Raw genomic sequence first — 112083 nt, forward strand, 5'->3', positions numbered from 1 at the left:
TTCAACCACCTCAAACACCACCGCGGCTTCGCCACCCGCTACGACAAGCTCGCCGTCCGCTACGCCGCCACCGTCCACGTCGCCAGCATCGACCACTGGCTGCGACGACTTTCGTAACAGGCCCTAGGTCCCGTCCTCGAACGCGGCGAGGTCGGCCATCGTGTCGACGTCGTGGGCGGCCGCTCCCGCCACGAGCACCTCGACGTGCGGCAGCTCGAGCAGCGCCCTCGCCGGGCCGCCTCCGGCCGGACGGGTGGCGAAGGTGGCCAGGGCTCTTGTGCGATACACCGCGAGCAGCGGGTTGGGCACGCGCTCGTCGTCGGTGCCGACGGCCGCCTCCACCTCGGGGCCGGCACCCGTGAGGACATCCACCAACATGGTCAGCGCCGGCGCTGCCCCGGGCATGTCCCCCGCGACGACGACGGCGAGGTCGGTGCGCACCTGGCGAGCCCCGGCCAGGACGGCCGCCAGGGGTCCGGCGCCCGGCGGGTCCTCCTGGACCCAGGTGACGCCCTGCTCGACGTCGCGCGGGGCGCCCACCCCCACAACCGGCCAGCCGGGTGGCAGGGAGCCGAGCAGGGTGCCGAGGACCGTCGTCCCCCGCAGCGGAGCCGCCAGCTTGTCCGACCCGAACCGTTCGGAGCGGCCCCCGGTCAGGACGAGGGCGGTGACGGACGGCGCAGCTGTCATCCTCGAAGGGTAGGGAAGTCCCACCGGCCCGAGGGACGGGGTTCCTCGTCGGACGCGGAGGCGGAGTCTCTTGTCTCTGAACTCCGCCTGAGAGCGGCCACGGCATGTTTACGTCCGGGAAACCTCTGGCAATGCGCAGGCCACGCCCTGGCTATAGCGTGACGACACGTAGGCAGCCGGCGTACAGGGAGTCGGCTGGCAGGGACTACGAGGAGCCGTGTTGGCGATCATCGACCGTACGTTGGTGCCCGAGCACCACGAGCCGAGACACCGCCGTCCGCGGCGGGCCACCCACACGAAGCGAGCCGTCGCGGTGCTCGCGATCTCGGACCAGGACGAGTACTTCCGGGTGCGGGACCTGCGGCTGCGAGCTGCCTTGACCGAGGCCGTGTTCGACCGGGTAGCTGCCTGGCTGCACCGCGACGAGTGGGCGATGTTGGACGACGACCTCGCCGTCCTCGTCCTCGACCTGCCCGCCGGCCGGGCTGCGCGGGTCCGGGCCAGGCTCAACGAGATCTCCGCGTGGGTGGCTCGTGAGCCGCTGGTGCTCGCCGACGGCTCCGTGCACAAGGTGGACGTCGGCGTCGGTTGGGACCTGCACGACCCCCGGGTGGGTACCGCTGCCGCGCTCGAGCCCGCACTCACCGCCGCGCAGGACGCGGTGCGCCAGCGCGACCTCGACGCCAAACAGTTCCGCGGCCCGCGCCGCTCGACCCCCTTCGGCTCGATCGGGGCCCAGGTGGCGCTCAGCTACGGGATGGCCCTGCTCGCCCCGTTCTTCCTGCTCGTCGGCCTCCACCAGAGCGGTCTCGAGCTGGGCTCGGTGGCCTACTGGGTGGCGGTGGCGGTCCTCGCCGTGACCTCGGCGACGCTGTGGTCGGAGACCTTCCACAGCCTCGACCCTCCGCAGCCTCCCGAGCTGCTGGACGGTCCCGCCCCGTCGGCGTCGGCCGTCATCGCGGCCTACCTCCCCAACGAGGCCGAGACCATCGTCGCGACCGTGCGGTCCTTCCTCGCCCAGGAGTACGCGGGCACCCTGCAGGTCGTCCTGGCCTACAACACGCCACGGCCGCTGCCCGTCGAGGCCGAGCTGGCCGAGATCGCCGCTGCCGACGACCGGCTGCTCCTCCTCCCCGTCCCGGACAGCACCTCGAAGGCGCAGAACGTCAACGCCGCGCTCTGGCACGTCACGGGTGAGTTCGTCGGCATCTTCGACGCCGACCACCACCCGATGGCGGGGGCCTTCGACCGTGCCCGCCGCTGGCTCGAGGGCGGCTACGACGTGGTCCAGGGGCACTGCGTCATCCGCAACGGTGCCGAGTCGGCCCTCACCCGGCTCGTGGCGGCCGAGTTCGAGCAGATCTACGCGGTGAGCCACCCGGGGCGCAGCGTGCAGCACGGGTTCGCGCTCTTCGGTGGCTCCAACGGCTACTGGCGCACCGCTGCGCTGCGCGAGCTGCGGATGCGGGGCTCGCGGCTCACCGAGGACATCGACGCCTCGATCCGGGCCGTGGGCGCCGGTCTGCGGATCGCGAGCGACCCAGGCCTGGTCAGCCACGAGCTGGCGCCCGTCACCGTCCGCTCGCTGTGGCACCAGCGCCTGCGGTGGGCACAAGGATGGTTCCAGGTGTCGGTGAGCTCGGTGCTCACCCAGGTGCGCAACCCCGTCCTCGACGCCAGGCAGCGGTTCGGCATGTTCGTCCTGCTCGGCTGGCGGGAGGCGATGCCGTGGTTCTCCACGCTGCCGCTGCCCGTGCTCGCCTACCTCTTCTGGCGGGACGGCTCGGTCGACCTCACCTCGCCGCTGTTCCTCCTGACGACGCTCTACACGCTGCTCGCCGGGCCCGTGCAGGCGCTCGCCGCGTGGCGGCTCGCCGTCCCGTCTCTGCGCGTGCACCCCGGCTGGTTCGTCTGGTACGCGCTGGTGACACTGCTCGTGTACTCGGAGGCCAAGAACGCGGCCTCCCGGGTCGCGCAGCTCAAGCACCTCCGGGGAGAGCGCCAGTGGGTCGTCACCCCCCGGCTGGCTCCCGCGCCGCGGTCCCAGGCTGCCGACCCCGCCCTGAGAGCCTGATGTCGGCCCGTCCCGCACACGCCGCGCCCGAGGCTGCCCCGGCGGGCGCGTCCGGGGCGCCCTCGTCGTCGACGCGCTACCCCTTGGACCCCCTGCGGGCCGTCGCCGCGCTCTCGGTCGTGATGTTCCACGTCTACCAGTACGAGTTCGTGGACATCCACCAGTCCGCCGCCCGGGTGGCTCCCCTGCGCCTGCTCACCGTCGTCAGCTCGGCGGCCGTCGACCTCTTCTTCGTCATCAGCGGGTTCCTGCTCTACCTCGGGGTCGCGCGCTCGGCGCTGAGCGGAGGCCCGGGGCGGTCGGCTCGGATGACACTGCTGCGCCGCGTCGTGCGTCTCTACCCCCTGTACGCCCTCATCATCCTGGCGGTGTGGGGTGTGACGAACACGCGGCTGCCGGGCGTCTGGCAGGACCTCGTCCTGCACCTGACGATGACCCAGATCTACAGCCAGGAGTACATCTTCTGGACCAACGGGCCCGCGTGGTCGCTCGCTGTGGAGTTCCACTTCTACGTGCTCGTCGCGCTCTCCATGCCGGTCGTCGCGGCCACGTGCCGTCGTCGGGACACCACCGGCGGGCGTACGTGGGTGCTCCTCGCCCTGCCGGCGGCCCTCCTCGTCGTGGGGCTGGCCTGGCTCACCTACGCGATCGTCGTCGCGCAGACCCCGGTGACGCACTGGCCCACGTGGTTCGGCTTCCTCGCCAAGGCCCCGATGTTCGGACTCGGCATGGGGCTGGCCGTCATCGTGGTCCGGGGCGCGCGGATCCACCGCCGGAGCGTGCGGGTCGGGTCGCTGGGGCTGGCCGCGGCCGGGTCCGTCGTCGCCCTCGCCTACGGCACCTCGGGCCCGGCCGACCAGCCGTCGCACGAGTGGTGGCACCTCGTGTACGCAGCGACGTCACTCTTCGTGCTCGCGCCGGTCGTCCTGTCGTCGGCCGGGCCGCCGCGGCTGCTGACCTGGCGTCCGATGGTCTTCCTGGGCACGATCAGCTACGGCATCTACCTGCTGCACGAGCCGGCGATGCGCCTCCTCGGCCACGTCGGGCTGCTGCCGACCTCGGGGGCGAACACCCTGACCGTCGTCGCCGGCTGGCTGCTCGTGTCGGCGGTGGCGGTCGCCGGTGCGTGGGCCAGCGCCGCGCTCGTCGAGCGCCCGGCCCTGAAGCTGCTCGCGCTCTTCGAGCCCGACGGGAGGCGCCGAGAGTACTACCCGCACCTCGTCGAGAGCCGTCGGCCTGAGGCTCGCCGGCACCCGGCAGAAGTGGGCGCCGGCTGAGCGGGTTGCCGCTCAGCCCACCCGCGTCGCCCGCACGACGACGTCGTCCACGTGATGTCCGCCGGCCCCGCCGGTGATGACGCGGTGACGCAGCTCCGGCCCGCTCACGGTCCATCCGTCGCCCAGGCCCGTCGCGACATCGGCCGGGAGGAGCAGCAGGTCAGGGTCGAAGCGCGGGCCCGGCTGCGCCTCCGTGCCGTGCCCGTGGCCGTGGTCCTGTCCGTACGCACTCGTGTCGTGGTGGACGACGAGCAGGGTGCCGCCCGGCGCGACGAGGGACGTCAGTCGCCCGAGGGGCTGCGTGTCCTTCTCGAGGACGGCGTAGAAGGCCGAGACGAGGTCGAACCCGCCGGCCGGGAGGTCGAGTCCGGCGAGCGTCCCGTGCCGCCACGTCACCCGGACGCCGGCGGACTCGGCGTGCAGCCGGGCGCGGCCCAGAGCCACGACGGACGGGTCGATGCCGGTGACCTCCCATCCCCGCCGCGTCAGCCACACGGCGTCGGCGCCCTCGCCGCAGCCGACGTCGAGCGCCCGTCCGGGCGCGAGGCCGGCCGCCTCGACCGTGAGGGCGTGGTTCGGCTCGCCGCTCCAGATGCCCTCCTGCTCGGAGTACCGCTCGTCCCACACGTGCTGGTCGCTCATGCTCGTCATGACGGCAGTGTGCGCCCGCCGGATGCCCGGGGCCGCCTCCTGTTGCCGTTGCGGCAACAGCGGGTCATCCTCCGGCCGGGTCCGTGACGTCGGCGACGTCGGCGTCGAGCGCGACCACGAGGTCGTCGGCGTCGACCGTGGCGGCGACGCCGTGGGCCCCCGCCCCGATCGAGACGGTGCGCCCGGTGAGCGTGGCATCCGCGACGACCGGCAGCGTCCGGGACGAGCCGAACGGGGTGATCGTGCCGCGCTCGTACCCGGTGACCTCGAGCGCGGTGGCGGCGTCCGGCATCGACATCCGGCTCACGCCGAGGTGCGCACGCAGCTTGGGCCAGGAGATCTCGCGGTCGCCGGGGACGAGGACGAAGAGGTGGTCGTCCTCGGCACGCCGGACCACGAGGGTCTTGACGACGGCCCCGGGCTCGACGCCCCGCAGCCGCGCGGCCTCCTCCAGCGAGGAGACCCGGCCGTGCTCGGTGACCTCGTGGGCCAGGCCCGAGGCGGCGAGGGCCACCCGGGCCCGTTCGGCTCCGTCCATCCGGCCAGCCTAGGGCCGCGGCCGTCCAGCTTCGACAACCGGACGCGGCGCACAATCGATCTGCCCAACAAGCCCCGCGGGAGCTGCGGACTTGGTGCAATGGAGGCATGTCCAGCAGGTCGGCATCGGGTGCGACGATGCGTGCCTTCCACCGCATGTGGGCAGACCTCGAGGAGGTCGGGCTCGACGGCTCGACGGGGGGCTACCGCCGCTTCGCCTGGACCCGGACCGACCACGACCTGCGCGAGTGGTTCGCGGGCGAGTGCGCCGCTCGCGGCCTCGACGTCACGACCGACCGCGTGGGCAACCAGTGGGCCTGGTGGGGCGACCCCGACGCCGCGGTGGCCGCAGGGGAGCCCGGTGTCGTCGTGGGCAGCCACCTGGACTCCGTCGTCGACGGCGGTGCGTTCGACGGCCCGCTCGGCGTCGTGTCCGGCCTCGCCGCGATCGACGCCCTCCGCGAGCGGGGCGTCGTGCCGCGCCGTCCCGTCGGTCTCGTGAGCTTCGTCGACGAGGAGGGCGCGCGCTTCGGCACCACCTGCGCCGGCTCGCGGGTCGTCACCGGCTCGCTCTCGGCCGACCGCGCCCGCGCGCTGCGCGACGCCACCGGGACGACGATGGCCGAGGCGATCAGCCGGTTCGGTGGCCGTCCCGACGATCTCGGCCGGGACGACGAGGCGCTGGCGCGGGTCGGCGCGTTCGTCGAGCTGCACGTCGAGCAGGGACGCGTGCTCGACGTCCTCGGCCGGCCGGTCGGGGTGGGCAGCGACATCTGGCCACACGGACGCTGGCGGATCGACGTCCCCGGGATGGCCAACCACGCCGGCACGACGGCGCTCGACGAGCGCGAGGACGCCATGCTCGGGCTGGCGGCCGCCGTCATCGCGGCGCGGCAGGCCGCCCAGGAGCGTGGCTGCCTCGCCACCGTGGGGAAGGTCGACGTCGCTCCGGGCGGGGTCAACGCGATCCCCAGCTCGGTCACCTGCTGGCTCGACGCCCGGGGCCCCGAGGCCTCGTCGGTGCGCGACGTCGTCGACGACGTGCGCGACGTCGTGGCCGAGTTCGACGCCCTCGTCACCGAGGAGTGGTGGGACGCCGCCACCAGCTTCGACGACGGCCTGACCCGGCGGATCGCCGACCTGCTCGACGACGCCCCGCTCATCGCCACGGGCGCGGGGCACGACGCCGGGGTCATGGCCGGGGCCGGGGTGCCGACCGCGATGGTGTTCGTGCGCAACCCCACGGGGGTCAGCCACTCGCCGGACGAGTGGGCGACGACGGACGACTGCCTGGCCGGGGTGGCCGCGCTCACCGCCGTGGTCGACGACCTCGTGGGCGACTGCGCGGCCTGAGCGGCGTCCTGGCGGTCAGACCGGCTCGCCGGCGATGTCCTTGGGCAGGTGCCCTGCGGAGCTGCGGTAGTACTGGGCGGCCTTGCGCTCGGTGAGCGTGCGGGCCGCGCCGACGGCGAGGCCGAGCAGCGCGGCGTAGGCGACCGCCTTGCCGATGGGGGCGTCGGGGCTCTTCGGGTTCACCGTGTCCTGGCCCGCCTTGGCCCAGGCGGCGTCGACGACCTTCTTGGCGACGATGCCGGCGAGGATGGCCCCACCGCTGCCGAGGATCTTCCAGCTGATGGTTCCCACGGTGCTCCTCCGCTCGATCGAAGCAGGTCAGGCAGGTGCCCGACGGCTCGTCGCCACTGTATCCCCGACCGCGTTATGCTCGGCACGTCCACCGACAGGGGAGCGCTCCGGCGCTGAGAGTGCGGTCCGCCGCAGACCCTCGAACCTGATCCGGTTAGCACCGGCGATAGGGAGTCGTGAATTCCACCATGTCCTCGTCCACGTCAACCGTCGAGGCGCCGGTCCGCCGGCGCTCGATCACCGCGACCCGCCCGCTCATGGGATGGCGCACCGTCGACCTCCTCACCGCGGCCCTCATCGGCGCGGCCCTCGGCCTCGTCTTCTGGGGATGGGGCGTCTTCTACACCGGCCCGCTCACCGCGCTGCAGATCGGGTACGCCCCGCTCATGGGCCTGTTCGTCGGCCCCTGGCTCATGGCGGGTGTGCTCGGCGGGCTCGTCGTCCGCAGGCCGGGCGCGGCGCTGTTCTGCGAGGTCGTCGCGGCGCTCGTCTCGATGATCCCCGGCACGACGTGGGGCGTCGGCGTCCTCTTCGCCGGGATCCTCCAGGGGCTCGGCGCCGAGCTCGCGTTCGCGCTCCTCGGCTACCGGTTCTTCGGGGTCGCCGCGGCCGCGTTCGCGGGTGCGCTCGCCGCTCCGCTCGAGTGGCTGTACGAGACCTTCAGCTTCCCCGAGTCCTGGGCCGACGTGCCCGTGCTGTCGGCGTTCGCGGGCAGCGGCGGCTACTACGGCGAGTGGGAATGGCCCGAGAAGCTCGCGTACCTCGGGACGATGACGGCCTCGGGTGTCGTCCTCGCCGGCGTCGTCGCCTGGCTGCTGACCCGGGCCCTGGCCCGCGCCGGTGCGCTGTCGGCGTTCCCGCCGGGGCAGGAGGTCCGCGAGTCACGCGCGGTCTGACACCGTGACCGTGACCCGGGCCACCCGGGGCCACGTCGAGGTCCGTGGCCTCACGTGGCGCCCCTACGGCCGCCGGGAGCCCGTCCTGCGGGAGCTCGACCTCACGCTGACCCCCGGTGAGCGGGTGCTGCTCGTCGGGCCCTCGGGCTCGGGCAAGTCCACCCTGCTGCGTGCGCTGGCCGGGCTGCTCGGCTCCGTGGAGGCGGGCGAGCTCTCCGGCACGGTGACGCTCGACGCCGACGCCCCCGGTGCACGTCCGGGGGCGGTGGGCCTCGTGCTCCAGGAGCCGGGGGCGGGGGTCGTCGCGGCGACCGTCGCGCGGGACGTCGCCTTCGGCCTCGAGAACGTCGGGACACCGCGCGAGGCGATGCCCGCGACCGTCCGGCGCTCGCTCGACGCCGTTGCGCTCGGCGACCTCGACCTCGACACGCCCACGTCGGCGCTCTCCGGCGGCCAGACCCAGCGGCTGGCGCTCGCCGGCACGCTCGCCCTCGACCCCTCGCTCGTCCTGCTCGACGAGCCGACGGCGATGCTCGACCCCACCTGCGCCGCCGAGGTGCGCCAGGCCGTCGCCCGCGTGGCCGAGCGGGGCGACCGCACGCTCGTCGTCGTCGAGCACGTCCTCGAGCCGTGGGTCGACCTCGTCGAGCGGCTCGTCGTGCTCTCGGCGGAGGGCGCGGTCGTCGCGGACGGGCCGGTCCGCGACGTCCTCGCCGAGCAGCGCGACCAGCTCCTCGCGATGGGCGTCTGGGTGCCCGGCGCCGACGTCCCGGACCCGGCCGCCGTCGACCCCGACCTCTTCGCGACCTCCGACGTGCACGGCAGCTCGTTGCGGGCGCAGCGGTTCTGCGTGGAGCGCACCACCCGGCTCCTCGACGGCACCGCCCGCCGTCGCTGGGCCGCCGTGCTCGACGAGCCGCTGGACGCCGTCCCGGGCACGCTGACGGCGCTCGTCGGGCGGAGCGGGTCGGGCAAGTCGACGCTCCTGCAGGCGCTCGCGGGCTTCCTCGGGAGCGTCCCGGCCGGAGCGGTGTACGTCCCCGGACCGGACGGCTCCGACGCCGAGCCGGGCGACCTCGACGCCCCGGCCCTCGCCCGCACCCTCGCGTGGGTGCCGCAGTGGGCGAGCTCGACGATCGTCGCGCCGACGGTCCTCGACGAGGTCCTCGCCACGTCCCGGGCCACCGGTGACGTCGACGACCGCACCCAGGAGCGCGCGCGAGGCGTCCTCGCCGCCCTCGGGCTGGCCCGTCTCGAGGGAGCCGACCCGCGGGAGCTGTCCGGCGGCGAGCAGCGCCGGCTCGCGGTGGCGTCCGCCGTCCTGCACGGTCCGCCGGTCCTTCTCGCCGACGAGCCGACGGTGGGCCAGGACCGGCACACGTGGGCGGCCGTCGTCGGGCTCGTCGCGGCCTACCGCGCCGCAGGGGGAGCGGTCGTGGCGGCCACGCACGACGCCGCGGTCGTCGCCCGGGCCGACACCGTGCACCAGGTGCGGCCACCAGAGCGTCCGCCCGCGCCGCCACCGTCCCGTCCACCTCTCGTCGCCCGGTGCGGGCCGCTGGCGCTGCTCGCCGGCGCGTTCCTCGGCATCCCCGCCGGGGTGGTCTCGCCCCACTGGACGACGAGTCTCGCGGTCCTCGCGGTGCAGGTCGTCCTCGCCGCCGTGGGCCTGGCGGCGCCGGGGGAGGGGCCGGCGCCGGGGGAGGGGCCGGCGCCGCCACGACGGCTCCGGACCGTCGCACTCCGGATGGCCCCGGGGCTGCTCGCCGCGCTCTCCGTGGGCTGGTCCACCTGGTGGCTCGCCGGGCACGACGTCGACGCCGCGCTGACGGTCGCGCTCCGGGTGCTCGTCATCGTCCTGCCGTCCGCGGTGCTCGTCCCCTGGATCGACCCGGACCGGCTCGGCGACCATCTCGCGCAGCGGCTGGGGCTGCCCGACCGTCCGGTCGTCGCCACCGCGTCGGCCCTCCAGCGGGTGCACACCTTCGGGGCGGTGCTCTCCGAGATCGAGCGGGCCAGACGGGTGCGGGGCATCGGGGTGTCCACCCGCCGTCCGGCGACGGTCGTCGCGCACCTCTCGGCCCTGACGATGGGGCTGCTCGTGCGCACCCTGCGCGCGGCCGCCGAGCTCGCGGTCGCGATGGACGCCCGGGGCTTCGCCACCGCCCAGCGGCGCACCTGGTGGGCCGCGGCGCCGTGGCGCCGGCGGGACACGGCGCTGCTCGTCCTCGCCACCCTGCCGCTCGTCGTCGCGCTCACGTGGGGCTGACACCGGGGTCCGGCGCTGTCGGAGGTGCCGGGCATACTGGTGGATCGTGTCCGCCGACCCCGTGACCACCCCCGACGCACGGGTCCGCATCCCCCGTGAGATCTGGGTCCTCATCGCCTCGGCGTTCGTCATCGCCCTCGGCTTCGGGCTCATCACGCCAGTCCTGCCGCAGTTCGCGCAGAGCTTCGGCGTGGGCGCCACCGCGAGCAGCGTCGTCGTCAGCGCCTTCGCGTTCTTCCGGCTGCTCTTCGCCCCCGCGGGCGGCCGGCTCATCGCCCGGCTGGGGGAGCGGCCCGTCTACCTCGCGGGCCTGGTCATCGTCGCGGTCTCCACCGGTGCCACCGCCTTCGCGCAGACGTACTGGCAGCTGCTCGTCTTCCGCGGCCTCGGCGGCATCGGGTCGGTGATGTTCACCGTCTCGGCCGTCGCGCTCATCGTCCGGCTCGCGCCGCCGTCCATCCGGGCCCGGGTGTCGTCGGTCTACGCCTCGGCATTCCTCATCGGAGGCGTCGGCGGTCCGGTCGTCGGCGGGCTGCTCGGCGGGCTGGGCCTGCGGGTGCCGTTCCTCGTGTACGCCGTGGCGCTGCTCGCCGCCGCCACCATCGTCTTCGTCTTCCTCAAGGACACCTCGCTGCGCCCGAAGGAGGGTGCGCCGGTGCTGCCGGTCATGACCGTCCGGGACGGCTGGCGGGACAGTGCCTACCGCGCCGCCGTGGGCTCGGCCTTCGCCAACGGCTGGGGAAACTTCGGTGTGCGCAACGCCATCCTCCCGCTCTTCGCGGCGGCCGTCATCGTCGACCGGAGCCTCGACCAGGCCACCCGCGAGACGCACCAGTCGCTCGTCGCCGGGGCCGCACTCGCGGCCTTCGCCGCAGGCAACGCCATCGGGCTCACCGTCGCCGGCCGCACCTCGGACGCGGTGGGACGCAAGCCCTACATCGTCGGTGGCCTGCTCGTCTCGGGTGTCTTCACCGCGGCCACCGGGCTGGCGACGAGCCTGCCGATGCTCATCGCGTTCTCGGTCGCCGCGGGGCTCGGCTCGGGGGCGCTGAACCCGGCTCAGCAGGCCTCGCTCGCCGACGTCGTCGGTCGCGAGCGCAACGGCGGGCCGGCGCTCGCCGCCTTCCAGATGGCCCAGGACACCGGCGCCATCATCGGGCCGGTCATCGCCGGCACGCTCGTCGACCACGGCAGCTTCGGTCTCGCGTTCGTCGTCACCGGTGTCATCACCCTGGCCGCCGCGCTGCCGTGGCTGCGTGCCCGAGAGACCCATCCGGTCCGCCGGGTGACCGTGGCCTGACCGCCCGGGCCCGGGCCGCCGACGTGGCGGCCTACCAGCTCGTCTCGACGCACGCCCGGGTGCCGCGGGGCTCCACCTGCAGCGTCGCGTGGTCGATGCCGAACCGTTCGCGCAGCCGCTCCCCGGCCGCCTCGAGGACGACCGCGGTGTCGGTCCCGTCGGCGCACACGAGGTGGGCGGTCGCGACGTGCATCCCCGAGGTGAGCGTCCACAGGTGCAGGTCGTGCACGTCGACGACGCCCGGCACCGAGCGCAGGGCGGTCTCCGTCTCGTCCGGGTGGATGCCGGCCGGGGCGTGCTGGCCGAGGACCGCGACGACCTCCCGCCCGAGCAGCAGCGCCCGGACCGCGACGAAGACGGCGATGGCCAGCGCGACGACCGTGTCCCAGACCGTGCTGCCGGTGGACGCGACGAGCGCGCCGGCCACGATCACGCCGACCGAGCCGAGCGTGTCGGCGACGACCTCGAGGTAGGCGCCCTTGACGGTGAGGCTCTCCCCGGCGCCTCCGCGGAGCAGGAGCAGGGCGACGACGTTGACGAGCAGGCCGAGGGCGCCGACGACGAGCATCGCCCCGGTGGCGACCTCGGGGGACCCGCCCATCCGCCCGAGCGCCTCGGCCACGATGTAGCCGGACACCCCGAGCATGAGCAGCACCGCGATACCGGACGCGAACACCTCGGCGCGGTACGACCCGAAGGTGCGCCGACCCGTCGTGTCGGGACGGGTGGCGATCCGGGTCGCGACGAGGGCGGCACCGAGCGCGACGACGTCCGCGGCCATGTGCCCGGCGTCGCTGAGGAGGGCGAGCGAGCCGGAGACCCAGCCGGCGACGAGCTCGACGACGAAGAACGCGGCGACGAGACCGAACGCGACCCGCAACCGCCAGCGGTGCGCCGCGCCCGCGTGGGCGGCGGGGACGTTCGCGTGGCCGTGGCCCGTGCCCATCGCCTCGCCTCCATCCGCTCGGGGACGTCTCCCCGACGACGCTACCCGGCGCGCTAGCGTGCGGCGATGACCCACCCGCTGACCCCGGCCGAACGGCGGGCGCTCGACGCGGTCGACGACGACGCCACGGTGGCCGCGCTCACCGCGCTCGTCCGGGTGCCCAGCGTGACGGGCACGGCAGCCGAGGGCGAGGCGCAGCACCTCGTCGCCGGGTGGATGGCGGAGGCGGGTCTCGAGGTCGACCTCTGGCGCGAGGACCTCGACGCGCTGCGGTCCGCGCCGGCCTTCCCCGGCTCCGAGGCGCCCCGGGACGAGGCGTGGGGCCTGGTCGGGACGGGCCCCGGTGGCGGCGTGCCGGGGCTCGTGCTGGCCGGGCACGTCGACGTCGTCCCGGTCGGTGACCCGGGCGCGTGGTCGGCCGACCCGTTCGCGGCGGTCGTCGCGGACGGCCGGGTGCACGGGCGCGGGGCCTGCGACATGAAGGCCGGAGTGGCCGCGAACCTCGCCGTGGCGCGCGCCCTGCACCGCTCGGGGGTGCGCCTGCAGCGGCCGCTCGCCGTGCACTCGGTCGTCGGCGAGGAGGACGGCGGGCTCGGCGCGTTCGCCACGCTGCGGCGCGGGCACACGGGGGAGGCGGCGGTCATCACCGAGCCCACCGCCGGCCGGGTCGTCACGGCCAACGCCGGCGCCCTGACCTTCCGGCTCGAGGTCGCCGGGCGCGCCGCGCACGGCAGCACCCGGCTCTCCGGGGTGTCGGCCCTCGACGCCTTCGCCGTCGTCCACGCCGCGCTGCGCGAGCTGGAGGCGGACCGGCACGAGCGCCGCGAGCCGCTCTTCGCCGACGAGCCGCTGCCCTACGGCATCAGCGTCGGCACGGTCCTCGCCGGGGACTGGGCGAGCACCGTCCCCGACCTGCTCGTCGCGGAGGGGCGGATGGGCGTCCGGCTCGGCGAGGACCCCGCGGCGGCCCGGTCCGCGTTCGAGCGGGCCGTGGCGCAGGCGGCCGCCGCCGACCCGTGGCTCCGCGACCATCCTCCGGTCGTGACCTGGCCCGGCGGGCAGTTCGCGTCCGGGCGGCTGCCGGCGGGCCATCCGCTCGCGGCCGAGGTCGCCGACGCCGTCGAGGCCCTCGGCGGCCCGCGGCCGGCCGTCGGCGCCGCACCGTACGGATCCGACCTGCGCCTCTACACGGAGGCCGGCGTCCCGACGCTGCAGTACGGCCCCGGCGACATCGCCCTGGCCCACGCGGCGGACGAGTCGGTCGCGGTCGAGGAGCTGCTCGCCGTGACCCGGGCCCTCACGGTCCTCGCGTGCCGCCGTCTCGGCGCGCACTGAGACCCGGCGTCGCCCCGCCCGTCCCGGACGCCTCGGGGCGGCCGCCGCCGGGATGGAAGAGTGGGGACCATGAGCGCTGCCGACGTGACGATCGACGGACTCTCCGACCGCTGGAGCACCCGGCGTCCCACCGCCGACGACGCACCCGCGGTCACCGAGCTCGTGGCGGCCCACCAGCAGGCGGCCAAGGGCTCGTCCGGCGTCGACCCCGAGGCGATCCTCGGCACCCTCGCGGGCTACGGCTCGTGGACCCGGCGGCAGGTGCTCGTCCACGACGGCGACCGCCTCGTCGCCTGGCTGTCCGTGCACGACCGCGCGGCCGGCCGCACGCTCGTGGAGGTGACCGTCGACCCGGCCCTGGCGGACGCGGACTCCGCCGAGGTGGCCGGCACGCTGTTCGCCGCGGGCGAGCGGCACGCACGGGACATCGGCCGGATGCGCGGGCTGCGGACGACGCTGCTCGACTCGGGGGCCTACGCCGACGACCTACGCCAGCAGGGGTGGCTCGGTGCCGCCGGCTACACCCACACCCGGACCTGGCTGCAGATGAGCCGGCCCGTCGACCCGGGAGAGGCCGAGTCCCTGCCCGCGCCGCGTGCGGGGGTCGCCGTCCGGCAGGTCCGGCGTCACGAGGACGGTCTGCCCGTCGCCCAGGACCTGCAGACGGTGCACCGCGTGCTCGAGGAGTCCTTCCAGGACCACTTCAGCTCCTACCGCGAGAGCTTCCCCGAGTTCGTCATGCGGCTGCGCGAGGACCCCGGGCACCGGTGGGACCACTGGTGGCTCGCGACGGTCGAGACCGACGAGGGCCCGCGTCCGGCCGGGGCCGTCGTCTCCTCCGTCCTCCGGCCGGACGCCGCGGGCGTCGAGGGCAGCTACGTCGACTACATCGGGGTGCACCGGAGGGCGCGGGGGCGGGGTGTCGCGAAGGCGCTGCTCGGCACCGTCATCGGCGACGCCGCGCAGCGGGGACGCAACCGGGTCGGGCTCGAGGTCGACGCCGACTCCCCGACCGGGGCGGACGGGCTGTACACCTCGATGGGCTGGGTCACGGACCACCGCACCCAGTCCTGGCACCGCGACCTGGACCTCTGAGCCGGCGCGGCTACCGGGCGATGTCGACGACGAGCCGGGTGGGTTCGGTGAGGACGCTCACCCGGAACGGCCGCTGCTGGCCGCGCACGCCGATGACGGTCTCGCCGTAGCCCTCGAAGCCGCCGAAGATCGGGGGAGCGGCCATGACGGTGGTGCCCTCGAGGGATGCGGTGCCGGGCTCCAGAGGTGCCTCCGCCGACTCCTCGGGGATCTCGACGGTCGAGCTGCTCACCATGAGGAAGGCGTCCCCGGCGACGTCGATCGGCTCGCCGCTGCCCTGGGAGACCGGTTCGTCGACGTAGCGCACCTGGAAGGTCGGCTCGCCCGACCCGGTGAACTCGTAGACGACGCGGTCGTAGCCCTCGTGGCGGCCGACCCGCACGGCGGTGCCGGTGCCGACCCGCGGGCCGAGCCGCGGCCACGACGGCGAGCGCTGCTCGTCGAGCGAGAAGCCGTCCTGCGGCGAACCGGTGCCGCTCTCCTCCGGGGTCGCGGTCGGCCGGGACGTGCCGGTCGTGGACGAGCCGGTGGCCGACGCGGGCGTGCTCGACGCCCCCGGGTCGGCCGGGGTGTCGGTGCCGCAGCCCGCGGCGGCGACGACGGCGGCGAGGGCGAGACCCGCCAGCCCGGCGGAGCGGGTGGGGCGCGAGGGAGTCAGGACTGCAGGCATCACGCGGTCATCCTCCCAAGAGCGGATGCCGTCCGGGCGCAGGACATCCCGATGCTCACCGAAACCGTGACCCGGCGCGCGGGAGCATACTGTCGGAGGTGGACCTCAGCCTGCGCCGGCTCGTGCTCCCGGCGAGCCAGAGACGCAGCATCGAGGAGCTCAGGGACGCCGTCGACCTGCGTCACGGGGACCGGCGGGCCAAGCTCACCGCCTTCTGGTCGATGCTCACGCTCTCGGCGGTCATCGCGACGGCTGGGGTCCTCTCGGACTCGACGGCAACGGTCATCGGCGCCATGATCATCGCCCCGCTCTCGACGCCGATCATGGGTCTGGCGCTCGGGATCGTGACACGGGAGCGGATGGGGGCGACGCCCCTGGTCCTCCTCGGGGCGCTGCTCGTCGTCCTCGTCGGGTGGGGGGCGACCGCGCTCTCGCCGGGGTCGGTTGACCTCGCGAGCAACAGCCAGGTCCTCGGTCGCACCTCGCCGGGGCTCCTCGACCTCGCCGCCGCGGTGGCGACGGGACTCGCCGGAGCGCTCGCGCTGTCCCGCCGCGACGTCGCCGCGGTGCTACCCGGCGTGGCCATCGCCATCTCGCTCGTCCCTCCGCTCGCGGTCGTCGGGGTCTGCCTCGGCGAGGGCGACCACCTGGCGGCGGCAGGGGCGATGCTGCTCTTCACGAGCAACGTCGTCGCGCTCGTCATCGCCGGCACCGTGCTCTTCGCGGCACTCGGGTACGCGGACCTCGGCGAGCACGGCCGGGCCGTGGGGGCCCGGGCACGTTCGCGGGTCGTGCTCACCGGCGTCTTCCTGCTCGTCCTGACGCCGCTGTTCGTCAACACCGTGCTCGTCGTCGCGCTCCACTCGATGGCCGACGAGGTGGAGACCGAGACGCGGCGGTGGCTCGTCGTGGTCCCCGGTGCCGAGGTGACGAAGGTCGAGCCCAGCCTCGCGGGCTTCGTCGTCTCGGTGACGAGCCCGCAGGAGCCGCCGTCCCTCATCGAGCTGGAGGACGCGCTCGCCGACATCGTCCCGCCGTACACCCGCGTCACGGTCGAGCTGACGACGGGCCGACGCTACGAGCTGGGGGTCGTCAACCCGGGCTCGGGGTGACCCCTCCCGGCCCGCCCGGCGCCGGGCGGGCGGGACGTAGTCTGGCGGCATGGGTGGACGGGTGGCGGTGGCTCTCGGCGCCGGTGGCGCGCGGGGCTACGCCCACATCGGCGTGCTCCAGGTCCTCGAGGAGCGCGGGTACGAGGTCGTGGCCGTCGCCGGGACGTCGATGGGGGCGCTGGTCGGTGGGCTGGCGGCGGCGGGGCGGCTCGACGCCTACACCGAGTGGGTCACCGGTCTCACCCAGTACGACGTGTGGCGGCTCCTCGACATCAACCCCCTGGGTGGTGGCGGGGCCATCCGTGCCGAGCGGATCTTCACGCGGGTCGGGGAGATCCTCGACGGCGCGCTCATCGAGGACTGTGCCGTCCCCTTCACGGCGGTCGCCACCGACCTCAACCACCGGCGTGAGGTGTGGTTCCAGCGCGGCCCGATGGCGACGGCCATCCGCGCGTCGGTCGCGATCCCGAGCCTCGTGACGCCGATCGTCGTCGACGGGCGGCTGCTCGTCGACGGCGGGCTGATGAACCCGGTCCCCATCGAGCCCACGGCCGCGGTGATGTCCGACCTGACGATCGCGGTGAGCCTGCAGGCGGGGCACAGCACCGGGATGCCGGTCGCGCCGGTGCGGACCCCGGGGGCGCTCGTGGGGTCGGTGCGCTCGCTGACCGAGCGGGTCGGTGCGCTCATCGGGGGCTCGCACGACCACGCCCGGGCTCCCGAGCAGCTCGTCGGCGGGGGTGTCGACGACGGCGTCGCCCGGGACGTCGAGCCCGTGACCGAGGGCGGTGGCTCTCCCGCGGTGCCGTCCGCGCCCGGCTACACGGCCGCTCCCAAGGAGCTCGCCTCGGCCGAGATCTTCAACCGCTCCTTCGACACGATGGCCGCGCTCATCACCCGCTACCGGATGGCGAGCAACCCGCCGGACGTCCTCGTGTCGGTGCCGTCCGACGCCTGCCGGACCATGGACTTCCACCGGGCCGGGGACATGATCACGCTCGGGCGCGAGCTCACCGTGCGGGCGCTCGACGAGGCCGGGTACTGAGCCTGCGCCACGCCGCCACCGGGTATCGGGCGGCCGGACGAGCCGATGCTCGAGGCCTACACGCTGCTCGGGGCGCTCGCGGCGGCCACCGACGACATCCAGCTGTCGACGCTCGTGACGGGAAACACCTACCGGAACCCTGCGCTCCTCGCCAAGCAGGTGACCACCCTCGACGTCGTCAGCGGCGGTCGTGCCGTGCTGGGCATCGGTGCCGGATGGTTCGAGCTCGAGCACCAGCAGCTGGGGTTCGAGTTCGGCACCTTCACCGACCGCTTCAACCGGCTCGGGGAGGCCCTCTCCATCATCGAGCCGATGCTCCGCGGCGAGCGTCCGACCGTGCACGGCGACTGGTACCGCACGGAGTCCGCGACGAACGAGCCGCGGCTGCGCGACGACCTGCCCATCCTCGTCGGGGGCGGTGGGGAGAAGAAGACGTTCAAGTACGCGGCGCGGCACGCTGCCCACCTCAACCTCATCTGCAACGCCTCGGAGATCCCGCGCAAGCTCGACGCCCTCGCGCAGCGGTGCGAGGAGGAACGGCGGGACCGGTCCACCCTGGAGACGAGCTTCCTCGCCTTCCTCGTCGTCGACGAGGACGGTGACGCCGCCCGCCGGATGCTCCGGGACAGCCTCGCGGCGCGGGGGGTCGACGGGCTGGTCTTCAACATGATCCAGAACGGGCACGTGCCCGGCGCGGTGCACGCGGCGGCGGCGCTCGGCCCGCTGGTCGGCTGAGACCCCGGAGGATGGGGTCGTCCCGGTGTCGGCCGTGAGGGCAGGGGCGTGCACCGAGGCCCTGTCGGTGGGTCCCCGTAGAGTCTGGGGCACAGGGGAAAGGGTGGGGCGCGATGGGTGAGGTCGTCGGCGACACGGCTGTGACGCAGCCGGGTTCGGTCGACCCTGTCGCCGAGTCCCAGCGTTTCGTCGACCGGCTGGCCGAGGTCGACGTCGACGCCCTGAGCGACCACGACCGTGCCCACTTCATCCGGACGCTCGAGCGCGTCAAGGGTGGCGCGAGCGCTGCCCAGGCGCGGGCCACGGACGCGCTGCGGCGCTCCCGGGAGGCGGCCGCACCACGGGACGCCGCGCGTTCCGTGGGGTCCGAGGTCGCGCTCGCGCGGCGCGAGTCACCGTCGGCAGGGGACCGGCTCGTCGGGCTCGCCCGCGCGCTCGTCCACGAGATGCCGCACACGATGACCGCACTCACCCGGGGCGACATCGTCGAGCGGCACGCCACCGAGTGCGTCCGCGAGACGGCGGTGCTGTCGGCGGAGGACCGGCGCGAGGTCGACCGCCGCCTGGCCGGGCTGCTGTCGCGGTTGTCCGCGCCGGCCCTCGGGCGTGCCGCGCGCCGGGTGGCCGCCGAGCTCGACGCCGCGTCCGTCGTCCGGCGGATGGACGCCGCGGTGGCGTCCCGGCGGGTCTCGGTGCGGCCGGCCCCGGACGGCATGGCCTACCTGACCGTGCTCGGCCCGATGCGCGACGTCGTGGGTGCCCACGCCGCGCTGCTCGCCCGCTCCCGGTCGGTCGTCGGCGGGCAGTGCCCCGAGGAGGGCCCTGACGGTCGCGGTGTCGGGGCGGTGGCCGCCGACGCCGCGCTGCGGCTGCTCTCCGGCCGCGAGGTCGGCCAGGTGCAGCCGCTCGAGGTCCACCTCGTGATGACCGACCGGTCCCTCCTCGGCACGGGCGACCCCGGGTCCTCCGTCATGGAGCCCGCGCGGGTCCCCGGCCACGGCCCCGTCCCGGCTCCCGTGGCGCGTGCGTGGGTGCGCGACGCGGGCCCGGCGTCGGTCTGGCTCCGTCGGCTCCACACCTCTCCCGAGGGCCGCGACCTCGTCGCGATGGACTCGCGCCGCCGGGTGTTCGGCGGCCTGCTGCGGCGGATGCTCGTCCTGCGCGACGACGTGTGCTCCACCCCGTGGTGCGACGCCCCGATCGTCCACGCCGACCACGCGCGGCCCGTTCGCGAGGGCGGCGCCACCGTGTTCGAGAACGGCTCCGGCACCTGCGCCCGGTGCAACCAGGTCAAGGAAGCACCGGGGTGGCAGGTGGAGGTCATCGGGAATGCGCCGCGCGAGCTCGTCGTGACCACCCCTGCCGGCCACCGACATCGCAGCACGTCACCACCGCTGCTCGGCTGGGGCAGCGACCCGCCACTCGTCCACCCGCCGCCCGCGCCACCGACCTCACCGAGATCACTGAGCGCACCGACCCCGTCGGCTCTCGAAGCCCGCCTCGCCGCACTCCTCGACGCCTCCTGAGCGCTGCCTATGCGCTCGGGCCGCTCAGGAAGACCTGCAGCGTGCCACCTATGACGAGGTCGACCTCCGTGCACCCCAGCGACTCGTCCGTCGCGGCTGCGGTCGGGGAGTGATCGACCTCGGCGAGGAGGTCCGCCACGACGTCCTCCGCCTCCGGAAGGGGGATGCACGTCTGGGCGACCCGCGTGCGCAGCTCGTCGCGGAGCCGGTGCAGCGGCCTGTGCGGTCCGCCCAGGGTGCTCGGGTCCATGCCGCGGCGGGTCGAGACCAGCAGCTCGCGGTCGCCGATGACGAAGGACGCACACGGCCCCGGGCGTGGGGTGTCCTCGCCCAGCTCCTGCTCCACGACGGGCAGGTCGCGCAGGCCGACCCGTTCGGTCTCCCTACGGGCCCAGGCGAACGCGGACTCGGTGTCGAAGCATCGCGACCTGCCTCCGTCGACGTAGTCCTGGAGCGAGTGGTCGAGCCGGGTCAGCGCCTGGGCGTCCACCGTGTCCGGGACGGCGCGAGGAGCGTCGTCGGGCACCTGGTCGGCGGGGGCCACGACCACGACACCGCCGCCGTAGTCGAGGGCCACGGGGTCGACGATGGGCGTGAGTCCGGCCAGTGCTTGGTACTCCTGACAGTCCGCGACCGGGTCTTCGGTGATCGGAGGGCCCCCGGTGGAGTGGCGGGGCGAGGACGACGCAGGGTCGGTCCAGGTGCTCATGCAGGTGAGGTCGACCGTCGAGACCCACCGGTCGTGGGCTGCGTAAGCACCGGCTCCGCCGCCCACGAGGGCGAGCGCGAGACCGCCGGCGACCACGCCACGGCGGTGTCCGCGTCGACGCGGTGCGACAGGCCGGAGCGCCGCGCGACCGGTGCGGACCACGGCGTCGCGGAGGTCGGTGAGTGCCGCGTGGTCGACCCGGGACAGATCGACGTGCGCGACGGGGTCGGCGTCCTGCAGGGCCTGCAGGGGATCGGGACGGGTCATCGGGACTCCTCCATGGGCGCGGTCGACGCGGTGCGTCCGGCTCTCCTCCGCCGCGAGGTGGTCTGCGGGATCTCGTGCGAGGCGTCCATCGCCTCTGTCAGGCGCCGCCGCGCCCGGTGCAACCGGAGTCGCACGGTGGCCCGGCTCAGGCCCATCGCCACCGCGATCTCGTCGCGGGCCAGCTGCTCCCAGGCGACGAGCCGGAGGATCTCACGGTCGTTCTCGGACAGCCGTTCCATGGCGTCCCGGACCCGTTCGGCCCGGTGCGAGCCTCGACCGGCGACCGCCTCGGGGCCGGGAACGGCGTCGGACGTCAGCGAGTCCCGCAGGCGGTCCGCCAGGGCCAGGCGCCGCTGCTCGCCGCGATGGTGGTTGGCCAGGACGCGACGCGCCACGCCGAACAGCCAGGGCCGGGCCTCGTCGCCGCCGGGAACCTCGTCGAGACGGCGCCAGGCCACGAGGTAGGTCTCGGCGACCACGTCCGCGGCGTCGGACGGGTCGCCGACCCGCCGCACGGCATACGCCAGCAGCGGCAGACGGGTCGCATCGAACAACCTCGTGAACCGTTCCTCGGCGGATGCCATCTCGCCCCCTTCTCTCGACCGGTGACACCCGGGACATGTCCGGCTCCCGGAGAAGCGTTTCACCCGTCTCTGCACCGGCTGGGAATGACTGCGCAGATCCCAGAGTTGAGTCCGGTGAACGCAAGTTTGACGACGCGGATTTGCGCAACACCACCCGCCCGGCCTAACTTGAGCCAGAACCACTCAACTCCGCATCACCAGCACAGCAAGGAGCAACCCCATGGCCCGTGCAGTCGGTATCGACCTCGGTACGACCAACAGCGCCGTCGCCGTCCTCGAGGGTGGCGAGCCCACGATCATCGCGAACGCCGAGGGCGGTCGCACCACCCCGTCGGTCGTCGCGTTCTCCAAGGGCGGTGAGGTGCTCACCGGCGAGATCGCCAAGCGCCAGGCCGTCACCAACGCCGACCGCACCATCCGGTCCGTCAAGCGCCACATGGGCACGGACTGGAAGACCGACGACATCGACGGCAAGACCTACACCGCGCAGGAGATCAGCGCGCGCATCCTCCAGAAGCTCAAGCGCGACGCCGAGTCCTACCTCGGCGAGGACATCACCGACGCCGTCATCACCGTCCCCGCCTACTTCGACGACCACGAGCGCCAGGCCACCAAGGAGGCCGGTGAGATCGCGGGCCTCAACGTGCTGCGGATCGTCAACGAGCCCACCGCAGCGGCCCTGGCCTACGGGCTCGACAAGGGCAAGGAGGACGAGCTCATCCTCGTCTTCGACCTCGGTGGCGGCACCTTCGACGTCTCGCTCCTCGAGGTCGGCAAGGACCCCGAGGACGGCTTCTCGACCATCCAGGTCCGAGCCACGTCCGGCGACAACCAGCTCGGTGGCGACGACTGGGACGACCGCGTCGTCCAGCACCTGCTGACGACCGTGAAGAACACCAGCGGCGTCGACCTGTCCAAGGACAAGATCGCGATGCAGCGCCTCAAGGACGCCGCCGAGCAGGCGAAGAAGGAGCTCTCGTCCGCGAGCAGCACCAACATCAGCCTGCAGTACCTCTCGATGTCCGAGAACGGCCCGATCCACCTCGACGAGAACCTGACCCGCGCGCAGTTCGAGCAGATGACCAAGGACCTGCTCGACCGCACCAAGCAGCCGTTCGAGAACGTCATCAAGGACGCCGGCATCTCCGTCTCCGACATCGACCACGTGGTCCTCGTCGGCGGCTCCACCCGCATGCCGGCCGTGAGCAACCTCGTCAAGGAGATGACCGGCGGCAAGGAGCCCAACAAGGGCGTCAACCCCGACGAGGTCGTCGCGCTCGGCGCCTCCCTCCAGGCCGGTGTCCTCAAGGGCGAGCGCAAGGACGTCCTCCTCATCGACGTCACGCCGCTGTCCCTCGGCATCGAGACCAAGGGCGGGCTCTTCACCAAGCTCATCGAGCGCAACACCGCCATCCCGACCAAGCGCAGCGAGGTCTTCTCGACGGCCGAGGACAACCAGCCGTCGGTCCTCATCCAGGTCTTCCAGGGCGAGCGCGAGATCGCGCAGCAGAACAAGCCGCTCGGCACCTTCGAGCTGTCCGGCATCGCCCCGGCGCCGCGCGGGGTCCCGCAGGTCGAGGTGACGTTCGACATCGACGCCAACGGCATCGTCAACGTCTCCGCGAAGGACCGCGGCACCGGCAAGGAGCAGAAGATCACCATCTCCGGCGGGTCCGCCCTGTCGAAGGAGGAGATCGAGCGGATGGTGAAGGACGCCGAGGCCCACGCCGAGGAGGACAAGAAGCGCCGCGAGGAGACCGAGGCCCGCAACACCGGCGAGACCCTCGTGTTCTCCACCGAGAAGTTCCTGTCCGAGTCCGGCGACAAGGTGTCCGACGAGCACCGGAAGCCGGTCGACGAAGCCCTGGCCGCGCTCAAGGAGGCCATCAAGCCGGACTCCGAGGCTTCCGCCGAGGACATCCAGGCCAAGATCGACACGCTGAACACCACCTCGCAGGAGATGGGTGCCGCGGTCTACGCGGCGGCCGCCGAGCAGGGCGAGTCCCCCGACGTCCCGGGTGACGAGCCGGCGCCCGAGCAGGCCACCGACGAGTCCGACGACGACGTCGTCGACGCCGAGGTCGTCGAGGACGACGAGGACGCCAGGGAGAAGCAGTGACCGACCAGTCGATGGACGACTCGGTGAACACCGAGGCGGTGGGCGGCGGGCCGGTGCCCGGCGAGGAGGTGGCCCCGGAGGAGTCCGGGGCCACCGCCCCGGCGGAGGAGGACCCGGCGAGTGTCGAGGGCGACGTCGTCGACGCCGAGGTCCAGGACGACGTCGAGGCAGCGGTGACCGCCGAGGTCCCCGACGCCGCGGACGCCCACCCGGACACCGTCCTCGCGGCGGAGCGGCTCGCCGACCTCCAGCGGCTCCAGGCCGAGTACGTGAACTACAAACGGCGCGTCGACCGCGACCGCGCCGTCGTCCAGGAGCGCGCGGTGCGCGACGTCCTCGAGTCGATGCTCGGGGTGCTCGACGACATCCACGCAGCCCGGGAGCATGGGGACCTCGACGGTGGCCCGTTCGAGAAGATCGCCGACAAGCTCGAGTCCACGCTCGGGCGCTACGGGCTCGCCCGATTCGGCGCCAAGGGCGAGGCGTTCGACCCGCAGGAGCACGAGGCGCTCATGCACGCCCCGTGGCCCGCGGACGACGCCGACCTCCCGGCCGGCGCGGCGGGTACCACCGTCGTGACCGTCCTCCAGCCCGGCTACCGTGCGGGTGAGCAGGTCCTGCGGCCCGCTCGCGTCGCGGTCGCCGACCCCGACTGACCCACCCCCGAGTCGCCGGAAGGAGGCGCCGACATGGCCAGCCAGGACTGGTTCGAGAAGGACTTCTACGCCATCCTCGGCGTCCCCCGGGACGCCGACGCGGCCGCGGTCAAGAAGGCGTACCGCAAGCTCGCCAAGCAGTACCACCCCGACCGCAACGAGGGTGACGCCGCGGCCGAACAGCGCTTCAAGGACGTCGGGGAGGCGCACGCCGTCCTCTCCGACCCCAAGCAGCGCCAGGAGTACGACGCGGTCCGCTCGATGGCCGGGGGCGGCGCCCGCTTCCGGGCCGGAGCCGGCGGTCCCGGTGGGGCCGGCGGGTTCGAGGACGTCTTCAGCGCCTTCGGCGGTGGCGGTGGGGGCGGCGCGCGGGTCCGTTTCCAGCAGCCGGGCGGCGGTGGCTACGCGGGCGGCGACCAGGACATCAACGACCTGCTCGCCCAGATGTTCGGCGGCGCGTCCGCCGGTGGCGGCCGCGGCGCCGACCCGTTCGGTCCCGGCTTCGGCGCGCCCCGCGGACCGCGGCCGGGCGTCGACGTCCAGGCTCGCACCTCGCTCGCCTTCCGCGACGCGGTCGAGGGGTCGACCGTCACCCTCAGCACCGCCGAGGGTGGCCGGATCACGACGCGGATCCCGGCGGGTGTCCGGGACGGTCAGAAGATCCGACTGCGCGGCAAGGGCGCGGCGGGCGACCCCGGGGCGCCCAAGGGCGACCTCATCCTCACGGTCACCGTCGAGAAGCACCCCGTGTTCGGGCGGTCCGGGAACGACCTCACGGTCGACCTGCCGGTGACCTTCGCCGAGGCCGCCCTCGGCGCGACGGTGCGGGTGCCGACCCTCGACGGCGCGAGCGTCAAGGTCAAGGTCGCACCGGGTACCCCGAGCGGACGGGTGCTGCGGGTCAAGGGCCGGGGGGTCCCCGGCAAGGCCGGTACCGGTGACCTCCTCGCCAAGGTGAGCGTCGTCGTGCCGCAGCGACTCACCGACGAGGCCCGACACGCGGTCGAGACCCTGCGCGACGCCGACGGCGACGCCGACCCGCGTGCCACCCTGTTCCAGCAGGCCGCCACCTGACGGGAGGTCACGCCATGGCCCGGCTCGACATCTCCGCCTTCGCCCCCGACGACGACACCCCCGTCTTCGTCATCTCGGTCGCGGCCGAGCTCGCCGGGATGCATGCGCAGACCCTCCGGCAGTACGACCGGCTCGGGCTCGTGACCCCGTCACGCACCAAGGGCGGCGGGCGCCGCTACTCCGCCCGGGACGTCGCGCTGCTCCGCGAGGTCCAGAGGCTCTCCCAGGAGGAGGGCGTGTCGTTGTCCGGCATCGCCCGGATCCTCGAGCTCGAGCACCAGGTCGACGCCCTGCGCGCCCGCCTCGGCGAGCTCACCGCCGAGGTCGAGGCGCTGCGCTCGGCCTCGGGCCACGCGACCCGGGTGTTCTCGGTGAGCCCGGGCGGCGACGTCTACGCCGCCCGGCTCGGCGAGCGCCCGCGCACCTCCCGCAGCCAGGCGCTCGTCGTGTGGAGCCCCGCCCGCCGCTGACCGCCGGCCTCCTCGTCGGCCCGGTCGTGTCGCCGGTCGCCCCGACCGCGGTGTCGAGCCCGTCAGTGCTCGCCCGGCGGGGTGCGATAGACAAGAGCCATGCCTCCCGCCAAGCGAAGTACCTCGACGACCAAGAAGTCCTCCGCCGAGAAGTCGACCGCCCGGAAGACGTCGGCGAGCTCGTCGAGTGCGACGACGAAGAGTGGCGCGAGTGCCGGCTCGCGGGACACCGCGCTCGGCCCGGGGGACAGCGCGTCCCGGTTCGAGGCGTTCACGGCGCTCGCCGAGGCGCGGGCGAAGGGCGAGATGGTCCCCCTGCCCCGGGTGCTCACCGGCCACGACCGGCGCGTCCACGTCCGCCAGACCCTCCGGGAGGACCACCGCTCCCGCATCTCCGACCGCTCCGAGGACGCGAGGGCCAAGTTCGACAAGCTCGCCGGCTCGCTCTACTCGTTCTTCCGCGGCACCGGCCTTCTCTTCTACCGCGACATGGCCGGCGAGGACGCCTGGATGCCGACGGTGCTCTGCCTCGGAGACGTCCACCCGGAGAACTTCGGGGTGATGCCGAGCGCCGACAACGTGCCGTTCTTCGGCGTCAACGACTTCGACGAGGCGTACTACGCGCCGTTCACGTGGGACGTCAAACGTGGCGCCGTCGGGTTCCTCGTCGCTGCCGAGGTCGAGGGCGGGCTGTCGCCGAAGCGTCGCCGCAAGGCCGCTCGGTCGTTCGTCGAGGGCTACGTGGACGGGATGACCCGGTTCGCGAAGGACGGGGACGAGACCCGCCACCAGGTGCGGCTCGACAACGCACCCCCGCTCGTCAAGGCCCTCCTCGAGGACTCGCTCAACCAGCGCAGCACCTGGCTCGCGAAGAAGTACCACGACGAGTACGGGCGCGGCTTCAAGGCGAGCAGGAAGCTCGTCCCACAGTCCCGCCGCATCCCCGAGTTCCAGGAGGTCGTCGACCGCGTGGTCCGGGAGAACGACATGGAGGTCCCCGACCGCGCCGGCGCGATGAAGGTCAAGGACGTCGCGGCGCGAGTCGCCCAGGGCACCGCCTCCCTGGGCCTCACCCGGTACTACGTCATGCTCGAGGGGCCCACCGGAGACGGCAGCGACGACGTCATCCTCGAGCTCAAGCAGGCCCGCCGGTCGGCCCTGGCCGGGCTCGCCCCGCCCACCGAGTTCGGGGTCGACGGCACGGGGGAGCGGATCACCGAGGCCGCGCGGGTCCAGCTCGTCAACGGCGACTGCTTCTTCGGACACGTCGAGTTCGAGGACCTCAGCTTCATGACCCGCGAGCGCTCGCCGTACAAGAACGAGATCGACCTGGACGAGCTGTCGAAGAAGGAGTGGGCCGACTACGCCAGGCTGTGCGGGCAGACCCTGGCGCACGCGCACGCGCTGTCCGACGACGCCGGGGAGCGGGACGTCGACATCGAGCCACTGATCCTCGACGCCATCGGGTCGCCGGAGCTGTTCGTCGCGGACATCCTCGGCTTCGCCGGGGAGGCAGCCGACCGGGTCCGGGCCGACCACGAGCACTTCCGGGCCGACCACGCCCTCGGCGCGTTCACCTCGGTGGACCGCGTCTTCCGCTGACAGGCGTCAGCGTGCGGGCAGACGGGTCACCCAGTAGGAGGCGGTGTCCGGTGACTCGACCCCGAAGCGCGCGTTGACCGCCCACAGCCAGCCACCTGCGAGGGTCGCGGTCGACGGGACGTCGAGGGTCTCGTCGGTCAGCCGACCGCGCCAGCGCGCCGTCCAGCCGTCCTTCGTGGCACACAGGCGCAGCACCGAGACCTCCTGCTGGCCGCTGCCGCGGACGACGTAGACGGTGCGCCGACCGATCTCGATGCCGTCGCCGGCGGTGATGCCGGGGCCGCCCTGCACGGGCACCTCGGTCGTCACCCCGGTCTCCGGGTCCACGGCCCACAGGCCACCGGCGCTGCTGTGATCGAGGAGGAGCGTGCCGTCGCGCAGCTCGCGGATGCCGTTCGCGGCGAGGTTCGTGCCGTCGTAGCCGGGCCACTCGCCGCTGAGCGGCACGAAGGCAGGGGCGGCGCCGGTCGGGTCTCCGTCGTCGTCCACGGCGATCGTGGTGAGCCGGTCGACGCGGGAGTCGGTGACCCACACGGTGTCGTCGGTGACGACGAGGTCGTTGAGGAAGACACCACCGGGGACGACGACGTCGAGCTCCACGTCGCCGGTCTCGCCGTCGACGGCCCACACGTGGGCCTCGCTGCCGACGTTGCCCGCCGCCCAGACGAGGCCGGAGCGCTCGTCCCGGAAGAGGCCGCGCAGCTGGCGGCCCTCGGCGCCGGGCAGGAGGACGCCGACGGTGCCGGCGAGGAGGTCCCCGGTGACGATCCGGCCGTCGGCGAGCGAGCCGACGTAGTACGTCGTGCCGGGGCCGGAGGTGATGCCCTCGGGCCGGATGCCGTCCGGGAGGTCGACGGTCTCCGGGGCCTTGCGGGTTCGTGGCCGGCGGCGGGCGTCCGCGCGGTCGGGGAGGGCCAGGGCCCCCGCGGCGGCGAGGGCGGTGGCTCCGAGTGCGGTGCGACGGGTGGGCAGGGAGGGCAGCGGATGCGACGTGTCCATACTCCACCGTGCACCCGCGACCCCTGGTCGCGGGGGGATCGGCCCGGAGACGGCGACGTCCGTCGAAGGCTCAGCGGGGTGTGGCGACATGGCCCCGGGTGCGGGCGAGGCGCTTCATCCCGTCGGCGGGCCGGATCGGCTCGGGCCACTTGGGCTCGGCGGTGTCGGCGCTGCTACGGCCGGTGACCCGCCGGTGGACCAGGGGCAGCACCTCGGTCCGGACGAACCGGGCCTCCTCGACGGCGGCCACGCGCCACGGGGTGCGCGGCGCCGCCTCGGCGAGGGAACGTAGCCGGAGGCTGTGGTCGAGCCCCAGCTCGCGCAGCACGGCGGCGGCCATCCGCTTGTGGCCCCACCGGCTCATGTGCAGCTTATCGGGGGCCCAGAGCCGGCGGTCGTCGTAGATCCTGAGCCGCGCGTGGTCGACGACGACCGCGTCGTGGTCGTCGGCGATCTCGCGGATGCCGGCGTTGAAGGCCCGGGCGCGGCGGTTCAGCGGCTCCAGCACGCTGCTCAGCCGAGGGTCGAAGACCGTCATGACGACGACCGTCGCGCCGCCGCCGGCGAGGGCGCCGACCGCCTCCTCGAACCGGGTGAGCACGGCGTCGACGTCGGAGCGCAGGGCCAGCAGGTCGTTGCCGCCCGCGAAGAACGACGCGAGCGTGGGCCGCAACGCGAGGGCGGGCCCGAGCTGCTCGTCGAGGACCTGGTCGATCCGCTTGCTGCGCAACGCGAGGTTGGCGTACTCCCACGCGGGATCAGTGCGGCCCAGCTGTCGCGCCATCCGGTCGGCCCAGCCGCGGTAGCCGTTGGGGTAGTGCAGGTGCGGGTCGCCCACGCCCTCGGTGAAGGAGTCGCCGATCGCGACGAAGCGTCCTGCGTCCACGGGCACATCGCACCACAGCGGTCGTGGCCGGCCGTGCGCTCGTCGAGTCCCGGACCGAGCCGTCGCGCAGTGTTCACCGCGGCGACGCCGACACGACGGGTGGCCGTCGCCGGTCCCGGGTGCCGTCATCCCTACCCTCCCTGCCGTGACCAGGTTCGTGGCCCTCGGGGACTCCCTGACCGAAGGGGTCGGTGACCCGCATCCGGCCTACCCCAACGGCTGGCGCGGTTGGGCCGAGCACGTCGCCGACGCACTGGGCCGACACGACCCGGAGGCCGAGTACGCCAACCTCGCCCTGCACGGACGGCGTGCCCGGCAGGTGCTCGACGAGCAGGTGCCGGCGGCGGTGGCGCTGCGCCCGACGCACGTGACCCTCTGGGCCGGCGGCAACGACCTGCTCGCGCCGCGGATGTGCGTCGACTCCGTGGCACAGACCCTGGCGGAGGCCCTCGACCGGCTCGCTCCGACCGGCGCGCGGGTGCTCCTGCTCACGGGGTTCGAGCACGCCCCGTCCCGCGTGCTGCGCCGGGCCCGGGGCCGGGCCGGTGCGCTCAACGACCGCATCCGCGGGCTCGCCGAGGAGCGGGGTGTCACCCTCGTCGACGTCTCCGACCTCGGCCGGTGGGGCCCGGACGCCTTCGCCGTCGACCGGGTCCACCTCAACCCGTGGGGGCACCGGCTCGTGGCCCAGCGGGTCGCCGGTGCGCTGGGGCTCGGCCACCTCGGTGGCACCTGGCGCGACGCGGCGCCGGCCGCCCGGACCGGCTCGTTCGTCCGGGGGTCGGAGACGGTGTGGTGGGCCGGCAGCGTCGCGCCGCACCTGTGGCGCTGGGCGACGGCCGCCGGCAGCCGGGAGCGGGCGGAGCCGAAGTGGCCGGTGCCGGTGCGGCCGGCGCACCGGATGGTCCCGTCAGGCGCGGCGCCGCGGGGTCAGGTCGACAGCCGTGCGTGCGCTCGGGCGGTCGCGCCGAGGACGACGGCCGCCGCGGCCACGGCACCGAGCGCCACGACCACGGAGGCCGGCTCGTCGGCGAGCCGGCCCCACGCGAGCCAGGCCAGTCCCCAGGAGGCGGCGAGGGCCACGGACCAGCGGCCGCGCATCCGGCGGGCGAGGAGGACGCCCACCGCGGCGACGGCGGCGAGCACGACGAGCGCGGCCAGCCGGTTGCCGGCGGAGCCGAGGTCCGCCCCCGACGCGACGAGGACGGCGGTGACGTTCGCCGCCACCGCGACGCAGACCCAGCCGAGGTAGAGGCCGAACGTACCGTCGACGAGGACCGACTCGGCGTTGCCGTACGAGGGGCGGTCGGTGAGCCGGGCGACGAGCACGCCGAGCACCGCGACGAGGGCCCCGATGACGACGACGCTGGCCCACAGCCATCCCTGCTGGGTCACGAGCAGCCAGAGGGCGTTGAGGACCATCGAGGCGGCGGCGAGCCACCCGGTGCGACGGTGCCTGGTGTCGGTGGCCTGCTCGGGCAGCCACTGCCAGACGGTGTAGCCGAGCAGGCCGAGGTAGATCGGCGTCCAGATCGAGAACGCCGGACCGGCCGGCGCGAGGAGGGTGGCGTCGGCGGAGAGCGCACCCCCGGACGACTCCTCGACCCGGGTCCCGAGGACGCCCAGCCCGACGAGCGTGCCGAGGACGCAGAACACCTCGGCGGCCGTGACCGCGACCTGGCGGCGCCGATCGTCCGCCGTCGGGGTGGGCGGGGCGGTCGTCGACGTCATGGACCGACGCTAGTCCGGCCGTGGACCGGTGCGGCGCCCGAGGGACACCCGCGCCGGCCGGGCGTCCATACTTCGGGGGTGACCGAACACCTCCTCGTCTTCCCCGACCGTGACGTGGCCGAGCAGGTCGCCGACGAGCTCACCGAGGAGGGGTTCACCGAGGTCCGGGTCGTCCGCGAGGCGCTCTCTGGAGAAGAGGACGACGAGGACCACGAGTGGGGCGTGTACGTGCGCGAGAAGAACGTCGCCGACGAGACCGGGCCGGTGGAGCACGGTCTCGAGGACAGGTTCTCGGCCCTGGTCGCGGAGCACGGCGGCTGGTACGACCCGCACCCCGCCGGCTGACCCGCTGCCCTCGACCGCTGACCGGCCAGGGTGCCGGTCAGCCGTGGACGGGGGACGTCGTGTCCTGCCCGTGCCACCGGGGTGAGCGCGGTCCGGTCGCCGCAGTTGAGTGGAATACACTCAACTTTGATGAGTGTTTAACGACGTGAGACGACATACCCCTCGCACGACCAGGAGAACCACGGATGGAGCTGAAGCCGACGACCAAGGTGGCCGAGGCGCTCGCGCTGGCCCAGCGCGCCGCGCAGACCGCGGGCCACGCCGAGATCACCCCCGACCACCTGACGAGCGCCGCCGTCCGGCTGGACACCCCGCTGGCCGACGCCCTGCTCGCGGCCGCCGGAACCGGCGCCGGGCACGTCCTGGCCCAGGCCGACGCCCGGCTCCGTACGCTGCCCACCACGAGCGGCGCTGCCGCCGCGCCCACCTTCGGACGCGAGGCCGTCGCCCTCCTCCAGCAGGCCGACACGCTCATGCGCGCCACGGGCGACACCTTCCTCGCGCTCGACCTCCTCCTGCTCGCGCTCGCCGAGACCGGCCACCTCGCCGCCGTCGAGAAGCGCGGCGCGGCCGACATGGAGGCGAAGATCACCGAGCTGCGCGCCGGCCGCACCGTCACCTCCGAGACGCCGACGGAGGCCGGGGAGGCGCTCGCCCAGTACGGCACCGACCTCACCCAGTCCGCCCGGGACGGCCGCCTCGACCCTGTCATCGGGCGGGACGACGAGATCCGCCGCGTCGTCCAGGTCCTCTCCCGCCGGACGAAGAACAACCCCGTCCTCATCGGCGAGCCCGGCGTCGGCAAGACCGCCGTGGTCGAGGGCCTCGCCCAGCGGATCGTCGACGGCGACGTCCCGGAGAGCCTGCGCGACAAGCGCCTGGTCAGCCTCGACCTCGGCGCCATGGTCGCCGGCGCGAAGTACCGCGGCGAGTTCGAGGAGCGGCTCAAGGCCGTCCTCGGGGAGATCGCCGGCAGCGACGGCCAGGTCATCACCTTCATCGACGAGCTGCACACCGTCGTCGGCGCCGGTGCCGCCGGCGACTCCGCGATGGACGCCGGGAACATGCTCAAGCCGATGCTCGCCCGCGGCGAGCTGCGGCTCGTCGGCGCGACGACCCTCGACGAGTACCGCGAGCACGTCGAGAAGGACCCCGCGCTCGAGCGGCGCTTCCAGCAGGTCCTCGTCGGCGAGCCGTCCGTCGAGGACACCATCGCGATCCTCCGCGGCCTCAAGGAGCGGTACGAGGCGCACCACAAGGTCGAGATCGAGGACTCGGCCCTCGTCGCCGCCGCGTCGCTGTCCGACCGGTACATCACCGGCCGGCAGCTGCCGGACAAGGCGATCGACCTCGTCGACGAGGCCGCGTCGCGGCTGCGGATGGAGATCGACTCCAGCCCGGTCGAGATCGACGTCCTGCGCCGCCAGGTCGACCGGCTCACGATGGAGGAGCTGCACCTCGCGAACGAGACCGACGACGCGTCCGTCGAGCGGCTCGAGCGGCTGCGCGCCGACCTCGCCGACAAGACCGAGGAGCTCGACGCCCTGAACGCGCGCTGGGCCTCCGAGAAGGAGGGCCTGAACAAGGTCGGTGACCTCAAGGCCCGGCTCGACGACCTGCGCACCCAGGCCGACCGCCTGCAGCGCGAGGGCGACTACGAGGCCGCCTCCCGACTGCTCTACGGCGAGATCCCGGCCCTGCAGACCGATCTCGACGCCGCCCAGGCGGCCGAGTCCGCGCTGGACGACGCCGACCTCATGGTCAAGGAGCGGGTCGGCGCCGACGACATCGCGGAGGTCATCTCGGCCTGGACCGGCATCCCCGCCGGGCGGCTGCTCCAGGGCGAGACCGAGAAGCTGCTCTCGATGGAGTCGATCGTCGGTGCGCGGCTCATCGGTCAGACCGACGCCGTCAAGGCCGTCTCGGACGCGGTGCGCCGCAGCCGCGCCGGTATCGCGGACCCCGACCGCCCGACCGGCTCGTTCCTGTTCCTCGGCCCCACCGGCGTCGGCAAGACCGAGCTCGCGAAGTCGCTCGCGGACTTCCTCTTCGACGACGAGCGGGCCATGGTCCGCATCGACATGTCGGAGTACGCCGAGCGGCACGCGGTCGCGCGTCTCATCGGCGCCCCGCCCGGCTACGTCGGGTACGAGGAGGGGGGACAGCTGACCGAGGCGGTGCGGCGCCGTCCGTACTCCGTCGTCCTGCTCGACGAGGTCGAGAAGGCGCACCCGGAGACCTTCGACGTCCTGCTCCAGGTGCTCGACGACGGTCGCCTCACCGACGGCCAGGGCCGCACGGTCGACTTCCGCAACGTCATCCTCGTCATGACCTCCAACCTCGGCTCGCAGTTCCTCGTCGACCCCTCGATGGGGCCGGACGCGCAGCGCGAGGCCGTGCTGGCCACGGTTCGCCAGGCGTTCAAGCCGGAGTTCCTCAACCGGCTCGACGAGGTCGTCGTCTTCGACGCCCTCTCCACCGACGAGCTCGCCCGGATCGTCGACCTCCAGGTGCACGAGCTCGGGGCGCGGCTGCGCGACCGCCGGGTCACCCTCGAGGTCGCCGACGACGCCAAGGCCTGGCTGGCCCGGCGCGGCCACGACCCGGCGTACGGCGCGCGTCCGCTGCGCCGGCTCGTCCAGCGCGAGATCGGCGACCGGCTCGCGACCGCGCTGCTCGCCGGCGAGGTCCGCGACGGCGACACGGTGACGGTCGGGCTCGACGCGGACGCCGACTCACTCGCCCTCTCGTGACCTCGCCACCTCAACATTTCGGGGTCACCCCGAAATGTCCGCGAGACCCCGGTTCGGAACCGGGGTCTCGCGGACGAACCGGGGTGTCGGCGCCGCCGCGCCCGGACGCACCCGGCCATCGGCCGGACCGACGACGAGGGTGGCGGCTACCCTGACCGCCATGCGCCGTCCCGTCCTCGCCGCGGCCCTGACGGCCCTCACCCTGTTCGCCGGATGCTCGGGGGGTGGTACCGAGGACGCTCCGCCCGAGCGCACCCCGGCGGAGCGTCTCGACGCCGCCCGGGTGGCCCTCGAGGGCGCCGGCTCCGTCGCCCTCGACCTCACGAGCGAGGACGTCCCGCCGCAGGAGAACGGCGTCACCGCGGCCCGTGGCTCCGGGGTCGTCGACGCCACCGAGCCGAGGTTTCAGGGCACGATCACCGGCACCGTCCGGGGCGTCGCCGCGACCGTCGACGTCATCGCCGTGGGCGACGACGCCTACCTCAAGCTCTTCACGCCCGACTACGAGCCCTTCGACCTGTCGACCCTGAACGCCCCCAACCCCGCGGACTTCTTCGACCCCGCCGACGGCATCGCCTCCCTCCTCCCGCAGACCGCCGACCCCACCGTCGACGGCCGGGTGCGGGCGGGCAAGGAGGTGCTCCTCCAGGTGTCCGGCACCATCCCCGCGGAGCCCGTCGACACCCTCTTCCACATCGGCGAGGGGGAGGGCACCTACCGCGTCTCGTACGGGCTGACCGACGACGACCAGCTGCGGACGGCCACCCTCGTCGGCCCCTTCTTCGGCACCGAGGACTCCACCTACCGGCTGACGCTCACCGACTACGGCGCCCCCGTTGAGATCTCCCGCCCCTAGGGCGCTGCTCGCCGCGGCGTCCGTGGCGGTGGCGGTGGCGGCCGCGGACACCTACGTCGTCGTCCTCGCCCTCACCGACATGATGCGTGGCGTCGGTGTCGGCATCGACGCCCTCCAGCGGGGGACGCCCATCGTCTCCGGCTTCCTCCTGGGGTACGTCGCCGTCCTCCCGCTCGTCGGCCGGGTCGCCGACGTCGTCGACCGCCGGCGGGTCCTCCTCGCCTGCCTGGCCGTGTTCGTCGTCGGGTCGGTCGTCACCGCCCTGGCCGTCGAGCTCCCGGTGCTCGTCGGTGGCCGGGTGGTGCAGGGCGCGGGCGGCGGCGGGCTGGTCCCGGCCACCCTCGCGCTCGTCGCGGACCACTGGCCCGCGGGACGCCGAGGCGTGCCCCTGGGCGTCGTCGGTGCCGTCCAGGAGGTGGGCTCGGTGCTCGGCCCCGTGCTCGGAGCCGCGGTCCTCGTCGTCGCCGACTGGCGGGCCATCTTCTGGCTCACCGCGGTCGCCGGCGTCCTCCTCGCGGTCGCCGTCGTCGCGGCCGGGGGAGGAGGGGCGCCGCGGCCCCGCCCGCTGCCCGCGGTCCTCGGGCTGCTGGCCCTGGGCACCGGATGGCTCGCCCTCGCCGCGCCGGACGCGCTCGCGACGAGCGTCACGCTCGGTGTGCCGTTCGTCCCGTTCGGGGGCGCCACGTCCCGGGTGGCCACGCCCGTCGGGGTGGTCGCCGTCGTCCTCGGGCTGGCCGCGACCGGGGCCGGCCTGCGCGGTCGCCTGACCGCGCTGCGCCGGGTCGACCTCCTCGGCGCGGTGCTCGTCGGCGGGGCGCTCGGCTGCGTCGTGCTCACCTTCGCCGCGGCCGACCCCGAGCGTGAGGTCGTCGGGCCGCTCGGCTACGCCCTTCTGCCGGTCGCGGTCCTGCTCGTCGTGGCCTACCTGGCCCACCACCGCCACGCCGTCGTCCCCCTCGTGCCGCGCGGCCTCGTCCGGGGCCGGCTCGTCCGCGCGCTCGCCGTGTCGCTGCTCTCCGGCGTCGCGCTCGTCGCGGTCGTCGTGGACGTCCCGCTGCTCGCCCGCCTGGTCCTCACCGAGGACCAGGCGGAGGCCGCGCTCGTCCTCGTCCGTTTCCTCGTGGCCGTCCCCGTGGGGGCCCTCCTCGGAGGATGGTTGCTGCACCGGCTCGCCGCGGGCGGGGTGGCCGCTGCGGGGCTGGCACTGGCTGCTGGAGGGCTCGCGGCGATGTCCACCTGGGGGGAGGGCTCGCTGCAGCAGGCGTCGTCGACGGTCGTCCTGCTCGCCACCGGGCTCGGGGTCGGCCTGGCCGTCGCACCCGTCAACGACGCCGCCCTCGAGGAGTCGGACGAGGACACCCACGGCACCGCCTCGGCCCTCGTCGTCGTCGCCCGGATGGTCGGGATGGTCGTCGGCCTCGCGCTGCTGACCGCCGTGGGGCTGCACCGGTACTACGGCGCCGTCGCCGCGCTGCCCGACCCCACGGACACCGACGCGCTCCGCGCCGCGGCCGTCGTCCAGGTGTCGTCGGTGTTCCGCGGGGCGTCCGTGGCCGCGGCCGTGGGAGCGGTCGTGGCCCTGACGCTCGGGCGCGGTGTCCGGACGGCGGACGGCGACCACCGCGCAGGGGCGGCCGTCGGCGCCCGCGGGTAGCGTCCCGACCATGGCCTCCGTGAACGACATCCTCCTCGACGCCCTCGACCGGGTCCGCGAGACCGTGCACGGCCTCCTCGACGACACCCCCGAGGACCGGCTCGCCCAGCCGCCCGCCGAGGGCGCCAACACCGTCGCCTGGCTCCTCTGGCACCTCACCCGGGTCCTCGACGAGCACGTGGCGGAGGCCTTCGACCGCGACGTCGTGTGGACCGGCGACGGCTGGTACGAGCGCTTCGGGCTGCCCTTCCCGGCGAGCGCGCACGGGTACGGCATGTCCTACGACGACGTCCTCGCCGTGCGGTCCTCGGCCGAGGACCTCGGTGGCTACTTCGACGCCACGTACGCGCTCGTCACCGACGCCCTGCGCGGCCTCGACCCGGCCGACCTCGAACGGGTCGTCGACGAGGACTGGGACCCTCCGGTCACCCTCGCGGTGCGTCTGGTCAGCGCGCTCAACGACGCCACGCAGCACGTGGGCCAGGCGTCCTACGCGGCGGGCATCCTGACCCGTCAGTAGCGCACCTCGAAGGTCGCGGCCGCGGTCGGCTCGTCCGGCGCGACGTCGACCTCCTCCACCTGGGCCTCCGGTGCGCCCTCGAGACACCACGCCACCATCTCGTCGACCTCGCCCTCGGGTCCCTCGACGTGCAGCAGCACGTCGCCACCGTCCGTGTTGCGCACCCAGCCGCGCAGCTCGAGCCGGACGGCCTCGCGCGCCGCATGGCCGCGGAAGCCGACACCCTGGACTTCGCCGGAGACCCGGACCCGCACTGCCTTCGTCATCGCACCAGCATGCCCCGGCAGCGGGTCAGGACGCGCGGCCACGGTCGGCGGCGACGTCCGCACCCCGCGGCAGCGGCAGCCGGGGGACCCCGCTCAGCCACTTGCGGTAGCGGCAGCACTCGCCGAAGGCGGCCAGTGCGTCCCAGAGGGCGGCGTGCGCGGACCACGGGAGGGGCTCGTCGCCGTCCCGCCAGGTCTCGCCGAACGAGACCCACGCGGGGACCCAGTCCGCGGCGTCGTCCCACGCGCCGCGCTTGGCCGTCAGCGTGCGGCGGCGGTACTGCTCCGCACGGCGGGGGCCGTCGGCGCAGATGGGTGCGGTCGCCATGGGCCAGACCCACAGGTCGCGCGTCATGAGCGCCACCTCGAGCTCGGGCAGGACGCGTGGCGCGACGAGCACCGTCGCGACGAGCTCCCGGGATGGCGTGGGCACCTCGGCACCGTAACCCGGCGCGCGGACGCGCGTCAGCCCCCGATCCGGAACGCGGTCGTGCCCGCGCGCCCGACCACTCCGTCTCCTACACTCGAGGCTGCAGGGAGTCCGCGGTGCCCTTCGTCCGAAGGGGGAGTCGGTGTACGCCCGAGCCCACGAAGACCGCTACCAGCACGCGCCCTCCGACGACGACACCGTGGCCGGGAGGCTGGGCGAGGCACTCGTCGCCGACGGCCGGCTCACGCAGGGACAGCTCGCCGAGGCGCTACAGGCCAGGACCCGCACCGGCTCGACACTCGCGTCGGTGCTCATCGCCACCGGTGCGGTCCGGCGACGGGACGTCTACGAGGTGCTGGCGCGGGTCTGGGGAAGGCCGTTCATCGACCTGACGACCACCGAGCTCGACCGCGACCTCCTCCGCTCGGTCGCCTTCGAGGAGCTCGTCGCGCGGCACTGGCTCCCGGTCCGTCGGCTGCCCGGCGGGGACGTGCTCGTCGCGACCTCGGTGGAACCGAGCCGGGAGCTGCTCGACGACGTCGAGAGCACCCTCGGGGGGCCGGCCGAGCTGCACGTCACGACCGAGTGGGACCTCTCCCGCACGGTCATCCGGGCACACCACGACGTCGTCGCCGACCGCGCGACGATGGCCCTCTGGGAGCGCGACACCGACCAGTCGGCACGTCAGGTCGCCAACCGCACGCAGAAGGTCGTCGGAGGGGTCTCGCTCGCCGTGCTCGTCGTCCTCCTCGTCCTCGCGCCGCGCGCCACGCTCATCGCCCTCTCGGCAGTCGGCGGGTTCGGCTTCCTCGTCAGCGTGGCGTTCAAGTTCGTCGTCTGTCTCGCGGGGGCGCGGCTCGACTGGTTCGAGTCCATCACCGAGGAGGACCTCGCCGGGATGAGCGACGAGGACCTACCCTCGTACACCGTGCTCGTGCCGGTGTTCCGCGAGGCCAACGTCGTCGCGCACCTCATCGAGAACCTCGGGGCCCTCGACTACCCGCCGGAGAAGCTGCAGATCCTCCTGCTCCTCGAGCAGGACGACGACGAGACCCGCGAGGCTGCCCTCGCCTCGCGGCCCCCCGAGACGATCACCCTGCTCACCGTCCCGCGCGGGGCGCCGCAGACCAAGCCGCGGGCGTGCAACGTGGGGTTGTTCTTCGCGACGGGGGACTGCCTGGTCATCTACGACGCCGAGGACAAGCCCGACCCGGACCAGCTGCGCAAGGCCGCCGTCGCCTTCGACCGGGGCGAGGAGTCGCTCGTCTGCGTCCAGGCCGCCCTCAACTACTGGAACGCCGAGGAGAACGCCCTGACCCGGATGTTCACCCTCGAGTACTCGTTCTGGTTCGACTACATGCTCCCCGGGCTGGACCTGCGCCGGATGCCCATCCCGCTCGGCGGCACCTCCAACCACTTCCGGACCGCGGCGCTGCGCTCGCTCGGCGGCTGGGACCCGTTCAACGTCACCGAGGACGCAGACCTGGGCATCCGGGCCGCCGCGCTCGGCACGACGGTCGGCGTCATCAACTCGACGACGTTCGAGGAGGCCAACCGCGCGTACGGCAACTTCGTCCGGCAGCGCTCGCGGTGGATCAAGGGGTACATGCAGACGACGCTCGTCCACCTGCGCCACCCGGTCCGGCTCGTGCGCACGGTCGGGTGGCGGGCCACCATCGGCTTCGCGCTGCTCGTCGGCGGCACGCCGCTGTCCTTCCTCCTCGTGCCGCCGCTCTACCTGGCGTTCGTCCTCTCGCTGCTCGTGCCTCCGGACGCCCTGAGCCCCTACTTCCCGGGGTGGGTGCTCTGGGTCGCCCTGCTCAACCTGCTCGTCGGGAACGTCCTGATGATCTACGTGTCGATGATGGGCGCCTTCAAGCGCCGCCGGTACCGGCTCGTGCCCTGGGCCCTGCTCAACCCGCTCTACTGGCTGCTGCACTCGGTGGCCTCGTACAAGGCCCTGTGGCAGCTCGTCACACGGCCGCACTACTGGGAGAAGACCGACCATGGCCTCAGTGCTCTCGGCGGCGGAGACGCCGGACCTGCCGACCGAGCAGGAGATGCCGTGGGTCCCGCCGCGCCGGCGTGACCGCTGGCCCCGGGACCCCATCGCCCGATGGGCGGTTCGGACCGGCCTGTCGCTGCCCTACCTCGCGCTCGCCTGGCTCGTCGTCGAGCGCGGCGTCTCCTCGCGCCTCAACGCCGCGACCGACGAGGCCGGGGCGGCCGTCGAGTGGGGGGCGAGCACCTTCGGATGGGTCAGCGAGGCCTACCCGCCGATCCCCGTGGGGATCGCCGGCGTGCTGCCCTGGGGGACCGCTGCGCTCAGCGTGGTCGGGGCGCTGGCGGCGGGCCCTCTGCTCCACTCGCTCGTCGAACGCCTCGTGCGGCGCGACGTCCCCGTCCCGCTCGTCGTGCTCCTCATCGCGTCGGTCGCCCTCACCCCGCTGTTCGGGTACCTCGCCACGGAGGACCTGAGCGGTTTCCTCGCGCTCGCCCTGCTCGTCGTCGCCCTCGAGGGCTTCCTCCGGTTCGTCACCGAGGCCGACACCGAGGGAGGCTTCCAGGCGGGCCTGCTCCTCGGGGTCGCGGCGGCCTGCGACGTCTCGAGCGTCGTCTTCGCGCTCCTGCTCGGCGCGTCCGCGCCCTTCGTGGCGCGGGCGAGGTACCGCGGAGTCCCCGCCGCGGGCCGCGCCACCGCGGCGGTGCTCGCCTTCCCGGCCGTCGCGGCACTCCTGGGCTGGGCGTTCCTCGAGTGGCGGTTCAGCGGCACCGTGCTGGACTCCGTGCTCGAGGCCGCGACGGTCGAGCACTCCGGTGACAACCTCGGTGAGGCGGCCGTCCACGTGGCACGGACGACGCTCCACCTGCCGCTCTTCTACGTGTGCGGGGCGCTCCTGACGGTGCGCCGGCCGGCCGCGCTCATCGCGTACCTCATGCCGCTGCCGGGCCTCGTGGTGGCGGCCTGGCTCGGGCTGCACACCGGTGCCGGGGCGACCGTGGTCATCCTGTCCGGACTGGCGCTGCTCGCGGTGCCGGCCCGCCCGTCCCGAGGAGTCGCACTGCTGCTCGGCGTCGCTGCGGTGGCCCAGGTCGTGGTCGTCTGGCTGGTCGTCACGCCGAACCGGCTCGCCGGACCCTGGATCGCCCTGCTCTTCTGACGGCCCGGCTCATCCCTCGAGCTCGACGACGACCGGCGCGTGGTCGCTGGCGCCGGTGCCCTTGCGCTCCTCGCGGTCGATGGCGGCACCCGCCACGCGGTCGGCGAAGGTCCGCGAGCCGAGGACGAAGTCGATGCGCATGCCGCGCTTCTTGGGGAACGCGAGCCGCTGGTAGTCCCAGTAGGTGTAGACCCCCGGACCGGGGGCGTGCGGCCGGACGACGTCGACGTACCCGGCCTCGAGAAAGGCGCTGAAGGCGGCACGCTCCGGCGGGCTGACGTGCGACTTGTCCTCGTAGTACTCCATCGACCAGACGTCGTCGTCCTGGGGTGCGATGTTCCAGTCGCCGCAGAGGGCGACGGGTGTGCCGGCGCCGGACCACTCGACCGCGCGGTCGCGCAGCTGCCCGAGCCAGGCGAGCTTGTACGCCATGTGCGGGTCGTCGAGCGCGCGACCGTTGGGCACGTAGAGCGACCACACCCGCACGCCGCCGCAGGTGGCGCCGATGGAGCGCGCCTCGGCGGCGAGCGGCTCGCCCCAGCCGGGGTCGCCGTCGAACCCGACCTGGACGTCGTCGAGCCCGACCCGGCTGAGGACGGCGACCCCGTTCCATTGGTTGAGCCCGTGGTGCGCCACCTCGTAGCCGAGGTCGTGCAGCCGGTCGTAGGGGAACTGCTCGTCCTTGGCCTTGGTCTCCTGCATGGCGAGGACGTCGACGTCGGCCCGGTGGAGCCAGGCCTCGACGCGGTCGATGCGGGAGCGGATGGAGTTGACGTTCCAGGTGGCGATGCGCACCGGGTCACCCTAGCGACGGCCGCCGACGACTGCGTCCGGCGGCTACCGTGCGGGGATGAGCACCGCCCTCGTCACCGGCGCCTCCGCTGGGATCGGCCGCGCCCTGGCCACCCGCCTCGCCCACGACGGGCGCGACCTCGTCCTCGTGGCGCGCGACCGCGCCCGGCTCGAACGGCTGGCCGACGGGCTGCGCAGGGAACGCGGCGTCGAGGTCGAGGTCCTCGTCGCCGACCTCGCCGACCGTGCGCAGACCGAGGAGGTGTGCCGGCGCCTCGCCGACCCCGACCGGCCGGTCGACCTCCTCGTCAACAACGCGGGGTTCGGTCTGCGACGGCCGTTCCTCGAGAACGACGTGCGCGAGGAGGAGGCGGCCCTCGACGTCATGGTCCGGGCCGTGCTGCTCACCTCGCACGCCGCCGGCCGGGCGATGCGGGCGCGCGGCCGGGGCGCCATCCTCAACGTCAGCTCGGTCGCCGGGTTCATGGCGAGCGGCACGTACTCGGCCGAGAAGTCGTTCGTCACCGTGTTCTCGGAGTCCCTCGCCGGCCAGCTGCGCGGCACCGGCGTGACGGTCACCGCGGTCTGCCCCGGGTTCACCCGGACCGAGTTCCACGAGCGGGCCCGGATGCGCCGGCCGGGGGTCCCGGACTGGGTGTGGTCGGACGCCGACGAGCTCGCCCGCCAGGCGCTCGCCGACGTCGCCGCCGGCAAGGTCGTCTCGGTCCCCGGGCCGCACTGGAAGGCGGCGGCGTTCGGTCTGCGCGCCCTGCCCCGTCCCCTGGTGCGGGGGCAGGTGGCGCAGGCGGCCCGGTGGTTCCGCCGCCGCGGCTGAGCGTCGGGCGCGCCGGGCGGCCCGGCCCGGCGGCGCGCCCGGGCGAGGTGCGGCACCTCCTCGGCACGGCACTACGGTGGGTGCCGTGACCGACATCGCCGCCGACCGTGCCCGGCTCCTCGACATCGTCCGCGACAAGGCCGTGGTCCACGGCCGCGTCACCCTCTCCTCGGGCACGGAGGCCGACTACTACGTCGACCTCCGGCGGATCACCCTCGACGGGGAGGCGAGCCCGCTCGTCGGGCGGGTCATGCTCGACCTCGTCGAGGACCTCGAGTTCGACGCCGTCGGTGGCCTGACCCTCGGCGCCGACCCCGTCGCCACCTCGATGCTGCACGCACGCGCCGCCGCGGGAGGCCGGCTCGACGCCTTCGTCGTCCGCAAGGCCGGCAAGGCGCACGGTCTGCAGCAGCGCATCGAGGGCCCGAGCATCGAGGGGCGTCGCGTCCTCGTCGTCGAGGACACCTCGACCACCGGGGCTTCTCCGCTCGAGGCCGCGACGGCGGCCCAGGAGGCGGGTGCCACGGTCGTCGCCGTCGCCACCATCGCCGACCGCGCCACCGGCGCGGCCCAGGTCTTCGCCGACCACGGCCTCGAGTACCGGCACGTCTACTCGCTCGAGGACCTGGGCCTGGGCTGAGGAGCCCCGTCCGGACAACACACGCCGCGTGACCCGAGGGCCACGCGGCGTGTGCTGTTCTGCGGGTGCGGTCAGCGGTGCGCGTGCTCCACCTGCTTGACCTCGCCACTCTTGACGCGGTCGAAGTACCCCTGGATCTCCCGGCGGATCACCGGGGCCAGGATGTACAGCCCGACGACGTTCGGGATCGACATGAGGAAGATCATCGAGTCCGAGAGCGCGATGACCGGGTCGAGCGCGACGACCGACCCGAGGATCGTCGCGAGCAGGAAGACCACCTTGAAGCCCTGCTCGGCGGCGAGGTTGTCACCGAAGAGGTACCCCGTGGCCTTCATCCCGTAGTACGCCCAGCTGATCATCGTCGAGAACGCGAAGAGCACGACGGCGATCGCGAGGACGTTCGGGAACCAGGGGATCACCGTCTCGAAGGAGTCGGAGGTCAGGGCGACACCGCCCAGCTCGGACGCGTCCGGGTTCGTGTACGTCCCGGTGATGATGATCGTCAGCGCGGTCATGGTGCAGATGACGACGGTGTCGATGAACGGCTCGAGCATGGCGACGAAGCCCTCGGTGGCGGGCTCCTTGGTCTTGACCGCCGAGTGGGCCACCGACGCGGAGCCCAGCCCGGCCTCGTTGGAGAACGCGGCGCGCTGGAAGCCGACGATGAGCGCGCCGATCGCGCCACCGGCGACGCCCTCGGGTGTGAAGGCTCCCGAGAAGATCTGGCCGATGGCCGTGCCCAGCGACGAGACGTTCCACAGGATGACGACCAGCGCCGAGACGAGGTAGAAGACCGCCATGAAGGGCACGATCTTCTCGGTCACCCGGGCGATGCTCTTGACGCCGCCGATGATGACGAGCCCCGCGAAGACCGCGAAGCCGACGCCGATGATCCACGGGTTGCTGCCGAAGAAGCCGTCGTCACCGCCGGTGACCTCGACGATCTGCGCCGTCGCCTGGTTCGACTGGAACATGTTCCCGCCACCGAGCGCGCCGCCGATCATGAAGATCGCGAAGAACACGGCGAGGACGCTGCCCAGGCCGCCGAGACCGCGCTCGGCCAGACCCTTGCGCAGGTAGTACATCGGCCCGCCCGAGACCGAGCCGTCGGCGTGCTCGTTGCGGTACTTCACGCCGAGCATGCACTCCGCCATCTTCGTGGCCATGCCGAGCAGGCCGGCGAGGATCATCCAGAAGGTGGCGCCGGGGCCACCCAGGGAGATCGCGATGGCGACGCCGGCGATGTTGCCCAGCCCGACGGTGCCGGAGACGGCGGTGGCGAGGGCCTGGAAGTGCGAGACCTCACCGGCGTCCTCGGGGTTGGAGTACTTGCCGCGGACGAGGTCGACGGCGAGCTTCGGCCCTCGGACCTGCATGAAGCCAAGCCAGATCGTGAAGAAGGTACCGGCGATGACGAGCCACACGACGATGAGCGGCAGGCTCGCGCCCGCGATGTCGACGGAGAAGAAGACGGTGTCGGCGACCGCCGTCGCGAACTGCTCGAAGGTCTCTGCGATGTTCATCAGGGCACCACCGTCACGGGGATCTTGGCTTGCTGGACGAGTCGGCTCGCGACCGAGCCGAAGACGGCCTCACGGAGGCCGCCGTCGCCGGTGCGGCCGACGATGAGGTGGACGGCGCCGACCTCGTCGGCGATGTCGGACATGGTGTCGGAGGGCTTGCCGTGTTTCACGAGCGCCTCGTGCGAGACACCGGCCTCCTCGGCGATGGCCGCCATCGGGACGAGGATCTGCTCCTGGGCGGCCGAGATCTCGCTCTCGCGCTCACGGTGGCGGTGTTCGTTCTCCGAGGGGGTGGTGAAGGAGTACGGGGACCACGGGACGACGTGGACCAGCACCACCTTCCAGTCATTCTTCTGCGCGCGTTCGACGGCGAACTCCACTGCACGAGTGGAGACATCGCTGTTGTCGACGCCGACGACAACTGTGTCCATCAGGGCCTCCCGGTCCTGCGATCGGTGCGGTCCCGCGCCACCCTAGACCCGAGGATGTGACCGGCGCCATATCCCCGAGGTCGTAGGATTCGACGGAGCCCGACGCCCTCAGGAGGCCTTGTGATCATCACGATCGTCGTCATCGTCGTCCTCGTGGCGCTCCTCGCGTGGGCGGTGGGGGTCTACAACGGCCTCGTGAAGCTGCGCAACCTGGCGCAGGAGGCGTGGCGTCAGATCGACGTCGAGCTCACCCGCCGGCACGACCTCATCGGCAACCTCGTCGAGACCGTCAAGGGCTACGCGGCGCACGAGCGGGGCACGCTCGAGGACGTCGTGTCGGCACGGGCCAAGGCCATGGCTCCGGGGCAGTCGCCGGCGGAGCAGGCCGACAGCGAGAACCTCCTGAGCCAGGCGCTGGGTCGCCTCATCGCCCTCTCCGAGGCGTACCCGGACCTCAAGGCCAACGAGAACTTCATGGCGCTCCAGGCCGAGCTCACCTCCACCGAGGACCGCATCGCGTCGGCCCGCCGCTACTACAACGCGACGGTCCGCGACCTCAACACCAAGGTCGAGACCGTCCCGTCGAACATCGTCGCCGGGCTGTTCCACATCACCCGCGAGGAGTACTTCGAGGCGGTGGGCGACGAGCGCGAGGCGCCGCGCGTCGACTTCGGCCAGCCGGACCCGACCTGACCCTCCCGGGCTTTCTCGCCTGCCCGAACTTTCTCGCCTGATGCCGGAACCTCCGATCGGGCACCCCGAACTTCTGGGCGTCCGACCGGAGGTTCCGGTGCGTAACCGGGCGCACCGCTGCGGCGGAACCGACGCCGTCCACCGGTCGATGGACGACGGATCCACCGGGCGGGCCTCGCGGCGCCCGCCACCCTCCGCGACGCTGGAGGCATGACAGCAGCGATCCGGGTGCGCGGCCTGACGAAGACCTACGGCGACCACCGCGCCGTCGACGGTCTCGACCTCGACGTCCACCACGGCGAGGTGTTCGCCCTGCTCGGCCCGAACGGTGCCGGCAAGACGACGACCGTCGAGATCCTCGAGGGCTTCCGGGGCCGTGACGGCGGCGAGGTCGCCGTCCTCGGCACGGACCCCCAGGGCGCTCCGCGCGGCTGGCGGGACCGGATCGGCATCGTCCTGCAGACCACCGGCGGCCTGGACCTCCTGACGCCGCGCGAGGCGCTCCGCAGCACCGCCCGCTGCTACTCGCACCCCCGCGACGTCGACGAGGTCGTCGAGGCGACCGGCCTCACCGAGAAGGTGGACGCCCGCATCGCCGGCCTCTCCGGTGGCCAGAAACGGCGCCTCGACGTCGCGCTCGGCATCGTCGGCGGTCCCGAGCTGCTGTTCCTCGACGAGCCGACGACCGGGTTCGACCCGCAGGCCCGGCGCGACTTCTGGGCGCTCATCCGCGGTCTCGCCGAGGACGGGACGACGATCCTCCTCACGACGCACTACCTCGACGAGGCCGAGCACCTGGCCGACCGCGTGGGCGTCATCGCGGCCGGCGCGCTGCTCGCGCTCGACACCCCGGCCGCGCTCGGCGGGCGGAGGACCGGCGAGGCGACCGTCTCGTGGGAGGACGAGGGTGTGCCGCGCAGCCTCGTCACGGCTGAGCCGACCGCCGAGGTCGCCCGGCTCGCTGCCCGGTTCGGGGGAGAGGTGCCCGAGCTCACCGTGACCAGGCCCTCGCTCGAGGACACCTACCTCGGGCTCATCGCCCCGCACGTCACCACGGCGACCGAGGAGGTCCCGGCATGAACACCCTCGCCCTCGGGTTCGACCGCACCGCGCTCGAGCTGCGGATGTACTCGCGCGAGAAGGAAGCGGTCTTCTTCTCCTTCCTCTTCCCGATCCTGCTGCTCTCGCTCTTCTCGGTCATCTTCTCCAGCCAGTTCGACGACCCCGGCGGGATGACGGCCGGCCAGTACTTCCTCCCCGGGATGGTCGCCGCCGGCGTCGTCCTCACGAGCTTCCAGACGATGGCGCTCTCGGTCGCGACCGAGCGGGACGACGGCACCCTGAAGCGGCTGCGGTCGACGCCGATGCCCCCCGTGGCCTACTTCCTCGGGAAGGTCGGGCTCGTCGCGGTCAGCTCGGTGACCCAGATGGTGCTCCTCCTCGTCGTCGCACGCCTGGCCTTCGGGGTGGAGCTCCCGACGTCCCCGGACCGCTGGGCGGTCTTCGCCGCCGTCTTCCTCCTCGGGCTGGTCGGGGGCACCGTGCTGGGGGTGGCGTACTCGTCACTGTCGACGGCGCGTTCCATCGGCGCGGTCGTCATCGGGCCGATGCTCGTGCTCCAGTTCATCTCCGGCGTCTACATCGGCTGGGACAGCGTGCCCGGGTGGCTGCAGCAGGTCGCCGCGGTCTTCCCCCTCAAGTGGATCGCCCAGGGCATGCGCTCGGTCTTCTTCCCGGACGGGATGGCGTCGACGGAGATGGCGGGGTCGTGGGAGACCGGGCGCACCCTGCTCGTCCTCGCCGCGTGGGCCGTCGGCGGCCTGGTCCTGTGCACGCGCACCTTCCGCTGGTCCAAGCGCGGGACCGTGTGAGGGCCACGGGGGAGGATGGCCCCATGAGCGCGCAGGAGTGCCCACCCCGGGAGGGTGACTCCAGCGCCGCGCTGGACGCGATGTGGCGACGTCAGGAGCCCTACTGGCACGCGGTCTTCGCGGTGGTCTGGGTGGCGGCCGTCGTCGTCGCCTGGCTCGACGAGCCCGGGCGGTACGGACGCCTCCCGTCGGTCGTCCTCTTCGCCGTCATCGCCGTCGCGTACGCGCTCGCCGGGGTGCGAGGGCTTCGGCAGGACGCCCGGGCCGGGCTGGTCTACCACCTCGTCGCGTGGTCGGCGCTGCTCGGCATCCAGTGGGTCGACCCCGGCACCGAGTCGTGGATGCTCTTCTTCGTCCTCTACCCCCAGCTGTGGGCGATGCTCCGGGTCAGGGACGCCGGGGTGGGCACCGTCCTGACCCTGACGGCCTTCGGCACGCTCCGGTTCGTCCAGAGCGGCTTCGACCGCGAGACCGTCGGGCCGATCCTCGTGACCTCGCTGATCTCGCTCGCCGTGTCGCTGTCCCTCGGCCTGTTCATCAACAGGATCGTGTCCGAGGCCGACTCGCGCGCCCGCACGATCGACGAGCTCCACGCCACCCAGGCGCGGCTGGCCGTCGTGGAGCGCGACCGCGGCGTGCAGGACGAGCGCGAGCGCATCTCCCGGGAGATCCACGACACCCTCGCGCAGGGCTTCACCTCGGTCGTGACCCTGGCCCGTGCCGCGGACGCCGCCCTCGCCCGGGGTGACGTCGCGACGGCCCGGGAACGGATCGGGATCGTCGAGCGCACCGCCGTCGACAACCTCGCCGAGGCCCGGCTCATCGTCGCAGAGCTGACACCCGGTCATCTCCAGTCGCGCACCCTCGCGGAGGCGCTGCAGCGCCTCGGGACGGCGGTGAGCCGCGAGGACGGGCTGCGCGCGTCCGTCACGGTGGACGGCGAGCCGGTGCCGCTCGGGGGCGTCACCGAGGTCGTGCTGCTCCGGACGGCGCAGGAGGCGCTGTCCAACGTGCGACGCCACGCGGGCGCCGGCCGGGTCGACGTCACCCTCGCCTACGAGCCCGAACGCGTCGTGCTGACCGTCGCCGACGACGGCCGTGGCTTCGACACGACGGCCGACCGCGACGGGTTCGGGCTCGACGGCGTCCGAGCCCGGGCGGCCGAGGTCGGCGGCTCGGTGGACCTCGACACAGCCCCGGGCCGGGGGACCTCCGTGCGCGTGGCGGTGCCGCGGTGATCCGGCTGCTCGTCGTCGACGACCACCCCGTCGTGCGAGCCGGGATGGTCGCCGTGCTCGGGGAGGAGACCGACCTCGAGGTGGTGGGGGAGGCGGGCAACGGCGCGGAGGCGCTCGCGGTGGCCCCGCGCGTCGAGGCCGACGTCGTGCTCATGGACCTGCGGATGCCGGTCATGGACGGTGCGGAGGCGACGTCTCGGCTGCGCGGGCTGCCGCAGCCGCCCGAGGTGCTCGTGCTCACGACCTACGACACCGACGCCGACATCGTGCGAGCCGTCGAGGCCGGCGCCCGGGGCTACCTGCTCAAGGACGCGCCGACGAGCGTGCTCACCGACGCCATCCGGCGTGCCGCGCGCGGGGAGACCGTGCTCGCCCCACCGGTCGCGGCCCGGCTCGCCGAGCGGCTCCGAGGCCCGAGCGGTCCGGAGCTCACGGGTCGGGAGACCGAGGTGATCGCCCTCGTGGCCCGCGGACTGTCGAACGCGGACATCGGGCGCGAGCTGTTCATCGGCGAGGCCACGGTCAAGACCCACCTCGTGCGGGCCTTCGCCAAGCTCGCGGTGACCGACCGGACCGCGGCGGTGGCCGAGGCACACCGCCGCGGTCTGATCGACCTCGGCTGAGACCCCAGGGCTGCGACCGAGGCGTCGACGCTCAGCCGTGGTGCTCGACGTCGTCGACGACCTCGGCCGACTCCCGGACCACCTCGGCGGGAGCCATCTTCGCGTCGCGGCGGTGCCGGACGTACTCGATGACCATCGGCACCACCGAGAGGACCACGATGAGGAGGATGGCGGCCTCGAGGTTGTCCCGGACGAGCGGGACGTTGCCGAGGAAGTAGCCCGCGAGCGTGACGACGCCCACCCAGAACAGCGCGCCCACGCCGGACCAGACGTAGAAGTGCCGGCGGTCCATCCGGCCGATGCCGGCGACGATCGTGATGTACGTGCGGACGATGGGGACGAAGCGGCCGAGGACGAGCGCACGGGCGCCGTACTTCTCGAAGAACGCCTCGGTCTTGTCGAAGTACTCGCGCTTGATGATCCGCCCGTCGCGGTGGCGCAGCGGCGCACCGACCGCCCGTCCGATCTCGTAGCCGACGACGTTGCCCGCGAAGGCGGCGACGAAGAGCGCCGCCATCGCGACGAAGACGTTGACCTGCAGCTGGCCGCTGGCGATGAAGATGCCGATGGCGAACAGCAGCGAGTCGCCGGGGAGGATCGGGAAGAACAGCCCGCACTCGACGAAGACGATGGCGAGCGACACCCAGAAGAAGGCCGTGCCGTAGGTGTCGAAGAGGTACTGGGGGTCCATCCAGTCCGGACCGAGTGCAGGCATCACCTCTCCAGGGTAGGTGCTCTCCCGCAGGAGCCCCGCCTCGAGCGGCTCCGCCCGGACCGTCCGCCTAGGGTGGGAGAGGTGGACGAGGAGCGAGAGGTCGGGGTCGGGCCGTGGGAGGGGCCGTGGCCGGAGGGCGACCACTGGGACATCGAGCTGCTCCGTCTGGGTGACCGGCGCAACGTCGTCGACCGGTACCGCTACTGGCGGATGGACGCCGTCGTCGCCGACCTCGACACCCGGCGGCACGCGTTCCACGTGGCCGTCGAGAACTGGTGGCACGACCTCAACATCGGCTCGGTGGTGCGCACCGCGAACGCGATGAACGCTGCCGCCTTCCACGTCGTCGGGCGCCGGCGCTGGAACCGGCGGGGCGCGATGGTCACGGACCGCTACCAGCACGAGCACCACCACCCCGAGGTCGCGGACCTCGTGGCGTGGGCCGCGACGGCCGGCCCGGACGGCGGTGCGCTGCCGCTGGTCGGCATCGACAACGTGCCCGGGTCGGTCGCGATCGAGACGCACGACCTGCCCGAGGCGTGTGTCCTGGTCTTCGGGCAGGAGGGGCCGGGGCTGACCCCCGCGATGCAGGAGGCGTGCGACGTCGTCCTCCACATCGGCCAGTTCGGCTCGACCCGTTCGATCAACGCCGGCGCCGCCGCGGCCGTGGCGATGCACTCCTGGGTGCGCCGGCACGTGTACGGCCAGGTGCCGGGCAGCGCCTAGCCGGTCCGGGCGGGCTCGTCGGCCCGGCCGGAGACGTCGAGCCGGAGCGACCGCACCGCGGAGGTCATCATGGGCAGTGCCGATACCACGATCCCGAGGCCCCCGAGGACGACGCCGCTGCGCGTTCCCAGCGTCTCGCCGACGATGCCGGCGAGCGCCGCGCCGATCGGGATGGACCCGTACATCACCTGCGTGTAGGCGCCGGCGGACCGGGAGAGCTGGGTCTCCGGGATCAGGGTCTGTCGCATCGTCACGGAGTACACGTTGGCGTTGCCGAGCCCCACCCCGGAGACGAGCATGACGGCCCCGATGACGACGGCCAGGGCGATGCCGTCCGTGGGCCAGAGGGCCATGAGCACCGGTGTGCCGCAGCTGAGGACGAGGGATGCGGCGAAGGCTCGGCCGAACCCGAGCCCCGCGGCGAGCCGGAGTGCGGTGAGGGTCCCGAGGAGCCCGCCGACACCGGCCATCGACAGGGCGAGGCCGTACGCCCCCGCGGAGACGCCCTGCTCCTGCACCGCCCAGAGGATGAGGTTGATGACGAGGACCTCCTCGGCGAGGTTGAACAACGCCGCGTGCACGGTGAGCGCTCGCAGGTACCGGTTCCCCCAGAGGATCCGCAGGCCGGTCAGCACCGGCACCCGGGGGGCGTCGCCGTCCGGCGCGGGCCGCTCGCGGGCGACCGGCCGCCGGGGCCGGCCGAGAGCGACGCAGACGGCCGAGACGAGGTAGCTGGCTGCGTCGACCGCCATGGCCGCTGCCGGGCCGACCGCGGCGACGAGCAGGCCGGCGAGGCCGGGGCCGGCGACCTCGGTGACCGTCCGAGACCCCTGGACCGCCCGGTTCGCCGCGGCGAGGTCGGGCCGTTCGACGAGCGAGGGCACATGGGCGAAAGCGCTGATCCCGAACACGAGCGCGGCAGTCCCGGACAGGAAGGCGATGACGGCCAGCACCGGGACCGAGAGCCACCCCGTCAGCGCGGCCACCGGCACGAGCCCGACGAGCGCGGCCTGGGCGAGGTCGGCAGGGACCATCGTCCGACGGCCCTGGCGGCCCTCGAGCAGGTGGCCTGCGACGAGGGAGAACAGGAGGTACGGGAGCATCGCCGCGGTCGCGACGGCCCCGACCTCCCCCGGCGAGCCGTCGAGGACGAGGGCCGTGACCAGCGGGAGCGCGATCGTCGTCACCTGGCTCCCGGCGCTCGAGACGCTCTGTCCGAGCCAGTACCAGCGGAAGCTCCGGTCGGTGCGCACCAGCGCCACGCTCGCATCCATGGAAACCCCTCTACTCTCATGGGTGAACCGATATATGCCCATGACGTTGGCATGAACTATCCTCATGGTCAAGAGACCGGTCACCCATGAGGAGCGAGCGGATGGCGACAGTGCGGTTCGTCCAGGTCGCGGGTGACCCGGCCCTCGAGCTGCTCAACACCGTCGACTGGCGGCTCAGCGAGGAGCGCCGGGGCGAGCTACTCGGCGACGCACCTCGTGTCCTGGACTGGGCGGCCCAGACGGGATTCCTCGACAGCGCGGAGCGAGTACGGCTCGGTGAGGTGGTCGACCGCGACACCGACGCCGCCTTGGCGCTCGTCAACGATGCCCAGCGGCTGCGCGAGAACGCCTACGCGATGCTCGTCGGCCACGACGACGCGGCCGCGGAGCGGGTGGTGGAGCGGTACCGGCAGTCGCTCGTGGACGCCCGGCTCGCGGCTGCGACCGACGGGGAGGCCCTCCGGTGGCTCGAGGCGAGCACGACCCCGAGGACCCCGGTCGACCGTGCCGTTCGGGGGGTCGTCGACCTCGCCCGCAGCGACCGGGTGCGCCTGCTCCAGCAGTGCGCGGACGACGTGTGCGGGTGGGTGTACCTCGACACGAGCCCACGCCACAACCGGCGCTGGTGCTCGGCGTCGGACTGCGGGGACCGCAACCGCGCGCGCGCGTACTACCGGCGTCGGCGCGCGGCGGAGTAGCGGAATAGGGCGGACGCCGCGGCTGCTGCTCCTGCGGTGAGCACCGCTTCCTCCCCCGCCCTGTCCGCCCTCGACCTCGTGCCGGTCCGCTCGGACCAGACGACGGGGGACGCCCTGGCCGCGACCCGGTCGCTCGCGCAGGTGGCGGACGCCCACGGCTACCGCCGCTACTGGCTGGCCGAGCACCACAACATGCCGGCCGTCGCGGCGACGAACCCGCCGGTGCTCATCTCGATGGTCGCGTCGGCGACCGAGCGGATCCGGGTGGGGTCGGGCGGCGTCATGCTCCCGAACCACGCGCCGCTCGTCGTCGCCGAGCAGTTCGCGCTGCTGGAGGCCGCGTTCCCGGACCGGGTCGACCTCGGGCTGGGCCGGGCGCCGGGCGCCGACCCGGTGACGTCCTGGGCGCTGCGCAGCGGCGGTGGGGGCGTCGAGGCCGATGCCGTGGACCGGTTCGCCGACCACGTCGACACCGTGCTCGCGATGATGTCGCCGGACGGTGTGGGCCTGCGGCTGGCCACCGGTGAGCACGTCCTGCGCGCCACGCCGCGAGCGAGGTCCGTGCCGGCCGTGTGGCTGCTCGGGTCCTCCGACTACTCGGCCCGGCTCGCGGCGTCCCGAGGGCTGCCGTACGTCTTCGCGCACCACTTCTCCGGGCGCGGCACCGCCGAGGCCCTGGCCCTCTACCGCGAGGGCTACGAGCCGTCGGAGGCCCACCCCGAGCCGCGTACCTTCCTCACCGTCAACGCGGTCGTCGCCGGCAGCGCCGAGGAGGCCCGGCGGCTGGCCGAACCCAACCTGCACCAGATGGTGGCGCTGCGCACCGGGCAGCCGCTGCGCGCCCAGCAGCTCGTCGAGGAGGCGGAGGGGCACGACCTTCCGGACGCGCACCGCGACCTCGCGGACGAGATGCTCCGGCGCTGGGTGGTCGGCACCCCGGAGGACGCGGCCGCGCAGGTGGCCCGGCTGGCCCGGACCTTCGACGTCGACGAGGTCATGGTGCACCCGGTCGCCGGCGCCGTCGACGGGACACCGGCCGGCCGCGCTCCGGCCCGCGAGGAGACCCTCCGCCTCCTCGCCGACGCCTTCTCGTGACCATCCGCGACCGGCTTCCTCCCCGGCGGGGAGAAAGTTTCGGTAGACCTGTCGAGAGCGGCATCGCTCGTCCGTCATAGGGGTGAGGTCGCGACCGGCGCGGCCCGCACCCGGAGGAGAACGCCATGACCGAGTACGTCGTCCTCATCGTCGGTGACGCCGACCGCTGGTGGACCACGATGGACGTCGACCAGCGCACGGCCGGCTACGCCGAGTACGCGCGCTTCGGCGAGGAGCTGACCAGGCGCGGCCACACGATCACCGGTGGTGCCGAGCTGCACGCGACGAGCGAGGCCAAGCGCATCCCGCCCGGCGGCGGTCCGGTCACCGACGGCCCGTTCACCGAGACCGCCGAGCAGGTCGGCGGGTTCTACCTCGTGCAGTCCGAGGACCTCGACGACCTGCTCGACTGCTGCTCGATCATCGCGGCCCTCGGCGACGGCATCGAGGTCCGCCGCACCGTGCAGCCGGAGGACCGGCCGTCGTGAGGCGGTACACCATCCTCATCGTGTTCGAGCCCTGGGACTGGGAGAACGCCACACCCGAGGTCCGGCAGGAGTACTTCGACGCGCACCACGCGTTCGAGACGTACGTCGCCGAGCACGGGAAGCGCCTCGCCGGCAGCGCGCTGTGCGACGCCGACACGGCGACGACGGTGGGGCGGGGGGTCGGCGAGGAGAGGGTGGTGACGGACGGGCCGTTCGTCGAGCTCTCGGAGCAGGTCGGCGGCTACTACGACGTCGAGCTGCCCGACCTCGACACCGCCATCGCGGCCGCCCGGCTGCTCCCGGAGGCGTACACCCTCGAGATCCGCCCGGTCATGACGATCGACGGGTACGGGTCGGTGTGACGGCGGACGAGGTCCTGGCGGGGGTCGTCCGCGAGGAGTGGGGGCGTCTCGTCGCCCTCCTCGTCGGACGCTTCCGCCGGCTCGACCTCGTGGAGGACGCGCTCGGGGACGCCGTCGAGTCCGCCACCCGGCGGTGGGCGGCCGACGGCGTCCCGGACAACCCCTCGGCCTGGCTGCACACCGCGGCCCGACGGCGGGTGCTCGACCGGCTGCGCGCGGAGTCGACGGCGGCCCGCAAGGAGCCGCTCGTCGTCGTCGCGGCCACCCGCTCTCCAGGAGGTGCAGTGATGGCCGACCCCGGTGGCCTCGTCGAGGACGACGTGCTGCGGCTCGTCCTCATGTGCTGCCACCCCGCCCTGTCCCCGGAGGTCGCGAGCGCCCTGGCGCTGCGGCTCGTCGTCGGGGTCTCCACGGCGGACATCGCCCGGCTCTTCCTCGTGCCCGAACCGACGATGGCCGCGCGGATCACCCGGGGGAAGAAGAAGATCGTCGCCGCCGGCATCCCGTACGGCGTGCCCGGCGCCGAGGAGCTGCCCGGGCGGCTGCGGACCGTTGCGCAGACGGCCTACCTCGCCTTCACGGCGGGGTACGCGCCCGGGTCCGGGCCGGATCTGCTGCGGGCCGACCTCGCGGGAGAGGCGGTGCGGCTCGTCCGGGTGACGCTCGCGCTGCGGCCGGACGAGCGGGTCCTCCGGGCGCTGCTGGCCCTCATGCTCCTCCAGCACTCGAGGCGGGACGCCCGGGTGGGGCCGGACGGAGCGCTCGTCCTCCTGCCCGACCAGGACCGGTCTCGCTGGCACCACGACGAGGTCTCGGAGGCGCTGGCCCTGCTCGACCGGGTACCGCCGGACGTCGACCCGGTCACCGAGTCCTACCGGCTGCAGGCGGTCATCGGCGCCGCCCACGCCACGGCGCCGACGGCGGACGACACCCGGTGGGACCTCGTGTGTGAGGCGTACGACGCCCTGGCCGTCGTCAACCCCTCGCCTGCGGTGCGGCTCGCGTCGGCCGTGGCGCTCGCCGAGCGGGACGGCCCGGCCGCGGGACTCGCGGCCCTCGAAGGGCTCGACGGGGAGCTACCGGCGAGCCACCGCCTGCCGGCCGTCCGGGGCGAGCTGCTGGCCCGGCTCGGTGACGACACCGCGGCCGTCGCGTCGCTCACGACCGCGATACGCCTCTGCGGCAACGACGTCGAACGGGCCCACCTCGAGGCCCGCCGCGCCGCCGTCACCGTGGGGCCGGCCACCGGCTGACGAGGGCGACCCCGAGCACCGGGAGCACCGCCCACCACACGAGAGGCCCTCCGGTCCGACGAGCCCACGGGCGGCCATGACGTCGAGGCCGTCGCAGCCGCCGACGAGGAAGAACACCGGCATGACCCGGAACACCCAGGTGAGCGGATACGTGCACGCCGCGCGGTCGAGCACGGCGCCGGCGTCGATCCGGCCGTCGCGTACGACGACGGCCGCGAGGAGCCAGTGGCCGAGGACGACGACGGTGAGGGCCGCGACCCGGAGGAGGTCGACGACCCGCGCTCCGGTCGGCGCTCTGACTCTTCGTGCTAGATTTTGGCCGTGCAGTCAGATAACAGGCCAGATGGACAGAAACGGCTGTCCTTCATCGAGGAGGCCCGCCGCGCCCAGATCGTGGTCAGCGCCCAGGAGGTCCTCGCGCAGCTCGGCTACGCCAACACCTCGCTGGCGCGCATCGCCGAAAGCGCCGGCATCAGCAAGGGCGTGATCTCCTACCACTTCGCGGGCAAGAACGAGCTGATGGAACAGGTCGTCGAGAAGATCTACCGCGAGATCACCACGTTCGTGCTGGCGAGGACCGAGCAGGAGGCCACCGCTGCCGGTGCGCTGCGGACGACGATCCTCTCGGTCGCCGAGTTCATGCAGGATCACCGCGCCCAGCTGCTCGCGCTCGGAGAGGTCCAGAGCAACCTCCGCACGCCCGACGGCGCCCGGCGCTACGGCATGGCCTTCAACGAGCCGATCTACCACGGCCGGGAGGAGCTGTTGCGCCGCGGCCAGGCCGACGGTGAGTTCCGCCCCTTCGACACCCGCGTGATGGCCGTCACCGTGCAGGCCGGCCTCGACGCGATGTTCGCCTACTGGGTGAGCTACCCGGACCACGACCTGCACGCGCACGCCGTCGAGCTCGCGGACATGTTCGACCTCGCCACCCGACGTGAACGTCCCGGAGAGGCGTAGACCGATGACCGTGGCCACCGACTCGACGACTGCGACGCGCACCGGTCCGCGGCTGCTGTACGTCGACAACCTGCGGACCGCACTGACGGTGCTCGTCGTCGTCCACCACGCCGCCGTCACGTACAGCACCATCCCGCGCTGGTTCTACCGGGAGGCCCCCACCGACGCCTCGGCCGCGGTCCTGGACTGCCTGCTCGTGCTCGACCAGGCGTTCTTCATGGGCGCCTTCTTCCTCGTCTCCGGCCTGTTCGTGCCCGGCTCGTACGACCGGAAGGGCGGCGGCCGCTTCCTCCGCGACCGGCTGCTCCGGCTGGGCGTGCCCCTGCTGGTCTGGCTGCTGGTCCTGCGGGCCGTGGTGACCGTCGGGCAGTACACGACCGCCCGGGACGACGCCGCCCAGCAGGGTGTCGACATGCCCTACTGGCAGTACTACCTCGGCGACTGGAACCTGGGGCCGATGTGGTTCGTCTGGGTGCTGTTCGCGTTCAGCGCGCTGTACGCACTCTGGCGGCAGATGTTCGCCGGCGGGGAGGGCCGGACCCCGGCGACCGGACGGGCCCTGGGTGCCGCCCCGGTCATCGGGTTCGTCCTCGGGCTGTCCCTGCTGACCTACCTGTGGCGGATCGCGGTGCCGATGGGCCTCGGCATCACCGTCATGCCCACCCCCGGTTACCTGCCCCAGTACGCGGCGCTCTTCGTCGTCGGGGTGCTGGCCCCCCGGCGGGGCTGGCTGGAAGGGCTCCCCAGGACGGCTGCCCGGACCGGGCTCGCGGTCGCCGTCGTCGCGGCGGTCGCGCTGATCCTGGTCATCGCCGCCTCCGGGGACGCCTACGGCGGTGACGGCACCTGGCAGTCCTTGGCCACGGCCACCTGTGAGTCGGCGCTGGCGGTGGGGGCCGTCATCGGCCTGCTGGTGCTCTTCCGCAGCCACCTCGGCGAGCAGGGGCGCTTGCGCAGGTTCCTCTCCGGCCACGCCTACACCGTCTACCTGATCCACCCGGTCGTGCTGGTCACCCTGGGCCTCGCCCTCGCCGGCGTGCAGGCGCCCGCCGTGGTCAAGTTCGTGCTCCTTGCCGTTCTCGGGCTGCCGCTCTGCTGGGCGCTGGCGTTGCCGGTCCGAGCGCTGCCGGGCGCCCGTCGGGTGCTCTGACCCGGGTGACTCACCTGGCAGTGAGGATGCCGGCCGCCGGTCTCGCGACGCGCTGAGCCTGCCGCTCGGGTCGCCCCCCGGACAGCCGCCGGGCCGCGCGGCAGGACGTGGAAAGATCAGTGACGTACAGCACAGTCACGTCACGAGGAGAGCATCGTGCCCATCGCAACGCCCGAGGTCTACGCCGACATGCTCGACCGGGCCAAGAACGGCTCGTTCGCCTACCCGGCCATCAACATCACGTCGAGCCAGACCGTCACGGCCGCGATCCGCGGCTTCGCGGAGGCCGGCTCCGACGGCATCATCCAGGTCTCCACCGGCGGTGGCGAGTACGCCTCCGGCTCGACGATCAAGGACATGGTCACCGGCGCGAAGGCGCTCGCCGCGTACGCCGAGGAGGTCGCCAAGAACTACCCGGTGAACATCGCGCTGCACACCGACCACTGCCCGAAGGACAAGCTCGACGCGTTCGTCCGTCCGCTGCTCGCCGCGTCGGCCGAGCGGGTCGAGGCCGGCGGCCTGCCCATCTTCCAGTCGCACATGTGGGACGGCTCGGCCGTACCGCTCGACGAGAACCTCCAGATCGCCGAGGAGCTCCTCGCGCAGTGTGCCGCGGCGAAGGTGATCCTCGAGATCGAGGTCGGCGTCGTCGGCGGCGAGGAGGACGGCGTCGAGAACGAGATCAACGAGAAGCTCTACTCCACGCCTGAGGACGCCATCGCCACGGTCAAGGCGCTCGGTGGCGGCGAGAAGGGCTACTACATGACCGCTCTCACCTTCGGGAACGTCCACGGCGTCTACAAGCCGGGCAACGTCAAGCTGCGCCCCGAGGTCCTCAAGGCCGCCCAGGAGGCCGCCGCGAAGGAGCTCGGCCTCGGTGCCGACGCCAAGCCGTTCCACCTGGTCTTCCACGGCGGCTCCGGCTCGCTGGCCGAGGAGATCTCGGCCGCGGTCGACTACGGCGTCGTCAAGATGAACGTCGACACCGACACCCAGTACGCCTTCACCCGGCCGGTCGCCGGCTACATGATGGAGAACTACGCGGGCGTCCTGAAGGTCGACGGCGAGGTCGGCAACAAGAAGCAGTACGACCCGCGCGCGTGGGGCAAGGTGGCCGAGGCCGCGATGGCCCAGCGCGTCGTCGAGGCCTGCGAGAACCTCCGCTCGGCGGGTACGCACCCCGCCTGACGCCCACCGGCCCGCCCGGACGTACGAGACCCCGGGGTGGTCATCGGATGACTCCGATGCCGCCCCGGGGTCTCGCCGTGCCGGGCTGACGACCGGCGCCGTGAGCCGGTCGTCGGCTGGCCGGTCAGTGGCCCGCGGTGTGCTCGTTGACGGCTCGACGCAGCAACGCGAGGTTGGTGTTGGCGCGGTTCGCGGCGACGTAGATGAACGTCGAGCGGTTGTCCATCACCTTGATGAGGTGGAGCTGGTCGCTGAGCGTGAGGAGCATGTCCTCGAGCTCGGAGTTCAGGTGGAGGGCCTCCATCGTCTTGAACTTGCCCTTGACCATCTCGCTGTTGTAAGCGCTCGCGACGTCGAGGTCGAAGTCGGGGACGCTGGTCCGGGACGCCAGCGACATGCCGGAGTCCAGGTCGACGATCGACGCGCCGACGAAGCCGGTGACGTCGTTCTGGATGCCTTCGAGGATCTTGCTGTAGTCGGCCATTTCTCTCCTTGGTGGTCGAGCGTCTGCTCGAGGTGGGTGTTCCTGAGGGTGGTGCTGGTCGTGCTCTTCGGTTTTTCCCTGCGAGTCTGTGACGGGTTCCGCCGGGTCAGGGTGCTCCGGCGGTCGGGCGGGTGTGTCCTCGGTGACGTCCTCCGATGGGTCGGTGGGTGTCTCCTCGGTGGCGGGGCCGGGTCGGAGTGGGACGAGAGCGGGCAGGTCGCTGGGCGTCACCCCGGCGTCGGCCGTGGTGACGGTCCACCCCAGCGCCCGCAGCCACTTGCTCATCGCCGGTCGGCACTCAGGCGCTCGTGGATACGGGTAGCGGTCTGACGGAGCTGGACGAGCAGCAGGCCGAGCTGGATGCCCTCGGCGTACGCGCCGAGGACGAAGTTGCCGAGCCCGGGCAGCCGGACGGCCACGAGGACGGTGTGGTCGTCGCCGGACGAGATCTGGACGGTGGCGTTGTCCATGCCCCGGTCGTCCATGACCTTGCGGTGGGCCGCCGCGACGCTGAACACCGAGCTCGTCAGCGCGGACAGGCGACCCACGTCGTTGTCTCGGACCCCGAGGGTGCACACGTTGAGGCCGTCCGAGGTGCAGAAGAGCAGCGCCTTGATGTGCGAGGAGTGCTCGGCGAACTCGGTGAGCACCGGCTGGACGAACAGACCGAGGCTGCGGGACAGGATGTCCCAGTCCTGGGCGATGTGCTCCTCGATGCCGTTGATCGCGTCGTCCGACCCCGAGTGCGACCCGAGGGAGGTCCCCGGGTGCTGCTGGGTCATCAGGAGCTCACTTCGGCACCGACTCGCGGGCCGACCGCGGCGTCGATGGCGCGCTGGACGCTCTCGCGGTCGCGGGGGTCCGCGGCCACGAGGGGGATGCCCGGCGCGTACCGGTCGAGCAGCTCCCGGTAGTCCTCGAGCGCGGGGTGGTCCCCCGGCTCGTCGAGTCGCGTCACCGCGACGGTGATCCGGTCGTAGACGCCCTTGTCCTTGGCGCCGAGGTAACGAAGCCACTCGTCGGCCTCGTCGATGGCGTAGTCGTTCTGGCCGAAGAGCCACAGCACGAGACGCAGCTTCTGGGAGACGGCGGTCGACCGGACCATCTCGAAACGGACCTGTCCCGGTGTGCCATAGACGGCGACCTTCGCGCCACCGTCGTCCCGGTGCCACTCGCCGTAGTCGATACCGACCGTCGTCGTGCGCTTGCGGTCGACGCTCCCGTCCTTGTTCTTGCTGCGGCGCGGTGGCGCCCGCCGGACGTCGGTGTCGGCGACCTCGACGTCCGAGACGGCCCGTACGGCGGTCGTCTTGCCGACCCCGAGGGGTCCGCAGAAGACCACACGTTCCTGTTGACCGGTACCGACTACCGGCTTGAGTCGGCCCACGGCGACCGCCCCTTTCCCGACATGATGAAATTGCGCTTCTCAAAAAGTAAAGGATGAGTAAAGATCATGAAAGGCCTCGACGCGAGTTCGTCCAAACAGACGAGGGTCCTCACCTCGACGGCCCAGGTGGCATACCCGGACGATCATGCCCCATCTGCTCGTCTACCGTGACGGAATGAGTTCCGCCGACCTTCTCGGGATCCCGCCCACCCATCTCCCCGACGACCCGGCCGCGAGCCTGCTGGATGCCGGCGTGGCCCCGGACGAGGTCGCCGCGGCCCATCCGGCGTCCTCGCTCGCCTGGGCCGTGCTCGCCGAGGACGCCTTGGCCGACGACCGGGTCGTGGAGGCCTATGCGTACGCCCGGACCGGGTACCACCGGGGTCTGGACGCCCTCCGCCGCAGCGGGTGGCGGGGGCAGGGGCCGGTGCCGTGGGAGCACGTCCCGAACCAGGGCTTCCTCCGCGCGCTGGCCGCGCTCTCCCGCGCGGCGGGGCTCGTCGGGGAGGAGGACGAGCGCCACCGGTGCGCGGAGTTCCTCCGGGCGTCGAGTGCGACGGGGGCGCGCGAGCTGGGTCTGTGAGCCGCAGGAGGGTGCTCGCGGCGGCTCTCCGACGACGGCGCGGTCGCACGGGCATGGCGAGGGGCCCGGGCGGTGAGCCCGGGCCCCTCTGCAGCCGAGGCAGACCACCAGCTGTGTGGCGCGCTTCCCTCTCGCCAAGAAACGCGCGTCCGATGGTCCCCTGCGACCTCGACCGCAGGGCCCATCGTGCAATGCCGGATGAGGACCGTGCGACACTTGGATGCCAATGGCAGTAAATGGCCAGAGCGACGACCAGGCATGACGGGAGATTGTCCGGTGGATCAACGGTCACCCGATGACGACGGCGCCCTCCTCGTCCTCGAGGAGCACCTGCGCCGCGAGCACGCGCGCCTCGAGGACCGGCGCCGCGAGCTCGAGGCGGCACGGGCGCTCATCGCCCGGGTCACGAGCCGTTCGCTCGGCGCCCGGGACTCGACGAGCGAGCAGATCCCCGAGACCATCGCCCCGTCGGTGGTCAACCAGCTCCTCACCGAGAGCTCGGGGATGGTGCGCAACTTCGTGCTCACCGTCGACGAGGGCCCGGCGCTCGACGAGTCGACGATGCGGGCGAACCGGGCACGCATCGAACGCGGGGACGCCCAGCGTGCGGTGTACCCCGCCGACGTCCTCACGACCTCGCGCGGGCAGCGATGGCTCGCCATCTGGGCCGAGGCCGGCGAGGACCAGCGCATCGTGCCGGCGACGAGCACGGAGTTCGCGGTCTTCGGCGACAGCGCCGTCATCGCCCTTGCCGGGTGGGACGACCTCGGGTCCGGCTACGTGGTCCTGCGCGACCCGCTCGTCGTGCGGCTGTACACCTCGTACTTCGACCTCGCCTGGAAGAGCGGAGTGCCCGCTCCCACGGTCGAGAACGAGGGCAGCAACGACCCGCGTCTCGTCGAGCTGCTCGAGCTCGGCCTCAAGGACGAGTCGATCGCCCGCCACCTCGGGGTGAGCCTGCGCACGGTGCGCCGCCGGGTGGCGCGGCTCATGGCGGTCAACGGCGTCGACACCCGCTTCCAGCTCGGCTGGGTGCTCGCGAGCCGACGGCAGTGACCACCCCCTGCCCGGCCAGGGAGGACGCCCCGACGGCGCGGTACGGTTGACCCCGACGAGGCCCTGGCGCGTCCCGCGGCAGGGCCTCCGCCACGCCGTTCGGAAGGAGCCCGGGGATGCCGGCGATCGTGCTGGTCGGAGCCCAGTGGGGCGACGAGGGCAAGGGCAAGGCCACCGACCTCATGGGCGAGGACGTCGACTACGTCGTCAAGTTCAACGGAGGCAACAACGCGGGCCACACCGTCGTCGTCCAGGGCGAGGACGGCAGCCTCCAGAAGTACGCGCTGCACCTGCTGCCCTCCGGGATCCTCACCCCGTCGGTCACGCCCGTCATCGGCAACGGCGTCGTCGTCGACCTCGCCGTGCTCTTCGAGGAGCTCGACGGCCTCGAGGCCCGCGGCGTCGACACCTCCAAGCTCGTCGTGTCGGCGAACGCGCACGTCATCGCGCCGTACAACCGCACCCTCGACAAGGTCACCGAGCGGTTCCTCGGCAAGCGGAAGATCGGGACGACGGGGCGCGGCATCGGGCCCACGTACGCGGACAAGATGAACCGGGTGGGGGTGCGCGTCCAGGACCTCTTCGACGAGGGGATCCTGCGCCAGAAGGTGGAGGCCGCGCTCGGCCTCAAGAACCAGGTGCTCGTGAAGATCTACAACACCCGTGCGGTCGACGTCGACCTCGTCGTCGAGGAGCTGCTCGGGTACGCCGAGCGGCTGCGCCCGACGGTCGCGGACACCTCGCTCCTGCTCGAGAAGGCGCTCGACGACGGCGCCAACGTCCTCCTCGAGGCCGGGCAGGCGACGCTGCTCGACGTCGACCACGGCACCTACCCGTTCGTCACGTCGTCCTCGGCGACGGCCGGTGGCGCGTGCACCGGGTCGGGCATCCCGCCGACGCGGGTGTCGCGGGTCATCGCCGTTCTCAAGGCGTACACGACGCGCGTCGGCGAGGGGCCGTTCCCCACCGAGCTGCACGACGACGACGGCGAGACGCTGCGCAAGACCGGCGCCGAGTACGGGACCACCACCGGCCGGCCGCGTCGCTGCGGATGGATGGACACCGTCATCGGGCGGTACGCCACGCGGGTCAACGGCGTCACCGACTTCGTCGTCACCAAGCTCGACGTCCTCACCGGGTTCGAGAAGGTGCCCGTGTGCGTCGCCTACGAGGTCGACGGCGTGCGGCACGACGAGATGCCGGTCGGCCAGAGCGACTTCCACCACGCCGTGCCGGTGTACGAGATGCTCGACGGCTGGTGGGAGGACATCTCCGGGTGCCGCGAGTTCGACGAGCTCCCGGAGGCCGCGCGGCGGTACGTGCTGCGCGTCGAGGAGCTCGTCGGGGCGCGCGTCTCGGCCATCGGCGTCGGCCCCGGCCGGCACGAGATCGTCCAGCGCCACCCCCTCCTGGACTGAACCTCTTTCTCGCCTGGTGCCACAACCTCCGGTCGGGCACCGGAAGCTTCGGGGTGCGTGAACGAACCTTCCGGCATCAGGCGAGAAAGCGGCGACGAAGGCCGGGGGTCAGGCGGGGCGGAGGACGTGCATCCGGTGCGCCGCCCGGGTGAGGACGACGTAGAGCACGCGCACCCCGCCCGGTGACTCCTCGGTGATGGCGTCCGGGTCGACGACCACCGTCGCGTCCCATTCCAGCCCCTTGGTCGACAACGGGTCGACCACCTGCACCCGGCCGTCCCCGAGGCCGTCGAGGTCGGCGAGCCGGTCGGCCCAGCGCCGTGGCGTGACCACCGCGACCGAGCCGTCGACCTCGTGCAGCACCGTGTCGAGGGCTTCGCGCACCCCGGCGGTCAGCGACCCCTCGACGACGCGGTCGACCGGACGGACACCGGTCTCGCGCACGGCCTCCGGGATGTCGGCGTCCGGCACGAGAGGCAGGACGACGTCACGGGCGTGGTCGAAGATCTCCCGGGCGTTGCGGTAGTTGGTGTCCATGTGGAACGCCCTGCGCTCGAGCCCGGCGAACGCCTCCTCCCGAGCGCGGGAGGCCTCGACGAGGTCGGGCCAGGATGCCTGCGCGGCGTCGCCGACGACGGTCCACGAGGCCGAGCGGCCGCGCCGGGCCACCATCCGCCACTGCATGGGGGAGAGGTCCTGGGCCTCGTCGACGAGGACGTGGGCGTAGCCGGACGCGCGCTCGACGCGCCCCGCGAGGAGCCGCTCGCGGGCGTCCGCCGGCGTGACGACCGCCCGCGTCTCGGTGCGCGCCACCCGGCCCAGCCCGGCGCGCACGTCCTGGACGCCGTAGGCCGCGAGGTCGTCGAGCTCCTCGATGTCGTAGAACCCCGCGTCCTCGCGCTCGGGCTCCTGGACCGGGCCGAGCCGGGCCAGGAGGTCGTCGACGAGCGGCACGTCGGCGACCGACCACTCACCGCACCCGAGCGCGTCGCGCACCGACCCGGCGAGCGCCGCGGCCTCCTCGTGCCCGAGCACGCCGCGGGACACCGCGTAGGCGTGCTCGGTGTCGGCGAGCCCGAGCAACAGCTCGCGCGGGTCGAGCTGGCGCCACCACGACGCCATGAACTCGTCGACGTCCCGCGAGGAGTCGAAGGCGTCGAGGAAGTCGTCGCGCTCGCCCTGGCGGACCGCGCGCCACGCGGCCTCGGCCAGCCCGGCGCGGGCGGCGTCGACCGCGAGGTTGTGCTGGTGCCCGCGCAGGACCTCGGCGCGGACCCGCCGCAGGACCTCCTGGTCGAGCCGGACGGCGTGCCCGGAGACGAAGGCGCGGAAGGCCGTCGGAGCCCCGGCCGGCGGGCGCGCCACGAGCCGGGACAGCAGCCGCCGGATGCGCAGCGACCCCTTGACGGCGGCGACCTCCGGGCTGTCGAGGCGCACCGCGGTGAAGCCGTCGACGACGTCGCCGAGCGCGCGCAGCGCGACCGACTCCTCGCCGAGGCTCGGCAGCACCCGCTCGATGTACGCCGTGTAGGCGGCCGAGGGGCCGATGACGAGGATGCCGCCGTGCTCGAAGCGCCGCCGCTCGGCGTACAGGAGGTACGCGGCCCGGTGCAGCGCGACGACGGTCTTGCCGGTGCCCGGCCCGCCGGTGATCTCGGTGACGCCGCGCGAGGGCGCCCTGATGGCCTCGTCCTGGTGGGCCTGGATGGTCGCGACGATGTCGCGCATCCGCCGCCCGCGGGTGCGGGTCAGCGCCGCCATGAGCGCGCCGTCCCCGACGACGACGATGTCGTCCGGCGCCTGCGGCACCATGAGGTCGTCCTCGACGCCCACGACCTGCGACCCCCGACAGCGCAGCACCCGGCGCCGCACCACGCCCATCGGGTCCACCGGGGTGGCCCGGTAGAAGGCGGCGGCCGCAGGCGCCCGCCAGTCGACGACGAGCGGCTCGTAGTCGTCGTCGCGCACGCCCAGGCGGCCGATGTGCCGCACCTCGCGCTCGGCGGCCGTCGAGTCCTCCGTGCCGAGGTCCAGGCGGCCGAACACGAGCCCCTCGTACTGGGTGTCGATCATCGCCCGGCGCCGGGCGGCGGCGTAGACCAGGGCATCGCGCTCGAACAGGCCGGTGAGCTCCTCGTCGCGGACGTCGCCCGTCCGGTCGGTCCGGCCACGCGCGAGGCCGTCGGCCTCGACCGCGCCGGCACGCGCGGACGCCTTCTCGAGCTCGGTGTACACCCGGTCGACGTGCGCCTGCTCCGCGGCGACCTCGCGGTCGACGTCCGCCGACGCGTCGGGCGGACCCGGGGGTGGGGTGGTCACGGGGTGCGTTCTCCTCGGCGCGGGGCGCAGGTCACGAACGAACGAGTCTAGCCACCCCGGACGCCGCGTCACGGCGGGGTCGGACGGGCCGCTCGGCAGGTCACAGCACGGACACGACCTTTCCCGTGGCTCCTGACGTCGGGGCGCCGCGTCTGATAGACAGGAAAGCCCGACCGCGCTCTCGAGCACGGTGTGGTCGGTCCCCTCTGCATCAGGGAAGGCCACGTGGACGGCATCATCAGCTGGATCGACTACATCTCCGGACGCCCGGACGAGATCCTCGAGACGACGTGGGACCACGCGAAGATCACCCTGATCGTCGTCGTGTCCGCGACGGTCTTCTCGGTCCTCCTCGGCCTCTTCGTCCAGAGCCGGCCCACGCTGCGTGCGCTGTCGCTCAGCCTCGCGGGGATCTTCCTCACGATCCCGTCGCTCGCGCTCTTCGCGATCTTCATCCCCATCGTCGGCATCGGTAACGAGCCCGCCATCTACGCGCTGTTCCTCTACGCGATCCTCCCGATCCTGCGGAACACCGTGACCGGGCTGGACTCCGTGCCTTCGGCCGTCGTCGAGTCCGCCAAGGGCATGGGGATGAACACCACGCGCCAGCTGCTGCAGATCCGGATCCCGCTCGCCTGGCCGGTCATCATGGCCGGCGTGCGCATCTCGAGCCTGATCACCGTCGGCATCGCCGCCATCGCGGTCCTCGTCGGTGGCGACGGCCTGGGCACCTACATCCAGGGCGGTCTGACGCGTCTCGGCCTGCCGAACAGCCTCGAGTCGGTCTGGACGGGAACGGTCTTCACCGTCCTGCTGGGCCTCGTCCTCGACCTCGTGCTCGCCACGTTCCAACGCTTCACGACGACCAAGGGGCAGCGCCTGTGACGCCGGGACGGCCATGGCCCGCCCACCGGACCGCTCCGCCCGCACGGCCCTCCCGACCCGGGACCGAACGAGAGACAGACGTATGAGCGAGAACGCCGACACGACCCTCGAGCAGAACGAGTCCACGACCGGTGGCGCACCCTCCCCCGGGGACCGGCTGCGCAAGATCCGGCTCGAGGAGGTCGAGAAGCGCTACCCAGGGACCAAGCAGCCTGCTGTCGCCAGCCTGACCCTCGACGTCCACGAGGGCGAGATCCTGGTCCTCGTCGGCCCGTCCGGGTGCGGCAAGAGCACGACGCTGCGCCTCATCAACCGGATGATCGAGCCCACCGGGGGCAGGATCTTCCTCGACGACGAGGACGTCACGAAGGCCAACCCGGACAAGCTGCGGCGCCGCATCGGCTACGTCATCCAGCAGATCGGGCTGTTCCCGCACCAGACGATCGCGCAGAACATCGCGACGGTCCCGAAGATGCTCGGCTGGGACAAGAACAGGATCACCGGGCGCATCGACGAGCTGCTCTCCGTGGTCGGCCTCGACCCGGACACCTACCGCGGCCGCTACCCGAAGGAGCTCTCGGGCGGCCAGGCGCAGCGCGTCGGCGTCGCCCGCGCGCTCGGGGCCGACCCGGAGATCATGCTCATGGACGAGCCGTTCGGCGCGATCGACCCGATCACCCGCGACCGGCTGCAGAACGAGTTCCTGCGGGTGCAGGAGGACCTGCGCAAGACGATCGTCTTCGTCACCCACGACATCGACGAGGCGATCAAGATGGGGGACCGGATCGCGATCCTCGGCGAGCAGAGCGTCATCCGCCAGGTCGACACCCCGGAGCGGATCCTCGCCTTCCCGGTCGACGACTTCGTGCGGGACTTCATCGGCGAGGGCTCGACCCTCAAGGGCCTGCACTTCGAGACCGTCGACGAGCACGTGAAGCTCGAGCCCTACCCGACGATGCACGTCGGCGACACGCCCACCGACGCCGCGGCGCGGGCGAGCGAGGCCAACACGGACTGGATCCTGCTCCTCGACGAGCAGGACCACCCGATCCGGTGGGTGGCCGTCGGTGACCTCGAGCGCGGCGAGGCGGTGACCGCGGAGTCGGGCTCGGAGGTGGCGGCCAAGGTCTCGCTCGGCGCGACCCTCTTCGAGGCGCTGGAGCAGATGCTCATCAGCGAGGCCGCCGTCTCGCCCGTGGTGCGCGACGACGGCTCCTTCTACGGCGTCGTCCGGCTCACCCACCTCAACCGGGCCATCCGCCGCGCCCGGCTCGAGGCCCGGGAGCACTACGAGAGCCTGGAGGCCACCTCATGAGTGTCGCGACCACCGGCGCCCAGGGGCGCATCGGGTACGAGGGCCAGGACGCCGACAACCCCGACCTCCAGCCGGACAAGCGGCCGAGCGGCGACAACCCGCAGGAGGCCTCGTGGCTGCGTCGCGCGCGGGCCAACCACCTGGGACTCAAGACGGCGCCGCTCGGCATCGGCCTGCTCGCGCTCGTCGTCTTCCTCTACTACCGCAGCCTCGGGCTCGGCGACTCCGTCATCCAGCTCTCGTCTCCCCTGCAGTGGGACACCAAGCTGTGGCCGCAGACCGTGCAGCACCTGACGATCGCGTTCTGGTCCACGGTGCTCGTCGTGCTCGTCGCCATCCCGCTCGGCATCGCGCTCACGCGCCCACCGCTGCGCCGCTTCGGCCCGGCGATCGTCGCGGTCGCGAACTCCGGTCAGGCGCTGCCAGCGTACGGTCTGCTCATCATCTTCCTGTCGATCATGGGTCAGGGGCTCAACACCGTCGTCGTGGCGCTCGTGGTGTACGCGATCCTGCCCGTCCTGCGGAACACGATGGTCGGGCTCGACGGTGTCGACCGCAGCGTCATCGAGGCCGGCCGGGGCATGGGGATGACGCGCCGCCAGGTGCTCACCCGCATCGAGCTGCCGCTCGCCGTCCCGGTCATCCTCGCCGGTGTGCGGGTCGCGATGATCCTCAACATCGGCATGGCCACCCTGGCCTTCCTCATCGGCGGTGGCGGCCTCGGCGTGACCATCTCGACCGGCCTGAAGCTCCAGCAGGACCCCGTCCTCATCATCGGTGCCTCGATCGTCGCGATCGTCGCCCTCACCTTCGACTGGATCGGTGCGCTCGCCGAGACCTACCTGCGCCCCAAGGGCGTCTGAGCACCCGGCGCGCACCCGCGCACCCCGGCACGAGAACGGCGGCGGACCCCCGAGGGGATCCGCCGCCGTCGTCGTGCGTGGTGGGGAGGGGCGTCAGTCCAGCCCGATCTCCTCGAGGTAGTCCTCGGCCACCATGTCCGCCGAGTCGCCCTCGACGTCGACCCGCGCGTTGAGCTCGGCCATCTTGTCGTTGTCGAGCGGCTTCAGGATCTGCGCGGCCAGGTCTTCGTACACCTCGCCGTTGGGCTCGTACACCGAGTTCTGGAAGACGAACGAGACGTTGTAGAGGATGAACACGCCCGGGTCCTCGACGAGCTCGAGGTTCAGGGCCGTGATGCGGCCGTCGGTGGTGAACACCTCACCGAACTGGCAGGCGCCCTTGTCGGTCTCGGTGTAGATGAGGCCGGTGTCGAGGATCTTCTGCTGGCTCTGCGGCACCTCGTAGCCCGTGGCCTCCTCGAACAGCACGAGGCCGTCGGGGCGGTCCGGGAACTCGGTCTCCATGCAGACGGTGGCGTCCGGGTTGGCCTCGAGGTAGTCGGCCATCTTCTGGAGGTCGAAGCCGCCCTCCTGCTGGGCGAGGTCACCGTTGGCGGCGAAGCCGTAGGTGTCGTTGAACGGGGACGTGCCGACCCACTTGAGGTCGTTCTTCTCGAGGTCCTCCGACGCGGTCTTCTCGTACAGCGCCTGCGGGTCGTTGCCCGGGTCGTCGTGGCCGAGGTACACCGTCCAGCCGGTGCCGTTGTACTCCGGGGAGACGTTGACCTCGCCGGCCAGGAGCGCCTCCCGGTTGACGGCGGAGCCGCCGAGGTTGGTCTGGTCGGTGACGCTGGCACCCTCGGCCTCGAGGGCCTTGACGAGGATCTTGCCGAGCAGGATGTTCTCGGTGAAGTCCTTGCTGCCGACGGTGATGCTCACGCCGTCGAGGCGGGCGTCGTCGCCGCCGTCGCCACCCGAGCCGCCGTCGTCGCTGCCACAGGCAGTGAGGGCCAGGCTCGCGGAGAGGCCCAGTGCGAGGGCCAGTGAGGTCTTGCGCAGTCGCATGTGTGTCACCTTCGGTGTCGTCGGGAGTCGTGCGTATCGAGAGTTCGCGATGCGTACGCGGCACCCGGGTCACCGTGGCGGGTCGGCCAGCCGAGTCACGATCCACGACGGCGCGGCCGGTCGCCCACGGCGGCCGGGTTGCCACCCCCACCTTGACCGTTGGGCAGGTGTATGGCCAATTCCGGCCCCAGGTCGTGACGCATTTGTGACTCCTCACGCCCTTCGTCCCATCAGGTGGACGTCACTCCGGACTCTGAGACGGTTACGCTCCGGCCCTAGGCTGGGCTCGTGAAGGTCCTCGTCATCGGCTCCGGTGCCCGTGAGCACGCCCTCGTCCGCGCCCTGGCGCTCGACCCCGTCGTCGACGCCGTCATCGCCGCTCCCGGCAACCCGGGCATCGCCGAGGTGGCCCTCGTCGAGCCCGTCGCCGCCGGCGGGTCCGACCCCGACGACGTCGTGCGGCTCGCCACCCGGCTCGCGGCCGACCTCGTCGTCGTGGGCCCGGAGGCCCCGCTCGTCGCCGGCGTCGCGGACGTCGTGCGCGCGGCCGGCATCCCGTGCTTCGGCCCCTCGGCGGCGGCGGCCCGGCTCGAGGGCAGCAAGGCCTTCGCCAAGGAGGTCATGTCGGCCGCCGACGTGCCGACCGGGATGGCGCACGTCTGTTCCCGGACCGAGGAGGTCGAGGAGGCGCTCGACGCCCTCGGCGCACCGCACGTCGTCAAGGAGGACGGGCTCGCGGCCGGCAAGGGCGTCGTCGTCACCGACGACCGGGACACCGCGCTCGAGCACGCCCGGGCCTGCCTCGACAAGCCGAACGGCCGGGTCGTCGTCGAGGAGTACCTCGACGGCCCCGAGGCCTCGCTGTTCTGCGTGTGCGACGGCGAGACCGTCGTGCCGCTCAGCCTCGCCCAGGACTTCAAGCGCGTGGGGGACGGCGACACCGGGCCGAACACCGGGGGGATGGGCGCCTACTGCCCGCTCGACTGGGCACCGGAGGGCCTCGTCGACGACGTCGTCGCCCGGATCGCCCAGCCCGTCGTCGACGAGATGGCCCGGCGCGGCACCCCCTTCGCCGGCGTCCTCTACGTCGGCCTCGCCCTCACCGCCCGCGGGCCGCGGGTCATCGAGTTCAACGTCCGCTTCGGCGACCCCGAGACCCAGGTCGTCCTGGCTCGCCTACGCACCCCGCTCGCCCAGCTGCTCCTCGCCGCCGCCGAGGGCCGGCTCGCCGAGGCCGAGCCGCTGCGGTGGAGCGAGGAGCACGCCGTGACGGTCGTCGTCGCGTCCGAGGGCTACCCCGGGACGCCGCGCACCGGCGACGCGGTGGGCGGGCTCGACGCCCTGCCCGGCGCGCCGGAGGTCTACGCCCTCCACGCGGGGACGGGCACCGACGACGACGGGCTCCTCGTCTCGTCCGGGGGTCGGGTGCTGTCCGTCGTCGCCACCGGCACCTCCCTGGCCGAGGCCCGCGACCGCGTCTACGCGGCCGTCGGCACCGTGGAGCTCGCCGGCTCGCACCACCGCCGGGACATCGCCGCGGCGGCCGAGCGCGGCGAGGTGACCGTCCCGGTCTGAGCCGCGCTCAGGCCAGGGCCTCCCGGACGTCGGCCAGATGGTCGAGGTCGTGCAGGTCGAGCACCTGGAGGTACAGCCGGGCCACCCCGGCCTCGGCGAGCCGCCCGACCCGTTCGCGGACCTCCTCCGGGGTGCCGGCGACGCCGTTCGCCCGGAGCTCGTCGGCGTCGCGCCCGATGGCCGCCGCGCGCCGCCGGACCGCCGCGTCGTCCGGGCCGACGCACACGACCTGCCCGGCGCTGTGGACGAGCGACAGCGGGTCGCGGCCGTGCTCGTCGCACACCTCGTCGACCCGCGCGAAGAGGCGTGCGGTGTCCTCCGGAGAGGCGAAGGGGGCGTTGAACTCGGCCGCGTAGCGGGCGGCGAGCGACGGCGTCCGCCGCTTCCCCGAGCCGCCGACGATGATCGGGACGCCGCCGTCCTGGACCGGCTTGGCGAGCGCCGGGGAGTCGCTCACCGGGTAGTGCGAGCCGTCGTGCTCGTACGTCGTGCCCGCCGGCGCCGACCACAGCCCCGTGACGACGGCCAGCTGCTCCTCGAGGCGGTCGAACCGCTCGCCCAGCGGCGGGAGCGGGATGCCGTACGCCGCGTGCTCGGCGGCGAACCATCCGGCGCCGAGGCCGAGCTCGACCCGTCCGCCGCTCATCGCGTCGACGTTCGCCACCGTGACCGCGAGCGGGCCGGGGAGCCGGAAGGTGGCCGAGGACACGAGCGTGCCGAGGCGGATCCGGCTCGTCTCGCGGGCCAGGCCGGCGAGCGTCGTCCAGGCGTCGGTGGGACCGGGGTGCCCGTCGCCGGACATGTGGAGGTAGTGGTCGGAGCGGAAGAAGGCGTCGTAGCCGAGGTCCTCCGCGGCCCGCGCGACGGCGAGCAGGTCCTCGTAGGTGGCCCCCTGCTGGGGTTCGGTGAAGATCCGCAGGTCCATGCCCCCACGCTACGGGCGGAGCACGTCCGCCGTCGTCCCACGGATACGTCCCGCGCCGAGGGAGACCATCCCGGCGAGCGTGGCGCCGCCGAGCATGAGTGCGGCGAAGGGCCGGCCGCCGATGCCGGCACCGGACCAGGCGACGAGGGTCCCGACCGCCCCGGTCTGCAGTGCGACGCCGGTGCTCACGGCCAGCCCCTGGGCGGCGCTCGCGCGACCCTGCTCGGCTCGCGGGGCGAGTGCGAGGAGCTCGGTCGAGAGCGTGGGGGAGAGCACGCCCATCCCCGTCGCGGCGAGGGCCCAGCCGAGCATCCCCGGGACGAGACCGACGACGTCGAGGGCGAGCAGGGCCGGGCCGAGGGCGCCGACCGCGATGAGCACGCCCCCGGCCCGGGTCCTGGTGGTGGGGCCGAGGCGGGACTGGACGGGCCCGGTGCTGTTCACCCAGGACCCGACGGCCCACATGACCCCCGTCACGGACAGCGAGACGCCGGCGAGCACGGCGGACGCGTCGTGGACCGTGACGAGCATCAGGGGGATCGCGGCGCCGACCCCGGAGAACGACGCCGCCACGAGGAGCCGGAGCCCGACGACCGCGGGGACGCCCGGTGCGAGGCGCGCCGTCCCTCGCGGGAGTGCCCTGGCGGCTGCGGCCACGGCCACGACGAGACCCGTGAGGACGAGCCCGACCCCCGCCGTCCGGGTCCGGGTGTCCTCCAGGAGCGGCGCCGAGAACGTGGCGAGGTCCAGGGCCGCGGCGAGGACGAGCGCGGCGGTCGTCCGACCCCGGGCGCCGTCGTCTCCCGGGGCCGAGCCGGGCCGGGGGCCGGTACCGCGGAGCGCCGGGTGCAGGAGCACCAGGGCGGGGAGAGCGACCGCGAGCGGGGCGGCGAAGACGGGGCGCCATCCGGCCACGGCCTCGATGCCGCCCGCGAGGCCGGGGCCGAGCAGCGAGGGCAGCACCCACGCCGCCGCGAAGCCCGCGAACACCTTGGCGCGCAGCGCCTCCGGCAGCGCCTGGGCGACGACGACCATGAGGGCGGTGTCGACGAGTGCCTCGGCTGCGCCGGAGAGCGCGCGCCCCGCGACGAACACGGCCATCGTCGGGGCCAGGGCGGCGACGACCTGGGCGCCGGCGAACGTGCCGAGGCCGGCGAGGAGCACCGGCCGGGGGCCGAGCCGGTCGGTCCACGCGCCGGCGAAGGCCAGGGCGACCGTGAACGCGACGAGGGACGCGCCGGTCGAGGCGCCGAACAGGCCCCATCCGTCGAGGTCGGCGACGACGACCGGGAGGACCGTCTGCACGGCACGGTTCTCGAAGGCCGCGAGGGTCACGAGGGCGAGCGCTCCGGTCACCGTCGGGAGGTGGTGGCGGTCGAGCAGCCGTGGCTCGCGGGCCCGGCGGGACGTGTCGGTGGTCGTCATCCGGACAGGCTCGTACCTCAAGTCCACATGAGGTCAACCGGGCTATGCTGCAGGCGTGGACCGACACGACCTGCTGGCCGTCGGCGAGGTGGCCGAGCGTTCGGGCGTCAGCGTCCCCACCGTGCGCTTCTACGAGGAGAAGGGTCTCGTCACGTCGGTGCGCACGGCGGGCAACCAGCGCCGGTTCGAGCGGCACGTGCTCCGGCGGATCGCCGTCGTCCGCGCGGGGCAGCGGTTCGGTCTCACCCTCGCCGAGATCGCCGAGGCGCTCGCGGCGCTGCCGGAGGACCGCCCGCCGACCAAGCGTGACTGGGCCCGGATGTCGCGGCGCTGGCACGACGCCCTGAGCGCGCGGATCGAGGCGATGACGCGCGTCCGGGACGGCCTCAGCTCGTGCATCGGCTGCGGGTGCCTGTCGCTGCGGACCTGCCCGGTCTACAACGAGGACGACGAGCTCTCGGCGGAGGGTCCCGGTCCGCGCCGATGGCCCCCTGCGACCCGGGGCGACTGAGGTGCGGGGCAGCGCCCGGGGGGCTGGAAGGATGGCGGCATGGCCGACACGCCCGTCATCCCGCCCCACGCCGCGCCCGAGCTGCCCGGCTACGCGCACGTCTACTCCGGCAAGGTCCGTGACCTCTACGCTCCGCGGGGCGACACCGGGGCCCCGCGGGACGACCAGCTCCTCCTCGTCGCCTCCGACCGCATCTCGGCGTTCGACTTCGTCCTCGAGACCCCGGTGCCGGACAAGGGCGAGGTGCTCACCCGGATGTCGCTGTGGTGGTTCGAGCAGCTCGCCGACCTCGTGCCGAACCACGTCGTCTCCACCGACGTGCCGGACGCCGTGCGGGGCCGGGCCGTGCTCGTCCGGCGGCTGGACATGCTGCCCGTCGAGTGCGTCGCCCGGGCCTACCTCACCGGCGGTGGGCTGCGGGAGTACCGGGCCGACGGGCAGGTCAGCGGCATCGCGCTCCCGGACGGGCTGGTCGACGGCTCGCGCTTCCCGGAGCCGATCTTCACGCCGTCGACGAAGGCGCCGGACGGGGAGCACGACGAGCCGATGTCCTACGCCGAGGTCGAGGCGGCCGTGGGGTCCGACCTCGCCGCCCGGGCCCGTGACCTCACCGTGCGCATCCTCACCCGCGGCGGCGAGATCGCGGCCGAGCGCGGCATCATCGTCGCCGACACGAAGGTCGAGTTCGGGGTCGAGGACGGAGTGCTCGTCCTCGCCGACGAGGTGCTGACGCCGGACTCCTCGCGGTTCTGGCCGGCCGACCGGTGGGAGCCCGGTCACCCGCAGCCGAGCTTCGACAAGGAGTTCGTCCGGGAGTGGCTGCTCTCCCCGGCGAGCGGCTGGGACAAGGGCTCGGGGACGCCTCCGCCACCGTTGCCGGACGAGGTCCTCGAGCGCACCCGCGCCAAGTACGTCGAGGCCTACGAGCGCCTCACCGGCGGCACCTTCACGCCCGGCCGCTGAGCTCGCCCCGGACACGGTGACGGGGGCAGGCCCGAGCGCGGGCCCACCGGCCGGTGGTTCGCGACCCCACGACCGTGTCCCCGGTGGCACCCGGCCGATGTCGGGCGAGCGGACCGAATCTTTCTGTCGGACGGTTGACGGAAAAATTCACGTTCCGCACGGTATGTCCCATGGTGCCCGACGGAGTGCACGCCATCGTGCGACAGACCCACGAGGACCGCGTGCTGCGCGCCCTCCGCAGCGGAGGGGTGATGAGCCGCGGCCAGATCGCCCGGGCGGTCGGGCTCTCGCGGACCACCCTGTCCGAGATCACCGGCGACCTGCTGAGGCGCGGCGCCATCGTCGTCGTCGACACGGACGCGGACCGGCGCACCGGCAGCGGTCGGCCCGCCGAGCGTCTGGCCCTGGACCCGCGCTCGGGCCAGTTCCTCGGCGTCGACTTCGGCCACCGCCGTGTCCAGGTCGCCGTCGCCGACGCGGCCCACGAGATCGTCGCGGTCGGCGCCCGCACCTACCCCGAGGCCTGCCCGTGGACCGACCGGGTCGAGCGCGCGTTCGCCCTCGCCGACGATCTCGCGGCGGAGCACGACCTGCACTTCGGGGCGCTCCAAGGGGTGGGCATCGGGGTCACCGGCCCCCTCTCGGCCGAGGCGCCGCACGCGACGGCGGCGGCCTCCTTCCGCGATGCCGCCGTCGACCTGGCCTTCGAACGGCGGTTCGGCACTCGGGTCGTCGTCGACAACAACAGCCGGCTCGCGGGTCTGGCCGAGGCGCTCCTCGCGCGTCCGACGCGCGAGCATGTCGCGGACCTCGTCTTCGTGCGCCTCTCCGACGGCGTCGGGGGCGCTCTCGTCGTCTCCGGCCGTCTCGTCCCGGGGCGCCACGGTCTCGCCGGAGAGATGGGCCACGTCACCGTCGACCCCGACGGCGCTCCGTGCCGATGCGGCAAGACGGGCTGTCTGGAGACGGTCGCCTCCGCCCGTGCGGTGCTGGACGCCTGCCGCTCCCGCGGGCTCGACCTCGCCGACCTGCCCGGGCTCGGCGCGGCCCTGTCCCGTGGCGAGCCCGTCGCGGTCGACGTCGTCCGCGCGGTCGGTGCGGCCGTCGGTCGCGTCCTCGGTGCCGTCGCGATGGCCGCCGACCCGGCCGAGATCGTCATCGGCGGGTCCGTGGCCCGGGTCGCTCCGGCGCTCGTCGACGAGGCAGCCCGCGTCGTCGCCGGCGAGGTGTTCCCCGGCAGCGAGCCCCCTCGGGTCCGCACGGCCACCCTGAGCGACGACGACGGCGCGATGGGCGCCCTCGCCGCCCTGTTCCACAGCTCTCCCCTCCTCACCGACTACCCCCAGGTGCCTCGGATGCCGACCGGCCCCGGCGCCGGCCCCCGACCCCCGGTCACGTCTGGAGCCATGCATGTCCGTGTCCACTGAACCGTCCACGTCCGAGCCCGAGCGGACGACGCGGGCCACGGACGACGACAAGGCCGACGACACAGGCCGGTCCAGGGCCGTCGCCGGTCCCGGGCGCGGCCGGGCACTGCTCCTCAACCTGCTGTCCGTCCTCCTCGGCATCGCCGCGTGGTGGGGTCTGGCCGCCGCCGGCTTCCAGCTGCCCACGCCGCCGGAGGTCGCCGAGCAGGCCTGGACGCTGGCCCGCGACGGCACCCTCGCGGACGCCACGCTCGCGAGCCTCCTGCGGGTCCTCGCCGGGTTCGCCCTCGGGACCGCCGTCGCCATCCCGGTCGGCTTCCTCATGGGGTGGTACACCGTGGCGCGCAACCTGGTCGAACCGTGGATCCAGTTCTTCCGGACCATCCCGCCGCTCGCGATCCTGCCGCTCGCGATCGTCCTCCTCGGGATCGACGAGACACCGAAGATCTTCGTCATCTTCCTCGCGGCCTTCCTCACCTGCGTCATCTCGACGTTCCAGGGGGTCGTGAGCGTGGACCGGACCCTCATCAACGCCGCCCGCGTGCTCGGCGCGGGCGACGCCGAGATCTTCGCGCGCGTCGTCGTCCCCGCCTCGACCCCCTTCATCCTCGTCGGCATGCGGGTCGGCCTCGGCTCGTCCTGGGCCACCCTCGTCGCCGCCGAGCTCATCGCCGCCCAGAAGGGGCTGGGCAAGCTCATGCAGGACGCGCAGCTGTACTACGACCTGCCGACGATCTTCGTCGGTCTGATCGCCATCGGCGTCCTCGGGCTCCTCATGGACCGGCTGCTCCTGCTCGCCGAAGCACGACTCACCGGATGGCAGGAGCGCCGCTGATGACCACCACCACGTCGACGAGGCCGCAGACGGGGACGGCCAAGATCTCCGTCCGTGAGGTGACCAAGGAGTTCGACCTCGGGAAGGAGACGTTCACGGCGCTCGACCGGGTCAGCCTCGACGTCGCCGACAACGAGTTCGTCACCGTCGTCGGACCCTCCGGCTGCGGGAAGTCGACCCTGATGAACATCCTCGCGGGTCTGGAGGAGCCGACCTCGGGTGAGGCCCTGGTGGACGGCGCGACCGTCACCGGCCCCGGTCCCGAGCGCGGCGTGATCTTCCAGCAGTACGCGCTCTTCCCGTGGCTCACGGTGCGCAAGAACGTCGAGTTCGGACTGCGGACGGCCAAGATGTCGAAGGGCGAGCGTCGCGAGAAGGCGGACCACTTCATCGAGATGGTCGGCCTCACCCAGTTCGCCGACGCGCTGCCCAAGATGCTCTCCGGCGGCATGCGCCAGCGCTGCGCCATCGCCCGGGCCTACGCGGTCGACCCCTCGATCCTCCTCATGGACGAGCCGTTCGGTGCCCTCGACGCCCTGACCCGGGTCAACCTCCAGGATCAGCTCCTCGAGACGTGGAGCCGCGAGAAGCGCACCGTCGTGTTCATCACCCACGACGTCGACGAGGCGGTCTACCTCGCGAACCGCGTCGTCGTCATGGCCGCCCGTCCCGGCCGCATCTACGACGTCGTCGACGTCGACCTACCCTACCCCCGGACGGAGGAGTTCCGTCTCTCGCACGAGTTCGCCGAGCTGCGTAACCGCGTGTGGAACTCCGTCTACCACCAGACCGGACCCGACGCCGAGCGGACCGGTGACTGAGCAGCACCCAGCACGACCCGGCACCACGACGCCGTCACCGTCGACGGCCCGACCGAAGGACACCAGCCACCATGCGCACGACCCGACGCACTCTCCTCGCGACCGCCCTGACCGCCTCGCTCGGCCTCGGCCTGGCCGCCTGCGGATCCGACGAGTCCGGATCCGGCGGTGACGCCGTCGAGACCGTGAAGTTCGGCTACATCGCCGACTACAACGGCACGAGCCTGCTGGCCATCGCCAACGACCAGGGGCTGTGGGAGAAGCACGGCCTCGAGGCCGAGACCCCCGTCTTCACGAACGGTCCGCTCCAGATCCAGGCCCTCGGGGCCGGCGACCTCGACTTCGGCTACATCGGCCCCGGTGCCATGTGGCTGCCGGCCAGCGGCCAGGCCAAGGTCATCGCCATCAACACCCTCGGGAACTCCGACCGCGTCATCGCCCAGCAGGGCATTACCTCCCTCGAGCAGCTCGAGGGCAAGAAGGTCGGCGTCCCCGAGGGCACCTCCGGGGACATGATCCTCAGCCTGGCCCTCGAGAAGGCCGGGCTGACCAAGGACGACGTCGAGCTCACCCCGATGGACCCGTCGACGATCGTCTCGGCGTTCTCCAGCGGGCAGATCGACGCGGCCGGCTTCTGGTACCCGGCGATCGCGACCATCAAGGAGCAGGACCCCGACCTCGTCGAGCTCGCGAAGAACTCCGACTTCACCGACGTGCAGTTCCCGACGGCGTTCGTCGCCGGCAACGACGTGGTCGACCAGGAGAAGACGACGAAGACCATCGCGGTGCTGCGTGAGGCGATGGCCTTCCGCGCCGAGAACCCCGAGGAGGCCGTCGAGGTCACCGCGAAGATGCTGGGCAGGCCGGTCGAGGACGTCCAGGCCGATGCCGACAACAACACGGTCCTCACCGTCGAGGAGCTCGACCAGGACACGCAGGACGGCACGGTCGACTCCTGGCTCGACGGGATGCAGACGTTCTTCGTCGACAACGGCAAGCTCGACGCCCCCGCCGACCCGAAGACCTGGTACACCGGCGACCTCTTCACCGGGGCCGCCCAGTGAGCCGGAGCAACATCCTCTTCCTCATGACCGACCAGCACCGGGTCGACACCCTCGGTGCGTACGGGAACGGGGCGGACACGACCCCGGTCCTCGACGAGCTGGCCCGCACGGGGACGCGGTTCGACCGCTGGTACACCCCGACGGCGATCTGCACGCCGGCTCGGGCCAGCCTCCTCACCGGCCAGGCGCCGTTCCGGCACAAGGTGCTCGCCAACCACGAGCGCAACGTCGGGTACCGGGAGGACCTGCCGACCGACGCCTTCACGTTCTCGGAGGCGCTCAAGGAGGACGGGTACAACTGCGGGCTCGTCGGGAAGTGGCACGTCGGGACCGAGCGGACCGCTCCGGACTTCGGCTTCGACGGCCCGGACCTGCCGGGCTGGCACAACCCGGTCGAGCACCCGGACTACCTCGCCTACCTCGACGAGCACGGGCTGCCGCCCTACGAGATCTCCGACCACGTGCGCGGGACGCTGCCGAACGGGGGGCCGGGCAACCTGCTCGCCGCCCGGTTGCACCAGCCGGTGGAGGCCACCTTCGAGCACTACCTCGCGACCCGCACGATCGAGATGCTCGAGCGGTACGCGGCCGACGCACGCGAGGGGACGCCGTTCTTCCTCCAGCTCAACTTCTTCGGTCCGCACCTGCCGTACATCCTCCCGGACGAGTACTTCGACCTCGTGGACCCGGAGACGGTCGAGCTGCCGAGGTCGGTGGCCGAGACCTTCCAGGGCAAGCCGCCGGTCCAGCGGAACTACAGCGCGCACTGGACCTTCGACACGATGCCGATCGAGGTGACCCGCAAGCTCATCGCGGTCTACCGGGGCTACGTCGCGCTCATCGACACGGAGATCGGCCGGGTCATGGACGCCCTCGCCCGGCTCGGTCTCGTCGACGACACGGCGGTCTTCTTCACCTGCGACCACGGGGAGTTCACCGGCGCCCACCGGCTCCACGACAAGGGCCCGGCCATGTACGAGGACATCTACCGGACGCCGGGCCTCCTGCGGCTGCCCGGCCAGCAGCCCGGGGTGGAGCGTGGCGAGTTCGTCAGCCTCCTGGACTGCACGGCGACGATCCTCGACATCGCCGGCCTGGACCCCAAGCTGGCCGTCGACTCCCGCAGCCTGCTGCCGCTCACGAGGACCGGCGAGGTCGAGTGGGAGGACGACATCGTCTGCGAGTTCCACGGGCACCACTTCCCGTACCCGCAGCGGATGCTCCGCGAGGACCGCTACAAGCTGGTCGTCAACCCCGACTCGGTCAACGAGCTCTACGACCTGCACGTCGACCCCGACGAGCTGCTCAACGTCCACGACCACCCCGAGATGCGGGAGGTGCGCGACCGGATGATGCGGCGGCTCTACGAGGTCCTGCGTGAGCGCGGCGACAACTTCTACCACTGGATGACGTCGATGTACGACGTCGGTGAGGTGGCCTACGACCCGACCCTGAGCGGGCTCGACGAGTCGACCTACCGGCGGGCGAGGGGCTGAGCCCGCTCGCCCGCCGGTAGGTGGGCGAGCGGGCTCAGGAGCGTCGACGCCGGGGGCGGGCGACGTACAGGCGGTCGCTGCGCGGGCCGGTCCACTCCATCCGGACGACTCCGGGGACCGCGGCGTCGTCGATCCGGGAGGGGTCCGACCAGTAGCCCGCGTTCGGGTTCCGGAAGAAGGTGGCCCAGACCGTCCCCCTGCGGTCCTCGAAGAGGTTGTTGTGCCCGGCCCCGACGCCTGCCGTCCAGCGCGGCGAGTACGGGCCCTCGAAGCGGTCCGCGACGGCGAGGACCATGTCGTACTGGTACTGCGTGCGGCCGGGCCCGGGGTTGTCGTACCGGTACACCTGCTCGCCGTCCACGGTCCACGTGCGGTCCCACACGGCCCCGACGAGGTAGTACGCGCCGGCCTTCTCGAACACGTACGCGCCCTCGATGTACGGCTCCGGGTCGTACGGGACCTCGTCGAAGGTCGGCAGGTCGGTCTGCGGGACGATGTCCTCCATGTCGTCGCGGAAGCGCGCGTACAGGTGGTTGTGGAGGACGAGCCACGCGCTGCCGCGCTCGCTGAACATGCTGCCGTCGATGTGGTGGTACGCGCCCGGCTCGACGAACGCGGGGCCGCCGACGAACGGCTCGCCGAAGGGCTTGTCGTGGTTGCCCTCGGCGAGCCGGTACGGGCCCTCGATACCGCCCTCGCTGCGCAGCAGGAACGACCCGACCTTCTGTGCGTGGTCCCCCATGCACGCGACGATGAACCAGGTGTCCTGGAACCGGTGGATCTCCGGTGCCCACACCTGGCCGCGCTTCCCGAACCGCTCGTCCTCCCAGTACTCCTGCCACGGGGCGACGACGACCCGGTCGGCGGTGTTCTCGTCGACGAACTCCGGGGACCAGACCTTGCCCCGCTCGGCGCCGGGGCGGATACCCGTGGTGTCGGCCAGCGACCACGGCCCGCGCAGCGACGGGGCGGTCCACACGAAGATCCCGTCGTTCCAGGGGGCGGCCCTGTCCAGTCCGGGCACGCGGCTGGTCCCGGTGCACACGTACACCGAGCGGCCGCGAACGACGACGTGGTTGACGTAGGTGTCCCGCATCCAGACCCGGCCCAGCTCCTCGTCACGAGGGCGGAGCTCGAGCGGGAGGACGAAGGAGTTGTCGTCCCGCGGCCACAGCTCGGGGCGGGTGTCGGCGGTGCCGTACGGCTCCAGGGTGGGCCAGGGCCCGGGGTAGCGGCCGAGGCGTCCGTGAGGCGCCGTGGGGGCGACGGCCCGTGCGGACCCTCCGGACGCGAGGGCCAGGGCGCCGGCTCCGGACCCGGCCAGCAGGGTCCGGCGGCCAAGCATCTCGGGACGGGGATCTGTCGTCATGGGGCGTCGCTCCTCGCATGCTCGAGGGGCCTCGTCGCCCCTTCGACCAGCACGCTAGCCAGGGGAATTCTGACGCTGAACAGGCGGCGGAAAACATTCTGGGCCCGCCCCGTGCCCCTCCCGGCACCCGGTCACGGCCTCGTCACGTCCGTGCAGTAGACCTCGCCGTGCGCCAGCCGGCCGGCTGTCAGGAAGTTCACGGTGGCGTCGTCCGCGCAGGCCGACCCCTGGCCGTAGACGTAGTGACCCCCGTTGTCGACGCCGACGAGCGCCGAGCGGTCACCGAGTGCCCGGTGCAGCCCGAGCGCTCCCTCCCAGGGGGTGGCGTTGTCGCGGCGGTTCTGGAGGATCAGGACGTTGCGCGCCCCCTCGGCCCCGACGGCGACCGGCGGCTCGGTCGGTGCACTCCAGAAGGCGCAGGCCCAGATGCTCGCCGGCATGCCGGCGCTGAGCGGCCACGCCCGGCGGTCCGCGGCGCTGCGCTCCGCGTATCCGGCGACGTCGCGCGGCCACGCGGCGTCACCGCACATGAGCGCCAGGAACATGGTGGTCTGGTTGTCCGCCGGGATGCCCGGCGGCAAGGGTGCCTCGGTGAGGAGCTGGTCGAGAACCTCCGCGTCGGCCTCCGTGGCCGTGCCGTCGGCGAGTGCCGAAGCGGCCGCCCAGAACTGCGTGAGCGGAGCGAGTGTGTCGTCGTGCAGCAGCAGGGCGTACGTGACGTTGCGCAGCAGCGCTCCGTCCAGGCGTTCGCCGGTCCCTGGAAGAGCGGCGGGTTCGCGGTCGAGCCGGTCGGCAAGGGACAGGTAGCTCCGGGTGACCTCGGCGGCGCTCTCGCCGAGACCGAGCTCCTCGGACCGGGCGGCCGCAACGACCGCGGCGTCTGGGAACCGGTCGGCCAGGCCCTGACCCCACGTGGCGGCCATGCCGTCGTACCAGACCGTCGTGGGGTCGACGTTGCCTTCGAGGACCATCCGGTCGGTGCGCTCCTGGAACATCGCGCGGTAGACCGCGCCGAGATAGGTGCCGTAGGACTGCCCCCAGTACGAGACCCGCTCCTCCCCGAGAGCCTGCCGGATGCGGTCCATGTCCCGCGCCGTGTTGGCGGTGGTGAAGTGCCGCAGGTCCGCGCCGACGGCCTCGGCACAGGTCTGCGCGTCGGCACGGGCGAGGTCGACGGCGTCGTCGATCGACCCGTCCGCAGCGGGGTAGGGAAAGCGGTCGGCCAGCCCGGGGTTCTCGAAGCCACAGCTCTGCGGCGTGCTGTGCTCGACACCGCGGGGGTCGAAACCGACGAGGTCGTAGCGCTCCAGCACGGACGTCGGCAGCGTGGTTGCCATCGTCGAGGGCATGTCCAGGCCCCCGAGGCCGGGTCCTCCCGGGTTGAGCAGCAGGACGCCCCGCCTGGTACCCGGGGCGGCAGTGGCCAGCCGGGACACTGCCAGCTCCAGTGTCGGGCCGTGCGGGTCCCGGTAGCTCAGGGGTACGCGCAGCGTTCCGCAGGTCTGCCGTGGGTCGCGGGTGACGCCCTCAGCGGGCTCGGGGCAGACGCCCCAGGTGACCTCTCCGGAGCCACCGCCTCTCGAGGCCGCCTCGGCCCGGCGGGTCTCCGTGTGGACCGCGCCGGATCCGGTGCTCGCGCCGCAGGCTGCCAACCCCAGGAGAGGCGCGGTCGCCGCCGCGACCGACGCCACCAGGCGACGCGTCCTCGGCGGCTGGGGTGCTCTCGAGGTGTGCTGTGTCCTCATGTCGGGTGCTCCTCGACTCGGGTGGCCGGCCTCGGCCGGACCGTCGGTGTCTCGTCCCGACGAGTCAACCGGTGAGAACGGGTCGGGCGCGTCACCCCGGCGTGGACAGTCGGGGTACCCCGCTCGGGGGACACCGAGGTGTGGCCGGGGCTGTGCTGCGTCGACGTGCCGTGCCTGCGGCGCTCACTCGGTGCGGCGGTCGCCGGGCCCGTCCAGCACACCGGTCCGGTAGCCGAGGATCACCGCCTGCACACGGTCGCGGAGGTCGAGCTTGGTGAGCATCCGCGAGACATACGTCTTGACGGTCTCCGGGCTGACCACGAGCCGCGCGGCGATCTCCGCGTTGGAGAGGCCCTGGCCCACCAGCAGGAAGACCTCGTACTCGCGGGTGGTCAGGGCCCCGAGCCGCTCGCGCTCGGGGGAGCGGGCCCCCGGGTCAGGGCGCACGCGCTCGGCGAACCGGCCGACGAGGGAGCGGGTGACCGATGGAGCCAGCAGCGCCTCCCCTCGCGCCACGTGGCGTACCGCGTCGGCCAGCTCGGACGGCCGGGCGTCCTTGAGCAGGAACCCGCTGGCCCCGGCGCGCAGCGCCTCGTACACGTACTCGTCGACGTTGAAGGTCGTGACCACGAGCACTGTGAGCGGTGCGCGCGCGCCGGGCCCCGCGAGCCGCCGGGTGGCCTCGATCCCGTCCAGCAGAGGCATGCGGACGTCCATGACGACGACGTCGGGTTCCAGCCGTTGCGCGACGGCGACCGCCGACCTGCCGTCGGCGGCCTCGCCGACGACGTCGATGTCCGCCTGGGCCGACAGGATCGTCACGAACCCGGCGCGTACCACGGCCTGGTCCTCGCAGACGACCACCCTGATGGCAGGCGTGTCGTTCACGTGTCACCGCGCGCGGGAATGCGGGCGTGGACCCGAAAGCCGCCATCCCCGTGAGGCCCCGCCGTGAAGTCGCCCCCCACCGTCTCCACTCGCTCGCGCATACCGGCCAGGCCCCGACCACGGGGGGCGGAGACGCCGTCCGCCACGGCGCCGGACGTGCTCGGACCGGTGATGACGTGCACGTCGGCCCAGCAGGGTGAGTACGTGAGGTGCACGGTCGTCGGCCGTCCCGGTGAATGCTTGACGACGTTCGTCAAGGACTCCTGCACTGTTCGGTACAGCGTGAGGAGGGACGCCGCGCCCATCTCCGGCTCCTCTCCCCGTCGGACCAGCTCCACCGGCTGGCCCCCGGCCCGCACTCGCTCCACCAGCTCGGTGACGTCTCCCGGCGCCGAGATGCCGGCCGGGGCCGTTCCCGGTGTCGCGTCCTCGCCGGTCGCCTCCAGCACTCCCAGCAGAGAGCGGAGCTCGGTGAGCGCGCGGCGGCCGCTGTCGTCGATGGTCGCGAGGGCGTCGTCGACGCGGGTCGACATCTCCGGCAGGTGCCGCGCGGCTCCGGCCTGGACGACCATCGCGGTCACGTGGTGGGTCACGACGTCGTGCAGCTCGGCGGCCAGGCGGTGCCGCTCCTCGGCAGCAGCCGCCCGCTCCGCGGACCGACGTCGCTCGGCATCGTGCGCCCGGCGCTCGCGGACGAGCACGCCGAGGGCGTACACCGCCGTCAGCGCGAGATAGAAGACGAGGATGTCTGGCGCCCCGTTGGGAGACCCCAGCCGGGACAGGACGACGCCGAGGACCGCGTAGGCGGCGGTAGCCGCCCCGAGGACCACCCGCCGCAGGTACACGGGGTGGGCGCCCACCGAGTACAGCGCGGCGTAGAGACCGATGCTGCCCAGGGTCGGGGGGTATCCGAGCGTCTGGTGGAAGGCGAACGCGGCTCCGATGACGCCGAGAGCGAGCGCGGGGCATCGGGTGCGGACGGCGAGCGGCAGCGTCTGGCCCAGGACGAGCAGCACGCCGACGACGGGCGGGCCGCCCGTGTCGAGGCCTCCGAGCCGCGCCCCGATCTCGGACAGTGGGGGGACGAACGAGGACGCCGCGAGGACGAGTGCCACGGCGAGGTCCCGCAGGCCTGCGGGCAGCCGCCCCCACCGCGTCATGCCGTGTGGCACCGTGAGGACGCGGTCCGCTGCCATCCCGCGCACGCGGTCTCCTCTGCTCGGACGGACGGCTGCTGAATCTACCGTCCCCGGTAGCGTGGCTCCTGGTCGGCCGACCGCCCGCCCCGCCGGGGCGCGCGTCCGGGGTGTCCGGTCCCGCCGGTAGCCTGAGCGCGGCAGTCCGCCACCGCGCCGCACCCGTCCGGGAGACCCGCACATGGCCTCGTCGCACGACACCGTGCTGACCACCTTCCCCGGGGGCAACGCCCTCTCCAGCTTCCGCGCCGCGGGGGTCGTCGCACGGCTGCGGGTCGTCGCCCCGCAGGTCACCGCGGTGGCGGCGCGCCACGTCCACTGGGTCGCGTCCGACGTCGCCCTCGACGACGCGACGTCCGGCACGGTCGAGCGCCTGCTCACCTACGGAGACCCGGCCGGACCGCTCCCGGAGGCGCCGCACGCCGCGCTGGTCGTCGTCGCCCCGCGGCTCGGCACGCTCTCGCCGTGGGCCTCGAAGGCCACCGACATCGCGCACAGCTGCGGGGTCGCCGTCCGCCGGGTCGAGCGGGTCACCGAGTACCACCTGGGCTGCGACGCCCCGCTCACCGAGACGCAGTGGGCGGCGTGTGCCGAGGCCCTGCACGACCGGATGACCGAGACCGCGCTGCCGACCCGGGAGGCGGCCGCCGCGCTCTTCGACGAGCGCGACGCCGAGGCGATGGCGCACGTCGACGTCCTCGGCCGCGGCGGCGAGGCGCTCGTCGAGGCCGACCGCGACTTCGGGCTGGCGCTCTCCGACGACGAGGTCGACTACCTCGCCGAGGCCTTCACCGGCCTGCGCCGCAACCCCACGGACGTCGAGCTCATGATGTTCGCGCAGGCCAACTCCGAGCACTGCCGGCACAAGATCTTCAACGCCGACTTCGTCGTCGACGGCGAACCGCAGCCGCGCTCGCTGTTCGGGATGATCCGGCACACCGAGGAGGTCGCCGGCGAGGGCACCGTCGTCGCGTACACGGACAACGCGTCGGTCATGGTGGGCGGCCGGCGCACGCGGTGGCTCCCGGAGCGCACCGACGGGCCGAGCGCCTACCGCGGGCGCGAGGGCGACGTCCACGTCCTCATGAAGGTCGAGACGCACAACCACCCCACGGCCATCAGCCCGTTCCCCGGCGCGGCGACCGGCGCGGGCGGCGAGATCCGTGACGAGGGCGCGACGGGGCGCGGCAGCCAGCCGAAGGCGGGGGTCACCGGGTTCGCGGTCTCCAACCTGCACCTCCCTGGCACCGACGAGCCGTGGGAGCGCGTCGAGTACGGCGCCCCGGGGCACATCGCGAGCCCGCTCGACATCATGCTCGAGGGCCCGATCGGCGCCGCCGCGTTCAACAACGAGTTCGGCCGGCCGGGCATCGGCGGCTTCTTCCGGGTGTACGAGCAGACCGTCGACGGCGTCCGCCGCGGCTACCACAAGCCGATCATGTCGGCGGGCGGGCTCGGGACGATCAGTGCCGACCTCACCGAGAAGGTCGCGTTCCCGGCGGGCACGCTCCTCGTCCAGCTCGGCGGGCCGGGGATGCGGATCGGGATGGGTGGCGGCGCCGCGTCGTCGATGGCCGCGGGCGCCAACGCCGCCGACCTCGACTTCGACTCCGTCCAGCGCGGTAACCCCGAGATCGAGCGCCGTGCCCAGGAGGTCGTCAACCACTGCTGGAGCCTCGGCCCGGACGACAACCCGATCCTCGCGATCCACGACGTCGGTGCGGGTGGTCTCTCGAACGCCTTCCCCGAGCTCGTCGACGGTGCAGGCCTCGGCGCCCGGTTCGACCTCTCCGCGGTGCCGCTCGAGGAGTCCGGCCTCGCACCGAAGGAGGTGTGGTGCAACGAGTCCCAGGAGCGGTACGTCGTCGCCCTCGCCCCGGAGTCGCTGGCCCGCTTCGCGGCGCTCTGTGAGCGCGAGCGCTGCCCCTACGCCGTCGTCGGTGTCGCGCGGGACGACGGGCAGCTCGTCCTCGGCGACGGCCCGGAGGACGTCCCGGGCGAGGACCGGCCCATCGACATGCCGATGGAGACCCTCCTCGGCAAGCCGCCGCGGATGACCCGCGACGTCGCCCGGGTCGCGTGGCAGGGCGACGACGTCGACCTCGCCACGCTGGACGTCCGCGAGGCCGCCTACGCCGTGCTTCGGCATCCGACCGTGGCGTCCAAGCGCTTCCTCGTGACGATCGCCGACCGCACCGTCGGCGGGCTGACGCACCGCGACCAGATGGTCGGGCCCTGGCAGGTGCCGGTGGCCGACGTCGCCGTGACCCTCGCCGACCACGTCGGCTTCGCGGGCGAGGCGATGGCGAGCGGTGAGCGGATGCCGCTGGCCTCCGTCGACGCCCCGGCGTCGGGCCGCATGGCGGTCGGCGAGGCACTGACCAACCTGCTCGCGGCACCGGTCCCGGCGCTCTCCGGCGTCAAACTGTCGTGCAACTGGATGGCTGCGTGCGGCGAGGACGGCGAGGACGCCGCGCTCTACGACACCGTCCGGGCCGTCGGCATGGAGCTCTGCCCGGCCCTCGGCGTCTCGGTGCCGGTCGGCAAGGACTCGCTCTCGATGCGCACCCGCTGGGAGGACCCGGGAACGGGGGAGGCCCGGCAGGTCACGTCACCGGTCTCGCTCGTCGTCACGGCGTTCGCGTCGCTGCCCGACGTGCGCGGCACCTGGACCCCGCAGCTGCGCGGCGGCTCCGAGCTGCTCCTCCTCGACCTCGGTGCCGGGCGGGACCGCCTCGGCGGCTCGATGCTCGCCCAGGTGTCCGGCGCGTTCGGCCGCGAGGTGCCCGACCTCGACGACCCGCAGCGGCTCGTCGCGCTCGCCGCCGCGCTGCGCGACCTGCGCGGGCGAGGGCACGTCACGGCGTACCACGACCGCTCCGACGGTGGACTGTGGGCGGTCCTCTGCGAGATGGCCTTCGCCGGGGGCATGGGGGTCGAGGTCGAGGTCCCCTCCGTCGCAGCCCTGTTCACCGAGGAGCTCGGGGCCGTCGTCGAGATCCCGGCCGGTCGCGTCGAGGAAGCGCTCGACGTGCTCGCCGGGCACGGCCTGCGCGACCTCGCTGTGCGGCTCGGTGCCCCGACGGCCGAGCGGCGGGTGCGGGTGTCGGCCGCGGGGGAACAGGTGCTCGACGAGCCCGTCCGCGACCTCGCGCAGGCGTGGGACGAGGTCTCGTGGCGGATCAGCGTGCTGCGCGACAACCCCGGTGCCGCCGACGAGGAGCACGCCGCAGTCGGTGCCGACGACGACCCGGGGCTGCACGTCGCGCCGGTCTTCGACCCCACGGACGACGTCGCCGCCCCGTACATCTCCACCGGTGTGCGCCCCAGGGTCGCGGTGCTGCGGGAGCAGGGCGTCAACAGCCACGTCGAGACCGCGTTCATGCTCGACCGGGCCGGCTTCGACGCCTACGACGTGCACATGACCGACCTGCAGTCCGGCCGCGCCGACCTGGCGGACTTCCAGGGGCTCGTCGCGGCCGGCGGGTTCTCCTACGGCGACACGCTCGGCGCCGGTGAGGGCTGGGCACGCTCGGTGCTCTTCAACACCGCGCTCACCGACGCCTTCCACGACTTCTTCCACCGGGACGACACCTTCGGCCTCGGCATCTGCAACGGCTGCCAGATGTTCGCGGCGCTCGCCGACCTCGTCCCGGGCGCCGAGGCGTGGCCGCGCTTCACCCGCAACCGGTCCGAGCAGTACGAGGCACGGCTGACGCTCGTCGAGGTGCTCGACTCCCCGTCCGTCCTCACCGCCGGGATGGCCGGCAGCCGCATCCCGATCGCGGTGGCACACGGCGAGGGTTTCGCGGACTTCTCGGCCCGGGGCGACGCGGCCGCCGTCCACGCCGTGGCCCGCTTCGTCGACCACCACGGCGATCCCGCGACGACCCATCCGTACAACCCGAACGGATCCCCCGGAGGCCTCACGGCGGTGACCACCTCCGACGGCCGGTTCACCGCGATGATGCCCCACCCCGAGCGGGTGTCGCGTAACGTCCAGCTGTCGTGGACCTCCGGCCGCGCCGAGGACGAGAGTCCGTGGCTGCGGATGTTCCGCAACGCCCGCGTCGTCGTGGGCTGAGCGGGGCTCCCCGGTCCGCGTGACCGCGGCCGCCACCGGGTAAGGGGCGGGACATGGACGCGACGATCAGGCTCACCGTCGACGGGACCGCGCACGAGGTCACCGTCGACACGCGCACCACCGTGCTGGACGCCCTCCGGGAACGGCTCGGCGTCACCACCGTGAAGAAGGGCTGCGACCACGGGCAGTGCGGCTCGTGCACCGTCCTGCTCGACGGCCGGCGCCACCTGACCTGCCTGACCCTCGCCGTCGCCCAGGACGGCGCCGAGGTGGTCACGGCCGGCGGGCTCGGCGAGGGCGAGGGCCTCCATCCGGTCCAGCAGGCGTTCCTCGACCACGACGGGTACCAGTGCGGCTACTGCACCCCGGGCCAGGTCTGCTCGGCGGTCGGGATGCTCGACGAGGCCAAGCAGGGCCACCCGAGTCACGTGACGGAGGACCTCGAGGGCGACACCGACCTCACCGACGACGAGATCCGTGAGCGGATGAGCGGCAACCTCTGCCGGTGTGGCGCGTACGCCGGCATCCTCGCGGCGGTGCGGGAGGCGGCGCAGGCATGAGGGAGCTCACCTACGTGCGGGCCTCGAGCGCCCAGGAGGCGGTCGAGGCGGTCACCGCCGACGCCGACGCGATGTTCCTCGGCGGGGGCACCAACCTCGTCGACCACCTCAAGCTGGGGGTCGCCCGGCCCGGCCGGCTCGTCGACGTCAGCCGGCTGCCGCTGGACGAGGTGGAGACCCGCGAGACGCCGGACGGACCGGTGCTGCGCGTCGGGGCCGCGGTCCGCAACGCCGACCTCGCCGCCCACCCGCTCGTCCGCTCCGGGCTGCCCGCCCTCTCGCGGGCCCTGCTGGCCGGCGCGTCGGGGCAGATCCGCCAGCAGGCGAGCACGGCCGGCAACCTGCTCCAGCGGACCCGATGCGTGTACTTCCAGGACGTGACGACGCCGTGCAACAAGCGCGAGCCGGGCTCGGGCTGCTCGGCTCTGGAGGGCTACGACCGGTACAACGCGGTGCTCGGCGCGAGCGAGCACTGCGTCGCCGTGCATCCCTCGGACATGGCGGTCGCGATGGTGGCGCTCGACGCCGTCGTCGTCGTGCTGGGACCCGAGGGCGAGCGGCGGCTCCCGGTCGCCGACCTGCACCGCCTGCCGGGCGACGCGCCGCAGCGCGACACGACGCTGGCCCGCGACGAGCTCGTCACCGCCGTCGAGCTCCCCCTGACCGACCTGGCCGCCCGCTCGACGTACCGCAAGGTGCGCGACCGGGCGTCCTACGCCTTCGCCCTCGTGTCGGTGGCCGCCGCGCTGCGGATGGACGGCGACACCGTCGCCGACGTGCGCATCGTGTGGGGCGGCGCGGCGCACAAGCCCTGGCGGGCCGAGCTGGCCGAGCGGGCCCTGGTCGGGCAGGCGCTCGACGAGGACACGGTCGCCGCGGCGGTCGACACCGAGCTGGCGACCGCGCGCACGAGCGAGGGGACGGCGTACAAGCTCCCGATGCTGCGCGGGACCACGGCGCACACCCTGACGACCCTGGCGACGACGGAGGACGCATGAGCACCGAGACGGTGGAGCAGACCCCGACCCCCATCACCCCGCGCTCGGTCGGCACCGCCCTGGGCCGGGTCGACGGCCCCGAGAAGGTCACCGGCGCCGCCCGCTACGGCGTGGAGCACCACGGCGAGGACGGGCTGGCCGACCCGCTGTACGCGTGGCTCGTCCAGTCGACCGTGGCCAAGGGCGCGGTCGACGCGGTCGACCCCGCCGCCGCCCTGGCCCACCCCGGGGTCGTCGCGGTGCTGGACCACACGAGCGCGCCCCGCCTCGAGGACACCGACGACGGCGAGCTCGCCGTCCTCCAGGACGCCCGCGTCCACTTCCGCGGGCAGGTCGTCGCGCTCGTGCTCGCCGAGTCCGTGGAGGCCGCCCGCGAGGGCGCGGCGCTGGTCGAGGTCGGCTACGCCGCCGAGGACCACGACGCCCGCTTCTCCGCCGACGGCGCCACCTACCGCCCCGACTCGGTCAACCCCGCCTTCGACACCGACTCCGACCAGGGCGACGTCGACGCCGCGCTCGAGGCGGCGGCGGTCGTCGTCGAGGGCGAGTACTCCACGCCGCACGAGCACAACAACCCGATGGAGCCGCACGCCACGCTCGCCCGCTGGAGCGACGGCGACGGCGACGAGGTGCTGCGCCTCGTCGACTCGACCCAGGCGGTCCACGGCGTGGCGAGCACGGTGGCGCCGCTCTTCGGGCTCGAGCCGGGGCAGGTGCGGGTCACCGCGCCCTACGTCGGCGGGGGGTTCGGCAGCAAGGGGATGCCGCACGCGTCCACGGTCGCGGCCGCGCTCGCCGCCCGGGCCGTCGCACCCCGGCCGGTGTCCCTGGCCGTCACCCGGCAGCAGATGTTCGCGCTCACGGGCTACCGCACGGCGACGGTCTCCCGGTTCCGGCTCGGCGCCGACACCGACGGGCGGCTCACCGCCGTGGAGCACCGGGCCTACGAGCAGACCTCCGCGGTCAAGGAGTTCGCCGAGCAGACCGCCGTCGCGACCCGGATGATGTACGCCGCGCCGAACCGGCGGACATCGCACCGGCTCGCCGTCCTCGACGTCGCCGTCCCGTCGTGGATGCGCGCCCCGGGGGAGATGCCCGGGATCTTCGCGCACGAGGTCGCGATGGACGAGCTGGCCGAGGCGTGCGGGCTCGACCCCGTCGAGCTGCGGCTGCGCAACGAGCCGGACGTCGACCCCGAGTCCGGCAAGCCGTTCAGCATCCGCCGGCTGCCGGAGTGCCTGGAGCGCGGCGCGGAACGGTTCGGCTGGGCGGAGCGCTCGGCGCAGCCGCGCAGCACCGTCGACGGCGACTGGTGGGTCGGCACGGGCGTCGCCGCCGCCACGTACCCGGGCTACCGGATGCCCGGCAACGCCGCGCGGGTGACGGCCCTCGAGGGCGGCCGGTACGACGTGGCCATCGGGTGCGTCGACATCGGCACCGGCGCCCGCACGGTGCTCACCCAGATCGCCGCCGACGCGCTCGCCGTCGAGCCGGCGGACGTCGACCTGCACATCGCGGACACGTCCCTGCCGTCGGCGTCCGTGGCCGGTGGCTCGTCGGGCACGAGCTCCTGGGGGGCCACCGTCGTCGCGGCCGCGCAGGCCTTCGCCGCCGCCCACGGGGACGCCCCGGAGCCGGGTGCCGAGGTCGTCGCCTCCGCGGACGACGACCCGCTGTCCGGCGAGCACGTCTTCCACTCCTTCGGCGCGGTGTTCGCGCAGGTACGGGTGCACCGGTGGACCGGCGAGATCCGGGTGCCGCGGCTGCTCGGCGTCTACTCCGTCGGCCGGGTCGTCAACCCGACGACGGCGCGCAGCCAGCTCCTCGGGGGGCTCGTCATGGGCCTGTCCGCGGCCCTGCACGAGGAGTCGGTGCGCGACCCGCGGTTCGGCCACGTCGTCACCCAGGACCTCGCCAGCTACCACGTCGCGTCGCACGCCGACGTGCTCGACGTCGACGCCGAGTGGCTCGAGGAGAGCGACGACGAGTTCACCCCGATGGGTTCGCGCGGTATCGGGGAGATCGGCATCGTGGGGACCGCCGCGGCGGTGGCCAACGCCGCCTACCACGCGACGGGGGTGCGGGTTCGGTCCCTGCCCGTGACGGCCGACCGCTTCCTCGAGGTGGACCGCTGACCACCGGCGGCGTGACGTCAGCGGCGCCAGCCGTCGCGGTCCGGTGGCTCCGGTGACGGCTCGGCGTCGTCGGCCGTGAAGGGAAGGCTGCCTGGTGCCTTCCGGGCCAGCTCGGCGCCGGTGAGGACGCCGGTCGGCAGCGCGGCCGAGGCGCACGCCCGCCGGAGGTCGAACAGGCGCAGCGGCCGGACGGACGCCACGAGCACGACGTTGCCGAACCGGCGACCCTTGAGCACCTCGTGCAGCCCGACGAGCGCGACGTGACCGAACGTCTCCTGCGCCCCGGCACCGACCCTGGCCACGTAGCGTAGCCCCCGGTCGTCCGCGAGGTTGGCCAGCAGCAGGCCGGCGTCCCCGAGGACGCGGCAGGCGTCCCTCAGCCACTCCCGGGTGGTCAGGCCGGCGGGCACCCGGCCGCCCGCGTAGGCGTCGAGGACGACGAGGTCGGCGCTCGCGTCCCGCAGGGCTGCCATCCCGTCCTCCCCCGTGACCGGCCGCACCCGGATGCGGTGGCCGCGGGGCAACGGCAGCTCGCGGCGCACCGCCTCGGTGAGCCCGGTGTCCGGCTCGAGGACGACCTGCGGCGACCCGGGCCGGGTGTGCTGCAGCCATCGGGCCAGGGTCAGCCCCGCCCCGCCGACGTGCGTCGTCCGCAGCGGTCCGCCGCCGGCGAGCGCCTCGACGCACAGGGCGAGGTGCTGGACGTACTCGAAGGTCAGCAGCGTCGGGTCGCCGAGGTCGACGGCCGACTGCGGATGGTCGTCGAGGACGACGGTGACGACCGTCCCGTCCGTCTCGAAGCGCGGCTCACCCACGGCCGGAAGGCTACGGCGTCCCGGTAGCGTCTGCGGCATGCCACCGCGTCGCCGGACGAGCCCGGACCAGGGCCGTGCCGCCCTCGCCGCCTGGGTCGCCGAGAGCGACTCCCTCGACCGAGCCACCCGTGGCACGGCCGTCCGCTTCACCCTCGAGGAGCTCGCCGAGCGGGCCCCGGGCAACAGCGTGGAGGTCCGGGTGCCGCCGTTCGGCGTCGTGCAGTGCGTCGAGGGCCCCCGCCACACCCGTGGCACGCCGCCCAACGTCGTCGAGACCGACGCCGAGACCTGGCTCTGCCTGACGACCGGCCGGATGACCTGGGCCGCGGCACTGGCCGACGGCGTGCTCCGGGTCAGCGGCACGCGGGCCGACCTCTCCGGGCTGCTGCCGCTCACCGACGGGCACACGCGATGAGGCACGGCGTCGTCCTCCTCACCGACGAGCCGTGGGCCGAGGCCGCACCCCGCTGGCGGACGGTGGAGGAGCTGGGCTTCGACCACGCGTGGACCTACGACCACCTCGTGTGGGGAGGGCTGCCGGACAGCCCCTGGCGCAGCGCCATGCCCACCCTCGCCGCCGCGGCCGGCGTCACCGAGCGCATCGGGCTCGGCACGTTCGTGTCCTCCCCGAACCAGAACCACCCCTACACGTACGCCCGGGACGTCATCACCCTCGACGACCTGAGCGGCGGGCGGTTCCTCTGCGGCGTGGGCACGGGAGGTGACCTGGACGCACGGTTGCTCGGCAGCGACCTCACGCTGCGCGACCGGGTCGCGCGCTTCCACGAGTTCGTGCCGCTGCTCGACCGTCTGCTGCGCGAGGACCACGTCGACCACGACGGCGAGTGGTTCACGACGCGGGACGCCCGCACGCTGCCCGGGCCGGTACGCCACCGCGTCCCTCTGCTCGTTGCGGCGAACGGGCCACGGTCGGTCCGCGTCGCCGGCACGTACGGGGACGGCTGGGTCACGTACGGCGGACGCGGCGACACGCTCGATGCCTGGTTCGGCCACGTCGCCGGGCTCGTCGAACGCTTCGACGAGGCGCGCACGGCGGCCGGGCGCGGGGCCGCCGACCGCTACCTCTCGCTCGACTCCTCGCCGCGCTACAGCCTGGAGTCGGCCGGGCTGCACGCCGAGATGTCCGGCCGGGCGGCCGAGCTCGGCTTCACCGACGTCGTGTGCCACTGGCCGCGGGCGGAGGGGCCGTACGCGGGCGACCCCGCCGTCCTCGAGGAGGTGGCGGGGTCGCTCGTGCGGTGAGGCGGTCAGGCCACGGCCATGACCATGATCGGGTCGCTCGTCGGGGACGACGAGCCCCCGGCCGGCTCGACCGTCACGCCCACCGCGGTCGCGGCCGACACGCTGCCCTGGAGCAGCGCCTCGCCCCGACCGTCGCTCGGCGTGAGGAACCCGGCGGGCCGGGCGACCTCGTCGGTGCCGACGTACCAGAGCTGGTAGGTCATCCCCTCGGGCGCCGGCGCCAGGCCGGAGACGGTGAGCACGGACTGGTCCAGCTCACGGCTGTACGCGAGGGTCGCGCTCGTCCCCTCCTTCTCGCTCGTCACGGTCGCCGCGTCTCCGGCGCCCTGGACCTGCTGGGCGGCGGTGAGCGCCGGCTCGGGGGTGGTCCAGGCGTTGACCGCGACGCCGCCGACGACGACCGCGGCCGCGGCTGCGGCTGCCGCGACCCAGCTGCGCGGTCGGCGCAGGAGCGGGACCACCGGGGCGAGCTGCTCGGACTCGGCCGGGGCCGGTGCCGTGTGCTCCTCCGGTTCGGGCCCGACCGGGGGCAGCGGGCGCACGTGGGCGATGCCACTGAGCACGGACGTGCGCAGCGAGGCAGGTGGAGCGACGTCGCTCAGGGAGGACAGCGCGTGCGCCGCCCCTTGGAGCTCGGCGACCTCCGCCCGGCAGGCCGGGCACGCCGTGAGGTGGCGTTCGAAGGACGAGCGCTCGTCGATGTCGAGGGCGTCGACCGCGTATGCACCGCTCAGGTGGTGCAGATCGGGGCTCATGCCGGTACTCCCAACGTGTCCCGGAGACGGATGAGACCGTCCCGGATCCTGGTCTTCGCTGTGCCGAGGGGTAGGTCGAGCAGGGACGCGACCTCGGTGTGCGTGTAACCGCCGAGGTAGGCGAGCTCGACGGCGCTGCGTTGTGCTTCGGTGAGGCTCTCGAGGGCCTTGCGGACCCGCTGTGCCTCGATGGACGTGTGCGCCGCCTCCGCGGTCTGGTCGAAGTCGACCTCCTGAGTGGCCGTGGCGTGGGCGTCGTCGCGTCGGCGCGACGCCTCGCTCGACCTGACCCGGTCGACCGCGGTGCGGTGGGCGATGGTCATGAGCCACGAGATCGCGCTGCCCTTCGCCCCGTCGAACCGTGCGCTGGTCCGCCAGACGTCGAGGTACACCTCCTGGGTGACCTCCTCCGACATGGCGGGGTCGCGCACGATGCGCAGGACGAGCCCGTAGATGCGCCGGCAGGTGGCGTCGTAGAGCTCGGCGAACGCGGACTCGTCGCCCCGGGCGGACCGGCGGAGCATCCCGCCGAGGTCGGGACCGCGTGCAGCCGCCTCCCCGGGTTCGCTGGTGGGCGGGTCCGAGGAGGCGGCCGTCATGCGATCCATTGTGGACGACTCAGCCCTCGGGGACGAGCACCTGGTCGATGATGTACACGGTGGCGTTGGCGGTCTGCACGTTGCCGCAGACGACCTTGGCGTCGCCCGGGGTCACGGTGAAGTCCTCGCCGGAGCCCTCGACGGTGATGGTGCCGCCACCGAGGGTCTCGTGCTCACCGGCCACGTCCTCGGGCGACAGGCGGCCCTCGACGACGTGGTTGGTGAGGACGTCGGTGAGCAGACCCTCCGGGTCGGCCATCGCGGCGTCCATGGTCTCCTTCGGGAGGGCCTCGAAGGCGCTGTTCGCCGGCGCGAAGACCGTGATGTCCTCGGCCGAGTTCAGCGTGTCGGCCAGGCCGGCCTCGCCGACCGCGGTGACGAGGGTGGACAGCGCCGGGTTGTTGCTCGCGGCGGTGGCCACGGGATCCTGGGCCATGCCGTCGAACGAGCCGGCGCCGTCGGCCGGGACGTCCGCGCAGGCGGCACCGAAGGGCTCGCCGCCCATGGCGTCGCTCATCGACTCCGAGGGGCTGGCGGACGGGGCGGCCGAGCTGGTCATCGTGTCGCTCGAGCCGGAGGTCGAGTCGTCCGAGCCGCAGGCGGCGAGGGACAGGGGGAGGGCGAGCGCAAGGGCTGCGATCGTGGTTCGGGTGGTGCGCATCGGAGGGACTCCTTCAGCGGGTGGGTTTTCCTTCGTCGTACACCAGGGGTTCGGCACCGGGCAGCAGGTGGATTGGCTGTGGTCCAGCGATTCTCACGATCTCCGGGTCACGGTTCGGTCACGACGACGCCGCCCGCACGCGAGGTGCGGACGGCGGACGGCGGACAGGGCAGGGGCTCACTCGGCCGAGACGACCACCGAGTGCCACCCGGTGGCACCCTCGGGGAAGGGCTCCTGCCGGTCCTCGGTCTGGGTCCGTCCGTCCTCGTCGGTGGCGCGGGCGCGCACGGTGTGGCGGCCGGGCTCGATGTCGGCGCGCAGGGACCACTGGCGCCAGTAGTCGATGCCGGCGTCGGGGCCGAGCTCGGCCTCCTGCCAGTCGCCGTCGTCGACCTGCACCTCGACCTTCGCGATGCCCCGCTGCTGGGCCCAGGCGACCCCGCCGACGACGACCTCGCCCGCGGTCTGGGTGCTGAGCGGCTTCGGGGTGTCGATCCGGGCCTGCGTGAAGATCGGGGCGTCGATGGCCCAGTCCCGCTCGGTCCAGTAGGCCTCGTCCTTCGCGTACGTCGTGGCCGTCATCTGCGTCAGCCACTTCGTCGCACCGACGAACCCGTAGAGGCCGGGCGTGACGAGCCGGGCCGGGAAGCCGTGGACCGCGGGGAGCGGCTCGCCGTTCATCCCGACGGCCACGAGCGCGTCGCGGTCGTCGGTCAGCGCCTGCACCGGTGTCGAGATCGTCATGCCGTCCGTGGAGCGGCTGAGGATCTGGTCGACGCCGTCGCGCACCCCGACCTGCTCCAGGAGGGTACGGACCGGCACGCCGATCCAGCGTGCGGCACCGACGTAGGGACCGCCGACCGGGTTGGAGACGCACGTCATCGTGATGTCCTTCTCGATCATCGGCATCGCGAGGAGCTCGTCGTAGGAGATCGTCAGGGGCGACTCGACGTCCCCGTCGATCGTGAGCTCCCAGGACCCGGCGTCGACGCGCGGGATGACGAGGGCGGTGTCGATCCGGTAGAAGGAGTCGTTCGGCGTGCGAAACGAGCTGATCCCGCGGACCGACTCCTCCAGACCCCGCGGCAGCGGCTCGAGGGTGTTCGTGGCACTCGGGAGGACGACGTCCGACGGTGCGCCGCGGCGGGCCAGCACCTGCCCGACGCCACCCCCGGTCGCGGCGACGGCGCCGAGGCCCGCCGCGACGGCGAGCACCGTGCGGCGTCCGCTCGTGCCGTCCGTGTGGGCGGTGTGGTCCGGACCGGCGCCGGACGCCGGGTCCGTGGCCGCGTCGCCCTCGCGGTCCAGCAGACCGTAGACCCACTGCGCGGCGAGGACCCCGACGACGACCGTGACCAGCCCCGGCACGAGGTCGACGGGCTGGGTGGTCGGGCGGGTCGCCGCGGCGACGATGGCGAGGAAGGCCAGCACCGCGAGGAGCACGACACCGAGGGTCCGGCGCGTGCGGGCCACGACACCGGTGCCGGCGGCGAGCAGCAGGGTCACGAGGGACACCGAGCCGACGAGGATCGGCTTGTCGGCGGTGCCGAACGTCGAGACGGCCCACTCCTTGACCGGCGTCGGGGTGGCGTCGATGACGGTCGAGCCGACCGCGAGGACCGGTGAGGCGTCCGGTGAGACGAGTCCCGCCACGAGATGCCCGAGACCGGCACCGGCGGCGGCGGCGAGCAGGGCGGTGGCGGCGTACCAGACCCGTCCGGGCCGGTACGCGGCGATGGGGCGCTGGGTCGTGGTCATGACAGGCGTTCGGAACGGGCGGCCGTCACGGATGGCGTCGTCGGGGTACGGCGGTGCACCGGACCATCGTCGGCCGTCCCGGTTCCCGGCGGGGCCGGTCGGTCGCCTACCGTAAGGAACGTGTCACGTGTCCGACGCCCGCGCTTCCTGCCGTTCATCCTCACCGGGGCGGTCCTCGGCTTCGCCGTCGGGGGCTGGGTCGCGTCGAGCGGCCGGTGGGAGGACACGAGCACGGCCCTGGCCCAGCAGGCGTACTCGCCCACCGCGGCCGTCGGCTACCTCGGCCTCCTCGGGGCGGCACTGTTCGCCCTGGTCGCCGCTCTCGTGGCGCTCGCGCTCGACGGCTGGTCGCGCCGGTCCTGACCCGGCCCCTGTGGGAGACTGGAGCACGTGCCACGCGGAGACGGACGCCTCAGCCACGACCTCTTCCCCGGCGAGAGGGGCCCGCAGGACGCCTGCGGGGTCTTCGGTGTCTGGGCCCCCGGCGAGGACGTCGCCAAGCTGACGTACTACGGGCTCTACGCGCTGCAGCACCGCGGTCAGGAGTCGGCCGGCATCGCCACCTCCGACGGCCAGCGTCTCCTCGTCTACAAGGACATGGGGCTCGTGTCCCAGGTCTTCGACGAGCGTTCGCTCGCCTCGCTGCGCGGCCACCTCGCCGTCGGGCACTGCCGCTACTCCACGACCGGCGGCTCCACGTGGGAGAACGCCCAGCCGACGCTCGACGGCCACTCCGGCTCCACCGTGGCGCTGGCCCACAACGGCAACCTCATCAACTCCGCCGAGCTGCGGGACGTCGTCGCGGGCCACCACGTCGACGGCCACCGCGGTGAGCTCGCCCGCGGCAACACCACCGACACCGCGCTCGTCACGGCGCTGCTGACCTCCGACCCGGACCGCACCGTCGAGGCCGCCGCGCTCGAGGTCCTCCCGATGCTGCGCGGAGCCTTCTGCTTCGTGTTCATGGACGAGCACACGCTCTACGCCGCGCGGGACCCGCAGGGCATCCGCCCGCTCGTCATCGGCCGTCTCGAGCGGGGGTGGGTGGTCGCGTCCGAGACCGCGGCCCTGGACATCGTCGGCGCCTCGTTCGTCCGCGAGGTCGAGCCGGGCGAGCTCGTCGCCATCGACGAGGACGGGCTGCGCTCGCAGCGGTTCGCCGAGGCCTCGCCGAAGGGCTGCGTCTTCGAGTACGTCTACCTCGCCCGGCCGGACACCACGATCGCCGGGCGCATCGTCCACGAGTCACGGGTCGAGATGGGCCGGGCCCTGGCCCGTGAGCACCCCGTGGACGCCGACCTCGTCATGCCCACCCCCGAGTCGGGGACGCCGGCCGCCATCGGCTACGCGCAGGAGTCGGGCATCCCGTTCGGGCACGGGCTCGTCAAGAACTCCTACGTGGGGCGCACCTTCATCGCGCCCTCGCAGACCATCCGCCAGCTCGGCATCCGGCTCAAGCTCAACCCACTGCGCGAGGTCATCCGCGGCAAGCGGCTCGTCGTCGTCGACGACTCGATCGTGCGGGGCAACACCCAGCGCGCCCTCGTGCGGATGCTCCGCGAGGCGGGCGCGGCCGAGGTGCACGTGCGGATCTCCTCGCCGCCGGTGCGCTGGCCGTGCTTCTACGGCATCGACTTCGCGACCCGCGCCGAGCTCATCGCCACCGGCCTCGGGGTCGACGAGGTGTGCAACTCGATCGGCGCCGACTCGCTCGGGTACATCTCCGAGGACGGGATGATCGAGGCGTCCGGGCAGCCCCGCGACCGGCTGTGCACGGCGTGCTTCTCGGGGCACTATCCCGTGGCGCTGCCCGAGGACGGCCGGCTCGGCAAGGGGGTCCTCGAGCTCGAGCTGCCGCTCGAGACCGACGGCGGGCCGGACGGTCGCGTGGTCGGGGAGCGCCACCCCCAGCGACAGGCCCCGTTGGTCGACACGCCGGTGCTCGACGTCGAGGGCGTCCCCACGTCCGCGGGCGGCGGTGCGCACGAGGCCGTCCTGCGTCCCTGAGGGCCGGCTGTCCTGCCCGGTTCGAGGTGAGACGAGACCTTCTGGAGGTCGGGTTTCACCTCGAACCGAGAGCCAGCCGGCTGCGGTAGGCGTCGCAGATCTGGTCGAGGTACGCATCAGGGGTCAGCCGCCAGCCGATGACCGGGACCCGGAGCACGAGCTCGTCACCCAGGAGCACGGCGTTCTGACGCAAGGCATCGTCGTGTGGTGCGAGGCCCCACGTGTGGCCCGCGCCGTCGACCTCAACGGCGAGCTTCGCCTCCGGCCACGCCATGTCCAGGTAGGCGCGCCCGTTCGGCAGATGGCGCACCTGCTGGCGCGCCGGTGCGGGCAGGCCCCGCCGACGGCACGCCGCGACGACATCGAGCTCGCCCAGCGAGTGCGACCCGCCCGCGATGTCGCCGGCCAGGAGCGGGATGAGTGCCCGGCGCGTGCGGCCACGGACCTCCCGCGCTGCCGCGACCAGCTGCTCGCCCGTGCAGAGGCGTTGCTGTACCGGCATCGCGAGGAGCAGCGCGGCCTGCCGGTCACTCACCGCCCAGTGCGCCGCGCGCACCGCAGCCACCGCCGGCCGGGTGCGGGGCAGGCCCGCCCGCACGACCTCGTCGCCGCCCCTCCGAGCGACCTTGTGGATGGTCACCCCCTCGACCGGGACGACCTCGGTCGTGTGCCTGACGGAGACGTGCACCTGCTCGTCGTCGTAGCCGACCATCCCGGCGTGCTGGAGAGCCGTCACCCCGTCGACCGCCGTGACGCCGGCGGCGACCTCCCAGACCCCGCGCCAGCGCCGGGCGAGGTCCCCGAGCGGGCCCGTGGTCATGGCCACGGTCTGGACCCCATGGAGGGCCCACCGTTCGGCGGCGACCTCGCGGCGCACCATCCGGTGGTCGACACCGACCGACCGCAGGAGCGAGCGGGACAGCACGCCGTCGTGGTCCGACGCCAGGCCCCGGGCGCGACGGCGGCGCTCGGCCACGGACACGGGCGGCGACGGGGTGCGCATCACCTCACGATCGGTGCGCGGAGTGGGTCGTCGACATCTCGGCGTGCTCCGCTGTGGACGGTCGGTCGGGACAGGCGGCCTGTGGACTGCCGGTTCGAGGTGAGACGAGACCGTCACGAGGTCGGTTTTCACCTCGACCCACGCGGAGGCAGGGCTCGCGCAGCCGCGTCAGCGGGTGCGGTCGACCCAGTCGCGCGGCGGGTAGAGCGGGATCTCGCGCACCTCGTCGCCACCGTCGGCCGCCCAGTCGTGCTCGGCCGCCGGCTCGGACCACCGGCGGAAGGGGTCGGCATCCTGGGTGTGCGGGGTGTCGGCGGCGGAGCGCTGCGCCTGCCACGCCTCGACGTCCTCGGCGCGGACGACCGGGATCTCGCCGGTGTCGCCGAGCCGGGCCGGCCCGCCGCGGTTCGAGCTGCGGTACCACGTCTCGGGCTGGGTCCGCGGGGGCGGTGGGTGCCCGGCCGGTGAGATGTCGACTCCTCCGGTGCCGGGGTCGCTCGGCTGCGGACCGCCGCCGGACCCTCCGCCGCGGGGCCCGTCGTCCTCGCCGTCGTCACCCCGGCGCTGGCGCCGGGAGAGCAGGGGCCAGCTGCGACCGGTGCGGGGCGGCTTCGTGCGCGGCCGCTCCCCGAAGATCTCGGAGTTGAGCGCGGCGTTGACCTCGTCCGGGTCGGGGATGTAGACGAGCTCGCGGATGGCCTGCTTCTGGCCGGCGCTCTCGATGACGATCGTCCCGTAGTTCCAGATCTCTCCGCCGAGCGAGCGGTGGTAGGTCATGTCGGTCACCTTGGTCAGCCGCATCATCGGCACCTTGCGGGTGAAGATCCCCTCGTGCTTGAGGATGCGCTTGTTCGTCGCGACGAACCACGTGTACTGGCGCTCGAGCTCCTTCCAGCCGAGCCGTCCCAGCGCGACGAGGAAGCCGAGGAACACGAGGTCGATGAGCCGGGGGGCGGCCTTGACGTCGACGACGAGCCACCACCAGAGCCATCCGGTGAGCACCGGCCACAGGGCGTCGCGGGCCAGGACCAGCGGGCTCTGCCGGGTGCGGATGACGATGCGCTCGCCCTCGGCGAGCTGCCGGACCAGGCTGTGGCGCACCCGGTACGGCATGACCGAGAGGTCGTGTTCGACGGTCTCCGGGGTTCCGTCCGTGACGGCGTGAACCCGCGCCACGGGTCAGCCCCGCAGCAGGCTGTCGAAGAACTCCGCGATGTTGCGGACCCCGTTGGAGAGGACGTCCCAGGCCGAGCCGAAGATGTCGGCGGCGGACTGCGGGGAGGTGAGGATGGCGTAGAGGAGGAAGACCACGACGAGCCACATCACGATCTTCTTGACCGGGGGCATGCTGAACCGTCCTCCTGCAGCGGGGCGCACCCTGTGCACGCCTCGAGCACCGATCGTCGCAGAAGTGACCTGTGTGACGGATGAGGCTCGATGTCCCGGCGTGTCGGCCGAACGGCCGATGTGCCCGGGCCGAGACTACTGTGCGACGCCGTACAGACGGTCCCCCGCGTCGCCCAGACCCGGGACGATGTAGCCGACGTCGTTGAGCCGTTCGTCGATGGCTCCGGTCACGAGCGTCACCGGGCACTCGATCCCGGCCACCGACGTCTCGAGGTTGGCGATGCCCTCGGGGGCGGACAGCAGGCACACGGCGGTGATGTCGTCGGCGCCGCGGTCGACGAGGTAATGGATGGCGTCCGCCATCGAGCCGCCGGTCGCGAGCATGGGGTCGAGGACGTAGACCTGGCGCCCGGACAGGTCGTCCGGCAGCCGGTTGGCGTACGTCATGGGCTCGAGGGTCTCCTCGTCGCGCTGCATCCCGAGGAAACCGACCTCGGCGCTCGGCAGCAGCCGGACCATCCCCTCGAGCATCCCGAGGCCGGCCCGCAAGATGGGGACGACGAGCGGCTTGGGGTTGGACAGCTTGATGCCGGTCGTGGGTGCGACCGGGGTGCGGATCTCGAACGGCTCGACCCGCACGTCGCGGGTGGCCTCGTAGGCGAGGAGGGTCATCAGCTCCTCGGCGAGCCGCCGGAACGTGGGGGAGTCGGTGCGCTCGTCCCGGAGGTAGGTCAGCTTGTGGGCGATGAGCCGGTGGTCCGGGTTGATCACGCGCATGGGTGAAACTTAGCGCGTGCCCCTTCCCCCCGATCCGCGCGACGTCGAGCGGATGCGCCGTGCCCTGGCGCTCGCCGACCGCGCCGCTGCGGCGGGGGACGTCCCCGTCGGGGCGGTCGTCGTCGGGCCGGACGGGACCGTCCTCGGCGAGGGGTGGAACGTCCGCGAGGCCCAGGGGGACCCGACCGGGCACGCCGAGGTCGTGGCGCTGCGAGCGGCCGCTGCGGCGTCCGGCTCGTGGCGGCTCGAGGGATGCGACCTCGTCGTGACGATGGAGCCCTGCCCGATGTGTGCCGGCGCCCTCGTCCTGGCTCGGGTCGCCCGGGTCGTCCTCGGCGCCTGGGACCCCAAGCTCGGGGCCTGCGGGTCGGTGTGGGACGTCCCGCGCGACCGTCGGGTGACGCACCGCGTGGAGGTCGTCGGCGGGGTGCTCGAGGACGAGTGCGGCGAGGTCGTGCGCCGCTTCTTCGCCGGCCACCGGGGCTGACCTGCCGGGCCGAGGGCGGCCCGCCGCCCACCCCCGTCCCGATTTCGGGCGCGGCGACGGCCTCGGGTACCCTCTCCGGCGGTGGCGTGTCCGAGCGGCCTAAGGAGCACGCCTCGAAAGCGTGTGAGGGTTCACGCCCTCCGTGGGTTCAAATCCCACCGCCACCGCCAACCGAAAACGCCCCGCGGCAGCGGGGCGTTTTCGGTTCTCGGGTGGCGGTGGATGCTGGTCTCAGCCCTCCTCCGTCGGGGGCGGGCAGGTCGGCAGGCCCGACGGTGTGGCGGCGGGGGCAAGGTTCTTGAACTTCGTGCCGACGGCCACGGCGACCCCGTTGCCCTTGCGGTCGACCGCCACGAGCTCCGTGCCCTCGGGCATGACGGTCATGACGAGCTTCGCCTGCGCCTCGCCCGCCGGCCCGTGGCGGACCTCCGCGACGGCGGGCGCCTTCCCGTCGCGGGGGTCGTTGGCGATCTTGCCGATGGCGAAGCCGCGGCCCTCGATGGCCTTGGCCGTGGACGCCGCGAGCCCGTTGCGCTTCGTCGAGTTGAAGACGTCGACGGTGACGTCCTCGGGCAGGAGGACGTCAGGGTCGAACGGCTGGCACGTGGGGGCGGCCACGCGGGAGTCCCGGCGCTGCTCGTCGGCCTGGTAGTAGGAGAGCCCGTACCAGAACGCGAAGAACAGACCGAGAAGCACGACCCCGATCGTGATGAGGGCCCGACGGCGTCGCTGGCGCGCGGCCACCGACCGTGGTGACTCCGTCGTGTACTCGCTCATCTCGGGCTCAGAGGGACAGGACCCTGGCGTGGAGGGTCGGACGCTGCTGCAGCGCGGCGCGCAGGGCGCGGTGCAGACCGTCCTCGAGGTAGAGCGTCCCCTCCCACTCGACGACGTGGGCGAAGAGGTCGCCGTAGAACGTGGAGTCCTCGGCGAGCAGCTGGTGGAGGTCGAGCTCGCGCTTGGTGGTCACGAGCTCGTCGAGCCGGACCAGCCGCGGGGGCACCTCGGACCACTGCCGCCCCGTGTACCCGTGGTCGGGGTAGGGGCGAGAGTCGCCGACGGCCTTGAAGATCACGGGCTCACTCTATGGCCGCGGAGTGTCCGAGCCTCGAAGCGAAACCCGGTGCCGGGCTAGATTGGCCGACGTGAGCGAGAGCGAGAGCACGACCCTCATCGACGAGATCCGCACCGACTACTCCTTCGACGAGCCGTCCCTCGAGCTCGGCGCGGCGGTCGCGGACGGCACCGCGCATCCCGATGCCGTCGTCCGCATCCCGCTCGGGGTGCTCAACCGGCACGGCCTGGTCGCGGGTGCCACGGGCACCGGGAAGACGAAGACCCTGCAGCTCATGGCCGAGCAGCTCGTGGAGCAGGGGGTGCCCGTCTTCCTCGCCGACGTCAAGGGCGACCTCTCCGGGATGGCGACTCCCGGTACCGCCAACGAGCGCATCGACGCCCGGATGCAGGACGTCGGCCTCACCTGGGAGCCCACCGCGTACCCCGTCGAGTTCTACGCGCTCGGGGGCCAGGGCACCGGCGTGCCGGTGCGTGCCGCGGTGTCGACCTTCGGGCCGACGCTGCTCGCGAAGGTGCTCGGCCTCAACGCCACGCAGGAGTCCAGCCTGGGCCTGGTCTTCCACTACGCCGACAAGCACGGCCTCTACCTCGACACCATCGCCGACCTCCGGGCCGTCGTGCAGCACCTGACGTCCGAGGAGGGCAAGGCCGACCTCAAGGAGCTCGGTGGCCTGTCGTCGGCCACGGCCGGCGTCATCCTCCGCGAGCTCATCGCCTTCTCGGACCAGGGCGCCGACGCCTTCTTCGGGCTGCCCGAGCTCGACACCTCGCACTTCCTGCGCACCGCCGAGGACGGCCGCGGCATCCTCTCGATGCTCGAGCTGCCCGCCGTGCGTGACCGTCCGCAGCTGTTCTCGACCTTCCTCATGTGGCTGCTCGCCGACCTCTTCCACGACCTGCCCGAGGTGGGCGACCCGGACAAGCCGAAGCTCGTCTTCTTCTTCGACGAGGCACACCTGCTCTTCGACGGCGCGAGCAAGGACTTCCAGGACGCCATCGAGCAGACCGTCCGGCTCATCCGCTCCAAGGGTGTCGGCATCTTCTTCGTCACCCAGTCCCCGAAGGACGTCCCGCCGGACGTCCTCGGCCAGCTCGGCAACCGGGTGCAGCACGCGCTGCGCGCCTTCACGCCCGACGACGCCAAGGCGTTGCGGGCGGCCGTCAAGACCTACCCGCACACCGCGTACGACCTCGAGGAGCTGCTCACCTCGCTCGGTACCGGGGAGGCGGTCGTCACCGTGCTCTCCGAGAAGGGCGCGCCGACCCCGGTCGCCTGGACACGGATGCGCGCGCCCGAGTCGAGCATGGACCCCTCGCCGGAGGAGACCGTGGCTGCGGCGGTCGCGGCCTCGCCCCTGATGGCCGAGTACGGCGAGGCGCAGGAGCGCGACTCCGCGCTCGAGATGCTCGACAAGGCCTCCGTGGAGCGGGTGAAGGCCGAGGAGGCCGCGGCCGCCGCCAAGGCCCGGGCCGAGGCGGACGCCGCTGCTGCGGAGGAGGCCGAGAAGGCCCGTGTCGCGGCGGAGAAGGCCGCCGAGAAGGAGCGCCTCGCCGCCGAGAAGGCCGCCGCGAAGGAGGAGGCCCGCAAGGCGAAGGAGCCGGGCATGGTCGAGCAGGTCGTCAAGTCGTCGGCGTTCCGGTCGATGCTGCGGTCGGCCGGGACGGTGATCGGCCGCGAGATCACCCGCTCGGTCTTCGGCACGTCCAAGCGCCGCTGACCAGGCCCGCTGCCTCGCCACCGGGGGGTCGCCCCCGGCGTTCGCTGACGGGCGGGATACATCCGGGTGGGATGCGCCGACGGTTCCGTGTGTGGCGCGGGGGCCGTCCGTTCGTCGGTGTATCCGGCCCGCCGGGCGAGGGTCCCGCGCCGGGGTGGTGGCGGGCGGGATACATCCGGGCGGGATGTGCCGAGGGTTCCGTGTGTGGCCCGGGGGCCGGTCATCCGTCGGTGTATCCGGCCCGCCGGGGGCGGCCGCGTCAGCCGGGACGTCCGTCCAGCCGCAGCGCCACCGCGCGCTCCAGCCACTGCCTGAGTCGCTCGGGGTGGTGCATCGCCACGACCCACGGAACCCGGACGACGAGCCATCCGGCGACCGTGAGCCGTGAGTAGCGCTCGCAGTCGCGGGCGAAGTCGGCGCGGCCGGCGTGGAACTCGCTACTGTCGGCCTCGACGACGATGCGCAGCCGCTCGTCGGCGAGGTCGACCCGCCCCACGACGCCGTCCGCGTCCCGGATGGTCACCTGCGGCCGGAGGCCCAGACCGGCGACGTCGAGCGCGACCGCCCGCACCACGGTCTCGAACGGGCCACCGGACCGCTGCGTGCCCTGCTCGACCACGGGCAGCACCTTCGCCCGGACCCGCGGGGGGAGGTGCGCGACGTCGGCCAGCATCCGCGGGCTCACCCGTCCCTCTGCCAGGGCTGCGTCGACGACGCACAGCGCCTCGTCGAAGGGCAGGAGCGCGCAGCAGTCGTGCACGGTCCGGACCCGCGAGGCGAGCCAGCCGTCGACCCGCTGGTCGTGCGGCACCGCACGCCATCGGACGTCGTACTTCTCCCGGACGGCAGGCTCGACGGTTCGGCCCGGCGGTACGGCGACCTGCGGCCGTGCGGCGGGCCACTTCGTGGGCCAGCCCCACGCGGACGCGGCGCTGAGCAGAATGGCGGTGCCGGTGAGCTGCAGTGCCGCGTCCCGGGCGGCGTCGGCGAGGGGCAGGGCGTAGCGACCCCGGGCGACCCGGACGACCGCACCCGATGCCACGGCCTCCTCGAGCGCCCGCCGACCCGTGACCTCCTCGATCTCGTGGCGCCGCGCGACGCCACCGAGGCGGTGCAGCTGCTGGGCGACGTCCATGGGTCCGGAGTCTGCCCGCGAACGGAAGGCGGCCCGGCGCGTCATCCACAGGCTGCGAGCGGGTGCGGGGTGGGGGGTGAGTGGCGGATGGCGAGGGTGGTGGCGAGCGGGCGGGATACATCGAGACACGGCGGGTGCCGGGCCGGTGCGGTGTTCGCCGGCGCACGCGGTGTCGGTGTATCCCGCCCGTCGTCGCGGTGGTGGGCGTCCTCGGACTAGCGCGGAGCTGCCCGGATCCGCGGGGTGGCAACGGGCGGGATACATCCTCGTGGGCTGGGGTGCTGGTGGCGTGCGTGTCGTGTCCGCCGGTGGGATCTCGGTGTATCCGGCCCGCAGGCGGTAGCGGCGGACGTGGTGTCGCGCTGTTCCGGCTGGCGGACGGGAGCGGCAGGGCTCGCCCCGAGCGCCGGGAGGGTCAGAGGGCCAGGACGGCCCGGGCGTAGGCGCACTCGAGGTCGGCGTCCTCGACCGCGTGCAGCTCGCCGGGTGCCGTCGCGTACTCGACGCGCCATCCGTCGGCCGTGCGCACGACGGCCGTCAGCCGGTCACCGAGCAGCTCGCGCAGCTGGTCCTCCCGCGGCAGCCAGAGCGCCTGGTCGAGGGTCACGGAGTCGAGTGCCCACTCCGTCGTCCCGTTGAACCCGAGCAGCGGCTGCCCGTTGTGGGTGTGGACCTCGACGGTGAGGTCGGACACCCAGAACACCTCGTCGGTCAGCAGCTCGGCGTCGACGACGAACCGGTCGCCGGCGGCCGGCTCCCACAGCACCCCGACACCGAGCAGGTCGCGGGCGAGCTCGACGGTGATCACCGCCCCATCCTCGCCCGCCGTGGCGCCCGGCGTCAGCCCCAGCTCTCGGCCCGGGTCAGGCAGAACGGATGGCCGCTCGGGTCGAGGACGACGGTCCAGGTCTCGCCGGGCTGGTCGTCGGGGACGGTGCCGCCTGCCTCGGCGCAGGCCACGGCGGCGGCCTCGAGGTCGTCGACGGCGAGGTCGAGATGGAACTGCTTGCTGCCCTGCTCGTTCGGCCAGCCCGGGGCGACGTGGTCGGCGACCAGGCCGAGGCCGAGGGCGAGGCCGTCCGGGCCGACGAGCATCGCGTACTCCTCCTGCTCGTGGGCCACGCCCCACCCGAGGACGGTGGCCCAGAAGAGGGCGTCCCGTCGGACGTCGGAGCTGTCGAGGGTCACCATCTTCAACGCGGCGATCGCCATCGGGTTCCTTCCGGAGAGGGGATGTCCGGCCATCGTCCTACGCTGGGCGGCGTGGCGGATTGGAAGAACGCGACGGCCACCACCGGCGGCGTGCTGCGCCCCGAGGAGCTCGCCCGCCACGTGTCTCTCAAGCGGCACCCGGCGGGCGATGTCGCCGCATCCTGGGTCGAGAACCGCTGGTCGCTGCGCTGGGGCCTCCCCGAGGGCCGCTGGTTCGCGAGCGAGGTGCTGCCGCACCCCACCTGCTCCCTCACGCTCGAGCACCTGAGCCATCCCCGGCCGGAGCAGCCGCGCGGCGAGACCCTGCTCGTCACCGGTGTGTGCACCCGGCGCTTCGACGTCGAGGTCCGCGGGCGTGGTCTCGTCAACGGTCTGAGGTTCCGGCCGGGTGGGCTGGTCGCGGTCTCCGGGGTCCCCGCCGGCGCCTGGGTCGACCACACGGTCGCCGCGTCCGAGGTGCTGCCCGCGACGCTCGTGGCCTCCCTGGCCGACCCGGCCCTCGCCGAGGACGCCGATGCCTGGGCGTCCGTCGCCGAGGAGGGGGTGGCCGACCTGGCGCGGTCCCGCGGTCCGGACGAGCGCTACGTCCGGCTGCTCGAGGTGGTGGCCGACATGCTCGAGGAGCCCTCGCTCCTCACCGTGGGGGACGTCGCGGAGCG

General features: G+C 73.3%; 108 protein-coding genes, 1 tRNA gene, 1 pseudogene and 1 riboswitch (1 of these 111 only partly in view). Of the genes and pseudogenes, 67 read left to right on the forward strand and 43 right to left on the reverse strand.

Translation table 11 applies throughout. The annotated features are described in order from the left end of the window. Positions 1-123: 123 nt before the first annotated feature. Positions 124-690: a molybdenum cofactor guanylyltransferase gene (locus tag JQN72_RS09110; RefSeq protein ID WP_204134867.1), complete on the reverse strand. Its 567-nt coding sequence runs from the start codon at positions 688-690 to the stop codon at positions 124-126. Between the two features lie 244 nt (positions 691-934). On the opposite strand from JQN72_RS09110, the gene JQN72_RS09115 reads away from it, so the two are divergent. Continuing rightward, on the forward strand, positions 935-2764 hold the full coding sequence (locus tag JQN72_RS09115) for a glycosyltransferase family 2 protein (protein ID WP_204134868.1): 1830 nt from the start codon (positions 935-937) through the stop codon (positions 2762-2764). 83 nt (positions 2765-2847) lie between these two features. Further along, positions 2848-4041 (forward strand): acyltransferase, encoded by a 1194-nt coding sequence (locus tag JQN72_RS09120; RefSeq protein ID WP_204134869.1) that lies wholly within the window; start codon positions 2848-2850, stop codon positions 4039-4041. A 12-nt stretch (positions 4042-4053) separates the two neighbouring features. Here JQN72_RS09120 and JQN72_RS09125 read toward each other — a convergent pair whose 3' ends face one another. Both JQN72_RS09125 and JQN72_RS09130 read right to left on the reverse strand, forming a co-directional pair. Beyond that, a complete protein-coding gene (locus JQN72_RS09125; protein WP_204134870.1) occupies positions 4054-4692 on the reverse strand; it encodes a bifunctional 2-polyprenyl-6-hydroxyphenol methylase/3-demethylubiquinol 3-O-methyltransferase UbiG in 639 nt (212 codons plus the stop codon). Between the two features lie 64 nt (positions 4693-4756). Beyond that, positions 4757-5230 (reverse strand): aminoacyl-tRNA deacylase, encoded by a 474-nt coding sequence (locus JQN72_RS09130; RefSeq protein WP_204134871.1) that lies wholly within the window; start codon positions 5228-5230, stop codon positions 4757-4759. 107 nt (positions 5231-5337) lie between these two features. On the opposite strand from JQN72_RS09130, the gene JQN72_RS09135 reads away from it, so the two are divergent. Next, positions 5338-6582, forward strand: a complete 1245-nt coding sequence (locus JQN72_RS09135) for an allantoate amidohydrolase (protein WP_239100412.1) — start codon at positions 5338-5340, stop codon at positions 6580-6582. A 15-nt stretch (positions 6583-6597) separates the two neighbouring features. Here JQN72_RS09135 and JQN72_RS09140 read toward each other — a convergent pair whose 3' ends face one another. Next, positions 6598-6873: a DUF4235 domain-containing protein gene (locus JQN72_RS09140; RefSeq protein WP_204134872.1), complete on the reverse strand. Its 276-nt coding sequence runs from the start codon at positions 6871-6873 to the stop codon at positions 6598-6600. Positions 6874-6959: 86 nt separating this feature from the next. Continuing rightward, a riboswitch (TPP riboswitch) is annotated at positions 6960-7063 on the forward strand. Between JQN72_RS09140 and JQN72_RS09145 the strand changes: the two genes are divergently transcribed. The 3 genes from JQN72_RS09145 (at position 7062) to JQN72_RS09155 (ending at position 11338) form a co-directional block, all read left to right on the forward strand. After that, the gene (locus JQN72_RS09145) at positions 7062-7769 is read left to right on the forward strand and encodes an ECF transporter S component (protein ID WP_204134873.1); all 708 of its coding nucleotides are present in this window, start codon (positions 7062-7064) and stop codon (positions 7767-7769) included. Its footprint overlaps the riboswitch before it by 2 nt. Positions 7770-7779: 10 nt before the next feature. Continuing rightward, positions 7780-10038 (forward strand): ATP-binding cassette domain-containing protein, encoded by a 2259-nt coding sequence (locus JQN72_RS09150; RefSeq protein ID WP_204134874.1) that lies wholly within the window; start codon positions 7780-7782, stop codon positions 10036-10038. A 46-nt stretch (positions 10039-10084) separates the two neighbouring features. After that, positions 10085-11338 carry an MFS transporter gene (locus JQN72_RS09155; RefSeq protein WP_307812555.1) on the forward strand — a complete coding sequence of 418 codons (1254 nt, stop codon included), beginning with the start codon at positions 10085-10087 and terminating at the stop codon, positions 11336-11338. Between the two features lie 31 nt (positions 11339-11369). Here the strand turns inward: JQN72_RS09155 and JQN72_RS09160 are convergent, their stop codons facing one another. Continuing rightward, positions 11370-12284, reverse strand: coding sequence for a cation diffusion facilitator family transporter (locus tag JQN72_RS09160; protein WP_204134875.1), 915 nt, complete (start codon positions 12282-12284; stop codon positions 11370-11372). Positions 12285-12350: 66 nt separating this feature from the next. Here JQN72_RS09160 and JQN72_RS09165 point away from each other — a divergent pair, with 66 nt between their 5' ends. Together JQN72_RS09165 and JQN72_RS09170 are read left to right on the forward strand one after the other, a co-directional pair. Beyond that, entirely contained in the window at positions 12351-13619 is a 1269-nt protein-coding gene (locus tag JQN72_RS09165) for an ArgE/DapE family deacylase (RefSeq protein WP_204134876.1), read from the forward strand. A gap of 69 nt (positions 13620-13688) precedes the next feature. Next, entirely contained in the window at positions 13689-14714 is a 1026-nt protein-coding gene (locus JQN72_RS09170; RefSeq protein ID WP_204134877.1) for a GNAT family N-acetyltransferase, read from the forward strand. 10 nt (positions 14715-14724) lie between these two features. Here JQN72_RS09170 and JQN72_RS09175 read toward each other — a convergent pair whose 3' ends face one another. Further along, positions 14725-15387, reverse strand: a complete 663-nt coding sequence (locus JQN72_RS09175; RefSeq protein ID WP_204134878.1) for a hypothetical protein — start codon at positions 15385-15387, stop codon at positions 14725-14727. 95 nt (positions 15388-15482) lie between these two features. Here JQN72_RS09175 and JQN72_RS09180 point away from each other — a divergent pair, with 95 nt between their 5' ends. From JQN72_RS09180 to JQN72_RS09195, 4 genes are all read left to right on the forward strand, one after another. Then, positions 15483-16496 (forward strand): DUF389 domain-containing protein, encoded by a 1014-nt coding sequence (locus JQN72_RS09180; RefSeq protein ID WP_204134879.1) that lies wholly within the window; start codon positions 15483-15485, stop codon positions 16494-16496. Between the two features lie 49 nt (positions 16497-16545). After that, positions 16546-17541 carry a patatin-like phospholipase family protein gene (locus JQN72_RS09185; RefSeq protein WP_204134880.1) on the forward strand — a complete coding sequence of 332 codons (996 nt, stop codon included), beginning with the start codon at positions 16546-16548 and terminating at the stop codon, positions 17539-17541. 45 nt (positions 17542-17586) lie between these two features. Then, the gene (locus JQN72_RS09190) at positions 17587-18276 is read left to right on the forward strand and encodes an LLM class flavin-dependent oxidoreductase (protein ID WP_204134881.1); all 690 of its coding nucleotides are present in this window, start codon (positions 17587-17589) and stop codon (positions 18274-18276) included. Positions 18277-18389: 113 nt separating this feature from the next. Next, on the forward strand, positions 18390-19802 hold the full coding sequence (locus tag JQN72_RS09195; RefSeq protein ID WP_204134882.1) for a DUF222 domain-containing protein: 1413 nt from the start codon (positions 18390-18392) through the stop codon (positions 19800-19802). A gap of 7 nt (positions 19803-19809) precedes the next feature. Here JQN72_RS09195 and JQN72_RS09200 read toward each other — a convergent pair whose 3' ends face one another. Then, positions 19810-20778 carry a hypothetical protein gene (locus JQN72_RS09200; protein ID WP_204134883.1) on the reverse strand — a complete coding sequence of 323 codons (969 nt, stop codon included), beginning with the start codon at positions 20776-20778 and terminating at the stop codon, positions 19810-19812. After that, positions 20775-21362 (reverse strand): RNA polymerase sigma factor, encoded by a 588-nt coding sequence (locus JQN72_RS09205; RefSeq protein ID WP_204134884.1) that lies wholly within the window; start codon positions 21360-21362, stop codon positions 20775-20777. The genes JQN72_RS09200 and JQN72_RS09205 overlap by 4 nt, the downstream gene beginning before the upstream one ends. A 220-nt stretch (positions 21363-21582) precedes the next feature. Here JQN72_RS09205 and dnaK point away from each other — a divergent pair, with 220 nt between their 5' ends. The 5 genes from dnaK to JQN72_RS09230 all read left to right on the forward strand — a co-directional run bounded on the left by dnaK (position 21583) and on the right by JQN72_RS09230 (position 27283). Beyond that, the gene (gene dnaK, locus JQN72_RS09210) at positions 21583-23481 is read left to right on the forward strand and encodes a molecular chaperone DnaK (RefSeq protein ID WP_204134885.1); all 1899 of its coding nucleotides are present in this window, start codon (positions 21583-21585) and stop codon (positions 23479-23481) included. Next, the gene (grpE, locus tag JQN72_RS09215) at positions 23478-24137 is read left to right on the forward strand and encodes a nucleotide exchange factor GrpE (RefSeq protein ID WP_307812556.1); all 660 of its coding nucleotides are present in this window, start codon (positions 23478-23480) and stop codon (positions 24135-24137) included. The genes dnaK and grpE overlap by 4 nt, the downstream gene beginning before the upstream one ends. Positions 24138-24170: 33 nt before the next feature. Then, positions 24171-25211: a DnaJ C-terminal domain-containing protein gene (locus JQN72_RS09220; protein ID WP_204134886.1), complete on the forward strand. Its 1041-nt coding sequence runs from the start codon at positions 24171-24173 to the stop codon at positions 25209-25211. A gap of 14 nt (positions 25212-25225) precedes the next feature. Continuing rightward, positions 25226-25681, forward strand: coding sequence for a heat shock protein transcriptional repressor HspR (locus tag JQN72_RS09225; RefSeq protein ID WP_204134887.1), 456 nt, complete (start codon positions 25226-25228; stop codon positions 25679-25681). 99 nt (positions 25682-25780) lie between these two features. Then, positions 25781-27283: a DUF2252 domain-containing protein gene (locus JQN72_RS09230; protein ID WP_204134888.1), complete on the forward strand. Its 1503-nt coding sequence runs from the start codon at positions 25781-25783 to the stop codon at positions 27281-27283. A gap of 6 nt (positions 27284-27289) precedes the next feature. Here JQN72_RS09230 and JQN72_RS09235 read toward each other — a convergent pair whose 3' ends face one another. Together JQN72_RS09235 and JQN72_RS09240 are read right to left on the reverse strand one after the other, a co-directional pair. Further along, entirely contained in the window at positions 27290-28282 is a 993-nt protein-coding gene (locus tag JQN72_RS09235; protein WP_204134889.1) for a hypothetical protein, read from the reverse strand. A gap of 70 nt (positions 28283-28352) precedes the next feature. Then, a complete protein-coding gene (locus tag JQN72_RS09240) occupies positions 28353-29168 on the reverse strand; it encodes an SGNH/GDSL hydrolase family protein (RefSeq protein ID WP_204134890.1) in 816 nt (271 codons plus the stop codon). A gap of 157 nt (positions 29169-29325) precedes the next feature. Here JQN72_RS09240 and JQN72_RS19045 point away from each other — a divergent pair. Continuing rightward, a pseudogene (locus tag JQN72_RS19045) lies at positions 29326-29853 on the forward strand (SGNH/GDSL hydrolase family protein); the annotation flags it as partial. 245 nt (positions 29854-30098) lie between these two features. Here JQN72_RS19045 and JQN72_RS09245 read toward each other — a convergent pair. After that, the gene (locus tag JQN72_RS09245; RefSeq protein WP_204134891.1) at positions 30099-30899 is read right to left on the reverse strand and encodes a TspO/MBR family protein; all 801 of its coding nucleotides are present in this window, start codon (positions 30897-30899) and stop codon (positions 30099-30101) included. A 78-nt stretch (positions 30900-30977) separates the two neighbouring features. On the opposite strand from JQN72_RS09245, the gene JQN72_RS09250 reads away from it, so the two are divergent. From JQN72_RS09250 to JQN72_RS09270, 5 genes are all read left to right on the forward strand, one after another. After that, positions 30978-31244: a ribonuclease E inhibitor RraB gene (locus JQN72_RS09250; protein ID WP_204134892.1), complete on the forward strand. Its 267-nt coding sequence runs from the start codon at positions 30978-30980 to the stop codon at positions 31242-31244. Between the two features lie 185 nt (positions 31245-31429). Beyond that, complete coding sequence (locus JQN72_RS09255; RefSeq protein WP_204134893.1) at positions 31430-33997, forward strand: ATP-dependent Clp protease ATP-binding subunit; 2568 nt, start codon at positions 31430-31432, stop codon at positions 33995-33997. A gap of 160 nt (positions 33998-34157) precedes the next feature. Continuing rightward, entirely contained in the window at positions 34158-34853 is a 696-nt protein-coding gene (locus JQN72_RS09260; RefSeq protein ID WP_204134894.1) for an LppX_LprAFG lipoprotein, read from the forward strand. Then, complete coding sequence (locus JQN72_RS09265) at positions 34834-36507, forward strand: MFS transporter (protein ID WP_204134895.1); 1674 nt, start codon at positions 34834-34836, stop codon at positions 36505-36507. The genes JQN72_RS09260 and JQN72_RS09265 overlap by 20 nt, the downstream gene beginning before the upstream one ends. Before the next feature lie 10 nt (positions 36508-36517). Beyond that, on the forward strand, positions 36518-37027 hold the full coding sequence (locus JQN72_RS09270) for a DinB family protein (RefSeq protein WP_204134896.1): 510 nt from the start codon (positions 36518-36520) through the stop codon (positions 37025-37027). Here JQN72_RS09270 and JQN72_RS09275 read toward each other — a convergent pair. Together JQN72_RS09275 and JQN72_RS09280 are read right to left on the reverse strand one after the other, a co-directional pair. Continuing rightward, positions 37021-37293 carry an acylphosphatase gene (locus JQN72_RS09275; RefSeq protein WP_204134897.1) on the reverse strand — a complete coding sequence of 91 codons (273 nt, stop codon included), beginning with the start codon at positions 37291-37293 and terminating at the stop codon, positions 37021-37023. The two genes, JQN72_RS09270 and JQN72_RS09275, sit on opposite strands and share 7 nt — an antisense overlap. A gap of 25 nt (positions 37294-37318) precedes the next feature. After that, positions 37319-37726 (reverse strand): hypothetical protein, encoded by a 408-nt coding sequence (locus JQN72_RS09280; RefSeq protein WP_204134898.1) that lies wholly within the window; start codon positions 37724-37726, stop codon positions 37319-37321. A 139-nt stretch (positions 37727-37865) separates the two neighbouring features. Here JQN72_RS09280 and JQN72_RS09285 point away from each other — a divergent pair, with 139 nt between their 5' ends. Both JQN72_RS09285 and JQN72_RS09290 read left to right on the forward strand, forming a co-directional pair. Further along, positions 37866-39812 (forward strand): glycosyltransferase, encoded by a 1947-nt coding sequence (locus tag JQN72_RS09285; protein WP_204134899.1) that lies wholly within the window; start codon positions 37866-37868, stop codon positions 39810-39812. Beyond that, positions 39730-40884, forward strand: a complete 1155-nt coding sequence (locus JQN72_RS09290; protein WP_204134900.1) for a hypothetical protein — start codon at positions 39730-39732, stop codon at positions 40882-40884. The genes JQN72_RS09285 and JQN72_RS09290 overlap by 83 nt, the downstream gene beginning before the upstream one ends. 9 nt (positions 40885-40893) lie before the next feature. Here JQN72_RS09290 and JQN72_RS09295 read toward each other — a convergent pair whose 3' ends face one another. After that, positions 40894-41679, reverse strand: coding sequence for an exodeoxyribonuclease III (locus JQN72_RS09295; RefSeq protein ID WP_204134901.1), 786 nt, complete (start codon positions 41677-41679; stop codon positions 40894-40896). 55 nt (positions 41680-41734) lie between these two features. On the opposite strand from JQN72_RS09295, the gene JQN72_RS09300 reads away from it, so the two are divergent. Beyond that, positions 41735-42511, forward strand: coding sequence for an SDR family oxidoreductase (locus tag JQN72_RS09300; RefSeq protein WP_204134902.1), 777 nt, complete (start codon positions 41735-41737; stop codon positions 42509-42511). Between the two features lie 85 nt (positions 42512-42596). After that, on the forward strand, positions 42597-43151 hold the full coding sequence (pyrE, locus tag JQN72_RS09305) for an orotate phosphoribosyltransferase (protein WP_204134903.1): 555 nt from the start codon (positions 42597-42599) through the stop codon (positions 43149-43151). Between the two features lie 71 nt (positions 43152-43222). On the opposite strand, the gene JQN72_RS09310 is transcribed toward pyrE, so the two are convergent. Both JQN72_RS09310 and JQN72_RS09315 read right to left on the reverse strand, forming a co-directional pair. After that, complete coding sequence (locus tag JQN72_RS09310) at positions 43223-44674, reverse strand: sodium:alanine symporter family protein (protein ID WP_204134904.1); 1452 nt, start codon at positions 44672-44674, stop codon at positions 43223-43225. Next, the gene (locus JQN72_RS09315; protein ID WP_204134905.1) at positions 44674-45105 is read right to left on the reverse strand and encodes a universal stress protein; all 432 of its coding nucleotides are present in this window, start codon (positions 45103-45105) and stop codon (positions 44674-44676) included. The genes JQN72_RS09310 and JQN72_RS09315 overlap by 1 nt, the downstream gene beginning before the upstream one ends. A 120-nt stretch (positions 45106-45225) precedes the next feature. Between JQN72_RS09315 and JQN72_RS09320 the strand changes: the two genes are divergently transcribed. The 5 genes from JQN72_RS09320 (at position 45226) to JQN72_RS09340 (ending at position 49530) form a co-directional block, all read left to right on the forward strand. Beyond that, entirely contained in the window at positions 45226-45798 is a 573-nt protein-coding gene (locus JQN72_RS09320) for a LemA family protein (RefSeq protein ID WP_204134906.1), read from the forward strand. 210 nt (positions 45799-46008) lie between these two features. Then, positions 46009-46878: an ABC transporter ATP-binding protein gene (locus JQN72_RS09325; protein WP_204134907.1), complete on the forward strand. Its 870-nt coding sequence runs from the start codon at positions 46009-46011 to the stop codon at positions 46876-46878. Further along, a complete protein-coding gene (locus JQN72_RS09330) occupies positions 46875-47669 on the forward strand; it encodes an ABC transporter permease (RefSeq protein WP_204134908.1) in 795 nt (264 codons plus the stop codon). The genes JQN72_RS09325 and JQN72_RS09330 overlap by 4 nt, the downstream gene beginning before the upstream one ends. A 23-nt stretch (positions 47670-47692) precedes the next feature. Further along, positions 47693-48907: a sensor histidine kinase gene (locus JQN72_RS09335; RefSeq protein WP_204134909.1), complete on the forward strand. Its 1215-nt coding sequence runs from the start codon at positions 47693-47695 to the stop codon at positions 48905-48907. Next, a complete protein-coding gene (locus tag JQN72_RS09340; protein WP_204134910.1) occupies positions 48904-49530 on the forward strand; it encodes a response regulator transcription factor in 627 nt (208 codons plus the stop codon). Before JQN72_RS09335 ends, JQN72_RS09340 begins: the two co-directional genes overlap by 4 nt. Before the next feature lie 31 nt (positions 49531-49561). On the opposite strand, the gene JQN72_RS09345 is transcribed toward JQN72_RS09340, so the two are convergent. Beyond that, a complete protein-coding gene (locus JQN72_RS09345) occupies positions 49562-50245 on the reverse strand; it encodes a VTT domain-containing protein (RefSeq protein WP_204134911.1) in 684 nt (227 codons plus the stop codon). Positions 50246-50317: 72 nt separating this feature from the next. Between JQN72_RS09345 and JQN72_RS09350 the strand changes: the two genes are divergently transcribed. Then, positions 50318-50971 carry a TrmH family RNA methyltransferase gene (locus JQN72_RS09350; RefSeq protein ID WP_204134912.1) on the forward strand — a complete coding sequence of 218 codons (654 nt, stop codon included), beginning with the start codon at positions 50318-50320 and terminating at the stop codon, positions 50969-50971. Here JQN72_RS09350 and JQN72_RS09355 read toward each other — a convergent pair. Beyond that, a complete protein-coding gene (locus JQN72_RS09355) occupies positions 50968-52245 on the reverse strand; it encodes an MFS transporter (RefSeq protein ID WP_204134913.1) in 1278 nt (425 codons plus the stop codon). The genes JQN72_RS09350 and JQN72_RS09355 overlap by 4 nt on opposite strands. Positions 52246-52346: 101 nt before the next feature. On the opposite strand from JQN72_RS09355, the gene JQN72_RS09360 reads away from it, so the two are divergent. The 8 genes from JQN72_RS09360 (at position 52347) to fbaA (ending at position 59439) form a co-directional block, all read left to right on the forward strand. After that, entirely contained in the window at positions 52347-52943 is a 597-nt protein-coding gene (locus JQN72_RS09360) for a CGNR zinc finger domain-containing protein (RefSeq protein WP_204134914.1), read from the forward strand. Between the two features lie 36 nt (positions 52944-52979). Then, positions 52980-54038 (forward strand): LLM class flavin-dependent oxidoreductase, encoded by a 1059-nt coding sequence (locus tag JQN72_RS09365; RefSeq protein ID WP_204134915.1) that lies wholly within the window; start codon positions 52980-52982, stop codon positions 54036-54038. 125 nt (positions 54039-54163) lie between these two features. Beyond that, positions 54164-54526, forward strand: coding sequence for a YciI family protein (locus JQN72_RS09370; protein ID WP_204134916.1), 363 nt, complete (start codon positions 54164-54166; stop codon positions 54524-54526). Next, on the forward strand, positions 54523-54888 hold the full coding sequence (locus tag JQN72_RS09375; protein ID WP_204134917.1) for a YciI family protein: 366 nt from the start codon (positions 54523-54525) through the stop codon (positions 54886-54888). The genes JQN72_RS09370 and JQN72_RS09375 overlap by 4 nt, the downstream gene beginning before the upstream one ends. Then, positions 54885-56141, forward strand: a complete 1257-nt coding sequence (locus tag JQN72_RS09380) for an RNA polymerase sigma factor (protein WP_204134918.1) — start codon at positions 54885-54887, stop codon at positions 56139-56141. Before JQN72_RS09375 ends, JQN72_RS09380 begins: the two co-directional genes overlap by 4 nt. A 321-nt stretch (positions 56142-56462) precedes the next feature. Next, on the forward strand, positions 56463-57101 hold the full coding sequence (locus JQN72_RS09385) for a TetR/AcrR family transcriptional regulator (RefSeq protein ID WP_204134919.1): 639 nt from the start codon (positions 56463-56465) through the stop codon (positions 57099-57101). Positions 57102-57105: 4 nt separating this feature from the next. Further along, positions 57106-58251 (forward strand): acyltransferase, encoded by a 1146-nt coding sequence (locus JQN72_RS09390; protein WP_204134920.1) that lies wholly within the window; start codon positions 57106-57108, stop codon positions 58249-58251. A 156-nt stretch (positions 58252-58407) separates the two neighbouring features. Next, positions 58408-59439, forward strand: a complete 1032-nt coding sequence (gene fbaA / locus JQN72_RS09395; RefSeq protein WP_204134921.1) for a class II fructose-bisphosphate aldolase — start codon at positions 58408-58410, stop codon at positions 59437-59439. A 124-nt stretch (positions 59440-59563) separates the two neighbouring features. Here fbaA and JQN72_RS09400 read toward each other — a convergent pair whose 3' ends face one another. The 3 genes from JQN72_RS09400 to JQN72_RS09410 all read right to left on the reverse strand — a co-directional run bounded on the left by JQN72_RS09400 (position 59564) and on the right by JQN72_RS09410 (position 61310). Next, positions 59564-59923, reverse strand: coding sequence for a hypothetical protein (locus JQN72_RS09400; protein WP_204134922.1), 360 nt, complete (start codon positions 59921-59923; stop codon positions 59564-59566). Between the two features lie 281 nt (positions 59924-60204). After that, positions 60205-60705 carry a hypothetical protein gene (locus tag JQN72_RS09405; RefSeq protein WP_204134923.1) on the reverse strand — a complete coding sequence of 167 codons (501 nt, stop codon included), beginning with the start codon at positions 60703-60705 and terminating at the stop codon, positions 60205-60207. Further along, complete coding sequence (locus JQN72_RS09410; protein ID WP_204134924.1) at positions 60705-61310, reverse strand: ATP/GTP-binding protein; 606 nt, start codon at positions 61308-61310, stop codon at positions 60705-60707. The genes JQN72_RS09405 and JQN72_RS09410 overlap by 1 nt, the downstream gene beginning before the upstream one ends. 175 nt (positions 61311-61485) lie before the next feature. On the opposite strand from JQN72_RS09410, the gene JQN72_RS09415 reads away from it, so the two are divergent. From JQN72_RS09415 to JQN72_RS09425, 3 genes are all read left to right on the forward strand, one after another. Further along, positions 61486-61893, forward strand: coding sequence for a DUF3151 domain-containing protein (locus JQN72_RS09415; protein WP_204134925.1), 408 nt, complete (start codon positions 61486-61488; stop codon positions 61891-61893). Positions 61894-62169: 276 nt separating this feature from the next. Continuing rightward, positions 62170-62949 (forward strand): helix-turn-helix domain-containing protein, encoded by a 780-nt coding sequence (locus JQN72_RS09420; protein ID WP_204134926.1) that lies wholly within the window; start codon positions 62170-62172, stop codon positions 62947-62949. A 116-nt stretch (positions 62950-63065) separates the two neighbouring features. After that, positions 63066-64367, forward strand: a complete 1302-nt coding sequence (locus JQN72_RS09425) for an adenylosuccinate synthase (protein WP_204134927.1) — start codon at positions 63066-63068, stop codon at positions 64365-64367. Positions 64368-64475: 108 nt separating this feature from the next. Here JQN72_RS09425 and JQN72_RS09430 read toward each other — a convergent pair whose 3' ends face one another. Further along, positions 64476-66686, reverse strand: coding sequence for a UvrD-helicase domain-containing protein (locus JQN72_RS09430; protein WP_204134928.1), 2211 nt, complete (start codon positions 66684-66686; stop codon positions 64476-64478). 225 nt (positions 66687-66911) lie between these two features. On the opposite strand from JQN72_RS09430, the gene JQN72_RS09435 reads away from it, so the two are divergent. The 3 genes from JQN72_RS09435 to JQN72_RS09445 all read left to right on the forward strand — a co-directional run bounded on the left by JQN72_RS09435 (position 66912) and on the right by JQN72_RS09445 (position 69749). Next, a complete protein-coding gene (locus tag JQN72_RS09435; RefSeq protein WP_204134929.1) occupies positions 66912-67571 on the forward strand; it encodes an ABC transporter permease in 660 nt (219 codons plus the stop codon). A gap of 82 nt (positions 67572-67653) precedes the next feature. Continuing rightward, positions 67654-68886 (forward strand): betaine/proline/choline family ABC transporter ATP-binding protein, encoded by a 1233-nt coding sequence (locus JQN72_RS09440; RefSeq protein ID WP_204134930.1) that lies wholly within the window; start codon positions 67654-67656, stop codon positions 68884-68886. Further along, positions 68883-69749, forward strand: coding sequence for an ABC transporter permease (locus JQN72_RS09445; RefSeq protein WP_204134931.1), 867 nt, complete (start codon positions 68883-68885; stop codon positions 69747-69749). The genes JQN72_RS09440 and JQN72_RS09445 overlap by 4 nt, the downstream gene beginning before the upstream one ends. Positions 69750-69842: 93 nt before the next feature. On the opposite strand, the gene JQN72_RS09450 is transcribed toward JQN72_RS09445, so the two are convergent. Beyond that, positions 69843-70793, reverse strand: a complete 951-nt coding sequence (locus JQN72_RS09450; RefSeq protein WP_204134932.1) for a glycine betaine ABC transporter substrate-binding protein — start codon at positions 70791-70793, stop codon at positions 69843-69845. Between the two features lie 288 nt (positions 70794-71081). On the opposite strand from JQN72_RS09450, the gene purD reads away from it, so the two are divergent. After that, a complete protein-coding gene (gene purD, locus JQN72_RS09455; protein ID WP_204134933.1) occupies positions 71082-72368 on the forward strand; it encodes a phosphoribosylamine--glycine ligase in 1287 nt (428 codons plus the stop codon). A gap of 7 nt (positions 72369-72375) precedes the next feature. Here purD and JQN72_RS09460 read toward each other — a convergent pair whose 3' ends face one another. Both JQN72_RS09460 and JQN72_RS09465 read right to left on the reverse strand, forming a co-directional pair. Beyond that, positions 72376-73293 (reverse strand): LLM class F420-dependent oxidoreductase, encoded by a 918-nt coding sequence (locus tag JQN72_RS09460; RefSeq protein WP_204134934.1) that lies wholly within the window; start codon positions 73291-73293, stop codon positions 72376-72378. A gap of 9 nt (positions 73294-73302) precedes the next feature. Next, positions 73303-74718, reverse strand: coding sequence for an MFS transporter (locus tag JQN72_RS09465; protein ID WP_204134935.1), 1416 nt, complete (start codon positions 74716-74718; stop codon positions 73303-73305). 55 nt (positions 74719-74773) lie between these two features. On the opposite strand from JQN72_RS09465, the gene soxR reads away from it, so the two are divergent. The 7 genes from soxR (at position 74774) to JQN72_RS09500 (ending at position 81835) form a co-directional block, all read left to right on the forward strand. After that, complete coding sequence (gene soxR, locus JQN72_RS09470) at positions 74774-75229, forward strand: redox-sensitive transcriptional activator SoxR (RefSeq protein ID WP_204134936.1); 456 nt, start codon at positions 74774-74776, stop codon at positions 75227-75229. A 39-nt stretch (positions 75230-75268) separates the two neighbouring features. Beyond that, a complete protein-coding gene (locus tag JQN72_RS09475) occupies positions 75269-76192 on the forward strand; it encodes a phosphoribosylaminoimidazolesuccinocarboxamide synthase (RefSeq protein ID WP_204134937.1) in 924 nt (307 codons plus the stop codon). Positions 76193-76362: 170 nt separating this feature from the next. Then, positions 76363-77619 carry an ROK family transcriptional regulator gene (locus tag JQN72_RS09480; protein WP_239100415.1) on the forward strand — a complete coding sequence of 419 codons (1257 nt, stop codon included), beginning with the start codon at positions 76363-76365 and terminating at the stop codon, positions 77617-77619. Then, entirely contained in the window at positions 77603-78454 is an 852-nt protein-coding gene (locus JQN72_RS09485) for an ABC transporter permease (RefSeq protein ID WP_204134938.1), read from the forward strand. The genes JQN72_RS09480 and JQN72_RS09485 overlap by 17 nt, the downstream gene beginning before the upstream one ends. After that, positions 78454-79275, forward strand: a complete 822-nt coding sequence (locus JQN72_RS09490) for an ABC transporter ATP-binding protein (protein WP_204134939.1) — start codon at positions 78454-78456, stop codon at positions 79273-79275. The genes JQN72_RS09485 and JQN72_RS09490 overlap by 1 nt, the downstream gene beginning before the upstream one ends. Before the next feature lie 71 nt (positions 79276-79346). Then, complete coding sequence (locus JQN72_RS09495; protein WP_204134940.1) at positions 79347-80339, forward strand: aliphatic sulfonate ABC transporter substrate-binding protein; 993 nt, start codon at positions 79347-79349, stop codon at positions 80337-80339. Further along, a complete protein-coding gene (locus tag JQN72_RS09500; RefSeq protein WP_307812565.1) occupies positions 80336-81835 on the forward strand; it encodes a sulfatase-like hydrolase/transferase in 1500 nt (499 codons plus the stop codon). The genes JQN72_RS09495 and JQN72_RS09500 overlap by 4 nt, the downstream gene beginning before the upstream one ends. A 34-nt stretch (positions 81836-81869) precedes the next feature. Here the strand turns inward: JQN72_RS09500 and JQN72_RS09505 are convergent, their stop codons facing one another. The 4 genes from JQN72_RS09505 to JQN72_RS09520 form a co-directional block, all read right to left on the reverse strand. Then, positions 81870-83204 carry a family 43 glycosylhydrolase gene (locus JQN72_RS09505; protein ID WP_204134942.1) on the reverse strand — a complete coding sequence of 445 codons (1335 nt, stop codon included), beginning with the start codon at positions 83202-83204 and terminating at the stop codon, positions 81870-81872. Between the two features lie 131 nt (positions 83205-83335). Then, the gene (locus JQN72_RS09510; RefSeq protein ID WP_204134943.1) at positions 83336-84949 is read right to left on the reverse strand and encodes an alpha/beta hydrolase; all 1614 of its coding nucleotides are present in this window, start codon (positions 84947-84949) and stop codon (positions 83336-83338) included. 183 nt (positions 84950-85132) lie between these two features. Further along, positions 85133-85837, reverse strand: coding sequence for a response regulator transcription factor (locus JQN72_RS09515; RefSeq protein WP_204134944.1), 705 nt, complete (start codon positions 85835-85837; stop codon positions 85133-85135). Further along, entirely contained in the window at positions 85834-87033 is a 1200-nt protein-coding gene (locus JQN72_RS09520) for a sensor histidine kinase (RefSeq protein ID WP_204134945.1), read from the reverse strand. The genes JQN72_RS09515 and JQN72_RS09520 overlap by 4 nt, the downstream gene beginning before the upstream one ends. Before the next feature lie 181 nt (positions 87034-87214). Here JQN72_RS09520 and purL point away from each other — a divergent pair, with 181 nt between their 5' ends. From purL to JQN72_RS09540, 4 genes are read left to right on the forward strand one after another with little or no spacing between them, the layout of a single operon-like run. After that, positions 87215-91117: a phosphoribosylformylglycinamidine synthase gene (gene purL, locus JQN72_RS09525; protein WP_204134946.1), complete on the forward strand. Its 3903-nt coding sequence runs from the start codon at positions 87215-87217 to the stop codon at positions 91115-91117. 53 nt (positions 91118-91170) lie between these two features. Next, positions 91171-91677 carry a 2Fe-2S iron-sulfur cluster-binding protein gene (locus tag JQN72_RS09530; RefSeq protein WP_204134947.1) on the forward strand — a complete coding sequence of 169 codons (507 nt, stop codon included), beginning with the start codon at positions 91171-91173 and terminating at the stop codon, positions 91675-91677. Continuing rightward, complete coding sequence (locus tag JQN72_RS09535; protein ID WP_204134948.1) at positions 91674-92675, forward strand: xanthine dehydrogenase family protein subunit M; 1002 nt, start codon at positions 91674-91676, stop codon at positions 92673-92675. The genes JQN72_RS09530 and JQN72_RS09535 overlap by 4 nt, the downstream gene beginning before the upstream one ends. Beyond that, complete coding sequence (locus JQN72_RS09540) at positions 92672-94810, forward strand: xanthine dehydrogenase family protein molybdopterin-binding subunit (protein WP_204134949.1); 2139 nt, start codon at positions 92672-92674, stop codon at positions 94808-94810. The genes JQN72_RS09535 and JQN72_RS09540 overlap by 4 nt, the downstream gene beginning before the upstream one ends. A gap of 17 nt (positions 94811-94827) precedes the next feature. Here JQN72_RS09540 and JQN72_RS09545 read toward each other — a convergent pair whose 3' ends face one another. After that, positions 94828-95625: a fused MFS/spermidine synthase gene (locus JQN72_RS09545; protein WP_307812567.1), complete on the reverse strand. Its 798-nt coding sequence runs from the start codon at positions 95623-95625 to the stop codon at positions 94828-94830. Positions 95626-95662: 37 nt separating this feature from the next. On the opposite strand from JQN72_RS09545, the gene JQN72_RS09550 reads away from it, so the two are divergent. After that, positions 95663-96040: a sterol carrier family protein gene (locus tag JQN72_RS09550; RefSeq protein ID WP_204134951.1), complete on the forward strand. Its 378-nt coding sequence runs from the start codon at positions 95663-95665 to the stop codon at positions 96038-96040. Beyond that, positions 96037-96888 (forward strand): LLM class flavin-dependent oxidoreductase, encoded by an 852-nt coding sequence (locus JQN72_RS09555; protein ID WP_204134952.1) that lies wholly within the window; start codon positions 96037-96039, stop codon positions 96886-96888. The genes JQN72_RS09550 and JQN72_RS09555 overlap by 4 nt, the downstream gene beginning before the upstream one ends. Positions 96889-96893: 5 nt before the next feature. On the opposite strand, the gene JQN72_RS09560 is transcribed toward JQN72_RS09555, so the two are convergent. The 4 genes from JQN72_RS09560 to JQN72_RS09575 form a co-directional block, all read right to left on the reverse strand. Then, positions 96894-97643, reverse strand: coding sequence for an anti-sigma factor domain-containing protein (locus tag JQN72_RS09560; RefSeq protein WP_204134953.1), 750 nt, complete (start codon positions 97641-97643; stop codon positions 96894-96896). Then, positions 97640-98242 carry an ECF RNA polymerase sigma factor SigK gene (sigK, locus tag JQN72_RS09565; protein WP_239100416.1) on the reverse strand — a complete coding sequence of 201 codons (603 nt, stop codon included), beginning with the start codon at positions 98240-98242 and terminating at the stop codon, positions 97640-97642. Before sigK ends, JQN72_RS09560 begins: the two co-directional genes overlap by 4 nt. 19 nt (positions 98243-98261) lie before the next feature. Further along, entirely contained in the window at positions 98262-98903 is a 642-nt protein-coding gene (locus JQN72_RS09570; protein ID WP_204134955.1) for a fasciclin domain-containing protein, read from the reverse strand. A 177-nt stretch (positions 98904-99080) separates the two neighbouring features. Continuing rightward, on the reverse strand, positions 99081-100661 hold the full coding sequence (locus JQN72_RS09575) for a molybdopterin-dependent oxidoreductase (RefSeq protein ID WP_204134956.1): 1581 nt from the start codon (positions 100659-100661) through the stop codon (positions 99081-99083). A 120-nt stretch (positions 100662-100781) separates the two neighbouring features. Here JQN72_RS09575 and JQN72_RS09580 point away from each other — a divergent pair, with 120 nt between their 5' ends. Both JQN72_RS09580 and purF read left to right on the forward strand, forming a co-directional pair. Next, positions 100782-101024, forward strand: coding sequence for a hypothetical protein (locus tag JQN72_RS09580; protein ID WP_204134957.1), 243 nt, complete (start codon positions 100782-100784; stop codon positions 101022-101024). A 27-nt stretch (positions 101025-101051) separates the two neighbouring features. Continuing rightward, entirely contained in the window at positions 101052-102668 is a 1617-nt protein-coding gene (gene purF / locus JQN72_RS09585; protein WP_204134958.1) for an amidophosphoribosyltransferase, read from the forward strand. Positions 102669-102723: 55 nt separating this feature from the next. On the opposite strand, the gene JQN72_RS09590 is transcribed toward purF, so the two are convergent. The 4 genes from JQN72_RS09590 to upp form a co-directional block, all read right to left on the reverse strand. Further along, positions 102724-103671 carry a hypothetical protein gene (locus JQN72_RS09590; protein ID WP_204134959.1) on the reverse strand — a complete coding sequence of 316 codons (948 nt, stop codon included), beginning with the start codon at positions 103669-103671 and terminating at the stop codon, positions 102724-102726. Positions 103672-103839: 168 nt separating this feature from the next. Continuing rightward, positions 103840-104847: a PH domain-containing protein gene (locus JQN72_RS09595; protein WP_204134960.1), complete on the reverse strand. Its 1008-nt coding sequence runs from the start codon at positions 104845-104847 to the stop codon at positions 103840-103842. 3 nt (positions 104848-104850) lie between these two features. Continuing rightward, a complete protein-coding gene (locus JQN72_RS09600) occupies positions 104851-105018 on the reverse strand; it encodes a hypothetical protein (protein WP_204134961.1) in 168 nt (55 codons plus the stop codon). Positions 105019-105153: 135 nt separating this feature from the next. After that, positions 105154-105795, reverse strand: coding sequence for a uracil phosphoribosyltransferase (gene upp / locus JQN72_RS09605; protein WP_204134962.1), 642 nt, complete (start codon positions 105793-105795; stop codon positions 105154-105156). A 52-nt stretch (positions 105796-105847) separates the two neighbouring features. Here upp and JQN72_RS09610 point away from each other — a divergent pair, with 52 nt between their 5' ends. Both JQN72_RS09610 and JQN72_RS09615 read left to right on the forward strand, forming a co-directional pair. After that, positions 105848-106282, forward strand: coding sequence for a nucleoside deaminase (locus tag JQN72_RS09610; RefSeq protein ID WP_204135056.1), 435 nt, complete (start codon positions 105848-105850; stop codon positions 106280-106282). A gap of 80 nt (positions 106283-106362) precedes the next feature. Further along, a tRNA-Ser gene (locus JQN72_RS09615) sits at positions 106363-106452 on the forward strand. 61 nt (positions 106453-106513) lie between these two features. On the opposite strand, the gene JQN72_RS09620 is transcribed toward JQN72_RS09615, so the two are convergent. Both JQN72_RS09620 and JQN72_RS09625 read right to left on the reverse strand, forming a co-directional pair. Further along, complete coding sequence (locus tag JQN72_RS09620) at positions 106514-107059, reverse strand: LytR C-terminal domain-containing protein (RefSeq protein ID WP_204134963.1); 546 nt, start codon at positions 107057-107059, stop codon at positions 106514-106516. A 7-nt stretch (positions 107060-107066) separates the two neighbouring features. Next, positions 107067-107357 carry a type II toxin-antitoxin system VapB family antitoxin gene (locus JQN72_RS09625; protein WP_204134964.1) on the reverse strand — a complete coding sequence of 97 codons (291 nt, stop codon included), beginning with the start codon at positions 107355-107357 and terminating at the stop codon, positions 107067-107069. A 70-nt stretch (positions 107358-107427) separates the two neighbouring features. Here JQN72_RS09625 and JQN72_RS09630 point away from each other — a divergent pair, with 70 nt between their 5' ends. Then, the gene (locus tag JQN72_RS09630) at positions 107428-109077 is read left to right on the forward strand and encodes a helicase HerA-like domain-containing protein (protein ID WP_204134965.1); all 1650 of its coding nucleotides are present in this window, start codon (positions 107428-107430) and stop codon (positions 109075-109077) included. A 259-nt stretch (positions 109078-109336) separates the two neighbouring features. Here JQN72_RS09630 and JQN72_RS09635 read toward each other — a convergent pair whose 3' ends face one another. The 3 genes from JQN72_RS09635 to JQN72_RS09645 all read right to left on the reverse strand — a co-directional run bounded on the left by JQN72_RS09635 (position 109337) and on the right by JQN72_RS09645 (position 111457). After that, complete coding sequence (locus JQN72_RS09635) at positions 109337-110212, reverse strand: hypothetical protein (protein ID WP_204134966.1); 876 nt, start codon at positions 110210-110212, stop codon at positions 109337-109339. A gap of 415 nt (positions 110213-110627) precedes the next feature. Continuing rightward, positions 110628-111020 (reverse strand): hypothetical protein, encoded by a 393-nt coding sequence (locus JQN72_RS09640; RefSeq protein ID WP_204134967.1) that lies wholly within the window; start codon positions 111018-111020, stop codon positions 110628-110630. A 32-nt stretch (positions 111021-111052) separates the two neighbouring features. Then, positions 111053-111457, reverse strand: a complete 405-nt coding sequence (locus JQN72_RS09645; RefSeq protein ID WP_239100418.1) for a VOC family protein — start codon at positions 111455-111457, stop codon at positions 111053-111055. 18 nt (positions 111458-111475) lie between these two features. Between JQN72_RS09645 and JQN72_RS18885 the strand changes: the two genes are divergently transcribed. Next, positions 111476-112083: the 5' portion of an AraC family transcriptional regulator gene (locus JQN72_RS18885; protein ID WP_204134968.1), read on the forward strand. It continues 295 nt past the right edge of the window; the window shows 608 of its 903 coding nt (coding positions 1-608); the start codon lies at positions 111476-111478; its stop codon lies off the right edge, out of view.

This window comes from Phycicoccus sp. CSK15P-2 (assembly GCF_016888005.1).
Taxonomy (GTDB): domain Bacteria; phylum Actinomycetota; class Actinomycetes; order Actinomycetales; family Dermatophilaceae; genus Phycicoccus.

Excerpts from the sequence above, each read along its gene's own strand:
- JQN72_RS09485 (WP_204134938.1), top strand. The coding sequence starts at position 77,603 with ATGTCCGTGTCCACTGAACCGTCCACGTCCGAGCCCGAGCGGACGACG.
- purL (WP_204134946.1), top strand. The coding sequence starts at position 87,215 with ATGGCCTCGTCGCACGACACCGTGCTGACCACCTTCCCCGGGGGCAAC.
- JQN72_RS09635 (WP_204134966.1), bottom strand. The coding sequence starts at position 110,212 with ATGGACGTCGCCCAGCAGCTGCACCGCCTCGGTGGCGTCGCGCGGCGC.
- JQN72_RS09255 (WP_204134893.1), top strand. The coding sequence starts at position 31,430 with ATGGAGCTGAAGCCGACGACCAAGGTGGCCGAGGCGCTCGCGCTGGCC.
- JQN72_RS09495 (WP_204134940.1), top strand. The coding sequence starts at position 79,347 with ATGCGCACGACCCGACGCACTCTCCTCGCGACCGCCCTGACCGCCTCG.
- JQN72_RS09590 (WP_204134959.1), bottom strand. The coding sequence starts at position 103,671 with ATGCGCACCCCGTCGCCGCCCGTGTCCGTGGCCGAGCGCCGCCGTCGC.
- JQN72_RS09460 (WP_204134934.1), bottom strand. The coding sequence starts at position 73,293 with ATGGACCTGCGGATCTTCACCGAACCCCAGCAGGGGGCCACCTACGAG.
- JQN72_RS09160 (WP_204134875.1), bottom strand. The coding sequence starts at position 12,284 with ATGGGCACGGGCCACGGCCACGCGAACGTCCCCGCCGCCCACGCGGGC.
- JQN72_RS09245 (WP_204134891.1), bottom strand. The coding sequence starts at position 30,899 with ATGACGTCGACGACCGCCCCGCCCACCCCGACGGCGGACGATCGGCGC.
- JQN72_RS09415 (WP_204134925.1), top strand. The coding sequence starts at position 61,486 with ATGAGTTCCGCCGACCTTCTCGGGATCCCGCCCACCCATCTCCCCGAC.
- JQN72_RS09560 (WP_204134953.1), bottom strand. The coding sequence starts at position 97,643 with ATGAGCCCCGATCTGCACCACCTGAGCGGTGCATACGCGGTCGACGCC.
- JQN72_RS09230 (WP_204134888.1), top strand. The coding sequence starts at position 25,781 with ATGCCTCCCGCCAAGCGAAGTACCTCGACGACCAAGAAGTCCTCCGCC.
- JQN72_RS09110 (WP_204134867.1), bottom strand. The coding sequence starts at position 690 with ATGACAGCTGCGCCGTCCGTCACCGCCCTCGTCCTGACCGGGGGCCGC.
- JQN72_RS09550 (WP_204134951.1), top strand. The coding sequence starts at position 95,663 with ATGCCACCGCGTCGCCGGACGAGCCCGGACCAGGGCCGTGCCGCCCTC.
- JQN72_RS09370 (WP_204134916.1), top strand. The coding sequence starts at position 54,164 with ATGACCGAGTACGTCGTCCTCATCGTCGGTGACGCCGACCGCTGGTGG.
- JQN72_RS09530 (WP_204134947.1), top strand. The coding sequence starts at position 91,171 with ATGGACGCGACGATCAGGCTCACCGTCGACGGGACCGCGCACGAGGTC.
- dnaK (WP_204134885.1), top strand. The coding sequence starts at position 21,583 with ATGGCCCGTGCAGTCGGTATCGACCTCGGTACGACCAACAGCGCCGTC.
- JQN72_RS09205 (WP_204134884.1), bottom strand. The coding sequence starts at position 21,362 with ATGGCATCCGCCGAGGAACGGTTCACGAGGTTGTTCGATGCGACCCGT.
- JQN72_RS09270 (WP_204134896.1), top strand. The coding sequence starts at position 36,518 with ATGGCCTCCGTGAACGACATCCTCCTCGACGCCCTCGACCGGGTCCGC.
- JQN72_RS09490 (WP_204134939.1), top strand. The coding sequence starts at position 78,454 with ATGACCACCACCACGTCGACGAGGCCGCAGACGGGGACGGCCAAGATC.
- JQN72_RS09345 (WP_204134911.1), bottom strand. The coding sequence starts at position 50,245 with ATGCCTGCACTCGGTCCGGACTGGATGGACCCCCAGTACCTCTTCGAC.
- JQN72_RS09300 (WP_204134902.1), top strand. The coding sequence starts at position 41,735 with ATGAGCACCGCCCTCGTCACCGGCGCCTCCGCTGGGATCGGCCGCGCC.
- JQN72_RS09600 (WP_204134961.1), bottom strand. The coding sequence starts at position 105,018 with ATGCCCCCGGTCAAGAAGATCGTGATGTGGCTCGTCGTGGTCTTCCTC.
- JQN72_RS09620 (WP_204134963.1), bottom strand. The coding sequence starts at position 107,059 with ATGAGCGAGTACACGACGGAGTCACCACGGTCGGTGGCCGCGCGCCAG.
- JQN72_RS09405 (WP_204134923.1), bottom strand. The coding sequence starts at position 60,705 with ATGACCCAGCAGCACCCGGGGACCTCCCTCGGGTCGCACTCGGGGTCG.
- JQN72_RS09290 (WP_204134900.1), top strand. The coding sequence starts at position 39,730 with ATGGCCTCAGTGCTCTCGGCGGCGGAGACGCCGGACCTGCCGACCGAG.
- JQN72_RS09520 (WP_204134945.1), bottom strand. The coding sequence starts at position 87,033 with ATGGCAGCGGACCGCGTCCTCACGGTGCCACACGGCATGACGCGGTGG.
- JQN72_RS09535 (WP_204134948.1), top strand. The coding sequence starts at position 91,674 with ATGAGGGAGCTCACCTACGTGCGGGCCTCGAGCGCCCAGGAGGCGGTC.
- JQN72_RS09505 (WP_204134942.1), bottom strand. The coding sequence starts at position 83,204 with ATGACGACAGATCCCCGTCCCGAGATGCTTGGCCGCCGGACCCTGCTG.
- JQN72_RS09195 (WP_204134882.1), top strand. The coding sequence starts at position 18,390 with ATGGGTGAGGTCGTCGGCGACACGGCTGTGACGCAGCCGGGTTCGGTC.
- JQN72_RS09575 (WP_204134956.1), bottom strand. The coding sequence starts at position 100,661 with ATGACCACGACCCAGCGCCCCATCGCCGCGTACCGGCCCGGACGGGTC.
- JQN72_RS09450 (WP_204134932.1), bottom strand. The coding sequence starts at position 70,793 with ATGCGACTGCGCAAGACCTCACTGGCCCTCGCACTGGGCCTCTCCGCG.
- JQN72_RS09555 (WP_204134952.1), top strand. The coding sequence starts at position 96,037 with ATGAGGCACGGCGTCGTCCTCCTCACCGACGAGCCGTGGGCCGAGGCC.
- JQN72_RS09235 (WP_204134889.1), bottom strand. The coding sequence starts at position 28,282 with ATGGACACGTCGCATCCGCTGCCCTCCCTGCCCACCCGTCGCACCGCA.
- JQN72_RS09190 (WP_204134881.1), top strand. The coding sequence starts at position 17,587 with ATGCTCGAGGCCTACACGCTGCTCGGGGCGCTCGCGGCGGCCACCGAC.
- JQN72_RS09645 (WP_239100418.1), bottom strand. The coding sequence starts at position 111,457 with ATGGCCGGACATCCCCTCTCCGGAAGGAACCCGATGGCGATCGCCGCG.
- JQN72_RS09125 (WP_204134870.1), bottom strand. The coding sequence starts at position 4,692 with ATGACGAGCATGAGCGACCAGCACGTGTGGGACGAGCGGTACTCCGAG.
- JQN72_RS09260 (WP_204134894.1), top strand. The coding sequence starts at position 34,158 with ATGCGCCGTCCCGTCCTCGCCGCGGCCCTGACGGCCCTCACCCTGTTC.
- JQN72_RS09170 (WP_204134877.1), top strand. The coding sequence starts at position 13,689 with ATGAGCGCTGCCGACGTGACGATCGACGGACTCTCCGACCGCTGGAGC.
- JQN72_RS09445 (WP_204134931.1), top strand. The coding sequence starts at position 68,883 with ATGAGTGTCGCGACCACCGGCGCCCAGGGGCGCATCGGGTACGAGGGC.
- JQN72_RS09310 (WP_204134904.1), bottom strand. The coding sequence starts at position 44,674 with ATGAACATCGCAGAGACCTTCGAGCAGTTCGCGACGGCGGTCGCCGAC.
- JQN72_RS09275 (WP_204134897.1), bottom strand. The coding sequence starts at position 37,293 with ATGACGAAGGCAGTGCGGGTCCGGGTCTCCGGCGAAGTCCAGGGTGTC.
- JQN72_RS09130 (WP_204134871.1), bottom strand. The coding sequence starts at position 5,230 with ATGGACGGAGCCGAACGGGCCCGGGTGGCCCTCGCCGCCTCGGGCCTG.
- JQN72_RS09510 (WP_204134943.1), bottom strand. The coding sequence starts at position 84,949 with ATGAGGACACAGCACACCTCGAGAGCACCCCAGCCGCCGAGGACGCGT.
- JQN72_RS09610 (WP_204135056.1), top strand. The coding sequence starts at position 105,848 with ATGCGCCGTGCCCTGGCGCTCGCCGACCGCGCCGCTGCGGCGGGGGAC.
- JQN72_RS09145 (WP_204134873.1), top strand. The coding sequence starts at position 7,062 with ATGTCCTCGTCCACGTCAACCGTCGAGGCGCCGGTCCGCCGGCGCTCG.
- JQN72_RS09400 (WP_204134922.1), bottom strand. The coding sequence starts at position 59,923 with ATGGCCGACTACAGCAAGATCCTCGAAGGCATCCAGAACGACGTCACC.
- JQN72_RS09330 (WP_204134908.1), top strand. The coding sequence starts at position 46,875 with ATGAACACCCTCGCCCTCGGGTTCGACCGCACCGCGCTCGAGCTGCGG.
- JQN72_RS09360 (WP_204134914.1), top strand. The coding sequence starts at position 52,347 with ATGGCGACAGTGCGGTTCGTCCAGGTCGCGGGTGACCCGGCCCTCGAG.
- upp (WP_204134962.1), bottom strand. The coding sequence starts at position 105,795 with ATGCGCGTGATCAACCCGGACCACCGGCTCATCGCCCACAAGCTGACC.
- JQN72_RS09440 (WP_204134930.1), top strand. The coding sequence starts at position 67,654 with ATGAGCGAGAACGCCGACACGACCCTCGAGCAGAACGAGTCCACGACC.
- JQN72_RS09570 (WP_204134955.1), bottom strand. The coding sequence starts at position 98,903 with ATGCGCACCACCCGAACCACGATCGCAGCCCTTGCGCTCGCCCTCCCC.
- JQN72_RS09220 (WP_204134886.1), top strand. The coding sequence starts at position 24,171 with ATGGCCAGCCAGGACTGGTTCGAGAAGGACTTCTACGCCATCCTCGGC.
- JQN72_RS09475 (WP_204134937.1), top strand. The coding sequence starts at position 75,269 with ATGGCCGACACGCCCGTCATCCCGCCCCACGCCGCGCCCGAGCTGCCC.
- JQN72_RS09315 (WP_204134905.1), bottom strand. The coding sequence starts at position 45,105 with ATGGACACAGTTGTCGTCGGCGTCGACAACAGCGATGTCTCCACTCGT.
- JQN72_RS09200 (WP_204134883.1), bottom strand. The coding sequence starts at position 20,778 with ATGACCCGTCCCGATCCCCTGCAGGCCCTGCAGGACGCCGACCCCGTC.
- JQN72_RS09335 (WP_204134909.1), top strand. The coding sequence starts at position 47,693 with ATGAGCGCGCAGGAGTGCCCACCCCGGGAGGGTGACTCCAGCGCCGCG.
- sigK (WP_239100416.1), bottom strand. The coding sequence starts at position 98,242 with ATGACGGCCGCCTCCTCGGACCCGCCCACCAGCGAACCCGGGGAGGCG.
- JQN72_RS09185 (WP_204134880.1), top strand. The coding sequence starts at position 16,546 with ATGGGTGGACGGGTGGCGGTGGCTCTCGGCGCCGGTGGCGCGCGGGGC.
- JQN72_RS09165 (WP_204134876.1), top strand. The coding sequence starts at position 12,351 with ATGACCCACCCGCTGACCCCGGCCGAACGGCGGGCGCTCGACGCGGTC.
- JQN72_RS09325 (WP_204134907.1), top strand. The coding sequence starts at position 46,009 with ATGACAGCAGCGATCCGGGTGCGCGGCCTGACGAAGACCTACGGCGAC.
- JQN72_RS09425 (WP_204134927.1), top strand. The coding sequence starts at position 63,066 with ATGCCGGCGATCGTGCTGGTCGGAGCCCAGTGGGGCGACGAGGGCAAG.
- JQN72_RS09480 (WP_239100415.1), top strand. The coding sequence starts at position 76,363 with ATGGTGCCCGACGGAGTGCACGCCATCGTGCGACAGACCCACGAGGAC.
- JQN72_RS09465 (WP_204134935.1), bottom strand. The coding sequence starts at position 74,718 with ATGACGACCACCGACACGTCCCGCCGGGCCCGCGAGCCACGGCTGCTC.
- JQN72_RS09355 (WP_204134913.1), bottom strand. The coding sequence starts at position 52,245 with ATGGATGCGAGCGTGGCGCTGGTGCGCACCGACCGGAGCTTCCGCTGG.
- JQN72_RS09225 (WP_204134887.1), top strand. The coding sequence starts at position 25,226 with ATGGCCCGGCTCGACATCTCCGCCTTCGCCCCCGACGACGACACCCCC.
- JQN72_RS09135 (WP_239100412.1), top strand. The coding sequence starts at position 5,338 with ATGTCCAGCAGGTCGGCATCGGGTGCGACGATGCGTGCCTTCCACCGC.
- JQN72_RS09390 (WP_204134920.1), top strand. The coding sequence starts at position 57,106 with ATGACCGTGGCCACCGACTCGACGACTGCGACGCGCACCGGTCCGCGG.
- JQN72_RS09540 (WP_204134949.1), top strand. The coding sequence starts at position 92,672 with ATGAGCACCGAGACGGTGGAGCAGACCCCGACCCCCATCACCCCGCGC.